Below are 80,952 nucleotides of genomic sequence, written 5' to 3'. Positions count from 1 at the left end.
AGAGCGGGCCAAAGAGAGTGGATTAACAATTAACTTTATACATAAAAATATATTTGATTTAGCTATTGATGAAGGAAGCTATGATATTGTGTTTGATTCAGGATGCTTTCATCATATAGCACCTCATCGGAGGGGTACCTATAATAATTTAGTTAAAAGAGCGCTAAAAACAGATGGTTTATTTGGCATTACGTGTTTTCTTGAAAATGGGAAGTATGGCGGATCAGATATAACTGATTGGGATGTGTATAGATTTTGGAGCCTAAAGGGAGGTTTGGGGTTTACAGAGCAAAAATTAAGAGGCATCTTTAAGGATCTGAAGGAAATTGAAATAAGAAACATGAGACAAACAGATTCAATGGATGGTGTATTTGCTGAGGAAGGTTTTTTAACAGCTATATTTAAAAAGTAAATTTAAATATTATAAAATATAATAGATTTAAAAGAGTGTGGCATCGTTTAAAGAACTTTGCCACACTCTTACTGCGTTCTCTATTGATGCGCTTTTAACCACATCATTGCCGTATAAGCATGCATGGCGGCACCGGTTGGTAGGATATCTTCATTAAAAACTACCTGTGGATGGTGCATGGGAAGTCCATAATGAGGGTCCTCTTCTTTTGTGCCGGCTCCCAGCAAAAAATAAACGGTAGGTACTTCATAACAGTACGAAGCGAAATCTTCAGAACCCATGCCTCCGCCTTCAAAAGAGATGACAGATTGTTTACCGACTACATCACTCACATAAGAGGACAATTGATTGGCCAAGTCTTTATCATTCGTTAAGGGCGGAACAGATGCAACAATCTCTATTTTAGCTTCACCTCTAAACATTTCAGCTGTTGATGTTACTATTTTCTCCATCCTTTTGTAAATGAAATCTCCTAAATCCACATTTAAGTAACGAATCGTACCTTCTAAGATGGCTTGGTCAGGGATTACATTATGTGTACTTCCTGCCTGAAACTTTCCAATCGTGATAACCACCGATTCGGTTGCTGAGATTTCTCTTGCTATGATTTCATGGATGGAGGTATAGATATGCGCTGCAATATTAATTGGGTCAACGCCGGTTTCAGGCATGGCTCCGTGACACCCGACACCTTTAACAGTAATTCTAAAGATTGTACAACCTGCGATTGCGGTTCCAAGCCCATATAATACCGTATTAGTTGGTGTACCGGAATGTACATGTAAGGCCATTGCTGCATCCACTTTTGGATTCTCCAAAACGCCCGACTTCAACATTAATTTTGCGCCCTTGAAGCCTTCTTCATTTGGCTGAAATACGAGCTTAACGGATCCTTCTAGTTCGTTCTCATATTGTTTTAATAATTTGGCAGCTCCTAGTAGCATAGTTGTGTGCATATCATGCCCACAGGCGTGCATATTTCCATTTGTTGCTTTAAACGGGTAATCTGTCTCCTCTTTAATCGGCAGAGCATCCATATCAGCCCGCAAAAGAAATGTTTTTTTTGCATCAGGTTTCCCTGCCAGTGCTACAATCCCACTTTCACAGATTTCTTTTGGTTCATAGCCAAATTCCTTTAACTTCTCCATTACGTATTTCGTGGTTTGAGGAAGATGGTCGCCTACTTCAGGATTTTGATGAATTTCTCTTCTATATTTGATTAATTCCTCTTTCATAGCCCGTGCATTTTCTAAGAATTGATTCATACATACCTCCTGCATGCCTTCATAGTTTGTTTCTTCGTATTTTGTGCATTGCAGGCAGTTTATATTACCGTTCTTCAATATAAATTGGAATAAAGTTCATAAATTTAGTAAAGGGGTTAAGAAAATAAATAGAGATCTAAAGAGTCTCTAGATTTGATTAACTTTATATATAAAAGCCGAAAATAACATAGATTAATTATCAGCATAGCAAATAGAGTTTACTCTAAGCCTTGAATAAACAAGCGAGGGAGACAAATCTAATGGCTAGTCTCTAAATCTGTTAAATAAGCAATGCATCGTTCTGCAAATTCTAGTACATGATTAGGAATTGGGTATAAGCCTGTTTCTTCTGCGGGTTTTTTTCTGATTTCCCAAAACTGATTCATTAATTCCTCATTCCCTTGAAATGTATCATTTGATAGTTTAATTAAATCAGAAGCAATTTGGGCTCCTATTTCAGATTCGGGTTTAACTTTGTTTTGAATACAATACTCAATTTGTTTTAGTAAGAACATATACTGTTGCGTTGTTTTATCATTGCTGCTTAGATTTGGTATGGATTTCTGTAAAAGTAGCTTTTCATCCTGATGGAAGTAATCAATCCATTTTTTTGAGTTATTTTGTGAATTTTGAACCAGTTTTAAAACATCTTCCCATGATAAGGATTCTTGCAGCTCGCTCATATTAATTAATGATGTAGTATTAGAAATGCTTGTTTGAATATTCGTGAGTTGATCTTGTAGATAATTGTAGTGTGAGATGAGAATTTGTTGGAAGGATAGACTGTCTAATATATCGCGAATAGTTTCTAACGGAAGTGAAAGGGATTTGAGAATAATGATTTTTTCAAGTTTGAATAAATCATCTTCTGAATAAGATCTCCTCCCGTTATCTGCTTTATAACTAGGGGTAAGCAAATTAATCTGATCATAATAACGCAGGGTGCGAACGGATATATTTCGCTGCTTAGCTACCTCTCCTGTCGTCCATTGTTTCATTTCATTTCCTCCTGAAAAAAACTTGCAGGTGACGTAACGTCATCTAATATAGTTGGATTATACCATATATAGGGAGAGGGCTATCGGATGAAAATGAACTGGAAAGAACAAGATGATTGGGGGCTAAAGGAATTCATATTATTAATCCTTTTGGAATTTGTGTTTGTAATTGGTTTTGTGAAATTGATATTTAAACCAATTATTACCAATTGGCTCGAGAATGATTTATATTCAGGGACATTAATTGGACTAATAATAGCCATTATTTTAATTTCAGGTGTTTATTATATTACTCTTAATCCGAAAAAATTATCTTGGAACGAGGTAGGGATAAAATCATTTAATGTGAAAGTTTGGAAGCTTATTATTCTGTATTCAACTATTTTATTAGTTGGTTCGGTGATTATAATCTTGTTTACTAGTCTTATAGGTAATTCGTGGGAGAATAACAAAACAGAGGCTTTACAGCAAAATGTAACTTTATTCACCTTTTTAATTGCTTTTATCTCCGCAGCTATTATATCTCCAATATATGAAGAAATCTTTTATCGAGGATTTTTATATCGCTGGCTGCGTACACGGATAGGATTTGTTGGAGCCATTTTACTTAGTTCAATCATTTTTACGATCGTACATATTCCGACCTATAATGTGATGCCAGTAAATTTCTTCAGTGGTATCATTTTTGCGCTGGCATATGAACGAACTAATTCAATTTGGCCAGCGGTTATCATTCACGGTTTGACTAATGGGATTATGGTTCTGCTGACAAGCTTCAGTTAAGGAGGTTGCTCCCGAGAGTTGAAAGATACCGTGTAATTATCCAGGTTTCCAAAGCTGATACTATTAAGTAATGGCCATTTGAGGCGATATTGAACAATTAATTTAGATTCATAGGGATATATCAACAGGTGAGATGAAAGGTATTAATTCAAAAAGGATTAATACCTTTTTATGTTGAATTATAAATGGTAGTAAAAGCTCGAATTTGTAGAGGGAATCTTCGGAACAGGGGAAATTGGAGGTGTGGAAAGTGGTTAATATTTTAAAAGCGAATGCAAGTCATGTTGAGGGGATTGCGAAAGTATGCAGTGATGGGTACTGGGCAACTTATAACGAATTACGATCTGAAGAATATATTAAGAGAGTTATAAAAGAGTTTTATAATCATGAAAGAATTCTGAAGGAAGTAAGTGAAACTGGGGTAGAATGGGGTGGCTATTTTGTTGCTGTTGAGGAGAACAAAGTCATTGGGGCAATTGGAGGCGGTATGATCGATAAGACTTCTGGGGAGGTCTTTGTCTTATATCTTAACCCCAATAGACGTAATGAAGGAATTGGGACAAGGTTATTAGATGTTCTTACAAAACAACAAAAAGAGGAATTTCATGCAACTGAGCAATGGGTATCTGTAGCAAAGGGAAATCAAAAAGGAATTCCTTTCTATGAAGCAAGAGGATTCATTTTCAATAATGAACAAAGAGGATACGGAAATACCAAGGAAGAAAACTATATCTCATTAAGATATGTTCGTAAGATATAACTGTAATTTTTGATGAAAAGGGAAGAATGTATATGAAAAATAAGATTGTGTTTTATATCTTAATCATCAGTTTAAGTATAAACTATTTTAGAACTGCTCAAAAAAGAAAAGCACAAGTGCATCGGCACTTGTGCTTTAATCGTTTACTGCGGAGCGTTAATATATAATAATCCTTCCGCTCTTTCAATCGTTTTATTGCCATAGTCATCTTCTGCGGTTACTTGAACGGCTGCCCCGTTTGCTTTGATATTTTTAGTGGCAGTATAGTAGCCGACATAGTGTCCTTCCGATGTCTCACGCATTGGAAGCTCAAGTGCATTTGAGACGCCAAGGTTTGTGACTGGAGCAAGGATTGAGAAGGTAGCGTCTAGCCCAGGTTCACTATCAAATTCGATTTTGACAGAATCGCCGCTTTCCAATACTTTGTCCTCAGCAGGAAGTATGTTGGAAAGTTCAGGTGCCGTATAATTGGCATCAATTGTGATGATCTTTTTAATGCTGTTGCCTGCTTTATCCTTAGCTTGAACAGTAATCTCATTTATACCTTCATCAAGAAGGATACGCTTGCTGAATTTCCCGTCGCTTACAGTTGCAGTTTGACCATTTACTTTAACCCAATCCAGATTGGCATCAGCAATTGTTCCTGTAACTGTAACGGTTTCTTTATTTGTTTTAGAACCATCTGTCGGTGAAGTAATAGTCAGTTCAGGTTTATCCTGATCAAGTGTAATCGTAACTGGTTCAGATGGGTCTGTTGAACCGACATCAGTTTTTGCTTTAGCAGTCAGTGTATTTGCACCATTTTTCAACTCGACTGCAACTGAGAAGTCGCCACTTGCATTCGTTTCCGTAGTAGCAGTTTGTTCTCCATCATTGAATAAATCAATGGTTGTTTCAGGAGAAGATTTACCCTCAACTGTCACAGATTTTTTATTCGTAAATGCTCCATCTTTAGGAGAAGTGATGGATGGTACTTGTAATTCATAGTTGACGGTCGCACGGATCATGTAGTTTCCTTCAGCCTCTGGTGATTGAGACCATGCACCGCTTACGCCTTGCCAGCTGCGTTTAGCATTTGGACCGTCCTCATCAGTTGCCAAGCCAGGTGAATTAGGATTTGCTTTTGTTTGTGTATAGACAATGAAGAAGTCTCCTTCTACCATGATGCCGTGTTCGGCAAGGTCAACATGTGTCCAAGTGCCGTCACGTAAAGCTGTCTCGTTGAAAGGACCTGCCAATTTAGTACCAGGACCGCCGTTTGCACCACTGGCATCATAAACGGATACTTGGAATTCAGTACCGCCTGGGACTGGCCATTCCATATCCCAGAAGCGAAGGAGTGCACCAGTTACTAGAGCTTGATCTTCCCCTTCTTTTAATGACATTTTAACAGCCCAGCTATTACCTGCCGCATTGAAGGATCTGGCATTTTCAGCTGTTCCATCATCATACTTAATCTCACCTGCATAGCCAATGAATGGACGTAACTCAACATTTTTAACGACTGGTTCGCCTGCTTCAATGGTTACAGTTGTTTCGGAACTGTAGTAGGATGGTGCAACAAATTTTAGTGTGTAGGTACCCTCGTATGCAGTAAGGGAATACTCGCCATCTTCATTTGTAGTCACAGGCGTAATGGCAGCATCTTCCACAAGGTAAACTGTGGCGCCTGCAACAGGATTTCCTGTTACTTTATTTGTAATTGTACCGCTGACAGTACCTTTAGGAATTTCCTGTAGTGTAAAGTTTGCGGTAGCAACTCCACCATCTTCAACACGTACTGCTTGTGTTTGAGATTGGAATCCATATGTTTCTGCTTGAACAGTGTAATCACCTGTTGCGTGCGTTAATTCATAGGATCCATCCTGTGGGTTGGTGTAAACAGAACGGCCAGTTTCAAGAACGGTTACCTCTGCTTGAATTGGTAAAAGCAGTGGTCCCGGGCTTTCATTGCTAGGTTTTTCATTTTTTGAACTATCTTTTTCAGATATTGGTTTGATTTTTGCTGCGTCTACTTTTTCTTTTGCTGCTTTTTTGTCGTCTTTAGGGTCTTTAGCTTTTGTATCTTTGATTTTAGTATCAGTAGCTTTTGTATCTTTCTTCACACCATGTTTAGCTTTTGACGAAGGTTGGATAGGAGTTGCCGATAATTTGACATCATCCAAATACCATCCAGCTTTCTGGACAGACCCATCAGTTGTAACATTGAAGGAAATGTAGATGCGTTGTCCTGCATATTCGCTTAAGTCAACTTCGCCATCAATCCAACCATCGGATGTTTGGTTGAAACGAGCTGCCTGTGTCCAGTTGGTACCATCAGTAGAAATAAATACATGCCCAAAGTCATAGTTTCTTTCTAAATCAAACCATTGTTTGAACTGTAAGTAGCTGGCTCCTTCAGGAAGATCAATTGGTGGCATTTCCAGGCTCATATTAGAGCTGTTTGCATAGTTTCCTGTCAGATTTGTTGCATATACCTTTTCACCAGAGAATGCAGCGCCAGGGCCTGTTGTTGGTACTCCCCATTCCCATGAATTATTTGTACCGTAAGATGTCCATCCGATTGGGTTTTGTTCAAAATCTGTTTCATAGCCAACTGTAATACCCGGAAGTAATTCTACTGGATAAACAGCTGTTTCTTTTGAATTGCCTCCAAAGTCATATGCGATAAATTGGTATTCTGTTGAATCACCGGTTAAATCAGCACCAGGTATGGTTGCTTCGTATTCACCGGATTTATAATTTCCGCTTACACGTTCCGCAGCGACTTCAGTCCAGCTGCCATCTGCTTTTTTATATTTCAAAACGACAGATGTTACGGATACATCGTCCGTAGCGGTTGCGCTAAGAGGAAGGTCCATTTCTTTATAAGAAGTAGTCACAGGCTCTGTTTCAATTTCAGGTGCATGAGTATCATCACCTTCCTTGGAGACAGTTCCTTTAATTTTTCCTAAACCACTAACAACTGAAGAGACAGCATCAAAAGCATTTACCAAACCGTGACCATATCCATAGTTAGGTGACTCTGGATAAGCGCTGTCAGTTAATGGTGTTGCTGTTAAGTCCATAATCTCTTCCATTTGATCGACAGTTAAGCTCGAATCAGCTTGTCTAAGCAGGGCAACTACTGCGGCCACATGAGGCCCGGCCATTGATGTTCCATTATAGGAAGCATAATCGTTTCCAGGTATAGCTGAGCGAATATTTACACCTGGTGCAGCTATATTTGGTTTCATGACTCCTTCATATGGAGAAGGTCCCCTTGAAGAAAAGCTTGCCAAAGCATTATTGATATCTGTTGCGGCAGTTGCGTAAGATTCAGGATAATTGGATGGAGCTGCTATAGTTCCTGCTCCTCCTCCGTCATTTCCTGCTGAAAATTCAGGGAAGATATCCGCATTTTTCCATGCTTGAACCATTGGACGGAACCATTCGTCCAATCCTGGTCCGCCACCCCATGAGTTGTTTACGACATCTGGTGCGTATTCAGGATGTGGAGTTCCATTAGCATCTTTAGGAGCTAATACCCATTCACCTGCTTCTAACAAATCAGCACTCGAGCCTCCACCTGATGCAGAGAGAGCTTTAACCGCTATGAATTTAGCGCCGGGTGCTACGCCGATTTGGTTAGTACCGTTTGAATCTGATCCGACCATTGTTCCAATTGTATGTGTACCGTGACCATTATCATCAAATGCTGCAGGGCGGTTTGTAGAAGTAGCATCAAACCAGCTGAACTCATGGGTCGGGTTGTCTGGATTAGCAGGGTTGTACCCACGGTATTTTGTCTTTAGGGTAGGGTGATCCCATTGCACACCAGTATCTATGCTGGCAACGACTGTTCCAGCTCCATCAATTCCCATTGCCCATGTTTGAGGTGCGCTGATTTTTTCGATATTCCATTCAATCGAGGAGACTTCTGCCTTTGTCTCTGTTTTAGAAGGTTTCTCCTTAATATTGGACTCGATTAGTGGTTTCTCAGCTTTGGATTGTTTAACAGGTTCTACAAGGTGTACTTTTTCATTCGGTAAAAGTTTTTCTACTTCAGGAAATGCGGCAATTTGTTCCATGACTTCTTTTGTAGCCGTAACAGCCATACCATTAACGATGTAGAAGGATTGAATATCTTTAACCTTACCGGCTTTTTCTTGTTTCTCTAAATAGTTTTTTAGCTCATGCTGAGTTTCTTCAGCAGTTGCGCGCAGATTTGTAACGATGGAAGATCGTTTTGTCAAGGTCGTCTTGGCTGATGAAAGCTTTTGTTTTTTTGCAGTAGCAGTAGCTTCTTTTGCTACCTTGGCAGTGTCGACCTGCTCTTTAAGTTTAATTAAGAAGGTGACTTTTTCTTCTTCCTTAAACTCATTTTGAAGATCTTTGGAGATTTTGTTACTGCTATTCTGTATAATCGTAGATTTTGCTGAACTATGGATGGATTCTGAGGAAGCAGTAGAAGATGGTGAAGACGTAAATCCTGTAGTTAAGAGCAATGATGGAATGAGCATAGATGTTAGAATGAGTGACGACAGTTTTTTTCTCTTTGTTTTCAACAAGTATTCCTCCCTATACTAGATTATTAAATTGCCAATATGCCAAGTATTTTTTCACCTCCCTGTTAAGTAATATCGAATTATGTAATCCTGCTGATATTTCTACCATAACGAATTGAAGTAAACAAATGCTGTCACTAAATGTCGCAAGTATACTATGGAAATTGAAAATGAATCATTGGATGTAGTTTGGCTACAGCTGTAGGTGTCATTCTAATTAGGAAATGATTAGAAAAGAATATACTTATACCTGATTTCATATGGAGATAGTTGTATGAAAAAGGAGGGAGGAAGAATTTTAATATACTATTATAATAAAAATAAGCCATCTGACTTATTAAGCTATTTAATTACTAGTCTTTCTTTGTCTTATTCAAAAAAAGACTGGGGATTAAGGTGGGATATTTTGTTACTTATATGAAATAAGGTGAATCCAACTCTCACCTTTATCCCAGAAAAATATTCAGAATCGGTAGTTTTAATTTATTTAGATAAAGAAATAGGCTATGTTTATTGTTGGAAGATGTCGAACTATAGCAGGATATTTAGAGGATACTGACATAACTGATGTAGAATATGGTTTATGTGCTTTTGTCTTATGCTTGTCGGAGGCCAACAGGATGTTGGTCACAAAGACGTTGCCACACGATGTGGCGTATTTAGTCTTTGTTCCTTGATGCAGTCGTTTCAGCTTTTTATTCAATCTAGCTTCAGGGCCTAGGAGCTCGGGACATAAGCAAAGCCACTGCGGGGGGAAGTACATCCCCTACGTGCCTTTGTCTTATGCTCCTCGCTCCTGACCAAGGCCCTTCAGCTTTTTTGTTTTGAATTGCTTGAAAAATTAATGAAATTTGATGATAATTAAATAAAACATGTATACTGGCTACATGCTGATGTTGGTAGAGAATATTTATACGCTTTATATAAGGGAGAAATCATGATGTTAACAGTGACACCCAAATTACCTGGAGAAAATAATAAACATTATTCGTACAGAATTATTAAGAATGGCATTATGTCTCTAGAATTAAAACCAGGACAAGCAATCAGTGAAATTGAGCTGGCTAATGAATTAAGGATTTCTCGTACTCCAATCAGGGAGGTAATCGGAAAATTAAAAGAGGAACATTTGGTTGAAGTATGGCCGCAGGTCGGTTCATACATATCAAAAATTGATTATAAATTGGTTAAAGAGGCGGCCTTTATGCGCTCTGTACTAGAAAAAGAGGTTCTTAAGTTAGCCTGCGAATCTATTTCTGATGAAACATTATTAGAGTTAAAGAAAGTTATCAGTTTACAAGAAAATTTTATAGGAAAAAAAGGAATGGAAAGAACTTTTCATGAATTGGATCAGGAATTCCACTCCCTATTTTATAAAGATCAGGAAAAAGATCATATCTGGGATGCAATAAATCGGTTAAGTACACATTATAATCGGATCCGATTGCTATCTGAAATCGAATATGATTATACAGATATTATTAAACAACATAAAAACATTATTGATATTATTGAAAATAAAAAAGTTGATCAAATAGATGAGGCTGTTAGTCACCATATATTAGGACCAGAGAAATATTGGAATAGTTTGCTGGAACCGGATAGCCAATATGCTGAATACTTTGTAGAATAATCTCATATGTCCTTATCATCAATGGTATATTGGATTATTCGATCAGCCCTTATTCATGGAATAAGGGTTTTTACTGTTTAAAAGGGTAATATAAACTTAAATTGGATGTATGTACGTTTTCCCCCCTTTAAATATAATAGATTGATAAAATTTACCGTTACTTTAGTTTCTCTAATACCCTTGCAAATATAGAGAACAGTTACTATAATCACCGATATAGGAAAAACGGTGAATGTTAGAAGAAAAGTGGGAAAGTTGAGAAATAGGGCGAAATGTCTGAATAATCTTGACAAATGTGTTAAAATGGGTAATGTTATATTAAAAGATGTTAGAATTATTAGAAAATTTAAAATGTTCAACCAGATAGAAACGGAGGGTTTTAATTGGGTAATATGAAGAGTAAATCTACAACACTAGCGATTGGCTTTATGCTCTTTGCCTTATTTTTTGGGGCTGGAAATCTAATATTCCCAGTATTAATGGGACAAATGTCAGGGTCAAATGTTTGGGAAGCTACATTTGGCTTCATCATAACTGGGGTGGGATTGCCTCTGTTAGGAGTATTGGCAATTGGGTATTCTGGCCAAAGCGATTTATATACGATGGCTAAACGTGTACACCCAATGTTTGCTATTATATTTACTACAGTTCTTTACTTAGCAATCGGGCCTTTATTTGCGATGCCGAGGACAGGAACGGTTTCATATGAAATTGGTGTTAAACCTTTAATCGGTGATATGAATAGCACAGTAGCAATGGCGCTTTTCACTGTAATCTTTTTTGCTATTACTTGTTTCTTTGCATTAAAACCAGGAAAAATTATAGATATAGTTGGTAAAATGTTAACACCAATATTATTATTTTTTATCGCTTTATTGATTCTAGCAGCTTTGTTTAATCCAATGGGAAGCCTGACAGCTCCGGCTGAACAATATACAGAAAACGCATTCTTTAAGGGTTTCCAGGAAGGTTACCTAACAATGGATACATTGGCATCCTTCGTATTTGGAATTATCATTATTAATGCAGTTCGTTCAACAGGGATTCATGGCAAAAAAGAAATGATGACAAGTGTTATGAAATCTGCTTTCATTGCAGCCGGTTTACTTGCGGTAATCTATGCAGGGCTAGCATATTTAGGTGCTACCGGTGTGGAAGAGATTGGTGCATTTGATAATGGGGGTGCGATATTAGCAGCAGCATCTCATTATTATTTTGGTTCTTATGGAAGATTAATTTTAGGACTTGCTGTTATTGCAGCGTGTTTAACGACTAGTATCGGTCTTGTGACGGCTTGTGCGGCCTACTTTAATACATTGGCTCCGAGATGGTCCTATAAAACATATGCTATTGTTTTATCGGTATTCAGTGCATTAGTTGCCAATGTGGGACTTGCCGACTTAGTGGCTATTTCAGTACCTGTCCTGACAGCTATTTATCCTTTGGCTATATGCTTGATTTTCCTTACATTCATGCACAATGTATTTAAAGGTTTTTCAGAAGTATATATTTGCAGTTTGGCATTAACCTTTATTGTTAGTTTGTTTGATGGTTTTAATGCAGCGGGTCTGCAAATAGAAGCAATCAATAATTTATTTGCTTATTTACCGCTTTACTCCGTGGGATTAGGATGGATTGCACCAGCCATATTGGGCGCTATTATTGGTTATCCGATTGGTATGATGAGACAGTCTGCTCCCATAATGAATGAAGTTCCAGATATGCAGAAAGACTAGTTAGTACATGTAAAGCCAGCGTGAGTGAGACACCGCTGGCTTTTATAATTTACTTTTTTACCAATAAAGAAAATAATCCCGGCTCTATGATGGAGCTGGGATTATCTTTTATTCTACACGCTTAGCAAGGTCGATATGATCGGCAGCAGAATTATGAGTAGAAGGCAGTGGATTCTGTATAAGAGATCCTTCTGATGGCTTTACATAATCATCATAGAAGACAGCTAATGAAGTAGTTATAAAAGGTGCAAGGTATATAGCAATACCAAAGATTGTGATATACCCGATAATCAGGCTTGCCATGCCGCTTAAATATACTCCATCATTTACAGTATCAGCACCAATAGCAATAGATACGATTCCGATAAAAATTAATACGATAGGGATAATAAACCATGGTAAAAAAGATAGGTATAGTACAAATAAATCTTTCTTTTTACCATTCATGATTCGTCGGCTTTCTGTAATCGCTTGAAGAGCGGTTAAATCGGAACGGTCACGCAAGGTAAATAAAGTCATAGAATAGGCTAACGCTTTAATGATGCCGGGTATAATTAATAAAACTGACCAGAGTAAGGTAAATAAAAAGATTAAAAAGTTTGTTAAGGCATTCCTGAAATAGTTCAATTTAAAACCATCAAATAGTGTTTCAATAGAAGGATTTTGCTGCCTCTTTATGGCTAAGTGGAACCATTGATATCCTACAGCCAATGGGCTTGATATAAAGAAAAATGCAAGAATAAAAAGAAATGATTCAGCAACTCTGCTAACAAGGAGAGTTATGAAAAAAACTCCTATCGCAATTCCCCAGTAGCCAGTTAATTTTTGTTTGGCTGTGTTTTTAATCAGTTTGATATTCATTTTACAACTCTTTCCTTCTTCCTGTGTGTTTATTACTATTTATAAGAATAATATAATCTGACTGAATTTGTAAAACTATATAAGTATTTGTAATTTTTGGATAATTAGTTGGAATTTAAAAGAGCATCAAGTATAATTGGGAGTAATTAACAATACCTACCGGTCAGTATGTGAAAGGAGTGAAGGAATGGATTTTTCCTATTCGAGTAAGGTGATTGACTTGGAGAGACAGTTAAGTGATTTTATGAATGAGTATGTATATCCTAATGAAGGATTATATGAGGTTCAGTTAAATGAGCAAGAATCACGGTGGAGTCAGGTGCCTCCGATTATGGAAGACTTAAAATCAAAAGCTAAAAATGCAGGGCTTTGGAATTTATTTCTGCCTGAGAGTGAATATGGTGCTGGTCTGACCAATTTGGAATATGCACCTTTATGTGAAATAATGGGACGCTCATTAATCGGCCCTGAAGTGTTTAATTGCAGTGCTCCTGACACAGGTAATATGGAAGTATTAGAAAGGTATGGGACTGCTGAACAGAAAGAGGAATGGCTTAAGCCTTTATTAGCTGGTGAAATACGTTCCTGTTTTTCAATGACTGAGCCAGATGTCGCTTCATCAGATGCTACGAATATTGAAGCAAGTATTGCAAAAGATGGAGATGGCTATATCATTAATGGTCGCAAGTGGTGGTCTTCAGGTGCAGGAGATCCAAGATGTAAAATTGCAATTGTGATGGGGAAGACGAACAAAATGGCAAATCGGCATGAACAGCAATCTATGATTCTAGTACCTCTTGATTCAAAAGGAGTAAAAATTGAAAGAATGCTTCCCGTTTTTGGATATGATCATGCCCCTCATGGACATGGAGAAATTACATATGAAAACGTTAGGGTACCTGCTGAGAACATAATTTGGGGAGAGGGAAAGGGATTTGCGATTGCACAAGGAAGGCTGGGTCCAGGAAGAATTCATCATTGTATGAGGCTGATTGGGGCAGCAGAGCGTTCGCTTGAAATATTATGTAAGCGTATACAAAAAAGAACTGCCTTTGGACAGCCGCTATCTAATCAAGGAGTAATAAAGGAGTGGATTGCAAACTCAAGAATTGAAATTGAGCAGGCAAGATTATTAACTCTAAAAGCAGCTTATATGATGGATACGGTTGGGAACAAAAAAGCGAAGACCGAGATTGCGATGATCAAAGTCGTTGCTCCAAATATGGCTTTGAAGGTTATCGACAGGGCTATACAGGGACTTGGGGCAGCAGGAGTTTCAGAGGATTATCCTTTGGCAGCTCATTGGGCAAATGCAAGAACATTGCGATTAGCTGATGGACCCGATGAAGTTCACCGTGCACAGATTGCCAAGCTAGAGCTTAAAAAATATCTAGGGGAGGAACAAGCTGATCATGAACGTTTTACAAATGTTTGATTTAACCGGTAAGACAGCGATTATCACAGGAGGCGGACGTGGGCTTGGAGCCCATATTGCACAGGGTTTGGCAGAAGCGGGAGCAAATATTGTTCTATGTTCACGCAAGATTGAGGCTTGCACCGAGGTAGCAGATCATCTGAATAAAGAATATGGAGTTGAAACCTTGGCCTTAAAATGTGATATCACGAATGCGGAAGATATTCATAGTGTCGTCTCAGAAACACTAGATAAATTTGAAGATATTGATATTCTTGTCAACAATAGCGGTGCCTCATGGGGAGCTTCTGCATTGGATATGCCGCTTGAAGCCTGGAATAAGGTTATCAATACTAATTTGACAGGTACCTTCCTGATGTCCCAGGCAGTGGGAAAGGTGATGATGGAACAGAAGCGAGGAAAAATAATCAATATTGCTTCAGTTGCGGGGCTCGGTGGAACTCAAGCTGACATGATGGATACTGTTGGGTACAATGCCAGCAAAGGAGCTGTCCTTACTTTAACAAAGGATTTGGCAGTGAAATGGGGGAAACATAATATTCATGTTAATGCAATCGCACCTGGTTTTTTCCCAACCAAAATGTCTCAGGTCTTACTCGAACGCGGAAAAGATGCAATTGAATATATGACACCGCTTGGAAGGCTTGGAAATGATGAAGACCTCAAGGGAGTTGCTTTATTCCTAGCCTCTGCTGCATCCAATTATATAACAGGTGAGGTATTGGTAGTTGATGGCGGAAAACACGCCATGGTTTAAATAAAAGATGAAGGAGATTTGACTATGGAAAATATGAAAAAGAAAGCTTGGCTTACGCAATATCCGGAAGGTATTGCATCTGAAATCGAAATTCCGAACAAATCACTGCCAGACATTCTTCATGAAACGACAATCCATTACCCCACAAACAATGCCCTATCTTTTTTTGGAAGAAAAATGACCTATCAGGAACTTTTAGGGACATCCAATCGCTTCGCCGCAGCACTTCAGAATAATGATGTTAAAAAGGGTGATAGGGTGGCAATAATGCTGCCAAACTGTCCTCAGTATGTGATTGCCTATTATGGGGCCCTATCGATGGGAGGAATTGTCACACAAATCAACCCCATGTTAGTAGCTAGAGAACTGGAATATATATTGCAGGATTCCGATGCTGAAACGATTGTTGTCATGGATGCATTCTATCAAACTGTTAAAGCGGTTCAATCTACTACGAATCTCAAAAATATTATTGTAGTAAGCCTGCAGCCATCCGGGACAGAATTTGGAGATGATTGGACATTTGAGCGATTTATCTCTGAAACAGTCATGCCAGTAGAGCCAGTAGTTATTGATCCGAGTCATGATGTTGCTGTGCTCCAATATACAGGTGGCACTACGGGGAGATCGAAAGGAGCCATGCTCACTCATCGTAATTTAGTTGCCAATATCTATCAAACAAAGGAATTTTACAAGAAGATGGTAAATAAGGGGAAGGAACGGTATCTGACTGTCATCCCATTATTCCACGTATTTGGTATGACGGCCTGTATGAATAATTGCATATTAATGGCGAGTGAAAACATATTGCTACCCCGTTTTGATTTAGAAGAGGTCCTTCAAACCATAAAACAGGAGAAGCCAACTATATTCCCTGGCGTACCAACCATGTACGTGGCGATCAACGCTCATCCTAAAGCAAAGGAATATGGGATTGATAGCATAAAAATTTCCAATAGCGGAAGTGCTCCTATGCCTATGGAATTAATGAAGGAATATGAATCAAAAACGGATTCTAAGATTTTGGAGGGTTATGGTCTTTCGGAAGCATCACCCGTTACGCATTGTAATCCGGATTTTGGTGTTCGTAAACCTGGAACAGTCGGAATTGCCTTCCCATCTACAGATTGTAAAATCGTGGATGTAGCTACAGGGGTGGAGGAAGTCCCGGTTGGCGAACTGGGAGAATTAATTGTCAAAGGTCCGCAGATTATGAAAGGCTATTGGAATATGCCTGAAGAAACGGCTGTTGCTCTCCGCAATGGATGGCTATATACAGGGGATATTGCCAGGATCGATGAAGATGGATATCTAACGATTGTTGACCGTAAAAAGGATCTAATCATTGCAAGCGGTTATAATATCTACCCTCGTGATGTAGAAGAAGTCCTGTATGAACATCCATCCGTACAGGAAGCTGTTGTAATAGGAGTTCCGGATGAGTATCGCGGAGAAACAGTCAAAGCAATTTTAGTATTAAAAGCGAATGAGTCAGCTACGGATAAAGAGATTATAGAATACTGTAAAAATAATATGGCGGCCTATCGAGTGCCGACAATAGTAGAATTCCGTGATGAATTACCAAAAACAAATGTCGGAAAAATACTTCGCCGGGCTCTGAGGGAAGAAGTCAAAACAAAGTAAGGGTGACATGAATACACACGAACTGGGGTCTTGATGATGAAACAAAAAATTAAGAACACCAGCATTTCTTTATTTGAACAAAAGGGTTTTGCAGAAACATCCATACAGGATATTGTTGATTCTTTGGGAGTTACAAAGGGAACCTTTTATTACTATTTTGCAAGTAAAGAAGAATTATTGATGAATATTCATCTCGATTATATTAATGGATTAATTGAAAGACAGGAAGCGATCCTAAATACCTTGAGGAAAACCTGTAGACAAAAAATACACGATATAGCGTATTTACTAGTGAGTGATATTCGAACCCAAGGTTTAAGTGCAAAGGTGTTCTTCCGGGAAATGAAACTATTATCCGATGATAAGCTGGAAGAGATTTTGCCAAAGCGTGATCAATTTCGATTTAATATTGAAGATTTAATTAAGCAGGGAATGAAGACAGGAGAGCTACGTTCAGATTTAAATCCTACCATTGTTACATTTGGTATTCTTGGAATTTTGAACTGGAGCTATCAGTGGTTTAACCCTGAAGGAGTTATTTCTGAACATGAATTAGCAGACATGTTTGTAGAGATGATCATGAAAGGAATTGAAAAAGGGGAGTAGGAAATCACGACTCCCTTTTTTTTGAATAAAATTGCTTAATTGGAGCTGGTCGGTGTATAGATTACGAATATCCTCCGAGGCATACAGCAGGGTATAAATATAGCATGGATACTGTAAATGGGTAAAAGGAGGCCGCTATGGAATCAATGGTAACCGTCCGTTTTTCGGAAACAGATGCACTTGGTCATGTGAATAATACAAGTTATTTCATCTATTTGGAGGAAGCTCGTCTTCATTTTTTGAAGGAAATGGAACTGGATTTAAAAATAAGAAATTGGTCATTCATTTTGGCCTCGACTAAATGTGATTTCCTCTCTCAAGCCTATTTTGATCAAATATTAAAAATTAACACGACTGTATCCAGAGTGGGGACAAAGAGCTTTCAGCTTGAACATGATATTTACTGTGCCCAAACCGGTAACCCAATTGCCAAAGGGACTGCCATCCTTGTTCAGTTTAATTTTGACAAACAGGAAAGTGAACCGATTCCTGAAATGCTAAAAGAGAAACTGTTGAGGCTGGTCGAAGCTGTTTAATGAGTCCGATTTTTGAAAGAGGTGAGATAGACATGAACCAAGGAGTTAGTAAAGATACGATTCCCGTACGAAGTGGAGAAGAATTGCACCAGCATGTACTTGAATCATTTCTGCGGAGTAAGATTAGCGATTTGCCAGAAGGAAACCTGGAAATTGAACAATTCTCGGCAGGTCATTCAAATTTAACCTATCAATTGAAAATAGGCACATGGGAAGCTGTTTTAAGGAAACCGCCGCTAGGGCCTGTAGCTCCAAAAGCCCATGATATGCAAAGGGAATACAGCATCCTCTCAGAAGTATATCCTCTTTTCAGTCCGGCTCCAAAACCAATCCTTTACTCAGATGATGAGCATGTTGTTGGGAGTCCGTTTTTTATTATGGAACGAAAGCAAGGTTTTATATTTGATATTTCTGTTCCTGAAGGCATTAAACCTTCCCGTGAACTCTTTCAAAATTTATCAAAGGAAATGGTAGCACGGCTTGTTCAGCTTCATAGCATTTCCTATCAGGAGACTAGATTGAAGGAAATCAGTAAGCCTGATGGCTTTATGGAAAGACAGACAAATGGATGGATAGCACGTTATGAACGAGCAAAAACAGATGATATTCCACATATACAAGAATTAGAGAAATGGTTAGTAGACCACATTCCAGCTTCATGTGATGCTTCAATTATTCATTATGACTATAAATTGAACAATGCGATGTTTAATGAGGATGGGACGGAAATGGTCGGTCTATTTGATTGGGAAATGACGACGGTCGGGGATCCGCTCGCAGATCTTGGAGTAGCTATGAGCTATTGGGCAGAGGGGGACGATTCTGAAGTATTGAAGAAAGGACTGGGGAAGCCATCTGTTACGATTCGAGATGGATTTTATACAAGGGAACAATTTATTTCAGAATATGCAAGACAAAGCGGCCGTGATGTCTCCAATATGAATTTCTATTTAACATTTGCCTATTTCAAATTAGCGGGGATTTGTCAGCAAATCTACTATCGTTATCATAATGGCCAAACAAAGGATCCGAGATTTGCCAGCTTTGATAAGTATGTAAAAACATTGATTGAGCATGCTTATTTACTTACAAGGAATCAATAAGATGCTGAAAGTTCATGTCCTGCTGACCAAGGAAGATATATCACCAGAAAAACTGGCCTCAGGCAACAAGATAGCTGTTGTACTAGATATTCTCCTGGCCACAACCACGATTGTAACAGCTTTGCAGAATGGAGCAACAGAGGTTATTCCCGTTCTAAATCAGGACGAAGCTATTAAAGTAAGCAGACAATTTGAGAACGGACAAGCCTTGATGGCTGGGGAATTACATGCAGAACCAATCGATGGATTTTTTTATCCAGGACCGGTTAAAATTAGCACGCGTATCCATGGTAAAACCTTGATTCTTTCAACTACTAACGGCACAGTGGCTCTACATAAAGCGGCATATGCAAATCTAGTGTATATATCCTCCTTGCTTAATAATGCTGCCGTGGCACAGGCGATACTGAATGATAGCAAGGATGAAACTATTGTCGTGATTTGTTCAGGAAATTCAGGAGAATTCAGCCTAGAGGATTTCTATGGTGCCGGCCATTTAATTGCAAATATAACCTGCAGAACCAATCAAGGGATTGAGCTGAATGACGCTGGAAAAGCTGCATTGGCTTTTTATGACAGCCATTCATCTAATTCATACTCAGTTCTGGCGGCATCCAGAGTTGGATTGCTATTAACCAAATACGGATTAAAGGAAGATCTTCTGTTATCAAGTACAAGTGGATGTTATGAGATTGTTCCTGTGTTTAAAAATAATCGCGTTATATTAACGGTAAAAAAGGAGGTATAGGATGCGATTTCATGAGCAAGTTGCCGTGATCACTGGCGGTGGCAGCGGGATAGGAAAGGCTACAGCTCTGCGTTTGGCTAAAGAAGGAGCAAATGTCATTCTAGTTGGAAGAACCTTAGAAAAGCTTGAAAGTGTTGTTGATGAAATTAATAATCAAAGCCATCATATCCAGGCAACCTGTTTTGCGGCCGACGTTACGAAAGAAGAGGAAGTAACCGCGTTGTTAGATTTTATTGAGGATCATTTTATGGACTTGCATGTGGTCATCAATAATGCAGGTGGTTCAGTGCAATCAAAAATAATGGATACGGCCGTAGAGGCTTGGGATATCGTTCAGGAAGTGAATTTGAAGAGTGTGTTTTTGGTTTCAAAAATACTTGGAAAGTTTATGATGGAGCAAGCTAACCGTGGAGGTAATAGGGCATTTGTTAATATAGCGAGTCTATCAGGCCATAAAGCTGCTGCTCATATACCTCATTATAGTTCTGCAAAAGCAGCTGTGTTGAATTTTACGAAGGCACTTGCTTTTGAAATGGCACCATATGGTATCCGTGCAAACTCCGTATCACCTGGATTTGTTGAAACACCGTTGACAGAATGGTCTTTAACGAATGAACGGTTTGTGAAATCAATAGAACGCAACACAGCATTGAAAAGAGTAGGAACCAGTGAGGAAATAGCCAATGTTATTGCCTTTTTAGCATCGAGTGAAGCTTCATACATGACTGGTACAGATGTACTGGTCGATGGGGGATGGATGATCACGTAAAAGAGAAAGGGAGATGGATGATGGAACACTTATTAATAAAAGAGATAGGTTCAGTTTTAGTATTAACATTAAATAGACCTGAAAGCTTGAATGCTTTTAGCCCGGAAATGATAACAGGACTAATTAATGAATTAAAAAAAGCTGATAAAAATCCTAATGTGAAAGTAGTTATTTTAAACGGAGCAGGCCGGGCGTTTAGTGCCGGCGGAGATGTAAAAACGATGGGAACCAAATCAGCAGCTACTACCTACGAGTATTTAGGAGTCATAAATGAATGTATTTTAACGATGAAGGAGATTGAAACTCCTATTATTGCTGCGGTACATGGTTTTGCGGCAGGGGCCGCTTTTAATTTGGCGCTAGCCTCCGATTTGATTGTGGCCGCTGAGGGAAGTAAGTTCGTTTTAAGTTTTTCACAGGTTGGCCTTATTTCGGATGCAGGAGGTTCCTATTTTCTTCCACGCTTAGTTGGTCCGCATTTGGCGAAACAATTTTTCTTTTCAGCTGAACCTATACCAGCAGAACGTTTATATGAACTTGGGGTTATTAATAAACTTGTACCTTTGGAAGCTTTGCGTGATGAGGCGATTCAATATGCGACTATGTTATCCCATGGTCCAGGAAAAGCATATGGGCAAATGAAAAAACTGATTGATTATTCTTTTACGGCTACTCTCGAAGATGTCCTAGAGAGAGAACGTATCACTCAAACGATGATGATAGCCACGGAGGATCATCAAGAAGGTGTATCTGCATTTAAAGAAAAAAGAAAGCCGCAGTTTACCGGCAAATAAGAGAAAGGGAGTATGTATTATGAAAGCCATTCAATTTACTGAGTACGGAGGACCAGAAGTATTAAAAATGGTCGAATTAGATAGGCCGAAACCTGGTCCATATGAAGTATTAATTGAAATACATGTAGTTGGTGTGAATTATGCAGATACTGCCAGACGCGAAGGCCAATATGTTGTACCAACCAAACTTCCTTTTGTGCCAGGAGCAGAAGTTGCCGGGGGTGTAGTCGAAACTGGCTCAGAAGTGACAAACGTAAACATTGGAGCAAGAGTGGTCACGCTGATTGAATCTGGAGGATATGCTGAGTATGCTGTTGCAGAGGCTCGGTCCGTAATTCTCCTGAAAGAAGAACTGGATTTAAAAGAAGCGGTCGCCCTCCCACTTCAAGGTTTGAGTGCCTACCATATTTTAAAAACAATGGGGCAATTGCAAGAGGGTGAAACCGTTCTCGTTCATGCAGCAGCTGGAGGAGTTGGGACTTTAGCAGTCCAATTGGCTAAATTAATGGGCGCCGGTAAGGTAATTGCAACTGCCAGCACGGAAGAAAAGCTGGAGCTTGCACGTTCTCTGGGAGCTGATGTATGTATCAACTATACAAAAGAGGGTTGGTATAAAGACGTGCTGGAAGCGACAAACGGCCGTGGAGTTAATGTGGCGCTCGAAATGGCTGGCGGTGATGTTTTTAAGGAGACACTGAAATGCTTAGCTACGTTCGGGAGATTGGTGATATATGGTGTCGCAAGCGGAGAACAGGCCGTGATGCACCCCTCATCCTTAATGGCGAGAAACCAGTCGGTCATTGGATTCTTTCTTCCGCAAATTATGAGAAAACCAGAATTGCTGTTGCCGAGCATGCGTGATCTTTTTTCATTCCTAGAAGAGGGAAAATTAAAATTAATAATAGGTGAAGTCCATCCGATTGAGGAAGCAGCGAAAGTACATGAGCTACTGCAATCGAGGAAAACAACAGGAAAGGTAATACTCCAGGTTCGTCGTTAAGGTGATGATATTCTCGCAAAGCATGCAGTTCTAGCATGCTTGTTTTTTATTATAATAAGAGTAAGTATAAATGTGACATTATTTGATATTGTTATATTGATATTATCTTATATCCATTTTAATGGAATAAAGAAACATCATTAAATTTGTATTATGTGCCATTGTTTTTACTAGTTCTTATTTTGTAAACTATTATAGTGAAATAAAAAAATAAGGACTGAAGATAATGGAATGGAAAAACATATATCGTGGTATGTTAATGGGAATCAGTGATTTAATTCCCGGTGTAAGTGGAGGAACCATAGCGTTTATATTAGGTATTTATGATCGCTTATTATTATCAATCAGTGGCTTTTTTAGCCGTGATTGGAGAAGGTATCTGGGCTTTTTATTGCCACTGGCAATCGGTATGGGGTTTACTATACTGACGTTTAGCCGATTGATTGATTATTTGCTAGAGCATCATCATGAACCGACACAATTCTTTTTTGTAGGGTTAATCATCGGTGTACTGCCATTTATTATAAGACAGGCAGAGGTGAAAAAACACTTTACAGGAAAGCATTTTGTGGTTGTCGTTTTGGTCGCGATCATGATGGCAGCACTAGGTTTCCTGAAGCCGAATGAATCTGTTGTTATATCTGATGTAACGCTTTTATCTGGGCTTGGATTATTCTTTTCCGGCTGGCTTGCAAGTATGGCTATGCTGCTTCCAGGTATTAGTGGCTCGTTTATATTATTGTTGCTCGGTGTTTATTCAACTGTTATTTCTGCTTTATCAGATTTAAACTTTACAATTATTATACTTGTAGGGGCTGGAGCAGTGGTTGGTTTTATTGTGAGCAGTAAAGCAATCAGCTTTTTACTGAGGGCATATCCACATATGACGTTTGCAGTCATAATGGGGTTGATTATTGGATCTATATTTGTAATCGTTCCTGGATTGCCAACAGGAATAGGTACTATACTGCTATGTTGTATAACTTTTGTGGCAGGTCTTTTGGTAACGAAAATTTTTACGAAGTAATAATTGACTAGAAAGTAAAAGGATTGTCTCGGACAATCCTTTTTTATTTTGTTTCGACTGCACTGTTAAAACAATTATGTGGGATAGATAGGAAAAGGGCGTTTATGCTTAGAATATTAAGACATAAGCAAATGTATAGATTAACTACAATTTTACAATAAAAAGTATTGGAGGTTGAATCGTGCAAAAGGGACTGAGGTTTATATTTTTGGCATGTCTTATTATAGGAGTATCAGCATGTGGAAGCGAAAAAGAAGAGACGATAAATAAGGATAATAAAAAGAATCAAACTACAGAAGATGTAAGTACGGATAATAAAGAAGGTACCGAAGATAAAGAAACAAAAAATGGCGTGGCATCAAAAGGAGAAGAGCCATCTGTATCCTCTGAGGTGTATCAAGATCGATTTACTTCTGGCAATATGGGTGTGAAAAAGATACTATATGAAAATTTAAAAATGTATGACACTAAAAATATTGAGGACGTAATCATTACGTTAGAAGGTATACAGTATGCTGAGATAACCCCATCAGAGGAAACTAAATCAAAGTTCAAAAATTTAAATGAAAGAGACCGTATCATACTTACCATGAAAATAAAGCTTGTGAACAATTTCAAACAACCATTAATATTTAAATCCATTCGTTCTTTTTTAAGAGGGAACGATAATCAAATAACCTATCTGCCAGAAACAAATCTGGAGCCGAGCCAACAAGGAGAAATTGCTGCCGGAACATCTAGTGAAAAGCTTCATGTCTTTTTAATAGACAAGGATTTGTTCTTAATTACACGAAATTTAAAATTGGAGTTTGGGCCATTCCTAAACAGTGAAGGTAAAGATTTATTTAATGGTAAAAAGACAGAATTTGAAATCCCATTACCGAAGTAATAGCTATAAAAAGAACCGTAATTCTGCTTGTCAGAATCACGGTTCTATCCCTGTGTTAAACATGTTGCAGATTGTTAAGAATTAATCAAATCTGGAGTCACTAAGAATGCGGCCAATCTCTTCCATATGGCCTGTTTCATCGGAGATAAGATCTTCTAGTTTAACAACTAATTCAGTTAAGCCTAATTCCTCAGCTTGTTTCTTGCGTGTTTCGTAGCGATCTATTGTATCTTTTTCTGCCTGATAGGCAGATTCAAGCATTACCTTAACATCAGTGGTTTGTTTAACTTCTGCTGGTGTTACAGTTGGTGTTCCACCCAATGTACTGATTTTTTCTGCAAGATATAAAGCATGTCCCTGTTCATCGGCTATTTCACCTTCAAAGAAAGGTTTCAGTGTTTGTCTGTATAAACCAGAAACCATTGCCGCATAGCTAGAATACATGATTGATGCAGCATATTCGTTTGCTAGATCTTCATTTAAACCATCTATTAATTCTTTTAATTTTTTTTCCATTCTATAATCCACTCCTTCTATATTCTATAATTCAAATGTACCCTACTTTACTACATATTAAGCATTTTTTTTGTGGCAGGATTTTGAAATGTTCAGGGAATATTTTTACATAATAAAAAGCCTGATCCGATAAAGGACCAAGCTTGGATTATTAAGTCAGATTAATTTTGAGAAATTAATACGTTTATTGAGAGCATACATAATTGGAGCACCAATTGTCATGACTGCTAATTCTCCAGCTGCGGTTGTTGCCCATGCAAACCAGAAAGGAAGTTTCAAAACAATATTTAACTCTATAGCAATTAAGAACATGGTAAAAGTAAAAACGAATGTATTAATAGCCATCCTTGCCCAAATATTGCGGACAAATCGGAAGGTTAGAATGGTGATTGTTAATGCTAGTATGGATTGGCCAACACCAAATATTAAATCATATGCACCCATTGATGAGAAAAAGAGGTTAGAGATAAATACTCCTATCACAATCCCATACATGTATTTTTTATTAAATACAATCAAGTGATTGAACATTTCAGGTACTCGAAACTGAATGTTCGAAAATGCGATTGGCTGTACGATTATAGTGACAGCAATATATAAGGCTGCCAAAACTCCATTTACAGCAAGCGTTCTAATATTCATTTTTTTCTCTCCCTTAGTTTTTTATCGTGGGATGGTTACGAACCACGTTTAGTATTTCCGAAGACACCAAATAATCATAAGCATAATAAGATGCCTAGTCAACAAAGAATTGTAGTTGCATCATGTTCGAAACATCATCGTATAGTTATGATCGACTGGCATAAATCAATAAAAGACGCCGAGAGAAATCTCGGCGTCGTCTCTTATTTAATCGTTAGTTTAACGACTTGGAGTTAATTTTTTTGTATTGATTGGTTTTATGTCATCCTTTTTGAAGATAGTTTTACGAATCCAGGGAAGAACGTAATAGTCTCCACCGAATCGGCCGGCATTTGCACCTGCTACAAGAATAACCATTCCCAGTATGATGTAGAGCGGGTTAGTAGATACTGTTCCGCCAAATAAAAACATAAAATTCATTAATAATCCAAAGAAGGCAGCTGTAGTTGTTAAGACACCAAGCAGTAACCCAAGCCCAACTAGAAATTCTCCCCATGGAATTAAGATGTTGATTAACCCTACGTTAGGAATCGCAAATTTTTCAATGAATGAACCATAAATCGGATACAGTGCCCCTCCGTCTGGCCCAGTTACAGGATTAGCAACAATATTTCCAAGGAATCCGGATGCATCAAATGCTCCGCCTTTAATTTTCTCAAATCCATGAATCATCCATTCATAACCAAGATACAGTCTTATAATCAATAATAGTCCGGAGGCATATTTATTAGTTCGTAACCAATTCATCATTTTAAATCACTCCCATATGGATTTAACTGGCTCTAATCCGCGGTTTTTAGTTCCAGTAACTTTCTATACCTTATTTATATACCATATGCTTGATAATGTGGTGCATTATCCCTGTGTTTCTTTTTTTGTACAAAAATATGTGAACCTTTTAAGTTAATACTAAAAACAACTTTACAAACGTGATATTGTTCGTTCCTTCACAAACTTTTACATAATGAACCAATTAGTGTTGTATTAGAATGAAAAATAACACTCTTAATTAAATGAGCTATTTAAAAATTTATATATAAGAGTAAAATATATTTAATGATAAAAGGTTAGAAAGAGAACATTTAAGGAAAATAATAGTATAGGTGTTTGAAGGAGGAATGGGAATGAGCTTACAATCAGTTATTATTGAAGCATTACATGTTAAACCGGAAATAAACCCTAAAGAAGAAATCAAAGACAGAGTTGGGTTCCTAAAAAGTTACTTAAAGAAGAGCGGAGCAAAAGGATTTGTTCTAGGAATCAGTGGCGGTCAGGATTCTACATTGGCAGGACGTCTGGCTCAGATGGCTGTGGAAGAACTGCGTGAGGAAGGGGTTGCGGCTAAATTTATTGCTGTCAGACTTCCATATGGAGTACAGCAAGATGAAGATGATGCTCAGCGTGCTCTGCAATTTATTAAACCAGATGAAAGTATTACTTTTAATGTCAAGTCTACTGTCGATGTCATTACAGATCAATACAAAGAAGCAACTAATGAAGCATTAACCGATTTTAATAAAGGGAATGTGAAAGCAAGGCTTCGTATGATTGCGCAATATGCCATTGGTGGACAAAATGGACTTCTGGTAATAGGTACAGACCATGCTGCTGAGGCAGTGACAGGTTTTTATACAAAATATGGAGACGGCGGAGCTGATGTTCTTCCTTTATCGGGTCTCTCTAAGCGCCAGGGCAGAGAATTGCTTAAAGAATTGGGAGCTGAGGAAAGACTTTATATGAAAGAGCCGACTGCCGATTTGCTGGATAATAAACCGCAGCAAGCTGATGAAACAGAGCTTGGCTTAAAATATGATACGATTGACGACTATTTGGAAGGCCGTAAAGTCGATGCTGAAGCTGCATTAAAAATTGAAAAACAATATTTAAAAACAGAACACAAACGTCAAATGCCTGCATCCATTCACGATAATTGGTGGAAATAACTAACCAAAAAGTAAGCCTGTGATTTTCATAATCATGGGCTTATTCTATTGTAAGGTGAAATGAATCGTGATTAAGATAACGATATACTGGTATAATTAATTGGAGAATAAAAAACACGAATTGTTTTAGTTAATTTTCTGAGGGTATAGGATATAATCTATTAATATATTTATTTCAAATATGACAAATGTTCCATTTTGCTATCATATTGTATTGAAGATGAAACTTTACCGAAACCGTTTTGCAATCAAATTTTATTACACTATATAAGTTATAAACTATTCTATTGAACAAATTTGTGTGAGAGAACCAGGGAGGGGTCGTATGATGAATAATGAAAATAACTTGATTGAAAAGTCCTTATATAAAACCTTATTAACAAACGATAATGCGGCGAATCCGTTGCTTATAATAAGTGAAGAATTTTTGGCAGAACAACAAAAGGAATTGCCTGAGCTATCAACGCTTAGATTTGCTCAGGGAGAGCTTTATTTCCATTATAAAGACTATGAGACATCCATTTTTAAATGGGAAAAGGTTAGCAATGACCTGGCGCCTTGGGCTATAAAGAATATGGCGGATGCTTACTTTGCAATGGCTATGTATAAAAACGCTGAAGAGCTATATAAATCTATCGAATCAGACTCGATTATATTGAATACCGAAGTTGGATTGCAATTATTTGCTCTATATACGAAATTGGATAAAACTGAACTGGCTGATAAAACGATTAAAAAGGTAGTTAAGTTGAATCCAGATGACTCTCAAGTAACAGAAATAGCACGTTCATTCTTTGAAGAGCAACGTGATTGGAATAGTGCAGTTGAACTTGCAGTAAATGAATCCATCCGTACGGAGTCATTGCTTTGGTATGATGTTCTGCAGTCCTATATTGATCAGGGTGTAACGAAAAATATGGAACCTGGCTATTTTTACCAAGTATTACATAAGCTCTATTCCATAGATAGCGGTCAATTTGAACAACTTGCAGTATCTCTTTGGAACAGCTATAAGGGCGAACCGGCATATTTGCAATGGGTTCAGGGATTTAATGATTTACTGCAGGATCTGGAACTTGTTCATCCCGAACCATGGTCAGATTTATCTTTCTTATTTAAAGAGGGTTACTTCGAATTAATTAATGGACATAAATTATTAAAAACATTAAAGGGCTTATTACCAAGTTTATTACGTAACTGGATTCGCATAACAGATAGGAAGCATGCTCTTTTAGCTTCTTCTGCTATATTGGCATGGAACGATAATTTTCCTGGTATGATAGGTCAAATAGATATTGATCATGCAGAGAGAGTATTAATGCAGGCTGAAAATAACCGGAATGGCTTGGAGGATAGCGTTCGATTATTTGAGGAAATTGATCAATGGGCAAATCAAAATAATTTATCTGTCAGCGAAAGACAAAAATGGATTATTGATGAATTATTAGATGTAAATGTACAGCATATTATGATTGCCGGAACTAGCGGTAGCGGTAAATCTGCCTTAATTCATTCTATTTTAGGAGAAGAGTTATTTGATAAACCAACTTCATCGGCTATCATGTTTAAAAATGCCGAAGAAGAAAGCATAATGGAAGTGACAGACTCTTCGATTAATCCACTAAATTTAGAGGAACTTGAAGATAAGGTTTCAAACAGAAACTTTGTTGATAACAAGCCAAGTATCATTGAATACCATCTTCCGAGTCAATTCTTGGCCGAAAATCAAATAGCAATCATCGATACTCCCGGATTCAGTATTGCAAATAATAAAATCCAGGAAGTACGCCGTTATTTGAATATGGCAGATGGTCTTTTACTTGTATTAGATGTAAATGATCCATTTACAAACAAAGAACGCGAAATTGTTATGGCCCTTCATGAACAAGTGCCAGATCTGCCAATTCATTTCTTATTAAATAAAATGGATCTTGTTCACAATGATCAGGAGGCTATTCGTATAGTGGATGAAGCTTGGTCCAGAATCAGTCCTTACCTGCCAAATGCTACAATTTTTGCTCATTCTGCTCATTATAGAAGCAATAGGCAGCTTTCAGATTTTGCTGAATTTATTAAAATGAATCTAACAAGCAAATATAAGGAAAGCGCTCGTACTGCTAAGCTGCTTCACTTTGTACGTGAGACTATATCAAGCTTGCTGGACCAACGATTGGAAAGGGAAGAAAGCTTGATTGAATCCATTCATTGGAATGAGGACCTTTTAGCAAAACTAAATGGTGCGAAGAATCAGATGGAGGATTTGGAGAAAGAAAAAGCAGTATTGTTGCGTAAGACGTTTAAACAAAGGAAGGAAGCCATTCGCCTTGATGTGGAGGCGGCGGTACCTAAAATTCTCCGAGCCAGCAAAGATTTAATTACAGAGGACAGTGATTTCCGCAAGATTCATATAGACTTAAATGAGAAAATGAATGTACGGATTCAGGAATACCTGGAGAATACGATTTTGCCTAAGTATTTTTATTCCTTAAAGGATTGGATTACCGAAGCGGAAGTAGAGTTAAAAGAGAGTCAGGCTTATTTAAAAGAAATGGCTGAAGGCTTCAATGCCATTTATCAGGAAGAACGAATGAAAATGGAATGTGATTTCAGAGTGCTGGATGACTGGCGCAGGGATGCAAACCGAATGACGAGCGGTGTACAAATGGAGACCATTAATATACTGCTTCGCCACACACCGCAACAATTATTATTGAAGAGTGCAGGCATGTTATTCGGATCGATTGCGAATAAAAGTGTTATGTACAATAAATATACAACGTTGATTGAAACACAGGATTATACAGAGGTTGCTCAATTGATTGCAGATAAATTCCTGCTGCAATTTGATATGTTTGAAAAATCGATTACTCGAGATGTTTCAATGTTCTTTGCAGATCCGACAGAAGTAATGAATGGTGCAATGTCAGATACGAATGAGAAAATTGCTGAACATAATGGCGTACTTGAGAAGATGCGTTCTCAGCCAGAATTGTATCGTGACCCATTAAAGCTATACGAATTGCGATTACGACAATACGAATGGATTTTAATTGGTCAAAAAGAAGTTCAAACTATTTCAAGGTAAAAAAAGGTGATTCAGGATGGTGGTTAAGCCATCCTGAATCACCTTTTTTATGTGAAGTTTAGGAGCTTTAAGATGTTCGCAGTTTATAGAATTTAATGAAATTTTTAACAATAACCTTTACTACTGAATAAGTAGGTATAGCTATGAGAATTCCTATAAATCCGTATAAGGAACCCGCTACAAGCAGCAATAATATGACCGTCAGCGGGTGGATATCCAAACGTTTTCCCATTACCTGAGGTGTAACGAGATGACCCTCAAGCTGCTGGACAATGACTAATAATATCAGAACTTTAAAGGCTGTAAATGGGCTGATTAATAGACCTGATATAATCGCAGGGATGGTTCCAAGGAACGGTCCAAGGAAAGGTACAACGGTCAGTAAAGTTGCAAAAATAGCTAAAATTAATGCGTTCTCAAGCCCAATAATTAGATATCCAATATACATAAGGATGCCATCGACTATTGCAACGATAAATTGACCGACGATATAAGTGGATAAGGTTTTATCAACATCCATTAAAATTCTGTTGCCCTCGTCCTCTACATTAGCAGGGATATGCTTTAATAAAAAGGGTCTGAGTTTATGCCCATCCTTAAGAAAATAAAAAACAATAAAGGGAACAATTAAAAGTACAGTGACTATGCTCGTAACTGTCGAAAATATGGTTACAGCATGATCGGATAATACTTTAGGAAAACTATCCGCATATTCTTTCCCGTATTGAGTGAGCTTGTCTACGGAAAAATAGGTTGAGGCGGCATTCTCATTTATAATTTCCTTTGACTGGGATGTGATTGTTTCTATTCTGTCCGGTATTTTATCGATGAGTTCTTCGCTCTGAGAAACAATGACGGGCCCCAAGAAATGGACAGTAGCATAACCCATTCCGCCGATTACTGCATAAATGAGAAGTATACTGATAGTAATCGGCATATACTTACTCAAAAAATGAACGACCGGCCTCAATATATAATATAAAAGCCCAGCTATTAAAATCGGAAAAAAGATGGTTATAATCAGTTTTTGAAAAGGCCATATAAAGTAATCAATCTTCCCTAATAAATAGATAATGATTAGTATTAAAATAGTGCCGGTTGCATATTTATAAAAAGGTTTATTAAACCACATAGAGCACCCCCAAATGTTAAATTAATGTCTTCACATCTATACCCTTAATTGGTTTAGTTATACTCCAATGTCAGGTAAATAAATGGCACCGCATAACCTGAGAAAACAAACAGCGATTATCATAATAATAAAGTGATAATCGCTGTTTAATATTCTAATATATTAATTTGGTGAACCTTTCATCATCGATGATGACAAATTATTGTTCTTTAATTATAATACCTAATTTAGTAAATGCCTGATTTACGCTGCTTTCTGTTTGGATACATGAAAAATCAATTCCAAGCTGTATGCTTGTTTGTGCCACCTCGGCACGAATTCCTGTCATGATTACCTCTACACCGATTAATTTGAGTGCTTCTATCATTTGAAAAAGGCGGTGTGCTACCAAAGTATCAACGATAAAAACCCCGGATAAATCAATAATTAATGTGGAGATTTGATTGTCTGCACTTTGCTGAAGTGTACTTTCATTTATAGCTCTGGCCCTGGTGGAATCAATATCACCCACTATCGGCAATAATCCGATATTTTCAGTCAATTTAATCACAGGAGAACTTAACTCATTGATTAGGTTGGATTGTGAGTGGATTCGCTTTATCAATATGTTTGTATAGTTTTCTGTATAGCTATGTGTAAGTTGATCTATTGTAGAATTAAACTTTTCCTCCCAGAAAAAAATATCTCTAAAGGTAATATCCAAGCTGGTCATGTCGATAAAGTTTTTTGTGTATTTCCATATAACTCTTCTTAAAAGCCCGGCAGCATTAATAGAATTACTTAGAGGTGTACCGGATTCAAGGCGTACCTCTGCAATAGATAATGTGCGTTCTTTTATTATATAATCTCTCTCTTCTTCTGATTGAAACAAGCTGTTTGCTATTAAAAACAAATATTCTTTAAACTGCTTCTTTAATGCATTAATTGTATGGATAGATCCGTTAAGAGAATAATCTGCTTCAGTACTCTTCGGCATTAGTGAATACCAATCTTCAATTATTTCATCTGAATGAGTAATCAAATAATCATATAAGGCTTTTGATTTAGTTTCCATAATGACCTCTTTTCTTTACCATTCTATATTCAATATTTTGCGTGTATTATGAGAAAAACACAATTAATTAATTACTATTTTTGGAAGAAAAACATGGTTTATTTTAAAGGAATTTGTAGTTTTGACTTTTAGTGTCATAAAATACAAAAAAATCAAAATTAAATTGCGTATTCTTGTAAGCAACCTTATAATGTTATTCATAGACTTTTCTGAATATTTAAAACAGAAAACAAGAGGGGGCGTCATTTTGAAAAAGAAATCATTATTTATGTTTATTATGATAGCTATTATTACTGTCATTGCAGCTTGCGGTTCGAAAGAGGAAGAGAGTGCCGGCGGTGAAGGCGGTACAGATAAGACGTTGAGAGTCGTGACTGATGCGGCATATTCACCATTTGAATTCCAGAAGGAAGGTAAATTGGTTGGTTTTGACGTTGATATTGTGAATGCTGTGGCGAAGGAAGCCGGTTTTAAAGTGAATATTGAACATGTAGGATGGGATCCATTATTTGTCGAGATTAAAAACAAAAGGGCAGCGTTTGGGATGTCAGCGATCTCAATAAATGATGAACGGAAAAAAACATATGATTTCTCTGTTCCATATTTTTTATCAACCAATAAAATTCTTGTCCCAGAAGGCAGCGATATTAAATCTGCACAGGATTTAAAAGGGAAGAAAATTGCTGTTCAGGCTGGTACGACAGGTCAATTTGCGGTTGAAAAGGTAGTAGGCAAAAATAATAAAGACATCAAGAAGTTTGAAACAACTGTACTGGCGATTATGGATATGAAAAAAGGCGGTGCAAAAGCTGTTGTAGCTGATAATGGCGTTGTCGAGGAATACGCTAAAAATAATCCTAAGGATAAGTTTGTGGTAGTAAAGGACCCGAATGCATTTGACAATGAATACTACGGTTTAATGTTTCCGAAGGACAGTAAAGATAAGGCTGTCGTAGATAAAGCTTTAAACGAAATTTTAGAAAATGGAACATATACTGAGATCTATAAAAAATGGTTTGGAGTCGATCCAGATCTTGAAACATTAAAAGCTCAGCAATCGAAATAATAAAGGTGTGAGAGGACTGCGTATCACAGGTGTTGCTGTGCTACGCAATCTTTGTCTAAGGGGGAACAGATGTGGATTTCAGGTGGGATATTATTGAAATTTATGCTCCATTGTTAATGAAAGGAACACTATATACAATTGGACTCTCAATAGCTGGTATTTTAATAGGTTCGATTCTTGGGTTATTAATCGGTCTTGGTAGATTGACCAAAAGGAAATGGTTATCTATTCCCCTAAATTGCTATATTGCTTTTTTTCGTGGGACTCCAATATTTGTCCAACTCCTATTAGTTCACTTTGGTGTTGTACCAGCATTGACAGGAGAGACAAATGCCATACTCGCAACTATTCTTGCCCTCTCATTAAATTCAGCTGCATACATAGCTGAGATATTTCGAGGAGGCATTCAGTCGATTGATTCGGGACAAATGGAGGGAGCCAGGTCGCTTGGGATGTCTCATGGACAGGCTATGAGGTACGTTATTTTACCACAAGCATTTAAGCGCATTATTCCGCCTCTGGGTAATGAGTTTATTGTATTGATTAAGGAGTCATCTATAGCCGCTGTTATCGCAGCTCCAGAATTAACGTATTGGGGTAGAGCTATGGCGACTGAATATTATCGGGTGTGGGAGCCTTATTTAACATCCGCTGTGATTTATCTCATCCTTACGCTTTCTCTTAGCTTGTTATTAAATCGATTGGAAAGAAGGATGGAGACAAAATGATAGATGTTAGGAATTTGAAAAAAAACTTTGGATCCAATGAGGTATTAAAAGATATATCTATTAGGATTGAACCTCAGGAAGTTGTAGTAGTGATAGGTCCCTCTGGTTCAGGGAAATCCACCTTTCTTCGTTGTTTAAATTTACTGGAGCAAATAACGGACGGACATGTCATTATAAATGGAGTAGATCTTGCCGATAAAAAAATTGATATTAATAAGGTACGAACCAAAACAGGAATGGTATTTCAACATTTCAATTTGTTTCCTCATAAAACGGTACTGGAAAATCTAATGCTGGCACCTACCAAGGTGAAAAAGGTTCCTGATGAAGAAGCAAAAAAACATTGTTTGGAGCTCCTTCGAAAGGTAGGTCTATTAGATAAGGAAAATGCTTATCCAGATTCATTGTCAGGTGGTCAGAAACAAAGGGTCGCCATTGCACGTGCATTGGCAATGGAGCCGGAAATCATGTTATTCGATGAACCAACTTCAGCACTTGATCCGGAAATGGTTGGAGAGGTCCTTGAGGTTATGAAAGAGCTTGCGCACGAAGGAATGACAATGGTGGTTGTTACACACGAAATGGGATTTGCGCGTGAGGTGGGAGATCGGGTTGTTTTTATGGATGATGGATATATCGTTGAAGAAAATGAACCGACCAGTTTATTTGAAAATCCGCAGCACAATCGAACAAAGCTGTTTTTGAGTAAAGTTTTATAATGAAAAAGGGACTGCAATAGCAGTCCCTGAGTCGTTATACACCTGTACGTTTACGTTGGTTGTTTGGTTTCTTTGTCAGTTGGCTTTGCAATTCTTTTGTTTTTTTGACAGGTCCGTTTACATGGCTGCCGGCTTGATTTGATTGTTGCTTAGAAGCAAGTTTTTGTTTAATCGCTTCTTGAAGACTTACTTTTTTAGACATATTATAATGAACTCCTTAAATGGATTTCCTTTATAATATCCCCAATAAGCCATAACATCAAGATTAGAACTCATCCAACTTTCTACCCTTGGTTAATTTTTCGAATTCTTCCATTGATTCTGGTGTTTCATCTTTATTGCTCACATGGTAAGGGTTTTGACTTTGGTTAAATCCGGGCTGCAGGCTGCCGGTGACAACTCCCATTTTAGTAGCTTTAGAATCATTTATGATGGATTCCTGTCTGCCATCTGGATTTGGTTCTGGGTTAACGTGGATTTGATCACTGTTTCTGGGCAATAGGAACATTCCCTTCTTTTTGTGTATTCATTCTATAAGTTCCCTAAACTTCTTTTATTCATACAATTTTATGGAGTAGTCAAGGTTGTTATTTAATGCCATTAACTGAATAATAACCTCAGATTATTGGCATATTATTGGATAAATATTCAGAAGCGAAAGGCAACCTTCAAAATTAGGTTGCCTTTTGATAATTGATATAGTTCAGTAGGTTTTTTAATACTTTATCGTTATAATATTTATATTAGGTTAGATAATGTTTCGGTTGGAGTTGTAGATGAATGGGAATAACTGATAGCTATGTATGGCAATTTTTAATAGCAATCAATTTGATATTTGCTATTACTATAACCTTTTTAGAAAGGCGTAATGTCAGCGCTTCATGGGCGTGGTTAATGGTTTTGAGCTTTTTTCCAATTGGAGGCTTTATTCTGTATATTGTTCTAGGGCAGAATTTAAGTAAAAGGAAAATATTCACATGGGATAAACGGGGCTATGATTACTTAGAGCAGCGTATCGCTGAACAAAAAGAGCACATGAAAAATATGGAAGAACCATTTAATACTTCTATTACACAGAGGTATAAGGATTTAATTTTAATGAATATGAAAACAGACCATGCTGTATATACCAATGATAATGAAGTTGAAATTTTCACAGATGGCAAGGAAAAATTCAATGCCTTATTTCAGGATATTGCTAGTGCCAAAAAACATATTCATGTTTTATATTACATTATCCAAAACGATACATATGGAAACAGGCTTCTGGATGCGTTGATTGAAAAGGCTAAAGAAGGTGTAGAGATACGGCTGATTTATGACGACGCCGGTTCCAGGAGAATCTCTAAAAAGCGAATAAAGAAATTAAGAGAAGCTGGCGGAAATGCAGAAGCGTTCTTTCCTGGGAAATTACCGCTTATTAATCTCAGAATCAACTTCCGAAACCATCGGAAGCTTGTCATCATTGACAGGAAAGTAGGATATCTTGGTGGATTCAATGTAGGTGAAGAGTATTTAGGACTTGATCCGAAGTTTGGTTATTGGAGAGATACCCATTTACGGATCATCGGAGACGCTGTGAATGATTTACAGTCTCGTTTTATGCTCGATTGGGCTCAGGCTTCAGGAGATAAAATGGAATGGACGGAAGATTACTTTAAATATAGCAAGCAACACAACGAAAAAGGGGTTGGGCTTCAAATTGTTACCTCTGGGCCTGATTCTGAGAGGGAACAAATTAAAAAAAGCTATATACGTATGATTTTGGATGCAAAAGAGTATATATATCTGCAGACGCCTTATTTTATACCGGATGACAGTTTGTTGGACGCCATCAGGATTGCATCCATGTCAGGGGTGGACGTCAGAGTAATGATACCAAATAAACCAGATCATTTATTTGTTTATTGGGCCACTTATTCATACGTTGGAGAATTATTAAAGGCTGGTGCAAAGGTGTTTTTATATGAGAATGGGTTCTTGCATGCGAAAACTATGGTGATAGATGATCGATTGGCAACTGTTGGAACAGCCAATATAGATGTACGCAGTTTTCGATTGAATTTTGAAGTGAATGCAATTATATATCATGCAGACACAGCTGTTCGCCTAAGGGATACATTTGCAGATGATTTAAAACAGAGCCATGAACTTACATCAGAAATTTATAATAATCGTTCCCTTTTAATTCGGTTTAAAGAGTCTTTATCCAGATTATTGTCTCCAGTTTTATGAATAGAAGTAAATATGTACTGTTTTTAAAGACACTAGGGCGAGTTAGTGTCTTTTTGTTATGGTAATGCAGTATAATATTGGTATGTTTTTTAAAACATTCTAATCATACTCCTTATTAATAGATAGTAGAGAGTTTGGAACAGGGGGAGGGGTACACACATGACATTTAAGCAAAAAAATTTAGTGGGTTTTGGCTCAATACTAGTGATTATAATTATATTGATGGTCATAATTGACGGTAGATTGAGCAGCTCTAGAGAAGATTTACTTGAAATAGTGGATGATCGCTACCAAAAGGTTAGTTATATTAATGATATTCAAAGAAATTTTGCGGAATCGGAGCGTACTCTTAATTTATTGGGACAGGATTCGCGTACTCCAAGTAAAGAAGAATTGAGCGCAGCCTCTGAAACAATAGATCAAAATCATATATATATCGAAGACCGTTTTAGAAAATTAGAAAGCATTGCTAATACGGAAAAAGGCGAGGCCTTGTTGGCGGAGTTCCGTGCATCATATGAGAACTATACAAAGCTAGAAACACAATTAATCACTGATATGCAAAAAGGGGTATCAAACTATGATGTCGTAAGGGCAGAAAAAGATAAAGCAAGTGATAATGTACTTGCTGTCATTGCAAATTTCGTTGATTTTCAAGAAAACCTTATGGATGACGCACTGGTGCGTGCCGACGGTAAATATGAACAAATGCAGACGATTATTATCAGTTCTCTAATTGTTACAATTGTTCTAACGTTATTTTTGGCTTATTGGGTAATCATGACCTCTTCACGGGAATTAAATAGAATTACAAAGGTGATCACTAATGTCGATCTAAGTGATACCACGACTATGCCGAGGATTGAAGTAAAAGTAGAGGATGAAATTGGCCGAATTGCATCTGCTTTTAATAGGATGTCAGCTTCATTGGAGACATTTAGTAGAAACGAAAAAGAATATACTCAGGAAATTGAGAATCAAAGCTGGGTGCAAACACAAGTTGCCGAAGTTGCGGAGATGTATCAGGGTATCTTTAAAGTTGGACAGCTTGCAGATGAATTCATTAATAAAATTACTCCAATCATGGGAGCAGAACTGGGTGCTTTTTATTTAAAAAGTGAAACTGAGGATGACCATTTTTATAAGGCTGCCTCTTATGGTGACGGAGGACGTGATGGATTTAGTTTTGGAGAAGGCGTAATCGGCCAGGCGGTTGCTAATAAAGAAGTTGTATTACTTGATGATGTTCCGGGAGATTATAAACTTATTACAACAGGGCTTGGAGAAATTAAACCGAAATCTATTGTCATTGCTCCAGTATTATACGAGAATAAAGTTATTGCTGTTTTGGAATTTGCAAGTATTAAAGGCTTTACTGATTTAGAATTAAAAACGATTAATCATATGCTTGATAATCTTGGTATGGCTATTAAGAGTGTACTGAGCCGGATGGAAGTGGAACAATTACTAAATGAATCACAGGCGATGACAGAAGAATTACAGGTTCAGGCAGAAGAATTACAAACACAATCTGAAGAACTTCAGATGCAATCAGAAGAATTACGTATGATTAATGAACAATTAGAAGAACGCAATCAGGAAGCAGAGCAGAAATCGAGGGAACTTGAGATTTCTAAAGAGGAGCTTGAGGTTAAAAATGAACAGCTCCTTCAAAGTTCAAAATACAAATCTGAGTTTCTTGCGAATATGTCTCATGAATTGAGAACGCCTCTGAATAGTATTTTAATATTATCTGAAATGCTGGTCGATAAAGAGCCTGGTGAATATACAGAGGATGAAAGAGAATTTGCAAAAGTGATCCATACATCAGGTAATGATTTAATGGCACTCATTAATGATATTTTGGATTTATCTAAAATTGAGGCTGGTAAGCTGGAAGTCTTCTTTAATGAAACCAATGTTTGTGAGGTTATTGAGAGCTTAGAACGAGTCTTTTCTCCTCAGGCAGAACAAAAAGGTCTGGAACTGGTTATTGGAAAAGAAGATGACCTGCCTTCCATTTTTTATACGGATGAACAAAGAATGCAACAAATACTAAAGAATTTATTATCCAACGCTGTGAAGTTTACGGAAAAAGGTTCGGTTACTATGAAGATGGAAAAAGTGAGAAATACTCGAGAGAAAGAACTTCTTGATGGTATTACGGAAACCGACTTCTGGATGAAAATTGTTGTAACCGATACAGGTCCTGGTATTGCAGATGATAAACAACAAATTATTTTTGAGGCCTTCCAGCAAGCAGATGGAGCAACAGCCCGTAAGTATGGCGGAACTGGATTAGGATTATCGATTTGCCGAGAATTTACAAAGTTACTTGGCGGATATGTAACTCTAGAAAGTGAAGAGGGCAAGGGAAGTACATTTACTGTGTACTTGCCGAATCTGCCGGATGGAATGACTAATAAGAACAGTAAAGTGAACGATGACATTATTCATTTGCCAATTGCAAATGATGTAATGGAGCAAATTGCTGTTCAAAAAGAAGTAATAGATCCTGAGGAAGAAGAATTATTAATTTTGGATGTCTTTAATGGGAAAAAGGTATTAATCACGGATGATGACCATCGTAATATATTTGCTCTACAAAAAGCCCTGGAAAGTAAAGGTGTTCAAATCATTGTTGCCCAAAATGGAATCGAATGTCTTGAAATCATTAAGGAGCAAGATGATTTAGATATGATTCTTATGGACATTATGATGCCTGAACTCGACGGTTATGATACGATGAGACATATACGTGCAAATCCTGAATTTACATCGATTCCTATCATTGCATTAACAGCTAAAGCAATGAAGGGAGATCGAGAAAAATGTTTGGAAGCTGGTGCAACAGACTATATCAGCAAACCAATCAATTTAGAACAGCTATATTCAGTGATGTCTGTTTGGTTAACGAAATAGGAAGAAGGGAGCTGCATAGTGTTGGGTTATCCATCATCTATAGAAGAACGCGAGAATTTAGAAATTGATTTATTGCTAGAGGCAATCTACCGGATGACAGGGTACGATTTCCGTGGTTATATGCGTTCATCAATTGCTCGCCGCATAAAAAATCGACTGAATAAGGATCACCTGACAACTGTTTCCGAGCTTCTAGTACGAGTGATTCATGAAGAAGGGTATGTAAATAATCTTCTGAGTGACTTTTCGATTAATGTTACAGACATGTTTAGAGATCCAGATTTCTTTTATGCTTTTCGCAAGAAGATTGTTCCTAGATTGAAGGACCTCCCAGAAATACGGATATGGCATGCGGGATGTTCGACCGGTGAGGAAGTATATTCGATGGCAATCCTGTTGGAAGAAGAGGGATTGGCTGATAAAACAAAGATTTATGCGACGGATATGAATGAAAAAGTTATTGAAAAAGCTCGCCAAGGGGCATTTCCCTTAAAAAGAATGCAATCTTATACGAAGAATTATTTGCAGGCTGGCGGATTGGATGCTTTTTCTAAATATTATAAGACCGATATGCAATATGCATATTTTCGTCCATCCCTATCAAGAAATATAGTTTTTGCCCAGCATAATTTAGTGACGGATGGATCATTTAATGAATTCCATGTGATTATTTGCAGAAATGTCATCATATACTTCACATTGGAATTGCAGGCGAAAGTATTCCAACTATTTGATGAAAGTTTAAGTCCTGGCGGCTTTTTGGGGCTTGGTAACAAAGAATCCCTAAAGATCATGGAGTTGGCTGATACGTATATGGAACTAGATATTAATCAGCGGCTTTATAGGAAAAAATTATATTCATAATAGGATTTATAAAAGGAAAAGGAGATCTTCAAACTGTTCTGACACAGGTTTTTTAGTGTCAGTCGGGTTTAAGGTCCCCTTTTTATCTATATAGCAGCATATAAAAATCCTTTTATTTTGACAGCCGTGATCTTCTGCTATTGCCTTTAGTTCGATAAGAAACTTTTCCAAACGGTTTTTTCCACCGTAAAGTATTCTTCGTGGGAGCATACAGCTAATATACATTTATCATTATGGTAAAACATAAAGTCTTCTGGTAGCTCAGGACCAATCCAATCAAAAAGGGAATTACAACGTTCTTTCAAAAATTGTCTTGTAGCATTATTCATTTTAAAATAAAAAACGTATGCTGTATCTTCAGAAAGTCTTGTGATTTCTCATTCTTTTTGTATTCTTTTTTCGATTATATGTTCTTCAATGTCGGTTACCAAATTATCAATGAGAGTAAATCTATTTATTGCTTATAATCTTTGCCCTTTATATTTTTATTTACCATTAACATATTAATCTCCCCTAAATACTATATCTGCTTATTTACTACTCTTTACCTCTCTCTTACGGGGTATTTTCGGATGAAGCACTTGATATATTTATCGATTGACATTAATAGTTGGCTTCAAAGCTTGGTGATTTAAAAACAAGTGTGTAAAAAGGTTGATGTTGTCCGTAATCATCAATTAAGCAATAACAATTCCTGTATATGGTCTTGTCATCAATCCAAAAAGAGGACATTTTGATCTTTTGTCAGATGAGAATGCTTATATCAAACAAAAGATAAAGAACAGACTCCATTAGAATCTGTTCTTTATCTTTTTAGAAAAGTTGATTTTTATCCCCTTACAAGGATGACACACATATCATCATGCTGATTTGCCTGTTTCTCCTCAGGAAGGATAACATTTAAAGGAGCCACTGCTTCTTTTTCTGACCATTGATACTTTCCTATTTCTCGCAAATGTGCCAAGGCTTTAGTTTCATCATTATCAATAGCCTCCGCCACACCGTCAGTATATATTAAAGCCTGAAAACTATCAGTATAAGGAATAGTTATTTTATTTATATGCATTTCCTCGAAAAATCCAATTGCTGTATTTCGCTGTCCCATTTCAATTAAGTCTTTCCCATCGATATAAAGGTAGCCCGGTGGATGGCCGGCATTGACATATTCAATCGTCTTTGATTTCGTATCTACCAATAAATAAATACCTGTTAAGTAGTAGGATGTTAACTTTGTTTTTTCCTCCAGTAAAGTCATACAGCGATTCAATTCGAGAATGACTTTTTCAGGATCAACCACATTCCGTACCGCTTCACGAAGGATAGAGGAGATATACATACATACTAATGATGCAGGTATGCCATGCCCCATCATATCAAACATAAATATGGCATAGCGATCCTGATCAATCTGCTGCCAATAATACATATCACCTGCGAGATTAGAGGATGGCTTATAGGACCTCGTTATTTTGATTTGATTATTTAATATGGGCTCACTTAACAAGCTTCTCTGCACCTTTGTAGCGAGATCAAGCTCATAGCTTATTTTTTCATCCTGATTTTTATGCCAATCTTTCTCCTCTTTTAAACGGAGAGCAGCGCGTATCCGAGCCAATAGCTCTACCTTATTAATAGGCTTCATTAGATAATCTGATCCACCGGCATCCAGTGCTTCCGCGAGTTTATGGGTATCACCTAATGCGGTCACAAAAATAACAGGTATATCTTTATATTCCTCCGTTGCAGTGATTCGCCTGCAGGCTTCGATTCCATCAATTTCTGGCATCATAATATCCAAAAGAATTAAATTAAAGGAGCTTCTGCCGTGATTTTTACTTAAATCTTCTTCTAAAATATGAATCATTTCATTTGCTGATTTAGCCAGCTTAATAGACCTGTATCCTGCCTGCTTTAAGATGGTCTCAATTACAAATAAATTCACTTTATTATCATCTACCACAAGTATTGACATACTTTCTTTCACCCATCTTCTAAAATACTAAATCTTATATTAATTATGGTATGTCACTTTAACTTAAAATACAAATAGTTGAAACTAGGGAGTAAATGGTTAGGTTATTACACTATTAAAAATGATAAATTAAAGTCTGCAATTAAAGAATGAATAGAAAAAAGGACTTATCGCCAATGGATAGGATTCTATTCAAAAATAATTATGTCACCGGTGTTAATTTTTTGTTTTTTTTCAATAAACCCATTAATCCTGCTATCAGTAAAAGGATTCCCGGAAGTATATAGAAAGCCGAAGTGCAAATAAATCCACCAATAGCCGCAATAAGCATAAAGGAGCTTCCTAATTTAGGGTTGCTTTTGACAACAACTAATCCAATGATCGCAAGAATAGAACAGTTAACCATCCAAGATTGATGGTTGTACAGAATCTAAACCCCAACAAATAATGCTATACCAGCTGCGAAAATCCCCAAAATACCATCAAGTAAACCAAGAAAAAATTCTGTAGTTCTGCTCTTTTTGGAAACCTCCATTTTTTACCCACTACCTGATATTCTGAAATATTATTTGAAAGAATTAGATTGTTGATTTTTTTGGATACTGAAAACTCTGTTAAACAATTAAATGTACTAAATCAGTTTGTATGCTCATAGCCTGAAAGGAAAATGAATTTTAAAAAGGATGGTGTAGCTATGACTGAGCAAAATCGGCCTGAAAAATCGCACATGAAATCTTATACACCTTTTCACAGTCGATTTGATCCGTGCAGACCAATTGGTAAGAAGTATTATTCTACTCCTCCTAATCTATTTCTCGGATTTCAACCGCCTAATTTGCCTCAATTTTCACCAAAGGAGGCATTATTCAAGGGCACACTCTGGCCTGTATTTTATGACTTTTATGAAAACCCCTATGAACATAAAAGGAGGGATTCTCAGTGAAGCCCCAATTACCTGATGAATATTATCAGCTATTAGAGGAAATTCAGGCAATCGACTTTGCTTTAGTGGAGCTAACCCTTTATTTAGATACTCATCCCAATGATTTAGAAGCCATGCAGCAATTTAACGAATTCTCTCATCAGAGCAGGCAGCTTAAACAGCAGTTCGAAAAGAAATTCGGCCCACTTCAACAATTTGGTAATAGTTATACAGATGCCAATTGGAGTTGGGGAACTACTCCGTGGCCTTGGCAAATATAAAAGATGAGGTGATTAAAGAATGTGGTTTTATGAAAAGAAATTGCAATACCCTGTTAGAGTCAGTACCTGTAACCCGACTTTAGCCAAATATTTAATTGAACAGTATGGAGGGGCAGATGGAGAGTTAGCAGCCGCTCTTAGATACCTGAATCAACGATATACCATTCCTGATAAAGTGGTAGGCTTGCTAAATGACATAGGCACAGAAGAATTCGCGCATTTGGAAATGATTGCCACGATGATATATAAACTCACAAAAGATGCTACTCCAGAGCAGATGAGAGACGCTGGTTTGGCAGACCACTATGTTGATCATGATTCTGCTCTTTTTTACCATAATGCAGCAGGTGTACCATTTACAACTGCATACATTCAGACAAAGGGAGATCCTATCGCAGATTTATATGAAGATATTGCCGCTGAGGAAAAAGCAAGGGCTACCTACCAATGGATTATCAATATGTCAGATGATCCAGATTTAAATGATGGCTTACGATTTTTAAGAGAAAGAGAAATCGTTCATTCTCAGCGATTCCGTGAGGCAGTACAAATTATTACAGATGATAGGGAAAAGAAGAAGATATTTTAAACGATTTATCAATAATAAAAAAACCTGTGTTGGCTGTACAACACAGGTTTTTCTTGAGGCCAACAGGATGTTGGTCACAAAGACGTTGCCACACGACGTGGCGTCTTTAGTCTTTGTTCCTTAATACAGTCGCCTCAGCCTTTTAGTCAATCCAGCTTCAACGGCTAGAAGCTCAGGACATAAGCATGACCACTTCGGGAGGAAAAAGCGCCTCCCTACGTGCCCCTGTCTTATGCTCCTCACGGGCCAACAGGATGTTGGTCATGAAGACGTTGCCACATGACGTGGCGATTTTAGTCTTCGTTCATTAATCGAGCCCTTCAGCCTTTTAGTTAATCCAGCTTTAACTCCTAGTCCCTCGAGTCATAAGGATAGCCACTGCGGGAGGTTAGGGCGCCTCCCTGCGTGCCTTTCCTTATGCTTGTCGGGCCTGACCAGTCGTCTCAGCCTTTTTAATCAATCTAGCTTCAGGGCCTAGGAGTTCGGGACATAAGCATAGCCTCTGCGGGGGAGGAACGTCCCCTACGAGCCTCTGTCTTATGCTCCTCACTCCTGACCAAGGCCCTTCAGCTTTTTAGTGGGCGTGGCCCCAGATCATGGTTAGGATGGTTCCGAAGATGACTGCGTGTGCGACGAATAGAGCATAGATAATGTTTAGATAGATTGTTCTCTTTTCTTTAGATTCATTAACATGCATGAATAAAAAGAGTTGTACAGCTGTTTGAATAATGGCGGTTATGGATAGGATCACCATTCCGGCCGTAAAGGAAATATCATAAAAGGCTACGGATAGCGCAATGATGGTTAGAATTAATGATATGACATAACCCAAAACATGTTTAAGTGGAAATAGTTGTTTTATCATCCTATATCAACTCCTTCAAATAAACAAAGCTAAAGATGAGAATCCAGATTACGTCAAGGAAATGCCAGTATAGGGAATAGATAAAAGATTTATTGGCTGTTTCTGCCGTAAATCCTTCTCGTATGACTTGAATTAGTATACATAATCCCCAGAATAACCCGAATGTTACGTGGGCTCCATGCGTACCGAGCAGCATGAATAAGCTTGATAAAAATCCGCTTGTTTGCATGGTTGCGCCTTCTTCGATATAGGTCATAAATTCAAAAATCTCTACACCTAGGAAGACAAGACCAAGCAGCATGGTAATAATAAAAAATGTAATCATCGGTTTTTTCAAATTAAGTCTCATACTATGAATAGCTAGCCCGCAAGTAAAGCTACTTGTTAAAAGGACAATCGTTTCAATAATGACGCCTTTAATTTCAAAAATTTCTTTTGCTGTAGGACCATCGCCCGTACCATTAAAGAGGGTATAATAGGTTGCGAATAACATAGAAAACAATGCAATCTCAGCTCCAAGGAATAACCAGAAACCAAAGATTCTTAATTGATTTTGTTCTGTACTGTATTCCAGTGGAAGGGAAGAGTCTATCTTCATAGTTTTTCACCTCGCAGTACTTTTTCAGTTCCTTCTATTTCCTCTACAGAAACATAATAGCCAGGATCTCGTTCAAAGGATTTAGCAGCCATTGTGATAAATACACCAATCCCAAATATAATAGCTGGAATCCACCAACTGAATACTAGGCAAAAACCAGAGAGAAAGAAGAATATACCCATAATGGCTGGTTTTCCTGTATTGCTTGGCATGTGAATAGGCTTTATTTCATCTTCGTAAAGCGGTTCATTATTAATTTTGGAATACCATAAAGGGTCGACGTCCTTAACGTTTGGCATAACCGCAAAATTATAGAATGGTGCCGGACTTGGAATTGACCATTCCAATGTACGTGCATCCCATGGATCCGCATGTTTGTCACGAGGACTTTTGAATGCACTATAGATGATATTATAGATAATTAATCCAAAGCCGATTGCTAACCCTACGGCTCCAATACTTGCAGTGAGATTCAGTGGGCCATAGCCTGTCGCTTCAGAATAGGTATACATCCGGCGCGCCATACCATCCAGACCTAAATAGAATAGAGGCAGGAATGTTACATTAAAGAATATCGCAATCAGCCAAAAACTAATTTTTCCGATTTTTTCATTTAAGCGGAAACCGAAAACTTTCGGGAACCAATAATAAGTACCTGCAACCATTCCAAAGACAGTACCCGGAATTAATACATAATGGAAATGGGCGACTAGGAACATTGTATTATGGTACTGGTAATCCGCACTTGACATTGCGAGCATAACGCCCGTTACACCACCGATTGTAAAAATCGGTATAAAGGCCAGCGAGAATAGCATGGCTGTAGGGAATACAATTTTCCCTTTTCGTAGAGTAAACAGCCAGTTGAAAATCTTAATACCGGTTGGTACAGAAATAGCCATCGTAGCAATCGCAAATATGCTATTAACCGTTGCATTGTGGCCCATTGTATAGAAGTGATGGGTCCATACAAGGAATGATAGCAATGAGATGGCAATCATACTGTAGACCATTGATTTATAGCCGTATAGATTTTTACGTGCGAAAGTAGAAATGACATCGCTGAAAATACCGAAAGCTGGCAATATAACAATGTATACTTCAGGATGTCCCCAAATCCAAAAGTTGTTTGCCCAAAGCATATCCATACCGCCATTGGTGGTTGAGAAAAATTGTGTTCCAAAAAGTCGGTCAAACATCATTTGTGCAAGTGACACAGTAAATGTCGGGAACGCAAACAAAATAATGATACATGTGATTAATGCAGACCAAGTGAACATTGGCATTTTCCAAATAGACATACCCGGAGCTCTCATTTTGATAATGGTTACGATAAAATTAATGCCCGTCATCAATGTACCAAGACCGGATAATTGAAGAGCAATTGCATAATAATTGTGTCCGACAGTCGGACTGAATTCATTACTTGCCAAAGGGAAGTAGGCACTCCAACCTGCATCTGGAGATCCGCCAATAACAAACGATAGATTGTAAAGCATAGCTCCGACAAAGAATAACCAAAAGCTGATAGCGTTGAGTGCCGGAAAGGCAACGTCACGAGCTCCAATTTGTAAAGGAACAACGATATTCATGACTCCCAATACAAATGGCATAGCCATAAAAAGAATCATAATAACTCCGTGAGTAGAGAAAACTTCATTGTAATGCTGTGACTCCAGGAATGTCATATTTGGAGTTGCAAGCTGCAAACGCAGCATTAATGCGTCAACGCCACCGCGAAATAACATAAGGAACGCAGCAAGGATATACATGATCCCAATACGTTTGTGGTCTACTGTAGTTAACCATTCACGCCACAGCCATCCATATCTTTTGGTATAGGTCAGATAGATAATGATTGCCAACATGGCAACAACAATGCTAACCATAGCACCATAGATAAGCGGATCGCCTGTAACAAAGAATTCATCCCATTTCATGGTCTAATCCCCTTTCCTGATTTATTCATGATTATGTTCGTTCGTTTCTGTATCTGTTCCATCTGTAGCATCATCATTGCTTTCATGGAATGGCCATACAGGAGCCGGACTGAAATCAAGGTGTGTGGAAGAGTAAGTGGCTCTGCCCATTACTTCCATATCAAGCAGTTTGTTAAATTCCTTCTCAGTTAAAGGTTCGGCAGTTTTTTGGACCTCATCTACCCAGCTATCAAATTCTTCTGGAGACATGGCTAATGTTTCGAACTCCATTTGTGCAAAGCCTTCTCCACTAAAGTTGGCGTTTCTTCCAAAATAGGAACCTGGTTCGTCTGCAACGATTCGTAATGTAGTTACCATATCGCTCATTGCGTATTTTTGACCTGCCAGCTGGGGAACCCAAAAGCTAGTGATTGGTCCAAAAGAATATAAACGGAATTCAATCTCCCGATCTGTTGGAATGTTGACATAATTGACTGTTTCGATTCCTTCTTCGGGATAGCTGAAATGCCATTTCCAGTTGGAAGAAGATGCATAAATCACTAAAGGCTCTTCGTCTTCATATCCAGCTGGTGTACTTTCCACCTGAAAAGTGGTGATGACCGTAACAACTGAAAGTACGACTACTATAATGATAGGGATGGCAGTCCATATAATTTCAAGCCACTTATTTCCTTTTTCATATGGCGGTACATAGTCTACGGGCTGTTTAGATGCTCGATATTTCACAATCATATAGATAAAAAGAGCGTAAACAACCACTAAAATAAAAGCCATCACGATCATAGAAAAAATAATCGTATCGGATTGAATTTTTGCTTGTGGCCCTTTTGGATTCAGTACCATTAAAGGGTTACAACCTGCCAGTGCGAATATAGCAGCAAAAGACATACTGAATAAAGTCCATTTCTTCTTCATGATAGTCTCCTTTCTTGAAAATTATTTATATTATATAAATAAAGTATTATACTATTATGATAAAATTTAAAATAATGAAAATTCAACTGATAACCCTCGTTTTTAATAAGTTTTTATATGAATTTTTGATATGAAATAGAAGTTATATAGAATATTATATTTTTTTGATATAGTGATGGGAAAGAGAGGGTTAAAAGGTAGGTTTTGGCCTTGGAGTGTTTAAGTGAATGCTGATTCCGATAAAGAATAAATGGGTAAATATAAAAAGAACAAAAAAATAAGCTACCAATCGGGAATCGGTAGCTCGGATAATTGAGTCAATTATTTAGTTTCCGGTGTCCATTGCTTACGGACTTGTTCATAGGCTAACTGTCTGATTTCTGATTCATCAGTGTCTCTTGGTGCAAGGACATTTGTTTGATAGTTTTTCCCCATGAAATCTATTAATACTGTAACATTTACCATATAAATCTACTCCTTTTGTTCGTTTAATCAATAGTTAATAGACGCATTAAATGCATCATTTTTGTTCATCTAAAATTGGTTTTCCAAGGTTTTAGAGTAAAAGTGAAGTGATGTTTTTCTAATGGACGGTATGTTGTTGAGAGGATGAATGTACTATTCCCGTTTTTTGAAAAATATAAACTTAGCAATTGGCAATTGGAATAAATTGAGAGGTTAAAGGAATTATATAATAAAATTGGCAATAATTCCATATGTTTTTTGTTTATAAATAAAAATAAAAAAATTGGAGGGATTTTTTTGTCTGTATTGTTATTTGATCTCGATGGTACATTAGTTGAGACAACGAGATTAAGTATACCTATTATTCATGCGGAAATCAAGAATTATCCACACCTAAAGGTCCCTAATCCTAAAAAGATTCAATCTGCGTTTGGTTTACCTCATAAAGAGTTTTGGGAGCTTTTAACACCTGATGCCACCGAACAGGAAGTAAGAATGATTTCTGAGCGTTCAGAGAAAGAATTACTGGAAAGCTTAAAAACTGAAAATGTACTGCTTCCCTATGCCAGAGAAGTGTTAACTGAACTAAAAAGAAGAGGGCATATTTTATCAACAGCAAGTAATTGTTCAACTGCATATTTAAATGAAATACTAAATTCACAGCAAATTAAAGATTTATTTTATGAGCCTCTGTGTATTGAAAGGGTCGGCGGCCGTAAGAAAAAGGATATTTTGTTAGCGCACTTTCAACATTTAAATAAATCTGATGCTTTTATGATAGGAGATCGTTCGTCTGACATTGAGGCGGCAAAAGCGCATCATGTACCAGCTATAGCTTGTCACTTTGGATATGCTGAGGATGGTGAACTGGAGGATGCGGATTACCATATTTATTGTTTGAAAGATTTATTAGAGATATTCAACTAAACATATATAAATAAAGGGCAGTTTATTACAATACAATTTGCAGTATACATTCGATACGAAAAGCTTAAGAAACTTTAAGCTTTTCGTATATTTAAACTCATAATAATTCTTGAATCATTTCAATCCTGTTTCCAAATGGGTCTCTAAATTCAAATCGTTCAAATCCTGGTATGGGTAAACCCTTTATTAATTGAATATTTTGTTCTTCTAAAACCGTTTTCCAGTATGATAAATCCTCGACTATATAGGCTAAATGAGCTTTTGTTTTTAACCGGTCAATTCCATCTTCCGTACCTACATGTACATCCTGATCTCCAACCGATACCCAAAATCCCCCACGTCCCCTTAGTGAAGCAGGCTTTTCTTTTTCAACCAGACCGAGAATCCTACAATAAAAATGTTTCCCTTCTGTTTCATATCCTTTTGGAATGGTAATCTGAGCATGGTGTAATCCCAAAATCATAAAATCGTCCCCCTTTTGCAATAAACTTTTCACCTTTCATTTTATATCTTCAATTACGAGCTTGGAAATTCGGAGTCATTATCGTTTCTGATAAGCTTTACTTCATGTTTTATAGGTCTTGCCTTCCTAATCTAAAAATATTAAAAAACGCATTGAAATTCGGATGGAATTCAAATGCGTTTCATGGTCAATCTAATATGAGCTTTTTTATTTATTTGAGATTAGTTTTGCCACAGGTGTACTTTTCCATAATCTTTTTGCAGAAGGGAGAATTCCCTTTGCCTGATTGATTGGATAATTAATGGCGCTTTTTTTATATTCAACATCACTCATGATTGCTTGTTGCTTTCCTGTTAAACGATCTGTTTCATGTTTAATGCTATCCGTTTGTTGTTGTATTCGCGTAACAGTTGCTTGTATCTCATTAATTGTAGGTGTTGATTCTTTGAACGTTCGAAAAGCATATATACCGAGATATACAATTGATCCAACGATAATAGCTAAACTAATCCAAACGATGATCATGCACAGTCCTCCTTTGAAATATTCCCTTATCATAACTATATCTTACCCATTATTGAGCGTTTAGTAACTAATGACTTAGAAAGAAAAAGGATTAATAAGTGCTTAAGCGGGTATTGAACCCATATATTAACTTTTAGAGAGGGGATGATGGGAATGGATAAAAAAGTAATTGGTGTTTATGATAATGGTCAGGATGCTGTACGGGAAGTGGAAAGATTACAGAAGCAAGGGTATCAAAAAGAAGATATTTCCGTAGTAGTGAAGGACAAAGAAAAGGCAGATAAAATCACATCTAAGACTAATACAAATGTTGACAGTGGTCTTGCAGCTGGGGCAACTACAGGTGGAATCTTAGGAGGATTAACAGGATTATTGGCAGGTGTCGGTGCACTGATAATCCCTGGTATTGGGCCAATTGTTGCAGCAGGGCCGATTGCTACAACATTGGGAGGAATTGCAGCAGGCGCTGGAGCTGGTGGATTGACCGGTGCGCTGGTTGGATTGGGTATTCCTAAAGATACAGCTGATAAATATGCTACTGATGTAGAAAAGGGGAAGATTCTTATATTAGTCGACTCCGAATCACAAAAGAAATATGCAGCTCGCGATACGTATGAAAGATCTGATGATCCATTAGTGGGAGCGCAGCGCGAAGTGAAAGTAACAATAAATCCAGCCACGGGTGGAGATCCCAATTTAAGAGGAAAAGATAGTTATAAATAATATATCTATAAGTGGAAGTCATCGATTCCTTGATGGCTTCTTTCTTTTTATGCATTGAAAAACGAACCAAGCATCTGCCTGATTCGTTTTAAAATAATTTTGAAATGTAAGTAACAACTTCTCATTTATTAGTATTCGTTTATGTGTGTGATGTAAATTGCCGCGGTTATCTATTCCACTTGGACGTTTTTACTTAGACGATATAAGCCCTACCTCTCTTATATCCTTACGGCTCCGAAGCCGTTCCAGTGTGAATAAGTGTTCCGAAAAACATAAATTGCAGAATGCCATATTTATTTACATATCTATGTGTAAGTCACTACTTTAAAATTATATCTTCTAAGTATATACTTTATAATTTCGTTTGTCAAATATGTTTTTTACAGAACGACGTCCGAAGATAACCACGATACTTGTTTAACCGCTATTTCTCATATACCCAAATAAAAATGATAAAAAACCTGTAGGTTATCTTACTTAGGTAGAAATTGTTCAAAGGAAACACGCATAGGATAGGTCATAAGGAAAAATGGGGAGGTTACATAATTGAGACAACAATCGATGAATGATTTAGTGAAACAAACCCAAAGGGCTATTAATGGAGAGTACAGTGCTATACAGTGTTATGAAAAATTAGCCCGACTAGCACCAACAGAAGATGAACGGCAGCGAATATTGGAAATCAGAGAGGATGAGATTAAACATTTTAAACAACTGGTACTACTATATACAGGCATAACAGGGAGAGATCCAAAGCCAAAACAGACAGAACCTTGTGAGGATGATTATTTACGGGGGCTTGAAGCGGCTTTAAAAGATGAGCAGCGTACCGTGGATTTTTATCTTTCAGTTGCAGACGGAACCATTAATTTAGCGGCAAAGAAGTTGTTTAATCGTGCAGCTAAGGATGAACAACAGCATGCAGTATGGTTTCTTTATTATTATATGAAGAATAAATGAAAAGGGCTAAATTGGAATTAGAACACATAATTTAAAAATGTCCTGCATAAGAGTCCTCCTATTCGGGAATAAGGTAACTGTACTAAACTGAATGGGAGGATGAAATATGAAAGCAGTCACATACCAAGGGGCCAAAAAAATTGAGGTTAAAGAGGTTGAAGATCCGAAGCTTGAAAAGAATGATGATATAATCGTCAGAATTACTTCTACGGCCATATGTGGTTCTGATCTTCATATCTATCAAGGGAATATGCCGATTAGAGAAGGATATATAATTGGACATGAACCAATGGGAATCGTAGAAGAAGTCGGTCCTGAGGTGACAAAAGTCAAAAAAGGCGACCGGGTAGTTATCCCTTTCAACGTATCCTGCGGGCAATGCTATTACTGTCAGCATGAGATGGAAAGTCAATGTGATCATACCGAATCCAATCCACATCAGGATACAGGCGGATATTTTGGATATACAGAGCGATATGGGAATCATCCCGGCGGACAAGCAGAATATTTAAAGGTTCCATTTGCGAACTATATGCCGTTTGTCATACCGGAATCCTGTGAATTAGAGGATGAGTCATTATTATTTATGTCTGATGTTTTGCCTACAGCTCTTTGGAGTGTGGAGCATGCGGGGGTAAAACCGGATGATACTGTGGTCGTACTTGGCTGTGGCCCAATTGGTTTAATGACACAAAAATTTGCTTATATGGCTGGTGCTAAAAGGGTTATAGCTGTTGATCACTTGGATTATCGATTAAAACAAGCTGAGAAAATGAATAAAGTAGAGACGATTAATCTTAATAATTATGATGATACAGGGAGCTATATAAAAGAAATTACACAGGGTGGAGCTGATGTGGTCATCGATTGTGTTGGAATGGATGGTAAGAAATCAGCTATTGAAAAAATTGAGCAAAAACTAAAATTGCAGGGAGGAACGTTAAGTGCTATTCAAATTGCCACGAAGGCGATAAGGAAATTTGGTACTTTGCAGCTTACCGGTGTTTACGGATCTGTTTATAATATGTTCCCGCTAGAGAAATTTTTTTCACGCAATATTACGATGAAGATGGGACAAGCTCCTGTTGTTCATTATATGCCTCGATTATATAAAATGATTGAAGAAGGAAAGCTCGACCCTACTGAAATTGTAACTCATAAGTTACCACTTCTGGACGCAGCGAAAGGGTATTCGTTATTTAATGAACATGAAGATAATTGTACGAAGGTTATATTAAAACCATAACTAAGATAAAACAAAGCATTCCTCCAGCAGTAATAGAATGCTTTGTTTTATTTTAAGGTATAATTTTACATAAAAAGGGAGACTGACATGAAAATTGGAGTGATTGCTGATATTCACGGGAATGAGCCTGCCTTAAAAGCGGTACTATCTAAGCTTGATTGAAGGAGGGATATTGAACATATCTATTGTCTGGGAGATATGATTGGAATCGGACCGAATACCAATGACGTTTTGGATATTCTATTTACAAGAAATGATGTATCCATGATTACGGGAAACCATGATGAAGCGGTTTTAGCACTTCTAAAAGGAGAGGAACATCCACAAAGCCACTCCCATGTAAAAGAGCATCATCAATGGATAGCAGAGAGGATGGATAAGCAATTCATCCGGAAGTTGGAAGGGTTGCCTAGGGCAATCAATTTAACTGTCGAAGGGAATTCAATTTTGTTTATTCATTATCAGATTGAGCCAACGAAGCTAAATGACCATATAAGCCAAGACCCTTTTAGCAGAATTGTTGAACCAAGTCTTAAGAATATAAGGACTTTATTTAAAGGATGGGAAGAAAAGTTAATCTGTTTTGGTCATCATCATCCACTTCATTTCTTCAGAAGTGAACGTACTGTCTTTCTAAATCCAGGCTCTTTAGGTTGCAATTCAAAGCCTACTGCCTAGATATAGCGGGAGACAAGGTGGTTATCTCTAACGAAGATGCTACCTATGATAATACAAAATATTTAGCTTCATATGAACGGCTTCAGGTCCCGGATCGTGATTTTATTCTTAAAATTTTTCATGGCAATCAATTAAAACAATAACTCTTAATTGCTAATCTGAGATTATTAAACAACTCCATTTCTATATCCTAGGTTACTGGAATTATTTCCGACTAATTCCTTGCCTATGCCAAGGCTAAGGCAGGGGGTAAAGAGTATAAAGTAAATAAAAAACCCGTTAACCAGGATGTAAATATCCAAAGCTAACGGGTGTTTAAGGTATAGCGTCGTTACATTAAAATACTTTAGTTGTCCAAGATTCACAGTTCCAAACATCTGTAGCTATGTCCTGATAGAAGTCAGGTTCATGGCTGATCAGTAGAATACTTCCCTTAAAGGCCTTTAATGCGCGTTTTAATTCTTCTTTAGCATCCACATCAAGGTGGTTGGTTGGTTCATCGAGAACAAGTAAATTGTTTTCACGATTGATTAGTTTACATAAACGAACCTTCGCTTTTTCTCCACCGCTAAGTACTTCAACTTTACTTTCAATATGCTTGGTAGTAAGGCCGCACTTCGCCAGAGCAGCACGAATTTCTGCCTGATTATAGGAAGGGAACTCCTGCCAAATTTCTTCGATACAGGTATTATTGGATGTTTGTTTTACTTCTTGTTCAAAATATCCCATATACAAATGTTCGCCAAGCTCAACCTGGCCAGAGATTGGTTTAATTTCACCGAGAATACTTCTGAGCAAGGTAGTTTTTCCAATCCCATTGGCACCGACGAAAGCAATTTTTTGTCCACGCTCCATACGTAAATTTAATGGTCTGGATAGAGGCTCATTATACCCAATGACAAGATCCTTTGTTTCGAATATAAGTTTACCGGATGTACGTGCTTCGCGGAAATGGAATTCTGGTTTCGGTTTTTCTTTCGCCAGTTCAATGATATCCATTTTTTCAAGCTTTTTCTGACGGGACATGGCCATGTTTCGAGTAGATACACGAGCTTTATTACGTGCAACGAAATCCTTGAGGCCGGCAATCTCTTGTTGCTGTCTTTTATAGGCGGCTTCAAGCTGTTGCTTTTTCACCTCATACACTTTCATAAAATCATCATAATTTCCAACATAACGGGTCAATTCCTGGTTCTCCATATGATAAACAAGATTGATAACACTGTTTAAGAATGGAATATCATGTGAAATTAAAATAAAGGCATTTTCATAATTTTGAAGATAACGTTTGAGCCACTCGATATGCTGCTCGTCAAGATAGTTGGTCGGCTCATCTAAAAGTAATATATCGGGTTTTTCAAGTAATAATTTTGCGAGAAGGACTTTTGTACGCTGGCCACCGCTTAAGTCCTGAACATCGCGCTCAAGCCCAATTTCATCGAGGCCCAATCCTCTTGCTATTTCCTCAACCTTTGCATCAATGACATAAAAGTCGTTGTTAGTGAGGACGTCCTGCAGTACACCTGATTCCTCAAGTAAGACTTCTAATTCCTCAGGAGAAGCTTCCCCCATCTTAGCAAAAATTTCGTTCATTTCATTTTCCATATCAAAAAGATACTGAAATGCTGTTTTCAGTACATCGCGTATGGTCATACCTTTTTCAAGAACAGCATGCTGGTCAAGGTAACCAGTACGAACTTTCTTAGACCATTCAACTTTCCCCTCATCAGGCTCCAGCTGTCCGGTTACAATATTCATAAATGTAGACTTTCCTTCCCCATTTGCTCCGACAAGGCCAATATGTTCGCCTTTTAATAAGCGGAAGGAAACTTTGTTAAAAATGGCTCGGTCACCAAAGCCATGGCTTAAATCTTTAACGGATAATATCATTTATCTATACTCCTGCCTCTTAATTGTTTGTAATTAATGGGTCTATACGCATTTAATAGTACAATATTTCACGATAAAAGCATAGATAATCAATTGATTAACAGTAATTGTAAAATTAATGGGTTCATACTTAGAAGGGGCAGTATTTACGAATGCTCACATAAGTTGTATGATGTTTAATGCAACAATTAGAATAATTCGAAAATAGCGAAAAGAGGGTAAGAGAGTATGAAAAAGGGATTGTGGTTATGCAGTATTATGGCCTTGATGCTTGTTATCGTCATGGGTTGTTCATCAAAAGAAGAGACAAAAGAGGAAGTGGGCACTAAAGAATCAACGGATGTAAAAAGTGACTTATTAGATTTCTATCTTTCCATAGTGAATGTGATTAATGGAAGTGATCGTGATTTAAATACCTATGAGGGAGCAGAGAATCCTTCTGTCTTAACAGAGGAAGATAAACAAAAAGCTGCTGCTTCAGCAAATTCTGTTGTGGATGCTTTGGAAGATGTGAAAGTTCCTGATAGTTTAGAAAAATATAGCAAGGATTTTGAAAAGGCTATAAAGACTATTTCTGATTCATATAGAGAAAAAGGAATTCAATTGTCCGGTACAGCTGAACCCAATATGGATAAAGCAAATGAGCACTTTAATGCTGGAAGTGAAAAAGTTAACGATATTTTTAAAGCAGAGGATCTTATCGCGCCTAATTTAGCTGCTGAAGTAAATGGTTAATAAACGCAGGCACCCAGTCGATTGTTTAATCGGTTGTTTTTTTGATTCGCTTGGGAGTGAAAATTCCCAAGCGAATCAGTTTATTTCCTGGATTTAGCGCGTGCATCAGCTGCTTTTGATCTGGCTTGTGCAACGAGATCATCATGATCAGCTAATGCCTCAGAAAATTCTACATCTAATCCGTCAGATTTTATGGAAGGCGGCGTGTTTCCACTTGCCATCCTGTTTCTGCCGTGAAGTAAGTTATGGTTATATCTGCCCATTTTTGATTACCTCCCAAATGAAGAATATCTTCCTGATTAGATTGCAACAAAATCCAAGCCATTATTCTGGTAAATAAAAGGTTAGTTTATGGACGAATTCCTTTAGATCCTGTAAACCCAGCCGCTCGATCTGCTGCTTTAAATTCCCTTTTGTAACGAACTTCTTGAGTAGAGGTCAGGCGATTTTTCATTTGATCTCGCTTTTTCTTATCCATGAACATTCTCCTTTTCAAAGTAGTGTCATTCCTATAATTTCCATAATTAAATGTTTTAATTCATTTTCTAAAATCAAAGAAAGGACTAAGATAAGGATATATGCTACATTAAAAGAGGAGGCGAGCTAACGATGCCACTTATCTCAAAAATTGAACAACAAAAAAAGAATAAAAATCGTTTTAATATATACATAACAGAAGAAGGACAGCCTGAAAGATACGCATTTAGTGTGGATGATGACTTACTTGTCCGCATGCGGCTATCGAAGGGGATGGAAGTCGATGAATTATCCATTATGGAAATTCAGTACCGTGACCATATCCAAAAAGCATTTCAGTCTGCTGTCAATTATCTATCTTATCGTATTCGTTCAGAGCATGAGGTTATTTCCTATTTGAGTGAAAAGGAATGGGAACAGGCGGTTATTGATGAAGTAATTCATAAACTGCGTGAGTATAGATATGTTGACGATGAGGAATATGCGAATGCATTTGTACGAACCCAAATGAATGTCAGTAAAAAAGGACCTGATGTCATCCGGACAGAGCTGCTCAATAAGGGAATCTCAGAAAAGGATCAGCAGACTGCATTAAGTCAGTATACGAATGATTTGCAAAGAGAAAATGCTGAAGAATGGGCCAGTAAGACATTAAAAAAAAGTAAAGGTTCCATGAAAGAAGCAAAACAGAAAACAATCCAATTTCTTGTACGGAAGGGTTTTTCAATGAGCCTGGCCAAATTGGTGACTGAAGAGTTAGCGGTTGATGATAAGAATGCTGAATGGGAAAGTCTTGTAAAAACAGCGACTAAATTTCACAGAAAGTATGCTCAACTGGATGACTATTCGTATAGTCAAAAAATGAAAACAGCTCTATTTAGAAAAGGTTTTGATATGGACTTAATTTCTCGTTTTGTAGAACTGGGCAAAGAGCGAATTGATAACGGAGATTTTGAATTGTACTGAGAGGGGTAAAGAAATGCAGGAGAAAAAATTCAGTGAGATGTCAGAGCATGAGCTTAGACAAACAATCGCAGATTTAAATGAAAAAGCAAGAAAGGCTGAGCAGCTTGGGATGGTTAATGAGTTTGCCGTACATAAAAGGAGAGCCGTTATGGCAAAGGCTTATACATTAGACCCGGCTGATATTATAGTCGGTGAAATGTATGGTATAGATGGAGCGCCTGGAGAATATTTTAAGGTGGAGTATTTAAAAGGTGTGTTTGCCTGGGGGTATCGTCTTCAACAAAATGAAGAAGAAGGGCTGCCTATTTCCTTGCTAATGAAATTAAAATAAAACGAGAAAAAAAGAGCTTTCTGTAGAAAGCTCTTTTTGAATTTATTTAGAATCCCGTTCTCCAGAGGCATGCATTCGCTCCTGTGGACGAGTATTTGTAGTGCCATCTGCTCGTTTTGAAGCATACTCTGGTTTGGCTCGGGGTTCCCCATTAAATTTATTATCATGCTCATAAGGAAAGCCTTTTGCTTTATTTCTCAAGATTCTCTCACCTTTCATTCTGGGATGATGGATGCCTTATTAGTATTCTAAAATGGCTCCCACCCATTCATGAGAAAGCTTTCCTGATTATCCAGTAATCATATTTAGTTTCTTTTGAAGCTTTTCTTCTGTAAAAACCCATCCAGTAAATGAGTTGATAATAGTTAAATCATCATCTAAATGAACGACAGCCACAAAGGGATATCGTCCTCTGCTCCGATAACGTAAATCAATGAATCGGACAATGTGCATTCCCTCCTGATAGTCCATTTCCCATCGGTATACCGGAGAAAAAGATACAAAGGCAGAGAGATTCACATCCTTTAGAGCAGCATCCAGAATTGGACTTTCCGGTAAAGGAATACGATCAAATGTATCGTAAAATTGTATTTCACGATTTTCAGCTACCCCAACATAATATTTATCAGGCGTTGTAACAGCTACCTTCCAGCGGTGATAACGCATGGTTGGGGAAAGCGTAATTCGCCGAGCGTCAGGGATTTGTAAACGAATTCGAGCTTTTAAGCTTCTAGATTCTGTAATCCGAGCGATATAATAACCGATAATAATTACATACATTATTAAGAATATAGTTCCTGGATTAAAGCCGAATGTCCATAAAATAAGACCTACAATATGAATTCCAAAGATAAAGGGATCAAATGTATTAATAATCCCGAGCGCGACCCATCTTGAGGACAGGGGGCTTAGAGCCTGTGTACCATAGGCATTAAATATATCTACAAATACATGCAAAAATACAGCGAAAAAGGTCCACAACCATAAATGTAAGGTATTCGCTTCAGGAATAATAAGGGCAATAAGAGCCGTAATTAATATAGGCCAGAGAATTACAAATGGTATGGAATGTGTCCTTCCGCGATGATTGCGTATATATACTGCATTATTTTTCATTTTTAGAACTGTATCTATATCAGGTGCCTGGGAACCAAGGATTGTACCGATCATAACGGCCGTTGCTGTTCCTGTGTGGGAGGCGACCTCAGGATCCAAGGTGGCTAACCCGCCAAGTGCTATACCCATTACAAGATGAGTACCGGTATCCATAATACATCCTCCTTTTCTACTGACTTATAAAGGAAACCACTATTTTTATCCAATATTAATTACTTTTCATACCAGTCATGTTGTTTTAAAATGAAGGGAATCAAAAAATCATGGGTAAACCTACTCAGTATGATTACTTAATTTATTCCCTATTCCATTAATTTTTAACATAAACAGGAGGAAACGTGAAGACACTTGTAAGTTGCAATATAGAACAATTCAGAAAAGATCTTATAGATTGGTTTATTCAGGAACAAAGACAGCTCCCATGGCGATTAAATAAAGATCCCTATCGTGTCTGGGTTTCTGAAATTATGCTTCAGCAAACTCGTGTTGATACTGTTATTCCTTATTACGAACGTTTTATGGAATGGTTTCCGACGCTTGATGATTTTGCTGATGCTGATGAGGAAAAATATTTAAAAGCATGGGAAGGTCTAGGCTACTATTCTCGGGTTCGTAATTTGCATAGTGCAGTTAAAGAGGTAAAGGAAAACTACGGCGGAATTGTGCCAAACACTCCTGAAGAAATTAAAAAATTAAAAGGTGTCGGTCCATACACTGCCGGTGCAATATTAAGCATTGCTTATGGTGTTCCGGAGCCTGCAGTTGATGGAAATGTCATGAGAGTCATTTCCAGGATATTAGAAATATATGATGACATAGCAAAGCCTGCCACCCGCAAACTATTTGAGTCAGCTGTACGTGAATTAATTGATCCCGAACATACGTCAGAATTTAATCAGGCATTGATGGAACTTGGCGCTCTTATATGTGTTCCCGGTAAACCTGCATGCTTATTATGTCCGGTAAGAGAGCACTGCTGGGCATTTGATAAAGGAATCCAACAGGAGCTTCCGGTAAAAACGAAAGCTAAAAAGACCAAAATTGTTCATTTATCGGCAATTGTGATAAACGATGAAAGTGGAAGAATCCTGATTAGGAAGCGGCCGGAGACAGGTCTTCTCGCGGGATTGTGGGAATTCCCAAGCTATGAAACAACAGGAGATGTTAAAGTACTTAAAGAAATGGTTGCGGAACAGAATCAAGTTGAATTAAATCAATTAACTCCAATCGGTCATATCAATCATGTATTTTCACATTTGACATGGGAAATTGATATCTATACAGCCACTGTGAATAATTTGGAGAACTTTAAAAGCAATACACATAAATTAGCATATGTGAAAGATCATGATTTTCAACAGTATGCTTTACCTGTATCTCATCAAAAAATTTATGAAACATATGTATTTAATGGTTAAAAAATAACCCGGCATCAGCTACCTGCGAAAAGATAATAATCTTCAGGTATAGCTGATGCCGGTTCTATTTTAATTAATCGTAGGAAACACGCGTTCCTTTTGTCCAGGTTGCTTCCTGTCTCTTCAGGCCGCCTCTTCTTTCAATTTCCTCAATAATTTCTCTTTGAATGGTATGTCCCTCTATATTTAAATAGGGCATAATCTGCTGAAATGAATGATGGTAAAATTCCAGTTCATCTTCCTTCCATTCACTTTTAGGAATCATGGATAACTCTGACATATCTCTTCCTACAAACATAATAAAGCCTCCTCTTTTCCTGTTTTAAATTTCTATATAGGATGCCGCTATATAGTGAAGCAAAAACAAGGAAAAAAATAGAAACACTCTTTTTGTATATGAAAACCTCTGTTGGATACATTAATAGGTGTGGAGGTGATATTAATGGCTAACAACAGTTCAAAAACAAATGCAAATCAAGTGAGACAACAAAACGCACAATCTGCAGGTCAAAGCCAAGGTCAATTTGGTTCTGAATTTGCAAGTGAAACTGATGTGCAATCTGTGAAACAAGCAAACGCGAAAGCAGAGAAAAACAAAGCTAAAAACTCCGGTAACTCCGGACAACAATAATGTAAAACCTTTAATTAAAGCACTTGCCCGTAGCGGGCGAGTGCTTTTTAACGGCTCGACAAAACCTCTTAGAAGGCTACAGAAAAAGTCAAAGGTATTTTCTGCTTATTAGAGAAATGTATTATTATACTGATTTTGGGTGGTGTAGAGCATGAAGAGTTTTGAAGAGTTAGTTAATGAACAAATGGTCATTATGGATAAGCTTTTACATATGCAAACAGAACTTGACCGTTATATGGAGCTAGAGGAGGAACTGAGGAATCGAAAGAATGATGAAGATTTACTATGTGTCCAGGACGATATAAGTGAGATGAAAAGAGAATTAGATACAATCCAAACGATATTTATGCAATTAACAGAAAAAGTGATTGAAAGCTATCAGTCAAAATCTGCCCCGAAACTATAAAATATAAATACAATTCATCATTATTTAGGGCATCTCTATAGGTGTTCTTTTATTTTTATTCTCCGCTTCTGTTTCCTTCATTCATTATGACTCATGTTTGTAAACGATTAATTTTGGTTATAGGATTAATATTTCATTCTAAAAAAGAGCTGGTTAATGGCGATTTGTTTAACAATTTATAGCTTATCCGCTTTTCATGGTGGCTCTTTGTTTTAAAATTGTATGTGAATCGTTATAATAATAGAAGAATACGGAAAAAAGCATCTTAATTTAACGGTTAATATATTGTCAATTTGAACACAGAGACGGTATATAAGTGCCCTGCCCTATAGGGAGAGAAAGTAGGTAATACAACGTGCGAGTACCGAGAGAAGGAGAAGAAATCCAAATACACAGTTACAAACATAATGGACATATACACCGGGTTTGGCAAGAGACGACCATATTAAAGGGTACCCAATTTATTGTAATTGGTTGCAATGATCGGACTCTTGTAACCGAATCTGATGGTAGGACATGGCTCACAAGAGAGCCAGCTATTACCTACTTTCACTCACAGTATTGGTTTAATATCATCGGCATGCTTCGTGATGACGGTATTTACTACTACTGTAATTTAAGTTCTCCATTTGTATTTGATGGGGAAGCGGTTAAATATATCGATTATGATCTTGATATAAAGGTATATCCCGATATGACATATAACCTGTTAGATGAAGATGAGTACGAAGAGCATAAACTTCAAATGGGTTATCCGAATGTCATTGACCATATTCTCAGGAGAAATGTGGAAAAGCTGATTAGTATGATTCGAGCGAAAAAAGGGCCGTTTTCTCAGGAGTTCGTTCATAATTGGTATAACCGATATTTAACAATTAAAAGTTGAAAAGAAGCCTGTCTCTTTTATGGACAGGTTTTTATGCTTGATGGGAGAGACATTTGATGAATAGTATAAAAAGATATATGAGGTTTGTAAGGCCTTATAAGTGGCAAATCATTGTGACAATCCTAATCGGGATAGTTAAATTTGCGATTCCTTTGTTGACTCCTGCCTTATTGGCATATGTGATTGATGATATAATCGGTGCCAATGCTTTGCAAAAAGGAGAGCAATTAAGGAAGCTCTATATGTTAATGGCAATCATGTTTTTCATTTTTGTGGTAGTTCGGCCTCCAGTAGAATATTACCGTCAATATTTTGCCCAATGGACAGCAAGTAAAATCTTATTTGATATCCGCGATAAAATGTTCAGTCATATACAAAAGTTAAGCTTTAAATATTACTCTAATGCAAAAGCAGGAGAAATTATCTCCAGAGTGATTAATGATGTTGAAGAAACTAAGAATTTTGTTATAACCGGCCTTATGAATGTTTGGTTGGATCTAGTTACAATTTTAATAGCAGTTGGAATTATGCTTACCTTTGACGTAAAATTGACCATTGTATCGTTGCTTCTGTTACCGCTCTACTCATTCTCCATTAAATATTTCTTTGGTAAATTAAGAGAATTAACCCGAGATAGATCACAGGCGCTTGCTCAAGTACAGGGCTATTTGCATGAACGTGTACAAGGGATGGCCGTGATTAAGAGCTTTGCGATTGAAGATCATGAGCAAAAGCAATTTAATAAAGTGAATGGAAACTTCTTAAAAAAAGCGTTAGCTCACACAAGCTGGAACGCTAAATCGTTTGCAGCAGTCAATACAATTACAGATATTGCTCCTCTAGTTGTCATCCTATTTGCCGGATACCAGGTCATTAATGGGAATATGACATTAGGGACTATGGTTGCCTTTGTCGGCTATATCGATTTATTGTATGGACCTTTGCGTAGATTGATGAACTCATCTACCACATTAACGCAATCACTGGCATCAATGGACCGTGTGTTTGAATTTTTGGATGTTCCGTATGATATTGAGGACAAGCCTGATGCACGTCCATGTAAAGATGTACAAGGGACCATTACGTTTGATCATGTATCATTCTCTTATGGAGAAGATGAGACTCAGGCACTGAAGGATATTAATCTTGAAGTGAAAAGGGGAGAAACAATTGCGCTTGTCGGGATGAGCGGAGGAGGTAAATCTACTCTGGTTAGCTTGATTCCACGATTTTATGATGTGACACAAGGGCGTATACTATTGGACGGAGTGGATATCCGAGATGTTCAGGTACGCTCACTTCGGGACAATATTGGAATGGTGATGCAAGACAGTATTTTATTTAGTGAATCGGTTCGTGAAAATATTTTACTGGGTAGGCCAGATGCGACAGATAAAGAAATCTATGAAGCTGCCAAAGCAGCAAATGCTCATGATTTTATCTGCAAATTACCAAGTGGATATGAGACAAAAGTAGGCGAGAGGGGCGTCAAATTATCAGGAGGTCAAAAGCAGCGTATTTCTATTGCACGTGTGTTTTTGAAGAATCCATCCATTATTGTGTTGGATGAAGCAACCTCTGCTCTTGATTTGGAAAGTGAGCATCTTATTCAGGAAGCACTTGAAAAGCTCTCCCGTGACCGTACTACATTTATAGTGGCTCACAGATTATCTACCATTACACATGCTGATCGAATTGTTATGGTTGAACATGGCTGTATTATAGAAGTGGGAACACATCAGGAATTAATGGCTAAACAAGGAGCTTATTATAGACTCTTTCAGGTACAACAGTTGGATGCCTAGCTGTTCTACTGAGGTATGTGATGGAGGGTATAATTGAGTAATCAAGTATATGATGAGCACGGGGGAAAGGATGTATCAATTCCAACACGAGGCGCAAAGAAAGAACAAGATAGATAAGATATATGCCATTTTATTTATTATATCTATTTTGATAAACGTGATTTTATTGTTGATGGATGGTGATATCTTCCGGGGAATAACCGTTCTCTTAATTTATTCTACTATTCTTTACTATGATTTACGAAAAAAAGTTTGGGCAGTCATTTTCGTAAAATGTATGGTGTGGATGCATATAGTTTTATTGTTTATTATATTTCTAGTTATGATAAAAAATTGAACAGTAAGGAACTTTTTGACTAACTGGGATATACAAGTACAGCCACTTCCTTTCTGGAGGTGGCTGTTTCACAATTCAATAATAGCAACAATCCCTACGAAAAAATACGAGAATAAAGAACGGCATAGCTTTTGGATAGAAGGAGGTTTTTTGATCGAAAGGAGAACCACCTTTTTGACTATCAGATAAGATACAGTGCAAAACCAATGGAATGAAAAAGGCATCCCAAAGCCTTTTTGCTGGCCTTGGAATGCTTTAAGTGATTGTTATAATTGATCATCATCATTTATCTTAATTGATTTGTTCTCTGATTTGTGATAAGAGTGAAAACTGTTAACAAGCATTTCGAGATGCTCTAAGTAGTCACCATATTCAAGCATAGATGAGATTAGCGTAACCATATGGTAGTGAACGGGGGAATCCTCGTCTGTATTTAATCGGAAACCTTTAACAATATCAATCAGTAATTGTTTGTTATAAGTGTCTGTAGATTCCTCAAGCATTAGTCCTGGTTTTACTTTTCCTATAAATTTCAGATGAATATGTTCATGTTTTCTCAACAACAAATCCAGTTGATGATGAACCTGTATTTGAAAATCCTCAGGCATTTGATGGAATTCATTTTCAAAACGATGCAATCTTTTTAGGATATCCAGTGATCGTTTATTTGTTGCTATCATATAACGGTAGATTACGAGTTTACGGGACTTGGCAACCGTATTTTTCCTGAAAGTTTCACGCTCTTCTTTATATAGAGCGTACAAGTTATCGGCCTTTGTGACATTCTCTTTAATACGATTAATGTCTTTTTTCATCATAGTATGTTCAGTTGAACTTCTAGAACCGATTCTAATCCATTGTAGAATATCGTCTGTCGTTGTGCTGATTCGTTTATAAAGCTTTGTCTCATACTTTGGAGGAAGAAAGACAAGGTTTACAATAAACGCTGACAGAATACCGATTAAAATGGCAGCAACTCTCCAAAAGGCGAATTCTGTAAAATTGCCGTCTTGTTGCTCCATAATTAAGATTAAAGTTACAAGCGAAATCGTTAATTGATTTTCATTTTTCAGCTGTAAGTTGATTACAATTGTTATAATGGCTGCCAAACCAATTAATAAGGGATCATTACCAAATAATAATACAAACGATATCGCAATTAGAAATCCGATAATATTCGCTTGTATTTGATCAATTAAAGTCCTGTACGAACGGTATATGGTAGGCTGAACGGCAAATACAGCCGAAATCCCGGCTAATACGGGAGCCGGTACATTAAATGCTGTCGCAACATAGATGGCTATCACAATGGCTATTCCCGTTTTAAAGACTCGGGCACCAACCTTCATAAATAATACCTCTTCCTTTTATTCATAGTTGTTTACGAATATTTATCTATTTTTATCTCGAACATGACTGTACTATACAGGGTTTCGTCTTCATGTTCAAGATATACAGGCAAAATACTTCTTTTGTTTACTTTCCCCATTAGACTAAAAGGCATGCATTGAATACGATTTTTTCAAGATTCATCAGGTATACGTTATATGGAGAGAGAAGGGATTCATAGATTTTTTAATGAAAGTTCTATATGTTCATAAAATGAAAAAAGGATTGAGAACGGCGTAACAGGAAAGTTGAGAAATGAAAAGAGGCCGCCGCTTTAATAAAGCGAAACGGCCTCTTGAGGTTCGAAAATAATGTATCATCCTGATAAAAATTGATATATGGCCCATAACTGACCACCAGTCGCCTCAGCTTTACTCGTGTATTCTAGCTTCAACTCCTAGCCCCTCGAGTCATAAGGAATAGTCACTACGGGAGAAAAGCACTCCCTACGTGCCTCTTCTCTTATGCTTGTCGGGTCTGGGCAGTCGTTTCAGCCTTATTCTGTAGATACAGATGGGTCGGCTTGGGTTTTGACTGGGACGATTTGGAGGAAGTGCTGGCTTGGGTTGCCTAGCAATTGGGCCAGTTCGTCCGCTTCTGCCTGTTGGCCATTTTCTCTAAGAATAGTTGTATAGCGTGTAAGTAGTTCAGTTACATCATTTATACCTGTTTCATTTAATTTTTCAACAGAGACGAGGGCTCCTTTTGCAATTCTGCGTTGGATCGCATCTTTTGTAAGGCCTCGTTCAGGCAAATGACGTTGATAAATGACACCGCCTGTCATTCCTGCGCAAATCCATGGACCTGGGTCTCCTAGAACAAGTCCTCGGCCGTTTGTCATATATTCGAAGGCAAAGCCCTTAATATTTGAATAAACGCCAATGTTTCCATGTTCTTGTACAGGAATATCCCGTTTTAAAGAACCTCCGACAATCATGTCAGCACCAGACAGACGGATACCTGCGCGCGCATCAGCGTCACCCTGGGCAATTAATAGACCTTTTTGCGCACCATATCCAAAGCCTTTCCCAACGGAACCATTATAGAATTTGTCATCCTTGCCGATTCCTTTAAGAATTGCAATTGTTCCTCCAAACGAGGTTTTGCCGGTGCCATCCTGAGAACCGCCATCAACTGTTATCGTAATGCCTTCTGTATTGTATGCACCAAGTCCATTTCCAGGTATGGAACCTTTATAAGTTAGATTAACAGGATCCATTTTGACATAGGAACCATCTAATCTGCCTCTTACCCGGTGGCAGGAAACACGGCTTCCAAGTACGCGCTGAATAGAATTGATATTTTTAAATTGTCTGGATTGAAGCAGATCATTTACACTTGCATCCAGATATTCTGCACCGACTGCAGCCATTTGGACGATTAATTCGTCCTTTGTAGCAGCAGCTTCGAGATGTGTGATCTGGCCAAGCTCAATCGTTTTAAGTAAGTATTTTAAATCCAGCATTTCTTTTCCTTTTGTTTGTACTAATAAATCGGAACGCCCAACAGCTTCCTGGAGATTTGTGACTCCAAGTTCAGCCGCAAGTGTTTTTAATTCATTGCCAAAAGCACTGAATAGGTTGATAAGCCCCTGGACGGCTAAATCAAACTGTCTTGGAACAAATCTCCTTAAGCCATGTTCCTTTGCTTCCACTTCAGAATCAATTTGAGTAGCAATCCCTACATGGCATGTATCCAGGTGGCAGCCTCGACATGTTGTACAGCCAATAGCAATCATAGAGAGGGTTCCAAAACCTACACGGTTTGCTCCAAGTAGCATAACCTTCAGTACATCCTTTGCACTTTTGAGGCCACCGTCAGCCCAAAGCTCAACATCCTGTCTTAGACCGGCTTCAAGCAAGGCATTATGAGCAGCTTTAACACCAATCTCCACTGGTAATCCAACGTTTTGAAGGGCATGGATACGAGCGGCTCCGGTACCGCCGTCAAATCCACTTAGCGTGATAATATCAGCACCAGCTTTTGCTATCCCGACAGCAATTGTCCCAATATTTGGAACAACAGGTACTTTAACAGCCACCCTTGCCTGATCATTGGCTGTCTTTAACTCATGGATCATTTGAGCTAAATCTTCAATAGAATAAATATCATGGTTGTTTGAAGGTGATATTAAATCGGATCCAATCGTTGCATTACGTGCTTCGGCAATTTTTGATGTTACTTTGGATCCAGGAAGATGACCGCCTTCACCCGGTTTAGCGCCCTGTCCGATTTTGATTTCAAGTAAATTAGAGGAATTCAGCAATTCCGCATTTACACCAAAACGACCGGAGGCAATTTGCTGACCGCGAGTTCGCGGGTATTTACCAAGCATATCTTTAATTTCTCCGCCTTCACCATTCATGCTAATCATATTAAGGCGATCGGCACCTTCTGCATATGCGCGAAAGGCTGTTTCATTTTGTGAGCCGAACGACATTGATGCAATTACAAATGGTAGACTGTGATCGCCAACACCAATATTCACTGTTTCTGGATCAACTTTTTGTTCGGTTTTCTTGAAATCTGTTAAATGGCGAATAGTTGTGGGATTTTGTTCTTCCTGTTCAGAGATTTTTTCTCCAAAGGCCTGATAATCTCCAGTTGAAGCCACCTCACCAATTGCTTTCCAGATTCGCGGGAACAGATGAAAGGTCTTGCCGACACGTTCTTTTTCATTGGCATAATCAATTGCACGCTGTTTCGCATCTTCCTTCAATTTATCAAAATTATAGATTAATTGATTGGATCCAAAGAAGTTCACGATTTGAAGGATGTCTGCTATTTCTTCCTGTAGTCCAATCGAAGAGAATAGTCGTCCATATCCGCGAAGTTCATGAATTCCAAGTGTTGAAATGACCTTTTCTAATCCTTTAGATAAAGAGTTATATAAATTAATTACTGGTTTCGACTGCTCATCTGATACGGTACGGAACATATAATATGGATTAATCAAATTAGCTCCTAATCCGTAAATCACCACAATGTCATGCAAGTTACGAATGGCAGCAGAGCGAACTAAAATGGAACAGTCTCTTCGTTTTTCTGCTTTTACTAATGCTCTATCGACTGCTGCGACTACAAGGGCAGGATCCAACCAAAATTGCTCAGCCTGATGGGATAGTTCATCATCTAGGCAAAGTAATCCACAGCCGTCAGTAACAAAGGTAAGAGCCTCTTTACTGATACGATCTAGAGCTTCCTTAATCGTTTCACCCTCCGTGAATGTCATGGATATCGTTTTCAATTCTTCTGTATCCATAAAAAATTGGTGAATTTGTTCATAAGAAGGTTGTTTTGCAAACTGTGCACAAGTGTGTCCAGCTTTTCCTTCAGCTAATAGAGGCGTTAATAGCTCAATCACTGTGTTTACAGATTTTTCATCTGTAAACAGAGAAGGGCGTTTACCGATAATGGTTCGGGTCGAAAAATGTTCCATTTCTCGGTCGCGATCTATCGCAGGGTTTGTAACAACTGCAACACTTTCTTTAATAAAGTCTGCAATATTCTTACGCTCAGGATTGAGTGCTGCCAGTGGAGCATCGTGACCAAGTGAACGGATTGGTTCTGCACCTTTTTCAGCCATTTGTTCAATTAGTTGAATATGGTCACGTTCCCATCCGAAAGCTTTATATTGTCCGTTTTGGATTTTGTCCTCTTCCTGTGCAAAAGTATGCTCTTTTACATCAGGAGGATTTAAGCGATTACGAGATTCTGTAAAGTTAAGTCTCTTGTTAAATCTTTTGAATACTTCTTCCTGATAAGTGATATATTCATATAGTTCTATTGAATCGCCATTCCACTTTAATCCGACCTTTTCTCCTGGACCAATTGGTTTAGGATTGGCTACATATTCTGTTGGTGAAATAACACCTGGTTCAGAGCCAAACAAATAAGAGGTTGAAGTTTCCATCATCCATAAAGGACGTAGACCAAGTGCATCTACAGAGAAAGCAGCTTCATTGCCGTGGCGGGAAATGATTCCTGCCGGACCTTGAGCGAAATGGCCCCAGCTTTCACGCAAATACGTATATAGATCCTGAAGATGATCGGGATATTCCTTCATTTCATTAATGATTGGAGGGAAGACAATATCAAGTGCTTCAAATAGAGAATACCCCTCACGGTAGATGAATGTTTCCAATGTACGACTTAAATCCTGTGAGTCACTGCCGCCGTTTACTAATGGAACACCAACCATTTGCGCTTCATCGCGTAATTTGGCGATTGTATTGATTTCACCATTATGTCCAAGGACGCTAAATGGTTGTACGCGAAAAAAGCTGGATAGTGTATTAGTGCAATAGCGGTTATGTCCAAGTGTCATCGTTGATGCGACGAGTGGACTTGCAAGGTCTGGATAGTACTTAGGTAGAATATCGCCGGCTCCCATCACTTTGTAGATGGCATGATATTGGCTAAGCGAAGATACGTGGATGTGGTCATTTTTCTCAATTGTAATTGTGAGATCAAATAACAGAGATGAAAGGTCAGTTTGTTTTAAATCTTCTTTTGCTATAAAAGCAACTTGAAGAAATACAGGGTTTTCCTGTAATGCTATTGGTCCCAATGCATCGGTGGAATAAGCTTCATCAGATACATAAATTTCTTTTAAGTCTTTTTCGTTTGCCAGTTTGATTATTTCCTCAATAGTTTGTTGTTTCTCAGCCTCACGTTTAATAAAAAAGTGGCCCACTACAAAATGGTTATGATCCGCAAGGTCTGTATCAGCACCAGAGTTCTTTAGCTTCTCCTTCCATAATTGACGGGGGATATCTATGTGAATGCCGACACCATCGCCTTCGCCGTTAATAAAACCGGCCCGATGGTTCATGGTAACCAGGGCATCAATACACGCAAAAATATTATCACGGGTAGGTATTTTTTTCTTTTCAATACATGCAATAATTCCGCAAGCATCATGTTCTGATTCGTGGTAATTCATAAACGTACTAGGATTCCATCTTTTGTTCATACGTTGGGCAACTATAAGCTTGCGCCTATTCGATGCCGGTTCACCTCCTGCTTTAAACTTGTGGTTTTTTAGATTACTTTGGAAAACGAACGAGGAAGGAAATACAGTTTTGAGGGTAATAAATAATCAATACTAGTATGATTTATATTATCATTAGAATTTTCAGAAATCAATTAAATATACATTTTAGTTTTTTTGGAAAATAAACATTATCTGGTTATTAAAATCAAAATATCTTAATGTAAACGCTTTCAACAACGTTAAAACATCAATTCTACCGTGATTAGTAGAATTGATGATATGCATAAATATTCAAAAATTTGTATTTATAATAATTTGAATGCTTGATTTACAGCTTTAATAGTAGTTTCTATGTCTTCTTCTGTATGGGCTGTCGTTAAGAACCAGGCTTCATATTTTGATGGAGCCAAGTTAATCCCTTGTTCCAGCATAAGCTTAAAGAATCGGCCGAACACTTCGCCATTCGTAGCTTCAGCTTGAGCATAGTTACTGATATCTTCCTTAGCATCAGTAAAATAAACCGTTAATGCACCTTTTAATCGATTTACTTTAATAGAAACATGATGGTCTTCCGCTGCCTGAAGGATTCCTTGTTCCAGCATCGCCCCAAGTTGATCTAGTCGTTCATATACTCCTTCTTCCTTCAATACTTCAAGGCAAGCAATACCAGCTAGCATGGAAGCGGGATTTCCGGCCATCGTCCCTGCTTGATAGGCTGGGCCGAGGGGTGCGACTGTTTCCATAACCTCTTTTTTGCCACCGTAAGCACCAATCGGTAAGCCGCCGCCGATGATTTTTCCGAGCGCCGTCATATCAGGCTCAACACCAAGAAGGTTTTGTGCACCACCGTACATAAAACGGAAGGCTGTAATTACCTCATCATAGATAACAAGTGCCCCTGCTGCATGAGTAATGTCATTAATTGCTTCAAGAAAACCAGGGTTTGGTTCAACAATCCCGAAATTACCGACAATCGGTTCAACTAAAACGGCCGCGATTTCATTTCCCCATTTATTGATTGCTTCCTTATAGGCATCTATATCATTGAACGGCACTGTAATGACTTCCTGAGCAATGCTTTTTGGTACACCGGCGGAATCGGGAGTTCCAAGTGTGGAAGGGCCTGATCCGGCAGCGACTAAAACAAGATCGGAATGTCCGTGATAACAGCCAGCGAACTTAATAATTTTATCCCGTCCTGTATACGCTCGTGCTACACGAATCGTGGTCATAACCGATTCAGTTCCGGAATTTGTAAACCGTACTTTGTCCATGGATGGGATGGCTTCCTTAAGCATCTTGGCAAATTTAACTTCAAAAGGAGTAGGTGTTCCATAAAGAACGCCGTTTTCAGCTGCCTTTGTAATTGCTTTGGTAATATGCGGATGGGCATGCCCGGTAATTATAGGTCCGTAAGCGGCAAGATAATCAATATATCGATTGCCGTCAACATCCCAAAAATACGCGCCTTTTGCTCTTTCCATTGCAATTGGAGAACCCCCTCCAACGGCTTTGTATGATCTAGATGGTGAATTGACACCGCCGACGATGTGCTGCATAGCTTCAGCATGCAAACTTTCAGATTGAGCGTGGTTCATTTTATTTCTCCTCCTTCGTATGTAACTGCTTCATTTTAGCACTGGAATTCTTTGTTTGTACAACATGGTCACCTAAGCAATGGATTCGTGTACAAGCAATCATAGGTATGCCTGTAAGAGCGTATATATTACAAATGCGGTTGTAATAAAAAGGGGTGTTACCTTTGTTTTATATTATCCTTGCTGCGGTTGTTATCACGTTACTAATGAGTTTGAGAGGATTATTGATGCCAACAGACCCAACCCGGGCTGAACGGATATCACTCGATTATCTTTATTGGATCATTACGGTGTACTTCACTTTTTTAATAGGTTTCGGAATCCTATACGTATTGGTTGAAATGAAATTTGGAACGGTTATTCATTTGAATGGTTTACCTATTGAGGGAGGTTTGTTTCAAAAGCTTGCCTCTTCCTTCTATTTCAGTACTATGACTCTTCTCTCGGTAGGGTATGGAGATATGGTACCTGTAGGATTTGGCAGATGGATTGCATCAATGGAAGCTTTAATTGGATATGCGTTACCGGCAGCTTTTGTCGTAAGGACTGCCATAGACTTTGAACATGCAAAAACAACCCGAAATTAGGTATAGTAATAATAGAACGAGCTGTTCTTAATTATTTTTATCTAACAGGGGAGTGAGCTTTATGAGTAGTATAGTTGGTGAGAAGGCGCAGGATTTTAAGCTTCAGGCAAGTAATGGAAAAGAGGTTACATTAGCTGATTTTAAGGGGAAAAATATAGTTCTCTATTTTTATCCAAAGGATATGACACCGGGATGCACGACTGAAGCATGTGACTTCAAGGAAAATCACACATCATTTGCAGAATTGGATACAATTATTGTTGGCGTTAGTCCAGATCCGGTTGAAAAGCATGAAAAATTTAAAACGAAATATGATCTTCCTTTTATCTTGTTGTCAGACCCAGAACATACATTGTCAAAAGCGTATGGAGTATGGGTATTAAAAAACAATTTTGGAAATGAATATATGGGTACGGAACGTTCTACATTCGTTATCAACAAAGAGGGTATAGTGGTAAAAGAGTGGCGTAAGGTGAGAGTGAAAGGGCATGTGGAAGATGCCTTAGCATTTATTAAAAATGAATTATCATAATTTAGATTGTAAGCAGGCATGAAATAATGCCTGCTTTCTTTATAAATAAAAAGCTCTCTGGAGGAAAAATATGTATATTGATAGTAGGTGTTTAATAAAGAGAACAGGGGAGATGACGTATGAAAGATCCACGAATTAAAAAAATGGCAAGACAACTGCTAACCCATTCTGTACGGTTAGAGAAGGGGCAAAAAGTGTTGATTGAAGGTCACTACATAACGAAACCTTTGTTGGTAGAACTTGTCAATCAAACGTATGAGCTAGGAGCATACCCATTTGTACAAATGCTCGATGATGAGATTCAAAAATATATGGCAAAAGGGTATAGCCGGGAACAGTTGGAAATCATGGCTAATTGGGATTTGAAAAAATTTGAAGACATGGATGCTGTCATTATTGTGATCGGAGAAGAGAATGATGCGGAATTTGCTGAGATTCCGTCAGAGAAATTTCAGCTGAGCGGAGAAGTAATGAAGCCAGTCGTTGATTACTATATTAATAATTGCCGTTGGGTATTATTGAACTATCCGACTAAATCACTTGCTCAAAAAGCAGGGATGAGCACAAGTCAATTTGAAGATTTTCTGCTTGATGTTTGTACAATTGATTATGCCAAAATGCAGAAGGCAATGGAGCCATTGAAATCTCTAATGGAGCAAACAGATCAGGTCAGAATCACGTCACCGGGTACAGATCTTTCTTTTTCTATAAAGGGAATTCCGGCAGTGATGTGTTTCGGAGAAAGAAATTTACCTGATGGAGAAGTATATACAGCCCCCGTTAAAAATAGTGTAAACGGAACGATTACCTTTAATACGCCTTGTCCTTATCAAGGGACTACCTTCAGAGATGTCAGTTTAACGTTTAAAGATGGAAAAATAATTGATGCAAGAGCAGATCAAGCGGATAAAATCAATAAAATATTTGATATAGATGAAGGTGCCCGTTATATTGGAGAATTTGCCTTAGGCGTAAACCCGTTAATAACAAATCCAATGGGAGATATTTTATTCGATGAGAAAATCTGTGGAAGCCTGCATTTCACACCGGGATTAGCCTATAAAGCAGCCGACAATGGAAATATATCTTCTATTCACTGGGACATGGTGCTTATCCAGCGAACTGAATTTGGCGGAGGAGAAATCTATTTTGATGGTCAATTGATTCGAAAGGATGGATTATTTGTACTACCGGAGTTAAAAGGATTAAATCCTGAATCACTTTTATAGTGATTGTTTTTAAAATCTATGGCAAAAGACCAAGCATAACAAGCTATTTTGAATAAGATAGAATCAGGGAATACCTCCTCATACAACTATTAGAAGGACAGCCGGAACTGGCTGTCCGTTTTTTTATTTAGTTTCTGCTTTTATGTGAGCTAGCTTAAAACGCTCGAGACATAAGTGGAGTTGCTGCGGATGCCAACAGGATGTAGGTCACAAAGGCGTTGTCACAGGACGTGGCGAATTTAGTCTTCGTTCATTGAACTAAACCGTTTCAGCTTTTTATGTAATCCGGCTTCGACTCCTAGCTCCTCGAGACATAAGTGTAGGCATTACGAGAGGAAAGAACGCCTCCCTTCGTGCCTCCTCTTATGCTTTTCGAAGCTGAACAGTCGTCTCAGCACTTTATACTGGTAAAAGATGTTATTATGTTAGTGATGTGTGGATGAAGGGGGTATTTGGATGAAGGTTGTTTCTGCAATTTATCCTCCGGGGGAAATTAGGAAACGTTTGATTGAGTCATACAAAGAGCATGAGTTTCATTTTTGTAAAGGTATCAAAAATGCAGGTTCTGTTATTAAGGATATGGATGTGCTCATAACATATGGAGAAGATGTGGATGAGGAAACAATCGACCAGGCGTTACGCTTGAAATGGATTAGTGTAATGTCAGCTGGGATTGAAAAATTGCCTTTCGAAAAAATTAGAGAAAGAAATATCCTGGTAACAAATGCGAGAGGGATTCATGCGATACCTATGGCAGAGTACGCCATGGGGATGATGCTTTCATATATAAAGCAATTCCCGATCATGGCAGAGAATAAAGATAAACGTATATGGGACAAGAGGCTACCTTTCGGTGAGCTGAATGGGAAAAATCTTCTTATATTAGGTACTGGCGCAATTGGAGAAGAGATAGCTAGATTAGGAAAAGCCTTTCGGATGAAAACGATTGGGATGAATCGCAGCGGGGTTTCCGCCAGTTCATATTTTGATGATATTATTACGATGTCTCAAATTGAGGATGCTCTCCCGAATGCAGATTTTATTATATCTGTACTACCTAGTACATCAGAAACTAAGGACCTCTTGAAATACAAACATTTTGAAATGATGAAAAATATAGCTATGTTTATCAATATTGGTCGTGGAGATTTAATTAAAGAAGACACGATACATGAGGTGTTAGAAAATCAAGTTATAGGTCATATGGTGCTTGATGTTTTTCCGAATGAACCGTTAAATGAAGATAATAAGCTATGGTTATATCCTAATTTGACTATCACACCGCATATTTCTAGCGTTTCAAAAAATTACTTGCCACGCGCATTTGATATATTTGAGCAGAATTTTCAGCGGTTTGTTAATCATAAGGATGATAACTATGTGAATAAAATTGATGTAGGAAAGGGGTATTAGAATGAAAATTTATACAAAAACCGGAGATAAGGGTCAAACCTCTCTTGTTTATGGTACGCGTGTATCCAAAACTGACCAACGTGTAGAGGCGTATGGAACATGTGATGAAGGGAATTCTATGATTGGACTTGGGATAAGCTATTTAAATGATGTAGAGTTCTCAGGGAAAGATAAGTTATTAGAGGAGTTCCATAAAATACAAACTGATTTATTTCACGTTGGTGCAGAACTAGCTACTCCATACGGCAAAAAAGTTGGCTGGGTTATAAAAGAAGAGTCGATTGATGAATTGGAAGCCTATATTGATGAACTTAATGAGGAATTACCTCCATTCAAGAATTTTATACTTCCAGGTGGACACCCAGCTGGAGCAGCTTTTCATGTGGCGAGAACAGTGATACGTAGAGCTGAACGAAATTCAGTTGCTCTCGGAGAAGAGGTAAATCCTTTAGTTATAAAATATTTGAATAGGTTATCCGATTTCTTGTTTATTGTTGCCAGATATGTAAACTATAAATTAGGAAAAATGGAACCAACTTTACATAATTCTTGAGACAAGAGTTTACAACACCCTGGATATAATATATCTGAATGAGGTGCTGGAAATATTGACAACTCAACCAATCATCAAGTAAACTTATTGTAACAATTACAAAGTGAGAATAATATAAAAAAGGAGTGCATGACGGTGTCTCAACCACAACTTAAAGAAGCGTTAGATACTTTGAAACAAACTGGTGTCCGCATGACTCCGCAACGTCATGCCATACTCGAGTATATAATAACTGCCCATGCGCATCCAACAGCTGATGATATATATAAGGCGTTGGAAGGCAAGTTTCCTAATATGAGCGTAGCGACAGTATATAATAATTTACGTGTGTTTAAAGAGGTTGGCTTAGTAAAAGAGTTGACGTACGGAGACTCATCCAGTCGATTTGATTTTGTGTCATCAGATCACTATCATATAATTTGTGAAAAGTGCGGAAAAATAGTTGATTTTCATTATCCAGGTCTTGATGAAGTGGAACATCTTGCATCGCATGTTGCGGGATTTAAAGTAACACATCACCGAATGGAGATTTATGGTGATTGTCCGGAATGTTCTGCTAAAGAAGTTCATTAAACCAGATAGGGAAGTTAAATAAAAAGAAAAAGCTGGACGTTTGCCAGCTTTTTCTTTTTATTTATTTTTTAACTTTTTCTTATTGTAATCCTCGTTAAATTCTTTACCTTCCAAGTCTTTATCAAGTGTTAATGGTTCTTTACAGTACATACACATATCCACTCTGCCTAATATTTTTGTATATTTATTACAATTTGGACAAACAACTTGAACAGCTTTTGTGGAGAGCATACCTATCCAGAAATAGACGGCCATACTTGCAAAAATAGCTAATAGCCCGAGTACCATAAAAATAGTCATAACCAGTGGTGAGTTTCTAAAGAAAATACCTCCGTACATTATGATAAAGCCTATAAAAATTAAGCTGAGTGCAAATGTTCGTATTTTATTTATCTTACTTGAATACTTTGCCACCGTTTTTCCCCCTTTTATCTTCTATAATATACCATAATATCCAAAGAATTTAATAACAATAGATATTAAAATAGTGGCAGGAGTCTGTCGAATATTGTTGAATAGATAAGGAGAGCGAATTAAATTGTGGAGGAATGGAACATGGAGGATATCCTAAGACCCGTTTATCAAGAAAGAGCCAGCAACCCGGATACAAAAGGAGTTTTATTAATTGAGAAGAACTCTCCTGAGAGTTCAATTACAGATACATTTGATTACATTTTATTAATCATTACAGATAGTAAGGATAAGCAACCGGTCTTTATTAAACATTATGCTTACGAAAATAAAAAATCAGCACTCCACATCGTAACAGATGAAAAGTTAAACGAGTGGAGGTTATTAGGATCCAATAAAAAAATTATTGATTGGATATACCATGGGAAAATTGTTTTTGACCGTAATGATTATCTTGCCTCATTAAAAAGAGAATTAAATGAATTCCCTTTCTATGGAAGGAAAGTAAAAAAAGGTATAGAGTTTGCGCGTTTAATTAGAAGTTATATGGAAGGTAAAGAATTGTTTGATCAAGGGAACTCTCTAGATGCGTATAATCAAATAATCCATGCACTCCACCACCTTGCAAGATTAGAGATCATTGAAAAAGGGTTTCACCCAGAAGTAACTGTATGGAATCAGGTGAAGCAAATTGGTCCTGATATTTATAAATTATATGAAGAGCTGGTTTTTAGCGAAGAAAGTCTTAATCAAAGACTAGAACTTCTTTTCCTTGTTAGTGACTTTTTTATTCATACAAGAACAGAATCCGGGTCTGGGCATATATTAGAAATTATAGGTGAAAGAGGAGAAGAGTACTGGTCATTTGATGAGCTGTATGGACATCAAGAGTTATGCTATTACGGAGAGGACTTAAGGATATTAATTGAGTACTTGATTGATCGTGGCTATATTGATGTTGTACTAGAAAACACTAAGGGAGCAAAGCTTTTTCATAGGTTTTATAAAATTCATAAAGAAATTTAAAAAATTATATTGACCAAATGATTTTAGGGTGGTATATTAATAAACGTCGCCGCTGAGGTAAACAAAACGAAGCGAGACGGCAAAGAAAAAATGAAAAAAGTTGTTGACTTACGATTCTAACGATGATAAGATAAGAAAGTCGCTCTTTTACAAACGAGCTTGAAATGTTAGTAAATTACATTAAAAGAAATGCTTGACAACAACAAGTTATCTTGATATAATGTAAAAGTCGCTAACACGACAGATTGTTCTTTGAAAACTAAACAAAACGAACGCCAAGCAAGTCTAAAAAAAGAGATTTTTAAAATCTCGTCAATTTGCTTTAAAATTTAGCTAGATCAAACATCTTTCGGAGAGTTTGATCCTGGC

Annotated in this window: 78 protein-coding genes, 1 pseudogene and 1 riboswitch; of the genes and pseudogenes, 49 read left to right on the top strand and 30 right to left on the bottom strand. The window is 37.6% G+C overall.

Annotated features, from left to right (window positions below; all coding sequences use genetic code 11):
• The coding region (locus tag AC4BHP_RS17105) for a class I SAM-dependent methyltransferase (protein WP_490553506.1) at positions 1-412 on the top strand (412 nt) is incomplete at its 5' end.
• An 80-nt stretch (positions 413-492) separates the two neighbouring features.
• Here the strand turns inward: AC4BHP_RS17105 and AC4BHP_RS17100 are convergent.
• Both AC4BHP_RS17100 and AC4BHP_RS17095 read right to left on the bottom strand, forming a co-directional pair.
• Positions 493-1,677: a M20 metallopeptidase family protein gene (locus AC4BHP_RS17100; protein WP_066108069.1), complete on the bottom strand. Its 1,185-nt coding sequence runs from the start codon at positions 1,675-1,677 to the stop codon at positions 493-495.
• A 257-nt stretch (positions 1,678-1,934) separates the two neighbouring features.
• Entirely contained in the window at positions 1,935-2,675 is a 741-nt protein-coding gene (locus AC4BHP_RS17095) for a MerR family transcriptional regulator (RefSeq protein WP_066108066.1), read from the bottom strand.
• 87 nt (positions 2,676-2,762) lie between these two features.
• On the opposite strand from AC4BHP_RS17095, the gene AC4BHP_RS17090 reads away from it, so the two are divergent.
• Positions 2,763-3,458, top strand: a complete 696-nt coding sequence (locus tag AC4BHP_RS17090; protein ID WP_490553503.1) for a CPBP family intramembrane glutamic endopeptidase — start codon at positions 2,763-2,765, stop codon at positions 3,456-3,458.
• Between the two features lie 250 nt (positions 3,459-3,708).
• Positions 3,709-4,218: a GNAT family N-acetyltransferase gene (locus tag AC4BHP_RS17085; RefSeq protein ID WP_066108060.1), complete on the top strand. Its 510-nt coding sequence runs from the start codon at positions 3,709-3,711 to the stop codon at positions 4,216-4,218.
• A 143-nt stretch (positions 4,219-4,361) separates the two neighbouring features.
• Here AC4BHP_RS17085 and AC4BHP_RS17080 read toward each other — a convergent pair whose 3' ends face one another.
• Positions 4,362-8,768 carry a S8 family serine peptidase gene (locus AC4BHP_RS17080; protein WP_490553500.1) on the bottom strand — a complete coding sequence of 1,469 codons (4,407 nt, stop codon included), beginning with the start codon at positions 8,766-8,768 and terminating at the stop codon, positions 4,362-4,364.
• Positions 8,769-9,705: 937 nt separating this feature from the next.
• Here AC4BHP_RS17080 and AC4BHP_RS17075 point away from each other — a divergent pair.
• Together AC4BHP_RS17075 and brnQ are read left to right on the top strand one after the other, a co-directional pair.
• Entirely contained in the window at positions 9,706-10,398 is a 693-nt protein-coding gene (locus AC4BHP_RS17075; RefSeq protein WP_066108055.1) for a GntR family transcriptional regulator, read from the top strand.
• Positions 10,399-10,781: 383 nt separating this feature from the next.
• The gene (brnQ, locus tag AC4BHP_RS17070) at positions 10,782-12,134 is read left to right on the top strand and encodes a branched-chain amino acid transport system II carrier protein (RefSeq protein WP_373925501.1); all 1,353 of its coding nucleotides are present in this window, start codon (positions 10,782-10,784) and stop codon (positions 12,132-12,134) included.
• Positions 12,135-12,242: 108 nt separating this feature from the next.
• On the opposite strand, the gene AC4BHP_RS17065 is transcribed toward brnQ, so the two are convergent.
• A complete protein-coding gene (locus tag AC4BHP_RS17065; protein WP_490553498.1) occupies positions 12,243-12,995 on the bottom strand; it encodes a DUF975 family protein in 753 nt (250 codons plus the stop codon).
• Positions 12,996-13,182: 187 nt separating this feature from the next.
• Between AC4BHP_RS17065 and AC4BHP_RS17060 the strand changes: the two genes are divergently transcribed.
• The 12 genes from AC4BHP_RS17060 to AC4BHP_RS17005 all read left to right on the top strand — a co-directional run bounded on the left by AC4BHP_RS17060 (position 13,183) and on the right by AC4BHP_RS17005 (position 24,303).
• Positions 13,183-14,430, top strand: coding sequence for an acyl-CoA dehydrogenase (locus AC4BHP_RS17060; RefSeq protein WP_490553496.1), 1,248 nt, complete (start codon positions 13,183-13,185; stop codon positions 14,428-14,430).
• The gene (locus AC4BHP_RS17055) at positions 14,408-15,187 is read left to right on the top strand and encodes an SDR family oxidoreductase (RefSeq protein WP_139892681.1); all 780 of its coding nucleotides are present in this window, start codon (positions 14,408-14,410) and stop codon (positions 15,185-15,187) included. The genes AC4BHP_RS17060 and AC4BHP_RS17055 overlap by 23 nt, the downstream gene beginning before the upstream one ends.
• A 33-nt stretch (positions 15,188-15,220) precedes the next feature.
• Positions 15,221-16,831, top strand: coding sequence for a long-chain-fatty-acid--CoA ligase (locus AC4BHP_RS17050; protein WP_490553509.1), 1,611 nt, complete (start codon positions 15,221-15,223; stop codon positions 16,829-16,831).
• 36 nt (positions 16,832-16,867) lie between these two features.
• Positions 16,868-17,437, top strand: a complete 570-nt coding sequence (locus AC4BHP_RS17045) for a TetR/AcrR family transcriptional regulator (RefSeq protein WP_490553494.1) — start codon at positions 16,868-16,870, stop codon at positions 17,435-17,437.
• Positions 17,438-17,574: 137 nt separating this feature from the next.
• Positions 17,575-17,973: an acyl-CoA thioesterase gene (locus AC4BHP_RS17040; RefSeq protein ID WP_139892680.1), complete on the top strand. Its 399-nt coding sequence runs from the start codon at positions 17,575-17,577 to the stop codon at positions 17,971-17,973.
• Between the two features lie 32 nt (positions 17,974-18,005).
• Positions 18,006-19,076 (top strand): phosphotransferase family protein, encoded by a 1,071-nt coding sequence (locus AC4BHP_RS17035; protein WP_490553492.1) that lies wholly within the window; start codon positions 18,006-18,008, stop codon positions 19,074-19,076.
• A gap of 1 nt (position 19,077) precedes the next feature.
• Positions 19,078-19,824 carry a 2-phosphosulfolactate phosphatase gene (locus AC4BHP_RS17030; RefSeq protein ID WP_139892678.1) on the top strand — a complete coding sequence of 249 codons (747 nt, stop codon included), beginning with the start codon at positions 19,078-19,080 and terminating at the stop codon, positions 19,822-19,824.
• A 1-nt stretch (position 19,825) separates the two neighbouring features.
• Positions 19,826-20,593 (top strand): SDR family NAD(P)-dependent oxidoreductase, encoded by a 768-nt coding sequence (locus AC4BHP_RS17025; protein ID WP_490553490.1) that lies wholly within the window; start codon positions 19,826-19,828, stop codon positions 20,591-20,593.
• Entirely contained in the window at positions 20,578-21,387 is an 810-nt protein-coding gene (locus AC4BHP_RS17020; protein ID WP_490553488.1) for an enoyl-CoA hydratase/isomerase family protein, read from the top strand. Before AC4BHP_RS17025 ends, AC4BHP_RS17020 begins: the two co-directional genes overlap by 16 nt.
• A gap of 19 nt (positions 21,388-21,406) precedes the next feature.
• On the top strand, positions 21,407-22,387 hold the full coding sequence (locus AC4BHP_RS17015; protein ID WP_490553486.1) for a quinone oxidoreductase family protein: 981 nt from the start codon (positions 21,407-21,409) through the stop codon (positions 22,385-22,387).
• Between the two features lie 226 nt (positions 22,388-22,613).
• Positions 22,614-23,414: a DUF368 domain-containing protein gene (locus AC4BHP_RS17010; RefSeq protein ID WP_066108029.1), complete on the top strand. Its 801-nt coding sequence runs from the start codon at positions 22,614-22,616 to the stop codon at positions 23,412-23,414.
• Between the two features lie 181 nt (positions 23,415-23,595).
• Positions 23,596-24,303 (top strand): hypothetical protein, encoded by a 708-nt coding sequence (locus AC4BHP_RS17005; RefSeq protein WP_066108026.1) that lies wholly within the window; start codon positions 23,596-23,598, stop codon positions 24,301-24,303.
• A gap of 81 nt (positions 24,304-24,384) precedes the next feature.
• Here the strand turns inward: AC4BHP_RS17005 and AC4BHP_RS17000 are convergent, their stop codons facing one another.
• The 3 genes from AC4BHP_RS17000 to AC4BHP_RS16990 all read right to left on the bottom strand — a co-directional run bounded on the left by AC4BHP_RS17000 (position 24,385) and on the right by AC4BHP_RS16990 (position 26,211).
• A complete protein-coding gene (locus AC4BHP_RS17000) occupies positions 24,385-24,819 on the bottom strand; it encodes a ferritin-like domain-containing protein (protein ID WP_066108023.1) in 435 nt (144 codons plus the stop codon).
• 156 nt (positions 24,820-24,975) lie between these two features.
• A complete protein-coding gene (locus AC4BHP_RS16995; protein ID WP_066108019.1) occupies positions 24,976-25,461 on the bottom strand; it encodes a QueT transporter family protein in 486 nt (161 codons plus the stop codon).
• Positions 25,462-25,468: 7 nt separating this feature from the next.
• A riboswitch (PreQ1 riboswitch) is annotated at positions 25,469-25,513 on the bottom strand.
• 167 nt (positions 25,514-25,680) lie between these two features.
• Positions 25,681-26,211 (bottom strand): DoxX family membrane protein, encoded by a 531-nt coding sequence (locus tag AC4BHP_RS16990; RefSeq protein WP_066108017.1) that lies wholly within the window; start codon positions 26,209-26,211, stop codon positions 25,681-25,683.
• Positions 26,212-26,585: 374 nt separating this feature from the next.
• Between AC4BHP_RS16990 and nadE the strand changes: the two genes are divergently transcribed.
• Positions 26,586-27,404 carry an NAD(+) synthase gene (gene nadE, locus AC4BHP_RS16985; protein WP_066108014.1) on the top strand — a complete coding sequence of 273 codons (819 nt, stop codon included), beginning with the start codon at positions 26,586-26,588 and terminating at the stop codon, positions 27,402-27,404.
• Positions 27,405-27,729: 325 nt separating this feature from the next.
• Positions 27,730-30,489, top strand: coding sequence for a GTP-binding protein (locus AC4BHP_RS16980; RefSeq protein ID WP_139892676.1), 2,760 nt, complete (start codon positions 27,730-27,732; stop codon positions 30,487-30,489).
• A gap of 67 nt (positions 30,490-30,556) precedes the next feature.
• Here the strand turns inward: AC4BHP_RS16980 and AC4BHP_RS16975 are convergent, their stop codons facing one another.
• Together AC4BHP_RS16975 and AC4BHP_RS16970 are read right to left on the bottom strand one after the other, a co-directional pair.
• Positions 30,557-31,621: an AI-2E family transporter gene (locus AC4BHP_RS16975; RefSeq protein ID WP_066108011.1), complete on the bottom strand. Its 1,065-nt coding sequence runs from the start codon at positions 31,619-31,621 to the stop codon at positions 30,557-30,559.
• 199 nt (positions 31,622-31,820) lie between these two features.
• Positions 31,821-32,675: an STAS domain-containing protein gene (locus AC4BHP_RS16970; RefSeq protein ID WP_490553482.1), complete on the bottom strand. Its 855-nt coding sequence runs from the start codon at positions 32,673-32,675 to the stop codon at positions 31,821-31,823.
• Between the two features lie 247 nt (positions 32,676-32,922).
• On the opposite strand from AC4BHP_RS16970, the gene AC4BHP_RS16965 reads away from it, so the two are divergent.
• The 3 genes from AC4BHP_RS16965 (at position 32,923) to AC4BHP_RS16955 (ending at position 35,188) form a co-directional block, all read left to right on the top strand.
• Entirely contained in the window at positions 32,923-33,741 is an 819-nt protein-coding gene (locus AC4BHP_RS16965; RefSeq protein ID WP_490553481.1) for a basic amino acid ABC transporter substrate-binding protein, read from the top strand.
• Between the two features lie 71 nt (positions 33,742-33,812).
• On the top strand, positions 33,813-34,469 hold the full coding sequence (locus AC4BHP_RS16960) for an amino acid ABC transporter permease (RefSeq protein WP_066108002.1): 657 nt from the start codon (positions 33,813-33,815) through the stop codon (positions 34,467-34,469).
• Positions 34,466-35,188 (top strand): amino acid ABC transporter ATP-binding protein, encoded by a 723-nt coding sequence (locus AC4BHP_RS16955; protein ID WP_148631073.1) that lies wholly within the window; start codon positions 34,466-34,468, stop codon positions 35,186-35,188. The genes AC4BHP_RS16960 and AC4BHP_RS16955 overlap by 4 nt, the downstream gene beginning before the upstream one ends.
• Positions 35,189-35,222: 34 nt before the next feature.
• Here the strand turns inward: AC4BHP_RS16955 and AC4BHP_RS16950 are convergent, their stop codons facing one another.
• Together AC4BHP_RS16950 and AC4BHP_RS16945 are read right to left on the bottom strand one after the other, a co-directional pair.
• Entirely contained in the window at positions 35,223-35,390 is a 168-nt protein-coding gene (locus AC4BHP_RS16950; RefSeq protein ID WP_175354307.1) for a hypothetical protein, read from the bottom strand.
• A gap of 63 nt (positions 35,391-35,453) precedes the next feature.
• A complete protein-coding gene (locus AC4BHP_RS16945; protein WP_066107998.1) occupies positions 35,454-35,687 on the bottom strand; it encodes a hypothetical protein in 234 nt (77 codons plus the stop codon).
• A gap of 281 nt (positions 35,688-35,968) precedes the next feature.
• Between AC4BHP_RS16945 and cls the strand changes: the two genes are divergently transcribed.
• The 3 genes from cls (at position 35,969) to AC4BHP_RS16930 (ending at position 41,209) form a co-directional block, all read left to right on the top strand.
• Positions 35,969-37,423 carry a cardiolipin synthase gene (cls, locus tag AC4BHP_RS16940; RefSeq protein ID WP_066107992.1) on the top strand — a complete coding sequence of 485 codons (1,455 nt, stop codon included), beginning with the start codon at positions 35,969-35,971 and terminating at the stop codon, positions 37,421-37,423.
• A 159-nt stretch (positions 37,424-37,582) separates the two neighbouring features.
• The gene (locus AC4BHP_RS16935) at positions 37,583-40,345 is read left to right on the top strand and encodes an ATP-binding protein (protein WP_490553477.1); all 2,763 of its coding nucleotides are present in this window, start codon (positions 37,583-37,585) and stop codon (positions 40,343-40,345) included.
• Between the two features lie 18 nt (positions 40,346-40,363).
• Positions 40,364-41,209 carry a CheR family methyltransferase gene (locus AC4BHP_RS16930; RefSeq protein ID WP_225983648.1) on the top strand — a complete coding sequence of 282 codons (846 nt, stop codon included), beginning with the start codon at positions 40,364-40,366 and terminating at the stop codon, positions 41,207-41,209.
• Between the two features lie 829 nt (positions 41,210-42,038).
• Here AC4BHP_RS16930 and AC4BHP_RS16925 read toward each other — a convergent pair.
• Together AC4BHP_RS16925 and AC4BHP_RS16920 are read right to left on the bottom strand one after the other, a co-directional pair.
• The gene (locus tag AC4BHP_RS16925; RefSeq protein ID WP_066107983.1) at positions 42,039-43,181 is read right to left on the bottom strand and encodes a SpoIIE family protein phosphatase; all 1,143 of its coding nucleotides are present in this window, start codon (positions 43,179-43,181) and stop codon (positions 42,039-42,041) included.
• 202 nt (positions 43,182-43,383) lie between these two features.
• A pseudogene (locus tag AC4BHP_RS16920) lies at positions 43,384-43,716 on the bottom strand (hypothetical protein).
• A gap of 159 nt (positions 43,717-43,875) precedes the next feature.
• On the opposite strand from AC4BHP_RS16920, the gene AC4BHP_RS16915 reads away from it, so the two are divergent.
• From AC4BHP_RS16915 to AC4BHP_RS16905, 3 genes are read left to right on the top strand one after another with little or no spacing between them, the layout of a single operon-like run.
• On the top strand, positions 43,876-44,124 hold the full coding sequence (locus AC4BHP_RS16915; protein WP_066107980.1) for a spore coat associated protein CotJA: 249 nt from the start codon (positions 43,876-43,878) through the stop codon (positions 44,122-44,124).
• Positions 44,121-44,384, top strand: a complete 264-nt coding sequence (locus AC4BHP_RS16910; protein ID WP_066107978.1) for a spore coat protein CotJB — start codon at positions 44,121-44,123, stop codon at positions 44,382-44,384. Before AC4BHP_RS16915 ends, AC4BHP_RS16910 begins: the two co-directional genes overlap by 4 nt.
• A 19-nt stretch (positions 44,385-44,403) precedes the next feature.
• On the top strand, positions 44,404-44,973 hold the full coding sequence (locus AC4BHP_RS16905) for a manganese catalase family protein (protein ID WP_066107973.1): 570 nt from the start codon (positions 44,404-44,406) through the stop codon (positions 44,971-44,973).
• A 574-nt stretch (positions 44,974-45,547) separates the two neighbouring features.
• Here AC4BHP_RS16905 and qoxD read toward each other — a convergent pair.
• The 5 genes from qoxD to AC4BHP_RS16880 form a co-directional block, all read right to left on the bottom strand.
• Entirely contained in the window at positions 45,548-45,835 is a 288-nt protein-coding gene (qoxD, locus tag AC4BHP_RS16900; protein ID WP_066108542.1) for a cytochrome aa3 quinol oxidase subunit IV, read from the bottom strand.
• A gap of 4 nt (positions 45,836-45,839) precedes the next feature.
• On the bottom strand, positions 45,840-46,436 hold the full coding sequence (gene qoxC / locus AC4BHP_RS16895) for a cytochrome aa3 quinol oxidase subunit III (protein WP_139892674.1): 597 nt from the start codon (positions 46,434-46,436) through the stop codon (positions 45,840-45,842).
• Complete coding sequence (gene qoxB, locus AC4BHP_RS16890; protein ID WP_140462192.1) at positions 46,433-48,376, bottom strand: cytochrome aa3 quinol oxidase subunit I; 1,944 nt, start codon at positions 48,374-48,376, stop codon at positions 46,433-46,435. Before qoxB ends, qoxC begins: the two co-directional genes overlap by 4 nt.
• A 21-nt stretch (positions 48,377-48,397) precedes the next feature.
• Positions 48,398-49,291 (bottom strand): cytochrome aa3 quinol oxidase subunit II, encoded by an 894-nt coding sequence (qoxA, locus tag AC4BHP_RS16885; protein ID WP_066107965.1) that lies wholly within the window; start codon positions 49,289-49,291, stop codon positions 48,398-48,400.
• A 321-nt stretch (positions 49,292-49,612) separates the two neighbouring features.
• Positions 49,613-49,756 carry a BA3454 family stress response protein gene (locus AC4BHP_RS16880; protein ID WP_066107964.1) on the bottom strand — a complete coding sequence of 48 codons (144 nt, stop codon included), beginning with the start codon at positions 49,754-49,756 and terminating at the stop codon, positions 49,613-49,615.
• Positions 49,757-50,053: 297 nt separating this feature from the next.
• Here AC4BHP_RS16880 and AC4BHP_RS16875 point away from each other — a divergent pair, with 297 nt between their 5' ends.
• A complete protein-coding gene (locus tag AC4BHP_RS16875) occupies positions 50,054-50,683 on the top strand; it encodes an HAD family hydrolase (protein WP_066107961.1) in 630 nt (209 codons plus the stop codon).
• 97 nt (positions 50,684-50,780) lie between these two features.
• Here the strand turns inward: AC4BHP_RS16875 and AC4BHP_RS16870 are convergent, their stop codons facing one another.
• Both AC4BHP_RS16870 and AC4BHP_RS16865 read right to left on the bottom strand, forming a co-directional pair.
• Positions 50,781-51,146 (bottom strand): VOC family protein, encoded by a 366-nt coding sequence (locus AC4BHP_RS16870; RefSeq protein ID WP_066107959.1) that lies wholly within the window; start codon positions 51,144-51,146, stop codon positions 50,781-50,783.
• A 207-nt stretch (positions 51,147-51,353) separates the two neighbouring features.
• Positions 51,354-51,671, bottom strand: coding sequence for a DUF948 domain-containing protein (locus tag AC4BHP_RS16865; protein ID WP_066107955.1), 318 nt, complete (start codon positions 51,669-51,671; stop codon positions 51,354-51,356).
• Positions 51,672-51,824: 153 nt separating this feature from the next.
• Between AC4BHP_RS16865 and AC4BHP_RS16860 the strand changes: the two genes are divergently transcribed.
• The 5 genes from AC4BHP_RS16860 (at position 51,825) to AC4BHP_RS16840 (ending at position 55,421) form a co-directional block, all read left to right on the top strand.
• The gene (locus AC4BHP_RS16860; RefSeq protein WP_225983649.1) at positions 51,825-52,394 is read left to right on the top strand and encodes a general stress protein; all 570 of its coding nucleotides are present in this window, start codon (positions 51,825-51,827) and stop codon (positions 52,392-52,394) included.
• A gap of 561 nt (positions 52,395-52,955) precedes the next feature.
• Positions 52,956-53,354 carry a ferritin-like domain-containing protein gene (locus AC4BHP_RS16855; protein ID WP_066108539.1) on the top strand — a complete coding sequence of 133 codons (399 nt, stop codon included), beginning with the start codon at positions 52,956-52,958 and terminating at the stop codon, positions 53,352-53,354.
• A 106-nt stretch (positions 53,355-53,460) separates the two neighbouring features.
• A complete protein-coding gene (locus AC4BHP_RS16850) occupies positions 53,461-54,600 on the top strand; it encodes a zinc-dependent alcohol dehydrogenase (RefSeq protein WP_066107947.1) in 1,140 nt (379 codons plus the stop codon).
• A 198-nt stretch (positions 54,601-54,798) separates the two neighbouring features.
• Positions 54,799-55,278, top strand: a complete 480-nt coding sequence (locus tag AC4BHP_RS16845; protein ID WP_139892670.1) for a metallophosphoesterase family protein — start codon at positions 54,799-54,801, stop codon at positions 55,276-55,278.
• Positions 55,279-55,295: 17 nt separating this feature from the next.
• Positions 55,296-55,421, top strand: a complete 126-nt coding sequence (locus tag AC4BHP_RS16840; RefSeq protein ID WP_258188260.1) for a hypothetical protein — start codon at positions 55,296-55,298, stop codon at positions 55,419-55,421.
• Positions 55,422-55,614: 193 nt separating this feature from the next.
• On the opposite strand, the gene AC4BHP_RS16835 is transcribed toward AC4BHP_RS16840, so the two are convergent.
• A complete protein-coding gene (locus AC4BHP_RS16835; protein ID WP_139892669.1) occupies positions 55,615-57,168 on the bottom strand; it encodes an ABC-F family ATP-binding cassette domain-containing protein in 1,554 nt (517 codons plus the stop codon).
• Positions 57,169-57,396: 228 nt separating this feature from the next.
• On the opposite strand from AC4BHP_RS16835, the gene AC4BHP_RS16830 reads away from it, so the two are divergent.
• On the top strand, positions 57,397-57,903 hold the full coding sequence (locus AC4BHP_RS16830) for a hypothetical protein (RefSeq protein ID WP_490553469.1): 507 nt from the start codon (positions 57,397-57,399) through the stop codon (positions 57,901-57,903).
• 80 nt (positions 57,904-57,983) lie between these two features.
• Here the strand turns inward: AC4BHP_RS16830 and AC4BHP_RS16825 are convergent, their stop codons facing one another.
• Together AC4BHP_RS16825 and AC4BHP_RS16820 are read right to left on the bottom strand one after the other, a co-directional pair.
• A complete protein-coding gene (locus tag AC4BHP_RS16825; protein ID WP_139892667.1) occupies positions 57,984-58,166 on the bottom strand; it encodes a YfhD family protein in 183 nt (60 codons plus the stop codon).
• Positions 58,167-58,252: 86 nt separating this feature from the next.
• Positions 58,253-58,381: a YfhE family protein gene (locus AC4BHP_RS16820; RefSeq protein WP_139892666.1), complete on the bottom strand. Its 129-nt coding sequence runs from the start codon at positions 58,379-58,381 to the stop codon at positions 58,253-58,255.
• A 131-nt stretch (positions 58,382-58,512) separates the two neighbouring features.
• On the opposite strand from AC4BHP_RS16820, the gene recX reads away from it, so the two are divergent.
• Together recX and AC4BHP_RS16810 are read left to right on the top strand one after the other, a co-directional pair.
• A complete protein-coding gene (gene recX, locus AC4BHP_RS16815) occupies positions 58,513-59,346 on the top strand; it encodes a recombination regulator RecX (protein ID WP_139892665.1) in 834 nt (277 codons plus the stop codon).
• Positions 59,347-59,359: 13 nt separating this feature from the next.
• Positions 59,360-59,677, top strand: a complete 318-nt coding sequence (locus AC4BHP_RS16810; RefSeq protein WP_066107926.1) for a YfhH family protein — start codon at positions 59,360-59,362, stop codon at positions 59,675-59,677.
• Positions 59,678-59,719: 42 nt separating this feature from the next.
• Here AC4BHP_RS16810 and AC4BHP_RS16805 read toward each other — a convergent pair whose 3' ends face one another.
• Positions 59,720-59,881 (bottom strand): small, acid-soluble spore protein K, encoded by a 162-nt coding sequence (locus AC4BHP_RS16805; RefSeq protein WP_306821562.1) that lies wholly within the window; start codon positions 59,879-59,881, stop codon positions 59,720-59,722.
• Positions 59,882-59,965: 84 nt separating this feature from the next.
• A complete protein-coding gene (locus AC4BHP_RS16800; protein WP_139892663.1) occupies positions 59,966-60,946 on the bottom strand; it encodes a metal-dependent hydrolase in 981 nt (326 codons plus the stop codon).
• Positions 60,947-61,131: 185 nt separating this feature from the next.
• Between AC4BHP_RS16800 and mutY the strand changes: the two genes are divergently transcribed.
• Positions 61,132-62,211, top strand: a complete 1,080-nt coding sequence (gene mutY, locus AC4BHP_RS16795) for an A/G-specific adenine glycosylase (RefSeq protein WP_148631060.1) — start codon at positions 61,132-61,134, stop codon at positions 62,209-62,211.
• A gap of 73 nt (positions 62,212-62,284) precedes the next feature.
• Here mutY and AC4BHP_RS16790 read toward each other — a convergent pair whose 3' ends face one another.
• Positions 62,285-62,509, bottom strand: coding sequence for a mother cell protein YfhS (locus tag AC4BHP_RS16790; protein ID WP_066107915.1), 225 nt, complete (start codon positions 62,507-62,509; stop codon positions 62,285-62,287).
• 138 nt (positions 62,510-62,647) lie between these two features.
• Between AC4BHP_RS16790 and AC4BHP_RS16785 the strand changes: the two genes are divergently transcribed.
• From AC4BHP_RS16785 to AC4BHP_RS16770, 4 genes are all read left to right on the top strand, one after another.
• Positions 62,648-62,842 (top strand): gamma-type small acid-soluble spore protein, encoded by a 195-nt coding sequence (locus AC4BHP_RS16785; RefSeq protein WP_225983705.1) that lies wholly within the window; start codon positions 62,648-62,650, stop codon positions 62,840-62,842.
• Positions 62,843-62,993: 151 nt separating this feature from the next.
• Positions 62,994-63,248: a YgaB family protein gene (locus tag AC4BHP_RS16780; RefSeq protein ID WP_066107909.1), complete on the top strand. Its 255-nt coding sequence runs from the start codon at positions 62,994-62,996 to the stop codon at positions 63,246-63,248.
• A gap of 355 nt (positions 63,249-63,603) precedes the next feature.
• Positions 63,604-64,134: a nucleoside tri-diphosphate phosphatase gene (ntdP, locus tag AC4BHP_RS16775; RefSeq protein WP_066107906.1), complete on the top strand. Its 531-nt coding sequence runs from the start codon at positions 63,604-63,606 to the stop codon at positions 64,132-64,134.
• 56 nt (positions 64,135-64,190) lie between these two features.
• Entirely contained in the window at positions 64,191-65,939 is a 1,749-nt protein-coding gene (locus AC4BHP_RS16770) for an ABC transporter ATP-binding protein (protein ID WP_140462198.1), read from the top strand.
• Between the two features lie 603 nt (positions 65,940-66,542).
• Here the strand turns inward: AC4BHP_RS16770 and AC4BHP_RS16765 are convergent.
• The 3 genes from AC4BHP_RS16765 to AC4BHP_RS16755 all read right to left on the bottom strand — a co-directional run bounded on the left by AC4BHP_RS16765 (position 66,543) and on the right by AC4BHP_RS16755 (position 74,259).
• A complete protein-coding gene (locus AC4BHP_RS16765; protein ID WP_490553464.1) occupies positions 66,543-67,625 on the bottom strand; it encodes an FUSC family protein in 1,083 nt (360 codons plus the stop codon).
• A 536-nt stretch (positions 67,626-68,161) separates the two neighbouring features.
• Positions 68,162-72,640 carry a glutamate synthase-related protein gene (locus tag AC4BHP_RS16760; protein WP_490553463.1) on the bottom strand — a complete coding sequence of 1,493 codons (4,479 nt, stop codon included), beginning with the start codon at positions 72,638-72,640 and terminating at the stop codon, positions 68,162-68,164.
• Positions 72,641-72,966: 326 nt separating this feature from the next.
• Complete coding sequence (locus AC4BHP_RS16755; RefSeq protein ID WP_490553461.1) at positions 72,967-74,259, bottom strand: glutamate-1-semialdehyde 2,1-aminomutase; 1,293 nt, start codon at positions 74,257-74,259, stop codon at positions 72,967-72,969.
• Between the two features lie 164 nt (positions 74,260-74,423).
• Between AC4BHP_RS16755 and AC4BHP_RS16750 the strand changes: the two genes are divergently transcribed.
• The 6 genes from AC4BHP_RS16750 to perR all read left to right on the top strand — a co-directional run bounded on the left by AC4BHP_RS16750 (position 74,424) and on the right by perR (position 79,146).
• Complete coding sequence (locus AC4BHP_RS16750) at positions 74,424-74,846, top strand: potassium channel family protein (protein ID WP_140462201.1); 423 nt, start codon at positions 74,424-74,426, stop codon at positions 74,844-74,846.
• Between the two features lie 61 nt (positions 74,847-74,907).
• Positions 74,908-75,378, top strand: coding sequence for a thioredoxin-dependent thiol peroxidase (bcp, locus tag AC4BHP_RS16745; protein WP_490553459.1), 471 nt, complete (start codon positions 74,908-74,910; stop codon positions 75,376-75,378).
• 119 nt (positions 75,379-75,497) lie between these two features.
• On the top strand, positions 75,498-76,607 hold the full coding sequence (locus AC4BHP_RS16740; RefSeq protein WP_148631054.1) for an aminopeptidase: 1,110 nt from the start codon (positions 75,498-75,500) through the stop codon (positions 76,605-76,607).
• Positions 76,608-77,063: 456 nt separating this feature from the next.
• Positions 77,064-78,020: a D-2-hydroxyacid dehydrogenase gene (locus tag AC4BHP_RS16735; protein WP_066107885.1), complete on the top strand. Its 957-nt coding sequence runs from the start codon at positions 77,064-77,066 to the stop codon at positions 78,018-78,020.
• A 1-nt stretch (position 78,021) separates the two neighbouring features.
• On the top strand, positions 78,022-78,573 hold the full coding sequence (locus tag AC4BHP_RS16730; RefSeq protein WP_066107883.1) for a cob(I)yrinic acid a,c-diamide adenosyltransferase: 552 nt from the start codon (positions 78,022-78,024) through the stop codon (positions 78,571-78,573).
• Positions 78,574-78,702: 129 nt separating this feature from the next.
• Positions 78,703-79,146, top strand: coding sequence for a peroxide-responsive transcriptional repressor PerR (gene perR / locus AC4BHP_RS16725; protein WP_066107879.1), 444 nt, complete (start codon positions 78,703-78,705; stop codon positions 79,144-79,146).
• 57 nt (positions 79,147-79,203) lie between these two features.
• Here the strand turns inward: perR and AC4BHP_RS16720 are convergent, their stop codons facing one another.
• Positions 79,204-79,560 carry a YgzB family protein gene (locus AC4BHP_RS16720; RefSeq protein ID WP_066107876.1) on the bottom strand — a complete coding sequence of 119 codons (357 nt, stop codon included), beginning with the start codon at positions 79,558-79,560 and terminating at the stop codon, positions 79,204-79,206.
• Between the two features lie 141 nt (positions 79,561-79,701).
• On the opposite strand from AC4BHP_RS16720, the gene AC4BHP_RS16715 reads away from it, so the two are divergent.
• Positions 79,702-80,583 (top strand): nucleotidyltransferase-like protein, encoded by an 882-nt coding sequence (locus tag AC4BHP_RS16715; protein WP_066107873.1) that lies wholly within the window; start codon positions 79,702-79,704, stop codon positions 80,581-80,583.
• The last annotated feature ends 369 nt before the right edge of the window (positions 80,584-80,952 follow it).

Source organism: Pradoshia sp. Z4_20, from assembly GCF_058216035.1.
The sequence above is the reverse complement of the archived record's forward strand: the minus strand, read 5'-3'. Positions and strand labels throughout refer to the sequence as shown.

Coding starts and splice junctions, on each gene's coding strand:
- AC4BHP_RS17100 (WP_066108069.1), bottom strand. CDS start 1,677: ATGAATCAATTCTTAGAAAATGCACGGGCTATGAAAGAGGAATTAATC.
- AC4BHP_RS17095 (WP_066108066.1), bottom strand. CDS start 2,675: ATGAAACAATGGACGACAGGAGAGGTAGCTAAGCAGCGAAATATATCC.
- AC4BHP_RS17090 (WP_490553503.1), top strand. CDS start 2,763: ATGAAAATGAACTGGAAAGAACAAGATGATTGGGGGCTAAAGGAATTC.
- AC4BHP_RS17075 (WP_066108055.1), top strand. CDS start 9,706: ATGTTAACAGTGACACCCAAATTACCTGGAGAAAATAATAAACATTAT.
- AC4BHP_RS17065 (WP_490553498.1), bottom strand. CDS start 12,995: ATGAATATCAAACTGATTAAAAACACAGCCAAACAAAAATTAACTGGC.
- AC4BHP_RS17060 (WP_490553496.1), top strand. CDS start 13,183: ATGGATTTTTCCTATTCGAGTAAGGTGATTGACTTGGAGAGACAGTTA.
- AC4BHP_RS17055 (WP_139892681.1), top strand. CDS start 14,408: ATGAACGTTTTACAAATGTTTGATTTAACCGGTAAGACAGCGATTATC.
- AC4BHP_RS17050 (WP_490553509.1), top strand. CDS start 15,221: ATGAAAAAGAAAGCTTGGCTTACGCAATATCCGGAAGGTATTGCATCT.
- AC4BHP_RS17045 (WP_490553494.1), top strand. CDS start 16,868: ATGAAACAAAAAATTAAGAACACCAGCATTTCTTTATTTGAACAAAAG.
- AC4BHP_RS17040 (WP_139892680.1), top strand. CDS start 17,575: ATGGAATCAATGGTAACCGTCCGTTTTTCGGAAACAGATGCACTTGGT.
- AC4BHP_RS17035 (WP_490553492.1), top strand. CDS start 18,006: ATGAACCAAGGAGTTAGTAAAGATACGATTCCCGTACGAAGTGGAGAA.
- AC4BHP_RS17030 (WP_139892678.1), top strand. CDS start 19,078: ATGCTGAAAGTTCATGTCCTGCTGACCAAGGAAGATATATCACCAGAA.
- AC4BHP_RS17025 (WP_490553490.1), top strand. CDS start 19,826: ATGCGATTTCATGAGCAAGTTGCCGTGATCACTGGCGGTGGCAGCGGG.
- AC4BHP_RS17020 (WP_490553488.1), top strand. CDS start 20,578: ATGGATGATCACGTAAAAGAGAAAGGGAGATGGATGATGGAACACTTA.
- AC4BHP_RS17015 (WP_490553486.1), top strand. CDS start 21,407: ATGAAAGCCATTCAATTTACTGAGTACGGAGGACCAGAAGTATTAAAA.
- AC4BHP_RS17010 (WP_066108029.1), top strand. CDS start 22,614: ATGGAATGGAAAAACATATATCGTGGTATGTTAATGGGAATCAGTGAT.
- AC4BHP_RS17000 (WP_066108023.1), bottom strand. CDS start 24,819: ATGGAAAAAAAATTAAAAGAATTAATAGATGGTTTAAATGAAGATCTA.
- AC4BHP_RS16995 (WP_066108019.1), bottom strand. CDS start 25,461: ATGAATATTAGAACGCTTGCTGTAAATGGAGTTTTGGCAGCCTTATAT.
- AC4BHP_RS16990 (WP_066108017.1), bottom strand. CDS start 26,211: ATGATGAATTGGTTACGAACTAATAAATATGCCTCCGGACTATTATTG.
- nadE (WP_066108014.1), top strand. CDS start 26,586: ATGAGCTTACAATCAGTTATTATTGAAGCATTACATGTTAAACCGGAA.
- AC4BHP_RS16980 (WP_139892676.1), top strand. CDS start 27,730: ATGATGAATAATGAAAATAACTTGATTGAAAAGTCCTTATATAAAACC.
- AC4BHP_RS16975 (WP_066108011.1), bottom strand. CDS start 31,621: ATGTGGTTTAATAAACCTTTTTATAAATATGCAACCGGCACTATTTTA.
- AC4BHP_RS16970 (WP_490553482.1), bottom strand. CDS start 32,675: ATGGAAACTAAATCAAAAGCCTTATATGATTATTTGATTACTCATTCA.
- AC4BHP_RS16955 (WP_148631073.1), top strand. CDS start 34,466: ATGATAGATGTTAGGAATTTGAAAAAAAACTTTGGATCCAATGAGGTA.
- AC4BHP_RS16950 (WP_175354307.1), bottom strand. CDS start 35,390: ATGTCTAAAAAAGTAAGTCTTCAAGAAGCGATTAAACAAAAACTTGCT.
- cls (WP_066107992.1), top strand. CDS start 35,969: ATGGGAATAACTGATAGCTATGTATGGCAATTTTTAATAGCAATCAAT.
- AC4BHP_RS16935 (WP_490553477.1), top strand. CDS start 37,583: ATGACATTTAAGCAAAAAAATTTAGTGGGTTTTGGCTCAATACTAGTG.
- AC4BHP_RS16925 (WP_066107983.1), bottom strand. CDS start 43,181: ATGTCAATACTTGTGGTAGATGATAATAAAGTGAATTTATTTGTAATT.
- AC4BHP_RS16915 (WP_066107980.1), top strand. CDS start 43,876: ATGACTGAGCAAAATCGGCCTGAAAAATCGCACATGAAATCTTATACA.
- AC4BHP_RS16905 (WP_066107973.1), top strand. CDS start 44,404: ATGTGGTTTTATGAAAAGAAATTGCAATACCCTGTTAGAGTCAGTACC.
- qoxC (WP_139892674.1), bottom strand. CDS start 46,436: ATGAAGATAGACTCTTCCCTTCCACTGGAATACAGTACAGAACAAAAT.
- qoxB (WP_140462192.1), bottom strand. CDS start 48,376: ATGAAATGGGATGAATTCTTTGTTACAGGCGATCCGCTTATCTATGGT.
- qoxA (WP_066107965.1), bottom strand. CDS start 49,291: ATGAAGAAGAAATGGACTTTATTCAGTATGTCTTTTGCTGCTATATTC.
- AC4BHP_RS16880 (WP_066107964.1), bottom strand. CDS start 49,756: ATGGTAAATGTTACAGTATTAATAGATTTCATGGGGAAAAACTATCAA.
- AC4BHP_RS16870 (WP_066107959.1), bottom strand. CDS start 51,146: ATGATTTTGGGATTACACCATGCTCAGATTACCATTCCAAAAGGATAT.
- AC4BHP_RS16865 (WP_066107955.1), bottom strand. CDS start 51,671: ATGATCATCGTTTGGATTAGTTTAGCTATTATCGTTGGATCAATTGTA.
- AC4BHP_RS16860 (WP_225983649.1), top strand. CDS start 51,825: ATGGATAAAAAAGTAATTGGTGTTTATGATAATGGTCAGGATGCTGTA.
- AC4BHP_RS16855 (WP_066108539.1), top strand. CDS start 52,956: ATGAATGATTTAGTGAAACAAACCCAAAGGGCTATTAATGGAGAGTAC.
- AC4BHP_RS16850 (WP_066107947.1), top strand. CDS start 53,461: ATGAAAGCAGTCACATACCAAGGGGCCAAAAAAATTGAGGTTAAAGAG.
- AC4BHP_RS16845 (WP_139892670.1), top strand. CDS start 54,799: ATGATTGGAATCGGACCGAATACCAATGACGTTTTGGATATTCTATTT.
- AC4BHP_RS16835 (WP_139892669.1), bottom strand. CDS start 57,168: ATGATATTATCCGTTAAAGATTTAAGCCATGGCTTTGGTGACCGAGCC.
- AC4BHP_RS16830 (WP_490553469.1), top strand. CDS start 57,397: ATGAAAAAGGGATTGTGGTTATGCAGTATTATGGCCTTGATGCTTGTT.
- AC4BHP_RS16825 (WP_139892667.1), bottom strand. CDS start 58,166: ATGGGCAGATATAACCATAACTTACTTCACGGCAGAAACAGGATGGCA.
- AC4BHP_RS16820 (WP_139892666.1), bottom strand. CDS start 58,381: ATGGATAAGAAAAAGCGAGATCAAATGAAAAATCGCCTGACCTCTACT.
- recX (WP_139892665.1), top strand. CDS start 58,513: ATGCCACTTATCTCAAAAATTGAACAACAAAAAAAGAATAAAAATCGT.
- AC4BHP_RS16810 (WP_066107926.1), top strand. CDS start 59,360: ATGCAGGAGAAAAAATTCAGTGAGATGTCAGAGCATGAGCTTAGACAA.
- AC4BHP_RS16800 (WP_139892663.1), bottom strand. CDS start 60,946: ATGGATACCGGTACTCATCTTGTAATGGGTATAGCACTTGGCGGGTTA.
- AC4BHP_RS16790 (WP_066107915.1), bottom strand. CDS start 62,509: ATGTTTGTAGGAAGAGATATGTCAGAGTTATCCATGATTCCTAAAAGT.
- AC4BHP_RS16780 (WP_066107909.1), top strand. CDS start 62,994: ATGAAGAGTTTTGAAGAGTTAGTTAATGAACAAATGGTCATTATGGAT.
- AC4BHP_RS16770 (WP_140462198.1), top strand. CDS start 64,191: ATGAATAGTATAAAAAGATATATGAGGTTTGTAAGGCCTTATAAGTGG.
- AC4BHP_RS16765 (WP_490553464.1), bottom strand. CDS start 67,625: ATGAAGGTTGGTGCCCGAGTCTTTAAAACGGGAATAGCCATTGTGATA.
- AC4BHP_RS16760 (WP_490553463.1), bottom strand. CDS start 72,640: ATGAACAAAAGATGGAATCCTAGTACGTTTATGAATTACCACGAATCA.
- AC4BHP_RS16755 (WP_490553461.1), bottom strand. CDS start 74,259: ATGAACCACGCTCAATCTGAAAGTTTGCATGCTGAAGCTATGCAGCAC.
- bcp (WP_490553459.1), top strand. CDS start 74,908: ATGAGTAGTATAGTTGGTGAGAAGGCGCAGGATTTTAAGCTTCAGGCA.
- AC4BHP_RS16740 (WP_148631054.1), top strand. CDS start 75,498: ATGAAAGATCCACGAATTAAAAAAATGGCAAGACAACTGCTAACCCAT.
- AC4BHP_RS16735 (WP_066107885.1), top strand. CDS start 77,064: ATGAAGGTTGTTTCTGCAATTTATCCTCCGGGGGAAATTAGGAAACGT.
- AC4BHP_RS16730 (WP_066107883.1), top strand. CDS start 78,022: ATGAAAATTTATACAAAAACCGGAGATAAGGGTCAAACCTCTCTTGTT.
- perR (WP_066107879.1), top strand. CDS start 78,703: ATGACGGTGTCTCAACCACAACTTAAAGAAGCGTTAGATACTTTGAAA.
- AC4BHP_RS16715 (WP_066107873.1), top strand. CDS start 79,702: ATGGAGGATATCCTAAGACCCGTTTATCAAGAAAGAGCCAGCAACCCG.